General features: G+C 62.3%; 109 protein-coding genes (1 of these 109 cut by a window edge). 53 read left to right on the top strand and 56 right to left on the bottom strand.

What is annotated here, in order from left to right; all coding sequences use genetic code 11:
* The 10 genes from ACF8Q6_RS04700 to ACF8Q6_RS04745 all read right to left on the bottom strand — a co-directional run.
* The coding region (locus ACF8Q6_RS04700) for a PAAR domain-containing protein (protein WP_392498385.1) at positions 1-440 on the bottom strand (440 nt) is incomplete at its 3' end.
* A gap of 466 nt (positions 441-906) precedes the next feature.
* Entirely contained in the window at positions 907-1,875 is a 969-nt protein-coding gene (locus ACF8Q6_RS04705; protein ID WP_003255261.1) for a peptide ABC transporter ATP-binding protein, read from the bottom strand.
* Positions 1,875-2,843 (bottom strand): ABC transporter ATP-binding protein, encoded by a 969-nt coding sequence (locus ACF8Q6_RS04710; protein WP_392490896.1) that lies wholly within the window; start codon positions 2,841-2,843, stop codon positions 1,875-1,877. Before ACF8Q6_RS04710 ends, ACF8Q6_RS04705 begins: the two co-directional genes overlap by 1 nt.
* Positions 2,844-2,853: 10 nt before the next feature.
* Complete coding sequence (locus ACF8Q6_RS04715; protein ID WP_003255259.1) at positions 2,854-3,780, bottom strand: ABC transporter permease subunit; 927 nt, start codon at positions 3,778-3,780, stop codon at positions 2,854-2,856.
* A 10-nt stretch (positions 3,781-3,790) separates the two neighbouring features.
* The gene (locus ACF8Q6_RS04720; protein ID WP_003255257.1) at positions 3,791-4,801 is read right to left on the bottom strand and encodes an ABC transporter permease subunit; all 1,011 of its coding nucleotides are present in this window, start codon (positions 4,799-4,801) and stop codon (positions 3,791-3,793) included.
* 91 nt (positions 4,802-4,892) lie between these two features.
* Positions 4,893-6,503: an ABC transporter substrate-binding protein gene (locus ACF8Q6_RS04725; RefSeq protein ID WP_392498387.1), complete on the bottom strand. Its 1,611-nt coding sequence runs from the start codon at positions 6,501-6,503 to the stop codon at positions 4,893-4,895.
* 78 nt (positions 6,504-6,581) lie between these two features.
* Positions 6,582-7,961 (bottom strand): OprD family porin, encoded by a 1,380-nt coding sequence (locus ACF8Q6_RS04730; protein WP_392493670.1) that lies wholly within the window; start codon positions 7,959-7,961, stop codon positions 6,582-6,584.
* A 228-nt stretch (positions 7,962-8,189) separates the two neighbouring features.
* On the bottom strand, positions 8,190-9,782 hold the full coding sequence (locus tag ACF8Q6_RS04735; RefSeq protein ID WP_392498389.1) for an ABC transporter substrate-binding protein: 1,593 nt from the start codon (positions 9,780-9,782) through the stop codon (positions 8,190-8,192).
* A 146-nt stretch (positions 9,783-9,928) separates the two neighbouring features.
* Positions 9,929-11,554, bottom strand: coding sequence for an ABC transporter substrate-binding protein (locus tag ACF8Q6_RS04740; RefSeq protein ID WP_019750529.1), 1,626 nt, complete (start codon positions 11,552-11,554; stop codon positions 9,929-9,931).
* 380 nt (positions 11,555-11,934) lie between these two features.
* A complete protein-coding gene (locus ACF8Q6_RS04745) occupies positions 11,935-12,651 on the bottom strand; it encodes an SIMPL domain-containing protein (protein ID WP_003255248.1) in 717 nt (238 codons plus the stop codon).
* A 202-nt stretch (positions 12,652-12,853) separates the two neighbouring features.
* Between ACF8Q6_RS04745 and ACF8Q6_RS04750 the strand changes: the two genes are divergently transcribed.
* From ACF8Q6_RS04750 to ACF8Q6_RS04780, 7 genes are all read left to right on the top strand, one after another.
* On the top strand, positions 12,854-14,110 hold the full coding sequence (locus tag ACF8Q6_RS04750) for an ATP-binding protein (protein ID WP_014589781.1): 1,257 nt from the start codon (positions 12,854-12,856) through the stop codon (positions 14,108-14,110).
* The gene (locus tag ACF8Q6_RS04755) at positions 14,110-14,670 is read left to right on the top strand and encodes a response regulator transcription factor (RefSeq protein WP_003255244.1); all 561 of its coding nucleotides are present in this window, start codon (positions 14,110-14,112) and stop codon (positions 14,668-14,670) included. The genes ACF8Q6_RS04750 and ACF8Q6_RS04755 overlap by 1 nt, the downstream gene beginning before the upstream one ends.
* 108 nt (positions 14,671-14,778) lie before the next feature.
* Positions 14,779-15,858, top strand: coding sequence for a serine hydrolase domain-containing protein (locus ACF8Q6_RS04760; RefSeq protein WP_392490538.1), 1,080 nt, complete (start codon positions 14,779-14,781; stop codon positions 15,856-15,858).
* Complete coding sequence (locus ACF8Q6_RS04765; RefSeq protein ID WP_392490537.1) at positions 15,855-16,151, top strand: amidase; 297 nt, start codon at positions 15,855-15,857, stop codon at positions 16,149-16,151. The genes ACF8Q6_RS04760 and ACF8Q6_RS04765 overlap by 4 nt, the downstream gene beginning before the upstream one ends.
* Positions 16,152-16,195: 44 nt before the next feature.
* Complete coding sequence (locus ACF8Q6_RS04770) at positions 16,196-16,777, top strand: YceI family protein (RefSeq protein WP_003255241.1); 582 nt, start codon at positions 16,196-16,198, stop codon at positions 16,775-16,777.
* Position 16,778: 1 nt separating this feature from the next.
* The gene (locus tag ACF8Q6_RS04775) at positions 16,779-17,936 is read left to right on the top strand and encodes a phosphatidylserine/phosphatidylglycerophosphate/cardiolipin synthase family protein (RefSeq protein ID WP_003255240.1); all 1,158 of its coding nucleotides are present in this window, start codon (positions 16,779-16,781) and stop codon (positions 17,934-17,936) included.
* 51 nt (positions 17,937-17,987) lie between these two features.
* Positions 17,988-18,566 (top strand): DJ-1/PfpI family protein, encoded by a 579-nt coding sequence (locus ACF8Q6_RS04780; RefSeq protein WP_003255238.1) that lies wholly within the window; start codon positions 17,988-17,990, stop codon positions 18,564-18,566.
* A 30-nt stretch (positions 18,567-18,596) separates the two neighbouring features.
* Here the strand turns inward: ACF8Q6_RS04780 and ACF8Q6_RS04785 are convergent, their stop codons facing one another.
* Positions 18,597-18,995, bottom strand: coding sequence for a nuclear transport factor 2 family protein (locus ACF8Q6_RS04785; RefSeq protein ID WP_003255237.1), 399 nt, complete (start codon positions 18,993-18,995; stop codon positions 18,597-18,599).
* Positions 18,996-19,110: 115 nt separating this feature from the next.
* Here ACF8Q6_RS04785 and ACF8Q6_RS04790 point away from each other — a divergent pair, with 115 nt between their 5' ends.
* Together ACF8Q6_RS04790 and ACF8Q6_RS04795 are read left to right on the top strand one after the other, a co-directional pair.
* Complete coding sequence (locus tag ACF8Q6_RS04790) at positions 19,111-19,701, top strand: GNAT family N-acetyltransferase (protein ID WP_003255235.1); 591 nt, start codon at positions 19,111-19,113, stop codon at positions 19,699-19,701.
* On the top strand, positions 19,698-20,570 hold the full coding sequence (locus ACF8Q6_RS04795; RefSeq protein WP_392490536.1) for a carbon-nitrogen hydrolase family protein: 873 nt from the start codon (positions 19,698-19,700) through the stop codon (positions 20,568-20,570). Before ACF8Q6_RS04790 ends, ACF8Q6_RS04795 begins: the two co-directional genes overlap by 4 nt.
* A 119-nt stretch (positions 20,571-20,689) precedes the next feature.
* Here ACF8Q6_RS04795 and ACF8Q6_RS04800 read toward each other — a convergent pair whose 3' ends face one another.
* Positions 20,690-22,213 (bottom strand): fumarate hydratase, encoded by a 1,524-nt coding sequence (locus ACF8Q6_RS04800; protein WP_012051284.1) that lies wholly within the window; start codon positions 22,211-22,213, stop codon positions 20,690-20,692.
* 249 nt (positions 22,214-22,462) lie between these two features.
* On the opposite strand from ACF8Q6_RS04800, the gene ACF8Q6_RS04805 reads away from it, so the two are divergent.
* Positions 22,463-23,383, top strand: a complete 921-nt coding sequence (locus ACF8Q6_RS04805; RefSeq protein ID WP_392490535.1) for an iron-sulfur-binding ferredoxin reductase — start codon at positions 22,463-22,465, stop codon at positions 23,381-23,383.
* Positions 23,384-23,425: 42 nt separating this feature from the next.
* Here the strand turns inward: ACF8Q6_RS04805 and ACF8Q6_RS04810 are convergent, their stop codons facing one another.
* Entirely contained in the window at positions 23,426-24,154 is a 729-nt protein-coding gene (locus ACF8Q6_RS04810) for a phosphatase PAP2 family protein (RefSeq protein ID WP_392490534.1), read from the bottom strand.
* A gap of 183 nt (positions 24,155-24,337) precedes the next feature.
* Between ACF8Q6_RS04810 and colR the strand changes: the two genes are divergently transcribed.
* From colR to ACF8Q6_RS04835, 5 genes are all read left to right on the top strand, one after another.
* Complete coding sequence (gene colR, locus ACF8Q6_RS04815) at positions 24,338-25,021, top strand: two-component system response regulator ColR (RefSeq protein ID WP_003255215.1); 684 nt, start codon at positions 24,338-24,340, stop codon at positions 25,019-25,021.
* The gene (locus ACF8Q6_RS04820; RefSeq protein ID WP_392490533.1) at positions 25,011-26,321 is read left to right on the top strand and encodes a sensor histidine kinase; all 1,311 of its coding nucleotides are present in this window, start codon (positions 25,011-25,013) and stop codon (positions 26,319-26,321) included. The genes colR and ACF8Q6_RS04820 overlap by 11 nt, the downstream gene beginning before the upstream one ends.
* A 107-nt stretch (positions 26,322-26,428) precedes the next feature.
* Positions 26,429-27,109, top strand: a complete 681-nt coding sequence (locus ACF8Q6_RS04825; RefSeq protein WP_010952107.1) for a class I SAM-dependent methyltransferase — start codon at positions 26,429-26,431, stop codon at positions 27,107-27,109.
* Positions 27,110-27,115: 6 nt separating this feature from the next.
* The gene (locus ACF8Q6_RS04830; RefSeq protein WP_004574440.1) at positions 27,116-27,814 is read left to right on the top strand and encodes a lipopolysaccharide kinase InaA family protein; all 699 of its coding nucleotides are present in this window, start codon (positions 27,116-27,118) and stop codon (positions 27,812-27,814) included.
* Complete coding sequence (locus tag ACF8Q6_RS04835; RefSeq protein ID WP_014860092.1) at positions 27,814-28,047, top strand: hypothetical protein; 234 nt, start codon at positions 27,814-27,816, stop codon at positions 28,045-28,047. Before ACF8Q6_RS04830 ends, ACF8Q6_RS04835 begins: the two co-directional genes overlap by 1 nt.
* 108 nt (positions 28,048-28,155) lie before the next feature.
* On the opposite strand, the gene ACF8Q6_RS04840 is transcribed toward ACF8Q6_RS04835, so the two are convergent.
* The 11 genes from ACF8Q6_RS04840 to ACF8Q6_RS04890 form a co-directional block, all read right to left on the bottom strand.
* Complete coding sequence (locus tag ACF8Q6_RS04840) at positions 28,156-31,200, bottom strand: multidrug efflux RND transporter permease subunit (RefSeq protein WP_392498396.1); 3,045 nt, start codon at positions 31,198-31,200, stop codon at positions 28,156-28,158.
* Between the two features lie 12 nt (positions 31,201-31,212).
* On the bottom strand, positions 31,213-32,361 hold the full coding sequence (locus tag ACF8Q6_RS04845; RefSeq protein ID WP_392494196.1) for an efflux RND transporter periplasmic adaptor subunit: 1,149 nt from the start codon (positions 32,359-32,361) through the stop codon (positions 31,213-31,215).
* 219 nt (positions 32,362-32,580) lie between these two features.
* Positions 32,581-33,678: a DUF1513 domain-containing protein gene (locus ACF8Q6_RS04850; RefSeq protein ID WP_392494197.1), complete on the bottom strand. Its 1,098-nt coding sequence runs from the start codon at positions 33,676-33,678 to the stop codon at positions 32,581-32,583.
* A 2-nt stretch (positions 33,679-33,680) separates the two neighbouring features.
* Positions 33,681-34,745 carry an imelysin family protein gene (locus tag ACF8Q6_RS04855; protein ID WP_010952113.1) on the bottom strand — a complete coding sequence of 355 codons (1,065 nt, stop codon included), beginning with the start codon at positions 34,743-34,745 and terminating at the stop codon, positions 33,681-33,683.
* A 19-nt stretch (positions 34,746-34,764) separates the two neighbouring features.
* Positions 34,765-36,192, bottom strand: coding sequence for a di-heme oxidoredictase family protein (locus ACF8Q6_RS04860; protein ID WP_392494200.1), 1,428 nt, complete (start codon positions 36,190-36,192; stop codon positions 34,765-34,767).
* Positions 36,193-36,301: 109 nt separating this feature from the next.
* On the bottom strand, positions 36,302-36,688 hold the full coding sequence (locus tag ACF8Q6_RS04865) for a hypothetical protein (RefSeq protein WP_392494202.1): 387 nt from the start codon (positions 36,686-36,688) through the stop codon (positions 36,302-36,304).
* Between the two features lie 14 nt (positions 36,689-36,702).
* Positions 36,703-37,185 carry a hypothetical protein gene (locus ACF8Q6_RS04870; protein ID WP_392494204.1) on the bottom strand — a complete coding sequence of 161 codons (483 nt, stop codon included), beginning with the start codon at positions 37,183-37,185 and terminating at the stop codon, positions 36,703-36,705.
* Between the two features lie 141 nt (positions 37,186-37,326).
* Positions 37,327-38,661 carry an imelysin family protein gene (locus tag ACF8Q6_RS04875; RefSeq protein ID WP_392494205.1) on the bottom strand — a complete coding sequence of 445 codons (1,335 nt, stop codon included), beginning with the start codon at positions 38,659-38,661 and terminating at the stop codon, positions 37,327-37,329.
* 159 nt (positions 38,662-38,820) lie between these two features.
* Positions 38,821-40,872: a bifunctional diguanylate cyclase/phosphodiesterase gene (locus ACF8Q6_RS04880; RefSeq protein ID WP_003255193.1), complete on the bottom strand. Its 2,052-nt coding sequence runs from the start codon at positions 40,870-40,872 to the stop codon at positions 38,821-38,823.
* A 249-nt stretch (positions 40,873-41,121) separates the two neighbouring features.
* Entirely contained in the window at positions 41,122-41,718 is a 597-nt protein-coding gene (locus ACF8Q6_RS04885) for a superoxide dismutase (protein WP_003255187.1), read from the bottom strand.
* A gap of 270 nt (positions 41,719-41,988) precedes the next feature.
* Positions 41,989-42,588, bottom strand: coding sequence for a LysE/ArgO family amino acid transporter (locus tag ACF8Q6_RS04890; RefSeq protein WP_003255185.1), 600 nt, complete (start codon positions 42,586-42,588; stop codon positions 41,989-41,991).
* Positions 42,589-42,689: 101 nt separating this feature from the next.
* On the opposite strand from ACF8Q6_RS04890, the gene ACF8Q6_RS04895 reads away from it, so the two are divergent.
* The 3 genes from ACF8Q6_RS04895 to ACF8Q6_RS04905 all read left to right on the top strand — a co-directional run bounded on the left by ACF8Q6_RS04895 (position 42,690) and on the right by ACF8Q6_RS04905 (position 45,565).
* Positions 42,690-43,580 carry a LysR family transcriptional regulator ArgP gene (locus ACF8Q6_RS04895; protein WP_003255184.1) on the top strand — a complete coding sequence of 297 codons (891 nt, stop codon included), beginning with the start codon at positions 42,690-42,692 and terminating at the stop codon, positions 43,578-43,580.
* Between the two features lie 49 nt (positions 43,581-43,629).
* Positions 43,630-44,622, top strand: coding sequence for an NAD(P)-dependent oxidoreductase (locus ACF8Q6_RS04900; RefSeq protein WP_003255182.1), 993 nt, complete (start codon positions 43,630-43,632; stop codon positions 44,620-44,622).
* 73 nt (positions 44,623-44,695) lie between these two features.
* Positions 44,696-45,565, top strand: coding sequence for an ATPase (locus ACF8Q6_RS04905; protein ID WP_161774069.1), 870 nt, complete (start codon positions 44,696-44,698; stop codon positions 45,563-45,565).
* 95 nt (positions 45,566-45,660) lie between these two features.
* Here ACF8Q6_RS04905 and ACF8Q6_RS04910 read toward each other — a convergent pair whose 3' ends face one another.
* Positions 45,661-46,710, bottom strand: a complete 1,050-nt coding sequence (locus ACF8Q6_RS04910) for an alkene reductase (protein ID WP_121782901.1) — start codon at positions 46,708-46,710, stop codon at positions 45,661-45,663.
* 17 nt (positions 46,711-46,727) lie between these two features.
* On the bottom strand, positions 46,728-47,030 hold the full coding sequence (locus tag ACF8Q6_RS04915) for a helix-turn-helix transcriptional regulator (RefSeq protein WP_003255178.1): 303 nt from the start codon (positions 47,028-47,030) through the stop codon (positions 46,728-46,730).
* A gap of 150 nt (positions 47,031-47,180) precedes the next feature.
* Between ACF8Q6_RS04915 and ACF8Q6_RS04920 the strand changes: the two genes are divergently transcribed.
* Complete coding sequence (locus ACF8Q6_RS04920; RefSeq protein WP_121782902.1) at positions 47,181-47,765, top strand: ACP phosphodiesterase; 585 nt, start codon at positions 47,181-47,183, stop codon at positions 47,763-47,765.
* A 112-nt stretch (positions 47,766-47,877) separates the two neighbouring features.
* Here ACF8Q6_RS04920 and ACF8Q6_RS04925 read toward each other — a convergent pair whose 3' ends face one another.
* Positions 47,878-48,666, bottom strand: coding sequence for a lysophospholipid acyltransferase family protein (locus ACF8Q6_RS04925; protein ID WP_324737435.1), 789 nt, complete (start codon positions 48,664-48,666; stop codon positions 47,878-47,880).
* Complete coding sequence (olsB, locus tag ACF8Q6_RS04930) at positions 48,666-49,421, bottom strand: L-ornithine N(alpha)-acyltransferase (protein WP_012051301.1); 756 nt, start codon at positions 49,419-49,421, stop codon at positions 48,666-48,668. Before olsB ends, ACF8Q6_RS04925 begins: the two co-directional genes overlap by 1 nt.
* Before the next feature lie 161 nt (positions 49,422-49,582).
* Between olsB and ACF8Q6_RS04935 the strand changes: the two genes are divergently transcribed.
* The 3 genes from ACF8Q6_RS04935 to ACF8Q6_RS04945 all read left to right on the top strand — a co-directional run bounded on the left by ACF8Q6_RS04935 (position 49,583) and on the right by ACF8Q6_RS04945 (position 53,023).
* On the top strand, positions 49,583-50,470 hold the full coding sequence (locus tag ACF8Q6_RS04935; RefSeq protein WP_003255174.1) for a hypothetical protein: 888 nt from the start codon (positions 49,583-49,585) through the stop codon (positions 50,468-50,470).
* A 193-nt stretch (positions 50,471-50,663) separates the two neighbouring features.
* Positions 50,664-51,605 carry an AEC family transporter gene (locus ACF8Q6_RS04940; RefSeq protein WP_014589808.1) on the top strand — a complete coding sequence of 314 codons (942 nt, stop codon included), beginning with the start codon at positions 50,664-50,666 and terminating at the stop codon, positions 51,603-51,605.
* A 56-nt stretch (positions 51,606-51,661) separates the two neighbouring features.
* Positions 51,662-53,023: an amino acid permease gene (locus tag ACF8Q6_RS04945; protein WP_392493395.1), complete on the top strand. Its 1,362-nt coding sequence runs from the start codon at positions 51,662-51,664 to the stop codon at positions 53,021-53,023.
* Between the two features lie 143 nt (positions 53,024-53,166).
* Here the strand turns inward: ACF8Q6_RS04945 and ACF8Q6_RS04950 are convergent, their stop codons facing one another.
* The 5 genes from ACF8Q6_RS04950 to gatC form a co-directional block, all read right to left on the bottom strand.
* Positions 53,167-54,210, bottom strand: coding sequence for a calcium/sodium antiporter (locus ACF8Q6_RS04950; protein ID WP_392493393.1), 1,044 nt, complete (start codon positions 54,208-54,210; stop codon positions 53,167-53,169).
* Positions 54,211-54,270: 60 nt separating this feature from the next.
* A complete protein-coding gene (locus ACF8Q6_RS04955) occupies positions 54,271-54,645 on the bottom strand; it encodes a septal ring lytic transglycosylase RlpA family protein (protein ID WP_003255170.1) in 375 nt (124 codons plus the stop codon).
* 128 nt (positions 54,646-54,773) lie between these two features.
* Positions 54,774-56,219: an Asp-tRNA(Asn)/Glu-tRNA(Gln) amidotransferase subunit GatB gene (gatB, locus tag ACF8Q6_RS04960; RefSeq protein ID WP_003255169.1), complete on the bottom strand. Its 1,446-nt coding sequence runs from the start codon at positions 56,217-56,219 to the stop codon at positions 54,774-54,776.
* 11 nt (positions 56,220-56,230) lie between these two features.
* On the bottom strand, positions 56,231-57,682 hold the full coding sequence (gatA, locus tag ACF8Q6_RS04965; protein WP_392493391.1) for an Asp-tRNA(Asn)/Glu-tRNA(Gln) amidotransferase subunit GatA: 1,452 nt from the start codon (positions 57,680-57,682) through the stop codon (positions 56,231-56,233).
* Positions 57,683-57,697: 15 nt separating this feature from the next.
* Positions 57,698-57,985: an Asp-tRNA(Asn)/Glu-tRNA(Gln) amidotransferase subunit GatC gene (gatC, locus tag ACF8Q6_RS04970; RefSeq protein ID WP_003255165.1), complete on the bottom strand. Its 288-nt coding sequence runs from the start codon at positions 57,983-57,985 to the stop codon at positions 57,698-57,700.
* 205 nt (positions 57,986-58,190) lie between these two features.
* On the opposite strand from gatC, the gene mreB reads away from it, so the two are divergent.
* The 8 genes from mreB to tldD all read left to right on the top strand — a co-directional run bounded on the left by mreB (position 58,191) and on the right by tldD (position 69,263).
* Entirely contained in the window at positions 58,191-59,228 is a 1,038-nt protein-coding gene (gene mreB / locus ACF8Q6_RS04975) for a rod shape-determining protein MreB (RefSeq protein WP_003255163.1), read from the top strand.
* A gap of 225 nt (positions 59,229-59,453) precedes the next feature.
* Entirely contained in the window at positions 59,454-60,413 is a 960-nt protein-coding gene (gene mreC / locus ACF8Q6_RS04980; protein ID WP_392493390.1) for a rod shape-determining protein MreC, read from the top strand.
* Positions 60,413-60,901: a rod shape-determining protein MreD gene (mreD, locus tag ACF8Q6_RS04985; protein WP_003255161.1), complete on the top strand. Its 489-nt coding sequence runs from the start codon at positions 60,413-60,415 to the stop codon at positions 60,899-60,901. Before mreC ends, mreD begins: the two co-directional genes overlap by 1 nt.
* A 32-nt stretch (positions 60,902-60,933) precedes the next feature.
* Positions 60,934-61,545 carry a nucleoside triphosphate pyrophosphatase gene (locus ACF8Q6_RS04990; protein WP_003255159.1) on the top strand — a complete coding sequence of 204 codons (612 nt, stop codon included), beginning with the start codon at positions 60,934-60,936 and terminating at the stop codon, positions 61,543-61,545.
* Positions 61,546-61,599: 54 nt separating this feature from the next.
* Positions 61,600-63,057 carry a ribonuclease G gene (gene rng, locus ACF8Q6_RS04995; RefSeq protein ID WP_003255158.1) on the top strand — a complete coding sequence of 486 codons (1,458 nt, stop codon included), beginning with the start codon at positions 61,600-61,602 and terminating at the stop codon, positions 63,055-63,057.
* 82 nt (positions 63,058-63,139) lie between these two features.
* On the top strand, positions 63,140-66,961 hold the full coding sequence (locus ACF8Q6_RS05000; RefSeq protein ID WP_392493389.1) for a YhdP family protein: 3,822 nt from the start codon (positions 63,140-63,142) through the stop codon (positions 66,959-66,961).
* 8 nt (positions 66,962-66,969) lie between these two features.
* Entirely contained in the window at positions 66,970-67,821 is an 852-nt protein-coding gene (locus ACF8Q6_RS05005; RefSeq protein ID WP_392493388.1) for a carbon-nitrogen hydrolase family protein, read from the top strand.
* 2 nt (positions 67,822-67,823) lie between these two features.
* Entirely contained in the window at positions 67,824-69,263 is a 1,440-nt protein-coding gene (gene tldD, locus ACF8Q6_RS05010) for a metalloprotease TldD (protein WP_003255154.1), read from the top strand.
* A 57-nt stretch (positions 69,264-69,320) separates the two neighbouring features.
* Here tldD and yjgA read toward each other — a convergent pair whose 3' ends face one another.
* The gene (yjgA, locus tag ACF8Q6_RS05015) at positions 69,321-69,842 is read right to left on the bottom strand and encodes a ribosome biogenesis factor YjgA (protein ID WP_003255152.1); all 522 of its coding nucleotides are present in this window, start codon (positions 69,840-69,842) and stop codon (positions 69,321-69,323) included.
* A 109-nt stretch (positions 69,843-69,951) separates the two neighbouring features.
* Between yjgA and pmbA the strand changes: the two genes are divergently transcribed.
* The 6 genes from pmbA to ACF8Q6_RS05045 all read left to right on the top strand — a co-directional run bounded on the left by pmbA (position 69,952) and on the right by ACF8Q6_RS05045 (position 75,319).
* Positions 69,952-71,298 carry a metalloprotease PmbA gene (gene pmbA / locus ACF8Q6_RS05020; RefSeq protein ID WP_012051309.1) on the top strand — a complete coding sequence of 449 codons (1,347 nt, stop codon included), beginning with the start codon at positions 69,952-69,954 and terminating at the stop codon, positions 71,296-71,298.
* Positions 71,299-71,541: 243 nt separating this feature from the next.
* A complete protein-coding gene (locus ACF8Q6_RS05025; RefSeq protein ID WP_012051310.1) occupies positions 71,542-71,943 on the top strand; it encodes a hypothetical protein in 402 nt (133 codons plus the stop codon).
* A complete protein-coding gene (locus ACF8Q6_RS05030; protein ID WP_392493386.1) occupies positions 71,936-73,312 on the top strand; it encodes a class II fumarate hydratase in 1,377 nt (458 codons plus the stop codon). The genes ACF8Q6_RS05025 and ACF8Q6_RS05030 overlap by 8 nt, the downstream gene beginning before the upstream one ends.
* 27 nt (positions 73,313-73,339) lie before the next feature.
* Positions 73,340-73,801 (top strand): hypothetical protein, encoded by a 462-nt coding sequence (locus tag ACF8Q6_RS05035; protein ID WP_014755435.1) that lies wholly within the window; start codon positions 73,340-73,342, stop codon positions 73,799-73,801.
* A gap of 1 nt (position 73,802) precedes the next feature.
* Positions 73,803-74,414: a superoxide dismutase gene (locus ACF8Q6_RS05040; protein WP_003255144.1), complete on the top strand. Its 612-nt coding sequence runs from the start codon at positions 73,803-73,805 to the stop codon at positions 74,412-74,414.
* 11 nt (positions 74,415-74,425) lie between these two features.
* The gene (locus tag ACF8Q6_RS05045; protein WP_014755437.1) at positions 74,426-75,319 is read left to right on the top strand and encodes a ZIP family metal transporter; all 894 of its coding nucleotides are present in this window, start codon (positions 74,426-74,428) and stop codon (positions 75,317-75,319) included.
* A 27-nt stretch (positions 75,320-75,346) separates the two neighbouring features.
* Here the strand turns inward: ACF8Q6_RS05045 and ACF8Q6_RS05050 are convergent, their stop codons facing one another.
* From ACF8Q6_RS05050 to ACF8Q6_RS05095, 10 genes are all read right to left on the bottom strand, one after another.
* Entirely contained in the window at positions 75,347-75,619 is a 273-nt protein-coding gene (locus ACF8Q6_RS05050; RefSeq protein WP_003255140.1) for an HPr family phosphocarrier protein, read from the bottom strand.
* Positions 75,620-75,637: 18 nt separating this feature from the next.
* Positions 75,638-76,492, bottom strand: a complete 855-nt coding sequence (rapZ, locus tag ACF8Q6_RS05055; RefSeq protein WP_003255139.1) for an RNase adapter RapZ — start codon at positions 76,490-76,492, stop codon at positions 75,638-75,640.
* Between the two features lie 2 nt (positions 76,493-76,494).
* Complete coding sequence (ptsN, locus tag ACF8Q6_RS05060) at positions 76,495-76,959, bottom strand: PTS IIA-like nitrogen regulatory protein PtsN (protein ID WP_003255137.1); 465 nt, start codon at positions 76,957-76,959, stop codon at positions 76,495-76,497.
* A 12-nt stretch (positions 76,960-76,971) separates the two neighbouring features.
* Positions 76,972-77,280 carry a ribosome hibernation-promoting factor, HPF/YfiA family gene (gene hpf / locus ACF8Q6_RS05065; RefSeq protein WP_003255135.1) on the bottom strand — a complete coding sequence of 103 codons (309 nt, stop codon included), beginning with the start codon at positions 77,278-77,280 and terminating at the stop codon, positions 76,972-76,974.
* Positions 77,281-77,359: 79 nt separating this feature from the next.
* Positions 77,360-78,853, bottom strand: coding sequence for an RNA polymerase factor sigma-54 (locus ACF8Q6_RS05070; RefSeq protein ID WP_003255133.1), 1,494 nt, complete (start codon positions 78,851-78,853; stop codon positions 77,360-77,362).
* A gap of 175 nt (positions 78,854-79,028) precedes the next feature.
* The gene (gene lptB / locus ACF8Q6_RS05075) at positions 79,029-79,754 is read right to left on the bottom strand and encodes an LPS export ABC transporter ATP-binding protein (RefSeq protein ID WP_003255132.1); all 726 of its coding nucleotides are present in this window, start codon (positions 79,752-79,754) and stop codon (positions 79,029-79,031) included.
* Complete coding sequence (gene lptA, locus ACF8Q6_RS05080) at positions 79,755-80,279, bottom strand: lipopolysaccharide transport periplasmic protein LptA (RefSeq protein WP_003255131.1); 525 nt, start codon at positions 80,277-80,279, stop codon at positions 79,755-79,757.
* Positions 80,266-80,838 carry an LPS export ABC transporter periplasmic protein LptC gene (gene lptC / locus ACF8Q6_RS05085; RefSeq protein ID WP_012051313.1) on the bottom strand — a complete coding sequence of 191 codons (573 nt, stop codon included), beginning with the start codon at positions 80,836-80,838 and terminating at the stop codon, positions 80,266-80,268. The genes lptA and lptC overlap by 14 nt, the downstream gene beginning before the upstream one ends.
* Positions 80,839-80,846: 8 nt before the next feature.
* Positions 80,847-81,371 (bottom strand): HAD family hydrolase, encoded by a 525-nt coding sequence (locus ACF8Q6_RS05090; protein WP_012051314.1) that lies wholly within the window; start codon positions 81,369-81,371, stop codon positions 80,847-80,849.
* 12 nt (positions 81,372-81,383) lie between these two features.
* Positions 81,384-82,358 carry an SIS domain-containing protein gene (locus ACF8Q6_RS05095; RefSeq protein WP_392489472.1) on the bottom strand — a complete coding sequence of 325 codons (975 nt, stop codon included), beginning with the start codon at positions 82,356-82,358 and terminating at the stop codon, positions 81,384-81,386.
* 248 nt (positions 82,359-82,606) lie between these two features.
* Here ACF8Q6_RS05095 and ACF8Q6_RS05100 point away from each other — a divergent pair, with 248 nt between their 5' ends.
* The 10 genes from ACF8Q6_RS05100 (at position 82,607) to hisC (ending at position 90,688) form a co-directional block, all read left to right on the top strand.
* Entirely contained in the window at positions 82,607-83,416 is an 810-nt protein-coding gene (locus tag ACF8Q6_RS05100) for an ATP-binding cassette domain-containing protein (RefSeq protein WP_003255127.1), read from the top strand.
* On the top strand, positions 83,416-84,213 hold the full coding sequence (gene mlaE / locus ACF8Q6_RS05105; RefSeq protein WP_003255125.1) for a lipid asymmetry maintenance ABC transporter permease subunit MlaE: 798 nt from the start codon (positions 83,416-83,418) through the stop codon (positions 84,211-84,213). Before ACF8Q6_RS05100 ends, mlaE begins: the two co-directional genes overlap by 1 nt.
* Positions 84,213-84,698, top strand: coding sequence for an outer membrane lipid asymmetry maintenance protein MlaD (gene mlaD / locus ACF8Q6_RS05110; RefSeq protein ID WP_014755441.1), 486 nt, complete (start codon positions 84,213-84,215; stop codon positions 84,696-84,698). The genes mlaE and mlaD overlap by 1 nt, the downstream gene beginning before the upstream one ends.
* A 9-nt stretch (positions 84,699-84,707) precedes the next feature.
* Positions 84,708-85,355: a phospholipid-binding protein MlaC gene (locus ACF8Q6_RS05115; RefSeq protein ID WP_003255123.1), complete on the top strand. Its 648-nt coding sequence runs from the start codon at positions 84,708-84,710 to the stop codon at positions 85,353-85,355.
* Positions 85,352-85,654, top strand: a complete 303-nt coding sequence (locus ACF8Q6_RS05120) for a lipid asymmetry maintenance protein MlaB (RefSeq protein ID WP_003255122.1) — start codon at positions 85,352-85,354, stop codon at positions 85,652-85,654. Before ACF8Q6_RS05115 ends, ACF8Q6_RS05120 begins: the two co-directional genes overlap by 4 nt.
* A 117-nt stretch (positions 85,655-85,771) precedes the next feature.
* On the top strand, positions 85,772-86,011 hold the full coding sequence (locus ACF8Q6_RS05125; protein ID WP_003255121.1) for a BolA family protein: 240 nt from the start codon (positions 85,772-85,774) through the stop codon (positions 86,009-86,011).
* A 23-nt stretch (positions 86,012-86,034) separates the two neighbouring features.
* Positions 86,035-87,300 (top strand): UDP-N-acetylglucosamine 1-carboxyvinyltransferase, encoded by a 1,266-nt coding sequence (gene murA / locus ACF8Q6_RS05130; protein ID WP_003255119.1) that lies wholly within the window; start codon positions 86,035-86,037, stop codon positions 87,298-87,300.
* A 91-nt stretch (positions 87,301-87,391) separates the two neighbouring features.
* Entirely contained in the window at positions 87,392-88,027 is a 636-nt protein-coding gene (gene hisG / locus ACF8Q6_RS05135; RefSeq protein ID WP_003255118.1) for an ATP phosphoribosyltransferase, read from the top strand.
* Between the two features lie 286 nt (positions 88,028-88,313).
* The gene (gene hisD, locus ACF8Q6_RS05140) at positions 88,314-89,639 is read left to right on the top strand and encodes a histidinol dehydrogenase (protein WP_003255117.1); all 1,326 of its coding nucleotides are present in this window, start codon (positions 88,314-88,316) and stop codon (positions 89,637-89,639) included.
* A 2-nt stretch (positions 89,640-89,641) separates the two neighbouring features.
* Positions 89,642-90,688, top strand: coding sequence for a histidinol-phosphate transaminase (gene hisC, locus ACF8Q6_RS05145; RefSeq protein WP_019750562.1), 1,047 nt, complete (start codon positions 89,642-89,644; stop codon positions 90,686-90,688).
* Between the two features lie 158 nt (positions 90,689-90,846).
* Here the strand turns inward: hisC and ACF8Q6_RS05150 are convergent, their stop codons facing one another.
* Positions 90,847-92,031: an alkaline phosphatase family protein gene (locus ACF8Q6_RS05150; protein ID WP_392492743.1), complete on the bottom strand. Its 1,185-nt coding sequence runs from the start codon at positions 92,029-92,031 to the stop codon at positions 90,847-90,849.
* Positions 92,032-92,170: 139 nt separating this feature from the next.
* On the opposite strand from ACF8Q6_RS05150, the gene ACF8Q6_RS05155 reads away from it, so the two are divergent.
* From ACF8Q6_RS05155 to ACF8Q6_RS05170, 4 genes are all read left to right on the top strand, one after another.
* Positions 92,171-92,821, top strand: coding sequence for a FadR/GntR family transcriptional regulator (locus tag ACF8Q6_RS05155; protein ID WP_014860108.1), 651 nt, complete (start codon positions 92,171-92,173; stop codon positions 92,819-92,821).
* Positions 92,822-92,834: 13 nt separating this feature from the next.
* Entirely contained in the window at positions 92,835-94,115 is a 1,281-nt protein-coding gene (locus ACF8Q6_RS05160; RefSeq protein ID WP_392492742.1) for a CynX/NimT family MFS transporter, read from the top strand.
* A gap of 109 nt (positions 94,116-94,224) precedes the next feature.
* The gene (locus ACF8Q6_RS05165) at positions 94,225-94,701 is read left to right on the top strand and encodes a nuclear transport factor 2 family protein (protein ID WP_392492741.1); all 477 of its coding nucleotides are present in this window, start codon (positions 94,225-94,227) and stop codon (positions 94,699-94,701) included.
* A complete protein-coding gene (locus ACF8Q6_RS05170) occupies positions 94,694-95,035 on the top strand; it encodes a GIY-YIG nuclease family protein (protein ID WP_003255109.1) in 342 nt (113 codons plus the stop codon). Before ACF8Q6_RS05165 ends, ACF8Q6_RS05170 begins: the two co-directional genes overlap by 8 nt.
* Here the strand turns inward: ACF8Q6_RS05170 and yejK are convergent.
* Positions 94,983-95,990 (bottom strand): nucleoid-associated protein YejK, encoded by a 1,008-nt coding sequence (gene yejK / locus ACF8Q6_RS05175; protein ID WP_012270676.1) that lies wholly within the window; start codon positions 95,988-95,990, stop codon positions 94,983-94,985. The two genes, ACF8Q6_RS05170 and yejK, sit on opposite strands and share 53 nt — an antisense overlap.
* Before the next feature lie 369 nt (positions 95,991-96,359).
* On the opposite strand from yejK, the gene ACF8Q6_RS05180 reads away from it, so the two are divergent.
* A complete protein-coding gene (locus ACF8Q6_RS05180; protein ID WP_003255106.1) occupies positions 96,360-96,641 on the top strand; it encodes an HU family DNA-binding protein in 282 nt (93 codons plus the stop codon).
* Between the two features lie 47 nt (positions 96,642-96,688).
* Here ACF8Q6_RS05180 and rlmF read toward each other — a convergent pair whose 3' ends face one another.
* The 5 genes from rlmF to ACF8Q6_RS05205 all read right to left on the bottom strand — a co-directional run bounded on the left by rlmF (position 96,689) and on the right by ACF8Q6_RS05205 (position 103,191).
* The gene (rlmF, locus tag ACF8Q6_RS05185; protein ID WP_012051325.1) at positions 96,689-97,642 is read right to left on the bottom strand and encodes a 23S rRNA (adenine(1618)-N(6))-methyltransferase RlmF; all 954 of its coding nucleotides are present in this window, start codon (positions 97,640-97,642) and stop codon (positions 96,689-96,691) included.
* Between the two features lie 178 nt (positions 97,643-97,820).
* Positions 97,821-100,667 carry a valine--tRNA ligase gene (locus ACF8Q6_RS05190; RefSeq protein ID WP_003255103.1) on the bottom strand — a complete coding sequence of 949 codons (2,847 nt, stop codon included), beginning with the start codon at positions 100,665-100,667 and terminating at the stop codon, positions 97,821-97,823.
* Between the two features lie 180 nt (positions 100,668-100,847).
* Positions 100,848-101,213: a DNA polymerase III subunit chi gene (locus tag ACF8Q6_RS05195; protein ID WP_392491258.1), complete on the bottom strand. Its 366-nt coding sequence runs from the start codon at positions 101,211-101,213 to the stop codon at positions 100,848-100,850.
* A 5-nt stretch (positions 101,214-101,218) separates the two neighbouring features.
* Complete coding sequence (locus tag ACF8Q6_RS05200) at positions 101,219-101,647, bottom strand: DNA polymerase III subunit chi (RefSeq protein ID WP_392491259.1); 429 nt, start codon at positions 101,645-101,647, stop codon at positions 101,219-101,221.
* Between the two features lie 50 nt (positions 101,648-101,697).
* Entirely contained in the window at positions 101,698-103,191 is a 1,494-nt protein-coding gene (locus ACF8Q6_RS05205; RefSeq protein ID WP_161773537.1) for a leucyl aminopeptidase, read from the bottom strand.
* Between the two features lie 301 nt (positions 103,192-103,492).
* On the opposite strand from ACF8Q6_RS05205, the gene lptF reads away from it, so the two are divergent.
* Together lptF and lptG are read left to right on the top strand one after the other, a co-directional pair.
* Positions 103,493-104,608 carry an LPS export ABC transporter permease LptF gene (gene lptF / locus ACF8Q6_RS05210; protein ID WP_004575655.1) on the top strand — a complete coding sequence of 372 codons (1,116 nt, stop codon included), beginning with the start codon at positions 103,493-103,495 and terminating at the stop codon, positions 104,606-104,608.
* A complete protein-coding gene (lptG, locus tag ACF8Q6_RS05215; RefSeq protein ID WP_010952171.1) occupies positions 104,601-105,662 on the top strand; it encodes an LPS export ABC transporter permease LptG in 1,062 nt (353 codons plus the stop codon). Before lptF ends, lptG begins: the two co-directional genes overlap by 8 nt.
* Positions 105,663-105,810: 148 nt before the next feature.
* Here the strand turns inward: lptG and ACF8Q6_RS05220 are convergent, their stop codons facing one another.
* The 5 genes from ACF8Q6_RS05220 to gcvP form a co-directional block, all read right to left on the bottom strand.
* On the bottom strand, positions 105,811-106,299 hold the full coding sequence (locus ACF8Q6_RS05220) for an RDD family protein (RefSeq protein ID WP_003255094.1): 489 nt from the start codon (positions 106,297-106,299) through the stop codon (positions 105,811-105,813).
* 89 nt (positions 106,300-106,388) lie between these two features.
* Positions 106,389-106,598, bottom strand: coding sequence for a cold-shock protein (locus ACF8Q6_RS05225; RefSeq protein WP_014589840.1), 210 nt, complete (start codon positions 106,596-106,598; stop codon positions 106,389-106,391).
* Positions 106,599-106,955: 357 nt separating this feature from the next.
* On the bottom strand, positions 106,956-108,077 hold the full coding sequence (gene gcvT / locus ACF8Q6_RS05230; RefSeq protein ID WP_392491260.1) for a glycine cleavage system aminomethyltransferase GcvT: 1,122 nt from the start codon (positions 108,075-108,077) through the stop codon (positions 106,956-106,958).
* A 27-nt stretch (positions 108,078-108,104) separates the two neighbouring features.
* A complete protein-coding gene (locus tag ACF8Q6_RS05235; RefSeq protein ID WP_392491261.1) occupies positions 108,105-109,481 on the bottom strand; it encodes an L-serine ammonia-lyase in 1,377 nt (458 codons plus the stop codon).
* Between the two features lie 150 nt (positions 109,482-109,631).
* On the bottom strand, positions 109,632-110,563 hold the 3' portion of the coding sequence (gene gcvP, locus ACF8Q6_RS05240) for an aminomethyl-transferring glycine dehydrogenase (protein WP_392498422.1). 1,930 nt of this gene lie beyond the right edge of the window; only the last 932 of its 2,862 coding nucleotides appear in the window; the start codon falls outside the window, past its right edge — the gene reads right to left on this strand; it ends in the stop codon at positions 109,632-109,634.

Raw genomic sequence — 110,563 nt, forward strand, 5'->3', positions numbered from 1 at the left:
ATGATGACGTTCTCCGAACCACCGGAAATGGTGGCGCCGCAGGTCAGCTTGTCGCCCTTGCGCGCGGCGGCGACGCTGTTGATGAAGACGTTGGTCGAGCCTTCGGCAATCTGCACCGGCCCCGGGTGCTTGTCGCAGGCACCGATGCTTTTTTCGACGCGGGCGGCCTTGCGGCTGTTGATGAACACGTTGGGTGAGGCAGTGGTTATCGTCCCTGAGGGGGACGAGAACATACTGCCTATCGCCTCTCCGGCGGCGGTCAGCAAGCTGCCCCCGATGCCGGCTGCGAGGCCGGCCAGCAAAGCCACGCCGAACCCGCAGGTGAACGTGGCGATGGCCACCGTGGCCACCAGCGCAATCCCCAGGGCGGCCCCGATCAGGAAGCCCCCCAGCGCGCTGGTGTGCGATATCTCGTCGCCGAACCTAGCCGCTTCGAACATGAGGGGTTACTCCTGTTCGCCAGATACGGGACAACGTGCGACCCGGTCGAGTCGATCCATGATCATGGGCATCTCCCTGAAATGCACGGTGAGCGTTTCAATCCAATTGCCGTGTAATCTTCCGTGAAAGGTGTCAAGTAAATAGACCCGTGCGCCGCTCTGTCAACGATGCGAAAGCCAAGTATGGCAAGGGTTATGCGCGGTTTAGCGTGGTGTCATAGAGCCACGTCCCGGGAGTTTTCTGGGTTGTAGAGAGGGGAGGGGCTTTGCGCACGAAGTCTGAATTTTTTTGAGTTTCAGAGGCGCCTGTCAGAAAAGTCGTAGTTGTTGGAGGAGTTGCACTCAGCTCAGTAATGCATCATTCCTTATCAGCGTTTCGATGAAGGGGACCGAAGACTGGAGCAGTTCACACTACCCCGGCAGCCTCATCGGCTTTCTCGTCCCCTTCGCGTATCACCTCACAAGATTAGAGAAATTGCTCGGCATAGTGACAAGCCACCTGCCGCGTACTCACCTGCCTCAGCGCCGGCACCTCCTTGGCACACCGCTCGGTCGCATACGGGCAGCGTTTGTGGAAGGCACACCCATCCGGCGGGTTCAGCGGGTTGGGGAGCTCCCCGACGATACGAATCTTCGGCTTCAACGGGTCTGGATGAATCGCCGGTGTCGCCGACAGCAGCGCCTGGGTATAGGGATGCAGCGGCTTGTTGTAGATGTCCTCCTTCGGCCCCATCTCCGCCGGCCGCCCCAGGTACATCACCAGTACCTGATCCGCCACATGCCGCACCACCGCCAGGTTGTGCGAGATGAACACGTAGGCGGTGTTGAACTCCTTCTGCAGATCCATGAACAGGTTCAGCACCTGCGCCTGAATCGACACGTCCAGCGCGGAGGTCGGCTCGTCGGCCACCAGCACCTTGGGTTGCAGCATCATCGCCCGGGCCAGGGCGATACGCTGGCGCTGGCCGCCAGAGAACATGTGAGGGTAGCGCTGGTAGTGCTCGGGGCGCAGGCCGACCTGCTCCATCATCTTCTGCACCTTGTCCCGGCGCTCGGCCTTGCTCAGCGAGGTGTTGATCAGCAGCGGTTCGGCCAGTTGGTCACCGATTTTCTGCCGTGGGTTGAGCGAGGCGTAGGGGCTCTGGAACACCATCTGCACATCGCGGCGCAGTTGTTTGCGCTCTGCCTTGCTGGCGCCCTTCACCTCGGTGCCGGCAATTTGCAGCGAGCCGGACGACGGCTCTTCGATCAGGGTCAGGGCGCGGGCCAGGGTCGACTTGCCGCAGCCCGACTCGCCGACCACGGCCAGGGTCTTGCCGGCCTCCAGTTCGAACGACACGCCATTGAGCGCGCGCACCAGCGCATGGCCCTTGAACAGCCCGCGGGAGACTTCGTAGTGCCGGGTCAGCTCCCGGGCAGATAGAACGACGGCCATCACGCCACCTCCTGGTTCAGCGGGTAGAAGCAACGCACCAGGCTGTGGGCCTGTGGGTCGAGGGGCGGGCGCTGGCGCCGGCAATTGTCCTGTACATAGGGGCAGCGTGGTGACAGCAGGCAGCCGACCGGGCGGTCGTAGCGGCCGGGGACGATGCCAGGCAGTGTGGCCAGGCGCTCGGCGCCAATGCTGTGCTCGGGGATCGCGGCGAGCAGGGCTTCGCTGTAAGGGTGGGCGGGCACATCGAACAGTTCTGGCACCTGGCCCACTTCCACGGCTTGGCCGGCGTACATCACGCATACCCGCCTGGCGGTTTCGGCGACCACGGCGAGGTCGTGGGTGATCAGGATGAGCGCCATGTTGCGCTCCTTCTGCAGGTTGACCAGCAGTTCCATGATCTGTGCCTGGATGGTCACGTCGAGGGCCGTGGTCGGTTCGTCGGCGATCAGCAGCTTTGGCTCGCCGGCAATGGCCATGGCGATCGCCACACGTTGGCTCATGCCGCCTGACAGCTGGTGCGGGTAGGCATCCAGTCGGCTTTCGGCGGCCGGGATCTCGACCTTTTTCAGCAGCTCCAGGGCACGCTGGCGCGCTGCCTTGCCCTTCAGGCCCAAGTGCTGGCGGAGCACTTCTTCGATCTGGTAGCCAACGGTGTAACTGGGGTTGAGCGCGGTCATCGGGTCCTGGAAGACCATGGCGATGTCCTTGCCCACCACCTTGCGCCGCTGACGGCCGCTGAGCTTGAGCATGTCGGTGCCGTCGAAGGTGAGGGCGTCGGCGGTGATGCGCCCGGGGGCATCGATCAGGCCCATCAGGGCCATCATGGTGACCGACTTGCCCGAGCCGGACTCGCCGACGATGGCCAGGATTTCGCCGGCATCCACCGCCAGGTCCAGGCCATCGACCACCGGTACCGCATTGGCGTCGCCGAAGCGCACATTCAGGTTGTTGATCTGCAACAGTGACATGGCGTTCTCCTCAGGCGGCGTTCTTGAGTTTCGGGTCCAGCGCATCGCGCAGGCCGTCGCCCATCAGGTTGATTGCCAGCACACTGAGCAGAATGGTCAGGCCGGGCAGGCTTACCACCCACCAGGCGCGCTCGATGTAATCCCGGGCCGAAGCCAGCATGGTGCCCCACTCGGGGGTTGGCGGCTGTACGCCGAGGCCGAGGAAGCCCAGTGCGGCGGCGTCAAGGATGGCCGAGGAGAAGCTGAGCGTGGCCTGCACGATCAGCGGTGCCATGCAGTTGGGCAGCACGGTGACGAACATCAGCCGGGGCAAGCCGGCGCCGGCCAGGCGGGCAGCGGTGACGTAGTCGCGGTTCAGTTCGCCCATCACCGCGGCGCGGGTCAGGCGCACGTAGGACGGCAGGGAAACGATGGCGATGGCGATCACAGTGTTGATCAGGCCTGGGCCGAGGATGGCGACGATGGCCACGGCCAGCAGCAGTGACGGCAGCGCCAGCATCACGTCCATCAGGCGCATGATCGACGGGCCGAGCAACTGCGGGAAAAAGCCGGCCAGCAGGCCAAGGAGAATGCCCGGGATCAGTGACATCACCACTGACGACAGGCCGATCAGCAGCGACAGCCGTGCACCTTGAATCAGCCGCGAAAGCAGATCACGGCCCAGTTCGTCGGTGCCCAGGATGAACTGCCAGGTGCCGCCTTCCAGCCACACCGGCGGGGTCAGCAGGAAGTCGCGGTACTGCTCGCTCGGGTCATGCGGGGCGACCCAAGGCGCGAACAGCGCGCAGAACACCACCAGGCACATGAAGGCCAGGCCCATCACCGCGCCCTTGTTGCGCGCGAAGGCTTGCCAGAATTCTTTGTACGGGGAGGGGTAGAGCAGGCTCTGGTCCACCGGGCTGGCCGGTGAAACGGATTTTGTAATCGGGCTAGTCATGGCAAGGGCCTCAGCGCTGATGACGGATGCGTGGGTTGGCCAGGCCGTAGAGGATGTCCACGACGAAGTTGACCAGAATCACCAGGCAGGCGATCAACAGGATGCCGTTCTGGACCACGGGGTAGTCACGGGCACCGATGGCTTCGATCAGCCATTTGCCGATGCCCGGCCAGGAAAAGATGGTTTCGGTCAGCACTGCACCGGCCAGCAGCGTGCCGACCTGCAGGCCGAACACCGTCAGCACCGGGATCAGCGCATTGCGCAGGCCATGGACGAACACCACACGGGCCGGCGACAGGCCTTTGGCGCGGGCGGTGCGGATGTAGTCTTCGCGCAGTACTTCAAGCATCGACGAGCGGGTCATGCGGGCGATCACCGCCAGCGGGATGGTGCCGAGCACGATGGCCGGCAGGATCAGGTGCATCACAGCGTCCTTGAACGCGCCTTCTTCATCGCTGAGCAGGGTATCGATAAGCATGAAGCCGGTTTTCGGCTCGATGTCGTAGAGCAGGTCGATGCGCCCGGATACCGGGGTCCAGCCAAGGCTCACGGAGAAGAACATGATCAGGATCAGGCCCCACCAGAAAATCGGCATCGAGTAGCCGGCCAGTGATATGCCCATGACCCCGTGGTCGAACAGCGAACCGCGCTTGAGTGCGGCGATTACACCGGCCAGCAGGCCGACGACGCCGGCGAACAGCAGGGCGGCGAAGGCCAGTTCCAGGGTGGCCGGGAACAGGGTGAGGAACTCGCGCCACACGCTTTCGCGGGTGCGCAGCGATTCGCCAAGGTCACCTTGGGCAAGTTTGCCGACGTAGTCCAGGTACTGGACCGGCAGTGGCTTGTTCAGGCCCAGGCGCTCCATGGCCTGGGCATGCATTTCGGGGTCGACCCTGCGCTCGCCCATCATCACTTCCACCGGGTCGCCGGGGATCAGGCGTATGAGCGCGAAGGTCAGCAAGGTGATGCCGAAAAAGGTCGGTATCAGCAGGCCAAGGCGCCGGGCAATAAAACTCAACATTGTCGGGGTTACCTCATCAGGCCGTGGGGCGATCAGCCCGGTACGGCAGAGCCGCCGGTCCCCGTGTGGGTGGCCGGCGGTCGTTGTTGTTCTACTTCACCTTGGTGGTGGCGAAGTTGTTGTTGGTCAGAGGGTTGATCACGTAGCCCTCCACGTTGTCACGCATGGCGGTGAACATCTTTGGATGAGCCATGCTGATCCAGGGTTGTTCGTCATCGTACACTTTCAATGCCTCGTTATAGAGCCTTGCACGCTCGTCGTTGTCGATCACTTCGCGGGCGCGGCTGATCAGCTCCTGGAACTTGGGGTTGCACCAGCGCGCATAGTTCTCGCCACTTTTCGCTGCATCGCAACTGAGCAGCGGGCTGAGGAAGTTGTCCGGGTCGCCGTTGTCGCCGGCCCAGCCGGTGGACACCAGGTCGGCTTCGCCGTTCTTCGCCCGGCGCAGCATCTCGGCCCATTCCATGACGCGGATATCCAGCTTGAGGCCGATCTGTTTGAGGTCGGCCTGCAGCATCTCTGCGGACAGGCGCGGGTTGGGGTTGGTCGGGCCGCCGCCGTTGCGGGTGAACAGGGTGATTACCGTGCCCTCGGGCACACCGGCCTGGCTGAGCAGTGCGCGGGCTTTATCGAGGTCGCGCGGTGGGTTCTGGTTGTGGGTGTTGTAGCCGATCATGGTGGGTGGGTAAGGGTTTACACCTACCAGCGCGTTGCCTTTGCCAAACAGTTGGTCGACATGGGTCTGGCGGTCGAAGGCCATGTTGATGGCTTTACGCACGCGCACGTCGTTGAGGTATTTGTGCTGGGTATTCATGGCGATGTAGCCGGTGACCAAGGCCTCGATTTCTTCAACCTTGAGTTTCGGGTCTTGCTTGATCGACGGCACGTCATCGGGCTTGGGATAGAGCGCCACCTGGCACTCGTTGGCGCGCAGTTTCTGCAGGCGCACGTTGCTGTCGATGGCGATGGCGAACACCAGCGCATCGGCCGGCGGCTTGCCGCGGAAATAGTCCGGGTTGGGCTTGAAGCGGACCTGGGCGTCCTTGTTGTAACGCTGGAAAATGAAAGGGCCGGTGCCGATCGGCTTGCTGTTCAGCTCGGCTGTCTTGCCAGACTTGAGCAACTGGTCGCCGTATTCGGCGGAGTAGATCGAGGTAAAGCCCATGGCCATGTCGCGCAGGAACGGCGCTTCCGGTCGGCTGAGGGTAATCACCACGGTGTGCTCGTCAGCCTTGCTGACCGACTTGAGCAGTTCCTTGAACCCCATGCTCTCGAAGTACGGGTAGCCGACGCTGGTCTTGTCATGCCAGGGGTGGTTCGGGTCGAGCTGGCGATTGAGGCTCCACAGCACGTCATCGGCGTTGAAGTCACGAGTGGGCTTGAAGTAGTCGGTGGTGTGGAACTTCACCCCCTGACGCAGATGGAAGGTGTAGGTCAGGCCGTCGGCTGAAATGTCCCAGCGCTCGGCCAGGGCCGGCTGGATCTCGGTGGTGCCGGGTTTGAAGTCGACCAGGCGGTTGAACACTGTCTCGGCCGAGGCATCGGCGGTGACTGCGGTGGTGTACTGGACGATGTCGAACCCTTCCGGGCTGGCTTCTGTACACACCACCAGCGGTTTGGCCGCCAGTTGCGTGGCGCCGCCCAGAAGCAGCGCGACCAGGGCTAGGCGCAACGGCCGCGATTTCATGAAAGCTCTGTGCATGTGTTGAAAACTCCCTGCTTGCATTGGTTCCAGCGTAGCCGCCCCGGCCCGCAGCGAAACGGGCCAGGGCGCCGACGGTCAGAGAATGTTGAACGGAATGGTGGTGACCACGCGGAACTCGTCCAGGCTGCCATCGCCCTGGGCCTTGCTGGCGCGATGGGTGGTGTAGGTGGCGCGGATGCTGGTGTCTTTCAGCGGCCCGCTCTGCAGCGCGTAGCTGGTGCCGATACCCCACTCGTAGTGGGTTTCGCCATCCAGGCCATTCACGTCGTAGGCAGTGCCGCGGTAGTGAGTGCCGTCGATACCCCAGCCGCGGGCGTTGTACAGGTTGAACTTCAGGCCAGGTACGCCATAGGGCGCCATGTTCAGCACATAGGAAATCTGCAGCGATTTCTCGTTGGGGCCGTTGAAGTCCGACAGCAGCGAGTTGGCCAGGAAGATGCCGTTGGTTTCGTGCAGGTAGTCGAAGTACTCATTGCCGTTGACCTGCTGCCAGGAGGCGCTGAGGGTGTGGGCCTGATGGGTCAGGCCCAGTGACAGGCTGTAGGTGTCGTTGTCGATCTTGCCCATTTTCTGGCTGCCGGCGTCGACGGTCTTGTAGTAGTTCAGGCCGGTGCTCAGGCTGAGCACTGCGCTGTCGCCGAGCACATGGTTGGCGCCGAAGTAGTACTGGTTCCAGAAGTCGTCGACCTTGGTGGCGTACAGGCTGGTACTCAGGCTCTTGAACGGCTGGTAGTTGATGCCGGCGGTGCTGGCACGGTCGGTTTCCACGCCGGTGGCGCTGTACTCGCTGCGGAACTTGCTGAGGCTCTGTTCGGTACGTGGCGAGACGCGGTCGAAGGTGCCCAGGTCGAGGCTGAGATTGTCGAATTCAGCGCTGTGCAGGAACGCGCCCTGGAAGCTCGAGGGCAGGGCGCGGTTGCCGATGTAGGCGATCATCGGCGTATCCACCGACTGGCGGCCAAGGGTAAGGGTGGTGTTGGACACGCGCGCCTTGATATTGCCCAGGCCCAGTTTGCTCCACTGGCCGACGGGGTCGCCATCGCTGTGGGTGAGGGTGCGGTTGTTGGGGCCGGCGATGGCTTCGCGGCTCTGCTGCAGGGCGATGGCGTTGTAGCCGGCAGCCTCGACGGCGAAGCCCACGGTGCCCTGGGTGAAGCCGGAGCTGTAATTGAGGATGGTGCCCTGGACCCAGTTTTCACGGCTGTGGGTGTCGTGGCGGGTGCCGTCGTTCTTGTAGTACTTCCACAGTGGCGCGCGTGCGGCACGTTCACGGGCGTACCAGTTGCGGGTGCTGCCGGACAGGCTTTGGCCGTCGATGAAGCCGCTGGCTTGCGCTTGCTCGCTGCTGCTTTTGAGGGTGAGCGGGAGGTAATCCTGGCTCTGCGGATCTGCCTGGGCCACCGTGGATAAGGCACCGATGGATAACGCCAGTGCGGTCAAGGTGAATACTTTCAAGGTTAAAGCTCCCTTTCTTTTCTAGTTATGGCCGGCCTTGTGGGCCGGGTGATTGCTGCGGTGTTGCCAGGGGTGCCGCGGGATCGCCGGGCAGAATCGGGGCGTTGTGTTGGCCGTTCTGGCCTCGTCGCGGGCAAGCCCGCTCCCACAGGTAGGGCGCAGTGTCCGAACCTGTCGAGATCCTGTGGGAGCGGGCTTGCCCGCGAAGAGGCCGGTACTGGCTAACGCTTAATCAACACTCACACCGGAAAAATCATTGCGCCCAAACGGGCTGACCTTGAACTGGGAAACCTTGACGCTAAGCGGCTGGCTCACGGTGGAATGCGCCACCGGCGTAATCGGTACCTGCTGCTTGAGCCGCTGCTGGGCCTGCTGGTACAGGGCGGTGCGTTGCGTACGGTCGGTCACTTGCTTGGCCTGCTTGACCAGGCTGTCGTACTGCGGGTCGCACCACTGCGAGTAATTGTTGCTGCCGATGGCATCGCAGCTGTAGAGGGTGCCCAGCCAGTTGTCCGGGTCGCCGTTGTCACCGGTCCAGCCGATCAGGGCGATGTCGTGCTCACCGTTTTTCATGCGCTTGAGGTATTCGCCCCATTCGTAGCTGACGATGCGTACCTTGAAACCGAGTTTGCTCCAGTCGGCCTGGAGCATTTCGGCCATCAGCTTGGCATTGGGGTTGTACGGGCGCTGCACCGGCATGGCCCACAGGGTGACCTCAGTGCCAGGTTTGACACCGGCCTGCTGGAGCAGCTGTCTGGCCTTTTCGGGCGCGTACGGGGCGTCCTTGATGCTGTCGTCATAGGACCACTGGGTTGGTGGCATGGCGTTGACCGCCCGTTGGCCGGCGTCCTGATACACCGCCTGGAGGATGGCTTTCTTGTTGACCGCCATGTCCATTGCCTGGCGCACTTCCAGGCGGTCGAATGGCGGGTGCTGGGTGTTGTAGGCGATGTAGCCGAGGTTGAAGCCTGGTTGCTGGAGCACCTGCAGTGTGCTGTCGGCCTTGAGCGCCGGCAGGTCAGCCGGGCGGGGGTGCAGGGTGACCTGGCATTCGTTGCGGCGCAGCTTCTGGATGCGCACCGACGGGTCGGTATTGATCGAGAACACCAGGTTGTCGATCTTCACCTCGTTCGCTGCCCAATAGTCCTTGTTGCCCTTGTAGCGGATCTGCGAATCCTTCTGGTAGCGCTGGAACACGAACGGCCCGGTACCGATAGGCTGCTGATTGATGTCGCTGGGGCGTCCACTGGCCAGTAGCTGTTCGGCGTATTCAGCGGAGAGGATGGAGGCGAAACTCATGGCCAGATTCTGGACGAACGCGGCATCGACGGTGTTCAGGGTGAACACCACGGTCAATGGGTCGGTCTTCTCGACGCGGGCGATGTTCTTGTCCAGGCCCATGCCGTTGAAATAGGGAAACTCGGTAGGGTAGGCCTGACGGAACCGATGCCCCTTGTCGAGCATGCGGTTGAAGGTGAACAGCACATCGTCGGCGTTGAACGTGCGGCTCGGGCTGAAGGCCTTGTTGCTGTGGAACTTGACCCCTTCACGCAGGTGGAAGGTGTAGCGCAGGCCGTCGTCGGACACCTCCCAGCGGGTCGCCAGGGCCGGCTGCACGGCGGTACCGCCACGTTCGAACTCGACCAGGCGGTTGTAGATGGGTTCGGCGGCGTCGTTGTCGGTGGCGCTGGTGTACTGGGCGGTGTCGAAACCGGCGGGGCTACCTTCAGAGCAGAACACCAGGTTATTGGCGAGCAGGACCGGGGATTGGCTGATCAGGCCCAGGGCCAGCAGCGCGGAAAGGCAGGTAACGTGGCGCATGGCAAATCCTTTTTCATCTGTTCGCGCCGCCTCCGGGTACGAATGACGGCAACAGTTCGCCGACCCCGTAGCGTATGGCCGCAGGACGACATGAAGAGGTGATGGGGGTGAAGGGCACCCGCGATTCAGCGGGTGCCTCAGTCAGCCTACTTGTCCACGCTGACGCCGTAGAAGGCGTTCAGCGCGAACGGGCTGATCTTGAAGTCCTTCACCTTGGCGCTCATGGGCTGGTAGACAGTGGAGTGGGCGATCGGGGTGATCGGTACCTGCTCCTTGAGGATATGCTGCGCCTTCTGGTACAGCTCGGTGCGCTTGGCCTGGTCGGACGTGGCCTTGGCCTGCTTGATCAGGTCGTCGTAGGGCTTGTAGCACCACTTGGAGAAGTTGTTGCCATCGACGGCATCGCAACCGTAGAGGGTACCCAGCCAGTTGTCCGGGTCACCATTGTCACCGCTCCAGCCAATCAGCATGGCACCCTGTTCGCCACCTTTGGAGCGCTTGATGTACTCGCCCCATTCATAACTGACGATCTTCGCCTTGATACCGATCTTGGCCCAGTCGGACTGGAGCATTTCAGCCATTAGTTTGGCATTGGGGTTGTACGGGCGTTGCACGGGCATGGCCCATAAGGTGATTTCGGTGCCTTCCTTGATGCCGGCTTCCTTGAGCAGTTGCTTGGCTTTCTCGGGGTCGAAGGCGGCGTCCTTGATGCTGTCGTCATAGGACCACTGCGTGGGCGGCATGGCGTTGACCGCCAACTGGCCGGCGCCCTGGTACACCGACTCGATGATTTTTTTCTTGTCCACGGCCATGTCCAGCGCCTGTCGGACTTTCAGCTGGGCCATGGGGTTGGCTTCGTTGCTGCCCTTGATCTTGTCCATCACGTTGTAGGCGATATAGCCGAGGTTGAAACCGGCCTGCTGCGGCATTTGCAGGTTCTTGTCGGCTTTTAGCGGCTCGATGTCGGCCGGGCGTGGGAACAGGGTGACCTGGCACTCGTTCTTCTTGAGCTTCTGCATGCGCACCGAGGCGTCGGTGGTGATGGCAAAGATCAGGTTGTCGATCTTCACGTCCTCGGGCTTCCAGTAGTCCTTGTTGCCCTTGAAGCGGATCTGCGCGTCCTTCTGGTATTTGCTGAACACGAACGGGCCGGTGCCGATCGGCTTCTGGTTGATGTCGGCGGCCTTGCCGTTCTTTAGGAGCTGGTCGGCGTATTCGGCGGACTGGATCGAGGCAAAGCTCATGGCCAGGTTCTGGATGAACGCGGCGTCCACCTCGTTGAGGGTGAACTTCACTGTGTGCTCGTCAAGCTTCTCCACCTTGGCAATGTTCTTGTCCATGCCCATGTCGGTGAAGTATGGAAACTCGGTGGGGTACGCCTTGCGGAACGGGTTGTCCTTGTCGAGCATGCGGTTGAAGGTGAACAGCACGTCGTCGGCGTTGAACGGGCGACTGGGCTTGAAGTAGTCGGTGGTGTGGAACTTGACCCCTTCACGCAGGTGGAAGGTGTAGGTCTTGCCGTCGTCGGACACTTCCCATTTGGTCGCCAGGCCCGGGATGACCGCAGTGCCGCCGCGCTCGAACTGGGTCAGGCGGTTGAACACGGTCTCTGCCGAGGCATCGAAGTCGGTCCCGGTGGTGTACTGCCCCGGATCGAAGCCGGCCGGGCTGCCTTCGGAGCAGAACACCAGGTTGGATGCGGCGACGGCCGACGGTGCGCCGCTGAGCAAGCCTGCACCCAGCAGGAACGGAATGACTGCGTGTTTGAGCATGGTGGCCTCATTGTTGTCATTTTTTGGATGAGGTGGCCTCGTGAGCCGACCTGCGGATACTTATGCAGGGGGTGTTCCCAATGCAACAGGTAGGAGGATAGTTGGCGTCAGAAAAGTGGTACGACCGTACATGGATGTCGCATCGGTATAACTTTTGGCGAAGTTAAACGTTTGCGTAGGCAAAATGATGGCTTTTTGCGCGATGTTTCTAGGAAGGGAAAAGCGTAGGACGCACCCTATTGGTGCGTAAGAAAGGTCTGAAAATCGTGAAAATGATGCAGTCACCCGTAGGAGCGGGTTTACCCGCGAACACGGGCGAAGCCCGTGCCATCCACCGCCGTGTCTTGCTCGCGGGCTCCCACAGATGATGCGTGGACGCCTTATGGCATCTGCACTTCGATCAGGCCATCGGCATTCATGCTCACTTCACTGGTGCCCGCCTCGATATCTGGCGCCGGTGCTGCTTCATCAGCCCCCATGGCCTTCATCGCCATCGGCGCGCTACGCAAGTACGGGCGCGGGTAGCCGCTGCTGTTGAGGTTCAGGCTCACCACTTTGTAGCCTTTGCCACCCAGCGCTTCAGTCGCCAGTTGCGCGCGTGCCTTGAAGGCATCGACCGCATCCTTGAGCAGTGCATCCTCGCTGGCCTTGCGCGTGGCCGGGGCGATGGAGAAGTCCATGCCAGCCATTTTCAGCTCTTGCAACAAATCGGCGGTAAGCTGGGACAAGGCCGGGAAGTTGGCGCTTTCAAGGCGCAGTTCGGCGCGCTCGCGCCAGCCGGTAATTTTCTGGCCCTTGCTGTCATACACCGGATAGCTGTTGCGGCTGCCTTGGCTGATCTTCACGTCCTTGACCTGGCGCGACTGCTGCACGGCCTTGTTCATGGTTTCGGTAATCTGCTTGGCGAGCTTGCCCGGGTCGCTGTTCTGCGCTTCGCTGTACAGGGTCACGACCATCAGGTCGCGCGCCACTTCCTTGCTGACTTCGGCACGCAGCGATACCTGGTTGAAACGCGGTTCATCGGCGGCCAGTGCCGGCAGGCTGGCGAGCAGGCCGCAAGACATGATCAGAGCAGCGCCGCGACGTGGGATTTGCATGTGGTACTCCTTGGCATTTGAAGGCGTGGGGGCTGGTCATCCATTCCACGCATGGCCCATAAGACCGGCAACAGTGTAGTGGGTTCAAAAGTGCCATCATGAACCTGTGACAAAGTGTGGCGCTTTGCCGCATCGCTGCAGCGAGGCGCCTGGCTTCGGTATACTCCAGCCGATTTTTCTGGAGCACTCATCAGGAGAGCTCATGCTCGCCGCCGTACAACCGTTGTCCGCTACCCGCCAGAACCTCTGGCGCCTGACCGTCATTCGGGTCTTGGTCCTGGCTGCCCAGGCCGGCTCGGTGGGCGTTGCCTACTGGACCGAACTGCTGCCGTTGCCCTGGCTGTCACTGGCCGGCACCTTGGCCTTGTCTTCGTTGCTGTGTGCCTTCACGGCCCTGCGCCTGCGGCTGTCGCTGCCCGTCACCGAAATGGAGTACGCCCTGCAGCTGGCCTGTGACCTGCTGATCCACAGTGCCTTGCTGTATTACTCCGGCGGCTCGACCAACCCGTTCGTGTCGTATTACCTGGTGCCGCTGGCGATTGCCGCGGTGACCTTGCCGTGGCTGTATTCGCTGATCCTGTCGGGCATTGCGCTGACGGCCTACAGCTTGCTGCTGGTGCAGTTCTACCCGCTCGAAGGGCTGCCGATGGCGCGGGACAAGATGCAGGTCTACGGCATGTGGCTGAGCATTGCCCTGGCGGCGGCTGTGATCACCTTCTTTGCCGCGCGCATGGCCGAAGAGCTGCGCCGCCAGGAGCAGCTGCGTTCAGAGCGGCGTGAAGAAAGCCTGCGCGACGAGCAACTGCTGGCTGTGGCTACCCAGGCCGCCGGTGCCGCCCATGAACTGGGTACGCCGCTGGCGACCATGAGCGTGCTGATCAACGAAATGCGCCAGGACCATACCGACCCGCTGTTGCAGGAAGACCTGCAGATCCTCCAGGACCAGGTAAAGCTGTGCAAAGAGACTTTGCAACAGCTGGTGCGCGCAGCCGAAGCCAACCGGCGCCTGGCCATCGTGGAGCAGGATGTGACTGCCTGGCTGGACGAGGCGCTCAACCGCTGGCACCTGATGCGCCCGGAAGCCAGCTACCGCTTCCAGCGCCTGCGCGACGGCAAGGTGCCGCGTCTGGCGCCGCCGCCAGACCTGACCCAGGCGTTACTGAATCTGTTGAACAATGCCGCCGATGCCTGCCCTGATGATCTGGAGGTCCGCCTGGACTGGGACGCCCAGGACATCGTCATCAGTATCCACGACCATGGTCCTGGTGTACCGCCAGCCATTGCCGAAGCCATTGGCAAACCTTTTATTACCACCAAGGGCAAAGGCTTCGGCCTGGGCCTGTTCTTGAGCAAGGCCAGCGTGACCCGTGCGGGCGGCTCGGTGAAACTCTATAGTCATGAACAGGGTGGCACCCTGACCGAACTGCGCCTGCCCTATGGCAAGCGAGGAGATGAATGATGAGCGAAGAAAACCAGGTCGAAAGCGAAGAGCTGCCGCACCTGCTGCTGGTGGATGACGATGCCACCTTCACCCGGGTCATGGCCCGGGCCATGAGCCGTCGCGGTTTCCGTGTGAGCACTGCCAGTTCTGCCGAAGAAGGCTTGATTCTGGCCCAGCAGGACCTGCCGGACTACGCCACGCTGGACCTGAAGATGGATGGCGACTCCGGCCTGGTGCTGCTGCCCAAGCTGCTGGAACTGGACCCGGAAATGCGCGTGGTGATCCTGACCGGGTACTCGAGCATTGCTACCGCAGTGGAGGCGGTCAAGCGCGGTGCCTGCAACTACCTGTGCAAGCCGGCTGACGCCGATGATGTGTTGGCAGCACTGCTGTCGGAGCACACCGACCTGGATACCCTGGTGCCGGAAAACCCGATGTCGGTCGATCGCCTGCAGTGGGAGCACATTCAGCGCGTGCTGAACGAGCATGAGGGTAATATCTCGGCCACCGCGCGGGCGTTGGGCATGCACCGACGGACGTTGCAGCGCAAGCTGCAGAAGCGGCCGGTTCGGCGCTGATTCTGTATTGATGATGTTGGCCTGTTCGCGGGGGAATCCGCTCCTGCAACTGTGAGCGCGGGCGTGCCCGCGAAGGGCTGCAAAGCAGCCCCCATCAAGGCGAGCACGATGAAGGTACTGTTGGTCATCCTTGCGCTGGTTGCAGGTAGCGCCAAGGCGGAGGACTGGCCTGACCTGCAGTGGCAGAACGACCCCGCCACCCTCGACTGGCAGGCCGTCGACGCTTACGCCTTTCCTGCACGCTCCCCCTCGGAGCGCAGCGGCATCCGCACGGACGCTCTGCTGATCATCCGCGACGGGCGCATCCTCCACGAGCGCTACACCGCGCCCACTCGTGCCGCCACCGCGCACCTGACCTGGTCGGTCAGCAAGAGCGTACTGGCCACGATAATGGGCGTGGCCCAGGGCGAAGGCCGCTTCCAGCTGCAAGACCCGGTCAGCCGCTTCTATCCACCCATGCGCGCCCACCCCGGCGTGCGGGTGGCCGACCTGCTGCACTGGGCCAGTGGCCTCGAGTGGCAGGAAGACTACGAATACGCGCCGCTGAAGTCCTCGGTGGTGGCCATGCTGTATACCCGTGGCCGCGCAGACATGGCCGCCTACGCGGCGGCGCGGGGTGCCGCCGCCAGCCCCGGTCAGCGGTTCCTCTACTCCAGCGGCGACAGCAACCTGCTGGCCGCCGCGCTGCATGGCATGCTTGATGCCGGGCAGTACCCCGACTACCCCTGGCACGCACTGTTCACCCCGTTGGGTATCGGCAGTGCGGTGTGGGAGCGTGACCGGGCAGGCACCTACGTAGGCTCTTCCTATCTCTACCTCAGTGCCCGCGATTTGGCCCGTATTGGCCTGCTGATGCAGCGCGACGGGCGCTGGCAGGGCCGACAATTGCTGCCCAAAGCCTGGGTCGCCTTCAACCGCACCCCGTTTGCCCAGGCCCAGGCGCTGCCTGGTGAGGCCGTCCCTGGTGGCCATTGGTGGCTCAACCAGCCGCCGGCTGGCGCCGAACGGCCTTGGCCCAGTGCACCGGCAGACACCTTCGCCGCCCTTGGCCACTGGGGGCAGGCGTTATATGTGCTGCCTGAGCAAAAGCTGGTGATCGTGCGCTACGCCGATGACCGCGACGGCAGCTATCGACACGACGAACTGCTCAAGCGGGTGCTGGCGGTACTGGCCGGGGAGGGGGCATGAAGCGGCTATTGCTGCTGGCGCTGGCAGGGCTCCTGTTCTGGGCATGGCAGGAACGCCAGGCGCTGGCGGACTTCCCCGGCATACTCTCGGCCTACTCGGCCAAGGAATACTGTTCCTGCCGCTTTGTCATGGGCTTCGACAAGGTGTACTGCCAAGGGTACGTGAAGCAGTGGCTGCCACTGAGCCTGCTGGAGGAAAACAGCCAGCAGCAGCGAGTCACCGCTGAAGGCCTGGGGCGGCGCAGCCAGGCGGCCTGGCAAAGCGTGCGTGAGGGCTGCCGCTTGCTGCCATGAATGCGGGCGGGTAAGGTTGGCGGCCTGGTTTCACGAGATCTGTCATGTTCAAGTTGCCCCGTCTGCTGCCTGCCTTATTGCTGGCTCTGTGCCTGCCCGCTCATGCCAATTGGCACCTGGATGGCGAATCTTCACGGCTGTCATTCATCACCGGCAAGAACGGCGACACCGCCGAAGTGCATCGCTTTCTGGTGTTGCATGGCACGGTCGATCGCAAGGGTATGGCCGGGTTGAGGATCGAGATGGACTCGGTGAGCAGTGGTATTCCGCTGCGTGACGAGCAAATGCGCGACAACCTGTTCGAGGTCGAGCGCTTTGCCGAGGCCACCGTGAAGGCGCAGATCGACCTGCAGCCGATCAATGACCTGGCCGACGGTGCACAGATCGAATTGCGCCTGCCGCTGACGGTCACCCTGCATGGCCAGTCGCACAGCTACAATGTCCTGTTGCTGGCCACCCGCCTGGATGCGCGGCGCTTCCAGGTGGTGACCCTTGAGCCTCTGGTGCTGCGCGCCGAAGATTTTGGCTTGCTGCCGGGGCTGGAAAGCCTGCGCAAGTTCGCCAGGTTGAAGTCCATCAACCCGTCGGTACCGGTTAGCGCGGTGCTGATCTTCACTGCGCGCTGACATGGCGGGGCCGGTCTTCCCCTGGCGTGATGGCAATCAGTTCGAACTGCTTATCGACGGCCCTGTGTTTTTTCCGCGCATGCTCCAGGCGATCATGCGTGCCGAGTTCCAGGTTGACCTGGAACTGTACCTGGTTGAGGCCGGGGCCTGTGCCGATGCAGTGGTCGACGCGCTGGAGCAGGCTGCCCGGCGTGGCGTACGGGTGCGGTGCCTGTTTGATGACTACGGTTCATTGGCCTTCAACAGCGCGTTGCGTCAGCGCCTGCTGGACGCTGGCGTGTACTTGCGCTGGTATAACCGCCTGCGCTGGAAGCGTGGCCTGCGTAACCTCTACCGTGATCATCGCAAATTGCTGCTGGTTGACGAACGTTGGGCCGTGGTGGGGGGGACGGGCGTTACCGACGAGTTCTGGACGCCCGGTGAGGCGACCAGCGAATGGCACGAAGTGATGGTGCAGATGCAGGGGCCGGTGGTGAGCGACTGGCAGTTGCTGTTTGACCGTCAGTGGCAAGCCAACAACCGCCGCACCGCCTGGCGCCCTGCTGAAGGCTTTGGCCTGCCGCGTCTGCCCAAGGTGCCTGCGCAGGGGCAGGGCATGGGCCGGGTCGCTTATGCCGACGCCCGCCAGCACCAGGACATTCTGCACGCGCTGGTACGGGCGCTGAACAGCGGCAAGAAACGGGTGTGGCTGGCCACGCCGTACTTCCTGCCGACCTGGAGTGTGCGCCGTTCATTGCGTCGGGCCGCCAGCAAGGGCCTGGACGTGCGTCTGTTGTTGACCGGTCCGCGCACCGATCACCCCTCGGTACGCTACGCCGGGCATCGGTACTACCCGCGTCTGTTGCGTGCGGGTGTGCGGATTTTCGAGTACCAGCCGTGCTTCCTGCACCTGAAGATGGCTGTGGTAGACGACTGGGTCAGCGTCGGTTCGTGCAACTTCGACCACTGGAACTTGCGCTTCAACCTTGAAGCCAACATCGAAGCGCTGGACCCGCCGTTGACAGCGGCGGTGGTGGCCAGCTTCGAGCGCGACTTCGCCCAGAGCGAAGAAGTCGACCTCGCCCACTGGCATGCGCGCCCTTTGTGGCGCAGGGTGAAGCAACGGATCTGGGGCTGGCTTGATCGGTTGGTGGTCAACTTCCTCGACCGCCGTGACTGACAGCGGCTATCGTGCAGTGACTATTCACAGTTAACCGAAGGAGTGGGCGAGATGACGGCGAAGAAAATTCTCATGCTGGTGGGCGACTACGTCGAAGATTACGAAGCGATGGTGCCGTTCCAGGCCTTGAGCATGGTGGGCCACACGGTGCATGCGGTGTGCCCGGAAAAGCTGGCGGGGCAGACCGTGCGTACCGCGATTCATGACTTTGAGGGTGAACAGACCTATAGCGAAAAGCCAGGGCACAATTTTGCCCTGAATTATGATTTCGTGCGGGTGCGGCCCGAGAGTTATGACGCGCTGCTGATCCCAGGTGGCCGCGCGCCGGAGTACCTGCGCCTGAATGAAAAGGTGTTGGACCTGGTGCGGGCGTTCGACCAGGCCGGCAAGCCGATTGCGGCGGTCTGCCATGGGGCCCAGCTGCTGGCAGCGGCAGGGGTGCTGGAGGGGCGTGAGTGCAGCGCGTACCCGGCATGTGCGCCAGAAGTGCGCCTGGCGGGTGGCACGTTCATCGACATCGCGGTGGACCAGGCGCATGTCGATGGCAACCTGGTGACCGCACCGGCATGGCCCGCGCACCCGGCCTGGCTGGCGGCGTTCCTTCAAGTGCTGGGCACGCGTATTGTCTGACAGGCTTGATTGAATTGGCTGCGGGTTGCTTCATGCAACCTGCTCAACCCAGTCATTGAGGTTGTAGTAGTTGGTCACCCGGGCAATCTTGCCACAGTGAATATAGAAGAACGCCCCCGCCGGCAGCACATAGGTTTGGCCGTTTGCCGTCGGCAGCCCTTCGTCATCGGCCAGGTATTGGCCATGCACGGTGAACTCCGCCGCCGCGCGGCTGCCATCGGCGTTCTGCATCACCACGATGTCGGCCAGGCGCTCGCGGTAGCAGCGGTTCATCTTGTCCATGAACGCGGCGAACCTGGCCTTGCCCATCTGACGCTCGCCCTGGTTGATGTCGTGGATCACGTCTTCGCTGAGCAGCGCCAGAAAGCCCGGCATGTCACCCGCGTTGAAGGCGGCGTAGTAAGCATTTACCAGTTCGGTTGCGGTCATGGAACATTTCCTGTCGTGTAGGGAAAAGGCGGGGCGTTACCTCGGATGATAGGGTTTCCCCTCAAGCCCGGCTTAGCCGAGCGCGTCATCCACATCGACAAAACGACCGCCAAACATGGAAATACGCCTGTTGCACGGTGCCGCTATCGCGCCTTACATCGATGACCTCGCTCGCCTGCGCCTTACTGTGTTCCGCGAGTTCCCCTACCTTTACGACGGCACCCCGGAGTACGAGGCCGACTACCTGGCCAACTATGCCCGCTCCGGGCGCAGCCTGGTTGTGCTGGCGCTGGACGACGGCAAGGTGGTCGGCGCCTCTACCGGCCTGCCGTTGGTGGATGTCGCGCCCGAATTCCAGCAGCCATTCCTGGCCCAGGGGCGCGACCCGGCCAGTGTGTACTACTTCGGGGAGTCGCTGGTGTTGCCGGCATACCGCGGACAGGGCCTGGGGGTTCGCTTCTTCATCGAGCGCGAGTCCTACGCACACAAACTGGCCGAGTTCGATTACTGCGCGTTCTGCGCGGTCGAGCGACCCGGTGCGCACCCGCGCCGGCCAGCCGAATACAAACCCCTGCACGGCTTCTGGCGCAACCGCGGCTTCCTGCACGACCCATCGCTGCGTACCACCTACGCCTGGCGCGACCTGGACGAGCAGGAAAGCTCCGACAAGCTGATGTCGTTCTGGCTCAAGGCACTGCCGATATGATCCGCCTGGCAGCCTGCCAGTACGCCATCGAGCTGCACGAAACCTGGGACGCCTACGCCGACCACCTGCAAGGCCTGTGCGCCGAAGCGGTGGAGGCGGGGGCACGCTTGCTGCTATTGCCGGAGTACGCCGGGCTGGTGCTGAGCGGCCAGCTGAATGCCGGGCAGCGGGAAGACCTGAAGGCTTCGATTGCCGGCATCCAGCCGCTGATCGAACCCTGGAAAGCGTTGTGCGAGAGCCTTGCCCGACGCTGGGGGATCTACTTGCAACCGGGCAGTGTGCCGGTGCTGGACGATGATGGGCGCTACCGCAACCGTGCCTGGCTGTTCGGCCCCCAAGGTGTGCTGGGTTATCAGGACAAACTGATGATGACCCGCTTCGAGCGCGAGCAGTGGGACATCGCTGCAGGCCAGGGGCTGCAGGTGTTCGAAACCGAACTGGGGCGCTTGGGCATTCTGATCTGCTACGACAACGAGTTCCCGATGCTGGCCCGCCGCCTGGCCGAGAGAGGGGTCGACCTGATCCTGGCGCCGAGTTGTACCGATACCGAGGCCGGTTACCATCGGGTGCGTATTGGTGCCCAGGCGCGCGCCTTGGAGAACCAGATTGCCGTGTTGCAGAGCCCTACGGTGGGGGTGGCGCCCTGGTCGCCGGCATTGGACGAGAATATCGGCCGGGCAGGCTTGTTCGTGCCGCCGGATCACGGGATGCCGGGGGATGGGGTGGTGGCGTTGAGCGAGCAGTTGAACCCGGACTGCAGCCAGTGGCTGGTGTGTGAGGTAGATCTGCAGGAAGTGCGGCGGGTGAGGCGGGAAGGGCAGGTATTTACCTGGCGGGACTGGCCGGAGCAGTTCGAGAGAGTCCTGTGATGACAGTGCGGCCTCTTCGCGGCCAAGGCCGCCCCCACAGGTAACGCGTAGCCTTCTGGCTTGCGCTGTACGTGTGGGAGCGGGCTTGCCCGCGAAGCCGCCGCCGCAGTTACATCAGGTTACTTCACTTCGACGGCCAGGCTTTCGGCAATCTTGCTCTGCCACAGGGCAGGGCCAGTGATGTGTACCGACTCGCCGTTGCTGTCCACAGCGACGGTCACCGGCATGTCCTTGACCTCGAACTCGTAGATCGCTTCCATGCCCAGCTCGGCGAAGGCCAATACCTTCGACTTGCGGATGGCCTGGGCGACCAGGTAGGCAGCGCCGCCAACAGCCATCAGGTACACGGCCTTGTTGTCCTTGATCGCCTCGATGGCGGTCGGGCCACGCTCGGACTTGCCGATCATGCCCAGCAGGCCAGTCTGCTCAAGGATCTGGCGGGTGAACTTGTCCATACGGGTAGCAGTGGTCGGGCCGGCTGGGCCTACCACTTCGTCACCCACCGGGTCGACCGGGCCGACGTAGTAGATGAAGCGGCCTTTCAGGTCTACCGGCAACGCTTCGCCACGGTTGAGCATTTCAACCATGCGCTTGTGCGCGGCATCGCGGCCGGTCAGCATCTTGCCGTTGAGCAGGATGGTTTCACCCGGCTTCCAGCTGGCCACTTCTTCCGGGGTGATGTCGTCGAGGTTGACGCGACGGGCGCTTGGGCCGGCTTCCCAGACGATTTCCGGGTAGGCGTCCAGCGACGGCGCTTCCAGTTCTGCCGGGCCGGTGCCATCAAGCACGAAGTGGGCGTGGCGGGTGGCGGCGCAGTTGGGGATCATGCACACCGGCAAGGACGCGGCGTGGGTCGGGTAGTCCATGATCTTGACGTCGAGCACGGTGGTCAGGCCACCCAGGCCCTGGGCGCCGATGCCCAGCTGGTTGACCTTGTCGAACAGCTCCAGGCGGATTTCTTCCAGGCGGTTCTGTGGGCCACGGGCTTTCAGTTCGTGAATGTCGATGGACTCCATCAACACTTCCTTGGCCATGACCGCGGCCTTCTCGGCGGTACCGCCGATGCCGATGCCGAGCATGCCAGGCGGGCACCAGCCAGCACCCATGGTCGGCACGGTCTTCAGTACCCAGTCGACGATCGAGTCGGACGGGTTGAGCATGGCCATCTTCGACTTGTTTTCCGAGCCGCCGCCCTTGGCTGCGACATCGACTTCCACCTTGTCGCCGGGGACGATGGAGTAGTGGATCACTGCCGGGGTGTTGTCCTTGGTGTTCTTGCGGGCACCGGCCGGGTCGGCCAGGATCGAAGCGCGTAGGACGTTTTCAGGCAGGTTGTAGGCGCGACGCACACCTTCGTTGATCATGTCGTCGACGCTCATGGTAGCGCCATCCCAGCGCACGTCCATGCCCACGCGGATGAACACGGTGACGATACCGGTGTCCTGGCAGATTGGACGATGGCCGGTGGCGCACATGCGCGAGTTGATCAGGATCTGGGCGATGGAATCGCGTGCAGCAGGCGATTCCTCACGCAGATAGGCCTCGTGCATGGCCTGGATGAAATCGACGGGGTGGTAGTACGAGATGAATTGCAGGGCGTCGGCGACGCTCTGAATCAGGTCGTCTTGCTTGATCACGGTCATGCAGCGCGCTCCTCTTAAAGACGGGAACATTCAAAAAGACGCTCGACATAGCCGACCAGCACGTCGAAGCGCCTTGCAAGGCGCCGGCAGGTCAGGCCGACGGAAAAAGGCGCGGCAGTATAGCGCGCATCGGTGCCCGGCACACCTGCGGCCGGTCTGGACCATGGTCGGCAGCGTGCAGGCATCTATTTTGCTGGTGTGCGCTGCTTGGCTTACAGTGAGCCTTGGACAGCAGGAGATGTACCGAACATGCCCGAAATTTGCGTGGGCGAGCGCCGCTGGCTGGTGCCCATTGGCAGCAACCTGCTCGATGCCCTCAACGAGGCGGGGCTCAATGTGCCTTACAGTTGCCGCGCCGGCAGTTGCCACGCCTGCCTGGTGCACTGCCTGGACGGGCAACCGGCAGACGCTTTGCCCGAGGCATTGGCGTTGGAGAAGCACGCCCAGGGCTGGCGCCTAGCTTGCCAGTGCCGGGTGGTCGAGGACCTGCGTGTGGCGTTGTACGACCCCTTGCTGGGTGGTGTCCCGGCGCAGGTCTGTGCGTTGGACTGGTTTGGCGATGTATTGCGTCTGCGGTTGCGCCCTGATCGGGTGGTGCGTTACCAGGCGGGGCAGCACGTGGTGCTGTGGCTAGGCGCGGTTGCTCGGCCTTATTCCTTGGCCAGCCTGCCGGGCGAGGACGATTTTCTCGAGTTTCATATCGATTGCCAGCGGCCTGGTGCCTTTTGCGACAAGGTGCGTGGCCTGCAGGTCGGCGATGAGATGCGTTTGGGGGAGTTCAGAGGCGGAGCCCTTCATTACGACCCTGATTGGCAGGAGCGGCCGCTGTGGTTACTGGCTGCGGGAACCGGGCTGGCGCCACTCTGGGGTATCTTGCGCGAAGCGTTGCGCCGGGGGCATCGGGGCGAAATCCGGGTGGTGCATGTGGCGCGGGATCCGGCTGGGCACTATCTGGCGGAGAAGCTGCTGAAGCTGCCCGGGGTGAGTGTCGAGCTGGTGCTGGTAGAGCATGTGGATGAAGCGTTGGCCGGGATGCGACTGTTGTCGCGCCAGACGGTGGCGCTGCTGTGTGGGGCACCGGCGAGTGTCGAGCGGTTTGCCCGGCGCATGTTCATGGCAGGGGTACCGCGGGGGCAGGTGTTTGCTGATGTGTTCGTCGAGCATGCCTGAGGGTCGCCTTGAAGTGCGAAGGGCCGCAAAGCGGCCCCTCTTTCATGCGGCGCTGCGCTCGGCGACGGGTACCTCGGCCAGCCCCCGCCGGTAGAGAACCAGGTAATACGACCCCAATCCGATCAACCAGCAGAACACTGCCGTCCATACATTGTGTGACAGGAAGTGTGCACCCTGCATCATCCTGCCCACCGACAGTACCGACCCTGCTGTCAAGGCCACTACGAATGCCACCCGCGCCAGGCGCGGCTTGCGATCACGCAGCATGAAGAACAAGGCGAACAGGCAGAACCCGGTCGCTGCATGCCCGCCCGGCCAGCACAGCCCAGGCTTGTCGGTAGGCGGCCGAGGTTCCAGCAGCTTGCTGTAGGTTTCGGTGCCGCCAAACTGGGTCAGGCTCCAAGGGCACTGCACCTGGGTGACTTTTTTCAGCGGCGTGACAAACGCCGTGGACAAGCCCAGTGCCAGCGCCAGGCAGCCCAGTTCACGGCGCCAGCCAAACAGGCGCTTCCAGAAAAAGCTCGCGGCAAAGGTCAGCAGCGATATCACCCCCAACAGGATCACCACTTGCTTGACCCGGTCATGCAGGATGTTTTCCAGCAGGTAACTGTGGCGGCCAATGAACTGCCCGGCAGCGGGGTCGAAGAACAGGTTGGCGACATCCATGTCGACTGAAGTCAGCTCCAGCAGGATCAAGGCCAGCGCAGTCGCCAGGGGAATTCCCAGGTACAGCCAATAGTTGATCGGGCGAGGGCGGGTGCGTTGCTGCATGGCGGCTCCAGGGCGCGAAAAAGATCGGCTATTGTCGGCCGCCCGCTATCCTGTGTCCGTGAAGGATCAGTGAAAAAACCGTCAAGTGCGGTGAATTTTCCCCAGGGCTGGCACCGTGCAGGCATAGGCCTTAAGCTGCGCCTGCCGCGCACCACAGCGAAAAGCGCCGCACAGGAGAAACCGATGCGCATTCTTTTGGTTGAAGACAACCGCGATATCCTGGCCAACCTGGCCGATTACCTGGGCATGAAAGGCTACACCGTCGACTGTGCCCAGGATGGCCTGTCCGGGCTGCATCTGGCTGCCACCGAACATTACGACCTGATCGTACTCGACATCATGCTGCCAGGCATCGATGGCTACACCCTGTGCAAGCGCCTGCGCGAAGATGCCCGCCGTGACACGCCGGTGATCATGCTCACTGCCCGTGACCAGCTGGACGACCGCCTGCAGGGTTTCCGCTCGGGTGCTGACGACTACCTGCTCAAGCCATTTGCCCTGTCGGAGCTGGCGGCGCGCATCGAGGCGGTGCTGCGCCGTGCCCAGGGCGGTGGGCGGCGCACCCTGCAGGTGGCTGACCTGAGCTACGACCTCGATACCCTCGAGGTGACCCGCCAGGGTCGCCTGCTGAAGCTCAACCCGGTCGGCCTCAAGCTGCTGGCGGTACTGATGCAGAAAAGCCCGCACGTACTGCGCCGCGAGGTGCTGGAAGAAGCCTTGTGGGGCGACGACTGCCCCGATAGCGACAGCCTGCGCAGCCATGTGCATCAGCTGCGCCAGGTGATCGACAAACCGTTTGAAAAACCGTTGCTGCATACCGTCCATGGCGTCGGCTATCGCCTCGCCGAGGGCCGCGATGGAGTTTAAGCAAAGCCTTGCCCAGCGCATCATCATCGCCTTTGCCCTGATGAGCGCGCTGGTGGCCGGGGCCTTCGCATTCGGTATCGTTGGCACGGTGCACCTGGTCGAAGAGCGACTGATTTCCTCGGTACTGGGCGGTGACTTGCAGCGCCTGCTGCGTATGGACAGCGTCAGTGACTGGAGTCATCGGCCTCGCCCAGACCAGCTGTTCTATTTCAGCGGCGGGCGTGACGACTTCGAGCTGCCCAAGGACCTGCGGCACCTCGACCGCGGTTTCCACGAGGTGTTCCGAGACCAGCTGTCCTACCACGCCATGGTCGAAATCGTCGATGGTCGCCGTTATGTACTGCTGCAGGACCAGAGCGACTTCGAGGAGCGCGAGCGCGTACTGTTTGCCGTCGTTGTGGTGGGCTTCGTGCTCAGCCTGGTGTTGGCGGTCATCCTTGGCTGGCTGGTTGCACGTCGGGTAATGGCACCGGTCATCCGCCTGGCGCGTCAGGTGCGCCACCGCGATCAACTACTGGGCCTGGCCCCGCCGCTGGCTCCGGATTATGCGGCAGACGAAGTCGGCCAGCTTGCAGTGGCTTTCGACGACACCCTGGGCCGCCTGCGTGATGCGCTGACCCGCGAGCGGCTGTTCACCAGCGACGTCAGCCACGAGCTGCGCACGCCGTTGATGGTGTTGGCGACCTCGTGTGAGCTTCTGATGGAAAACCCCGGCCTCGATGCCCGTGCGCGTAGCCAGGTGGAGCGCGTGGCGCGGGCCACCGAAGAAATGCGCGAGCTGGTCAAGACCTTCCTCATGTTGGCCCGCGCGCAGCGTGATGAGGGGGCAGTGGCGTCACGGGCGACCCTGCGCGAAGTGGCCGACGAGCTCATTGGGGTGTGGCGCGACACCATCGAACAGAAAGGCCTCACCCTGTATTTTGACGGCCGCGTGAGCGCAAGCCCTGTGCTGTACAACGCCACCTTCCTGCAATCGGTGATGGGCAACCTGCTGCGCAATGCGGCGCACTACACCGAAAGTGGGTATATCCGCCTGAGCCTGGAAGCCAACGGTTTCAGCGTAGAGGACAGCGGCGTGGGTATCCCCGAAGAGCAGCGCGAGGCCATGTTCAGGCCGTTCGTGCGGGGCGATGAACGGCGTGGCGAGGGGCTTGGGTTGGGGCTTTCGCTGGTGCAGCGGATCTGCGACGACCAAGGTTGGCGTGTCACCCTGACATCCACCTTGCCGCATGGCTGCCGCTTCCAGGTGGACCTGAGCAACACCGTGGCCAAAGGCGACCCGGACACCTTGGTCGAGTAATGTTTTGTATCAGGTCAAATAGTGCTCAACGTTTTTTTCACATTGGCATGACCTGATTCCAACGCTTGCATGACTAGTGTGGGCGCAATGGAGTCAGGAGATGCCCAATGCGTAGCCCCATCAAGCTTGAATTTTCCGAGAAGTACGACAAAGACCATGCACGCGAGTACTTTCTCAAGCACCAGGACGGCCTGGCGCGACGCCTTTCCCACAAGCGAGATGAGCAGTTGGCGCGCCGCGCCTTGGCATTGGCGGGCGAGCCTGGCCTGGTACTCGACCTGCCATGCGGAGCGGGCCGTTTCTGGCCGCTGTTGGCGGAAAAGCCCAATCGGGTAATCATCGGTGCCGACAACTCCGAGGCCATGATCGAGACAGCCTGTGCGGCGCAACCGCCAGAAGTGGTGGCACGGGTACGGCCTTTGCAGACTTCGGCATTTGCCATCGACCTGCCAGACAACGCCGTGGACAGCATTTTCTGCATGCGCCTGTTCCATCACATTGGCGAGTCGGCGCACAGAAAGACCATTCTTTCGGAATTTCAACGGGTTAGCCGTGATAGCGTGATCCTGTCACTGTGGGTGGATGGCAACTTCAAGGCCTGGCGCCGGAAAAAGCTGGAGCAACGCCGTAGCGCCAAGGCCGAGCAGGATAATTACCAGAACCGTTTCGTGTTACCTGCCGAAACGGTCGAAGAAGAATTCAGGGCCGCCGGCTTCAGAATCCAGGAACGCCTCGACTTCCTGCCGTTCTATGCCATGTGGCGGGTCTATGTATTGCGTAAGGGGTAGTGTTTGATGGCTGTAGCCCATAAAGGGGAAGCGCAGTTCGATTTTTACTGGCGCCAGCAAGGCGAGTGGGTCGAGGAGCCTAACCAGCGCCGCGGCGGCGAGAGTGGCGTGCAACGCCTTAACGATGCCGATGGCAAGCTGTTGTATGCCAAACGCCAGGTCGGGCATATCTACCGCAGCCTGTTGCACCCTTTTGGTCGGCCGACCGTGTTGCGTGAACTCGATGCGCTGAACAGTTTCGAGCAGTTGGGCGTGCGTGTACCGCGCATCGTCTTCTGTGGCGCACAGCGTGATGCCGAGCACCAGTGGCGCGCGCTGCTGGTCAGCGAAGCGCTGGACGGTTTTGTCGAACTCGACACCTGGCATGCCGAAGGTGCCCGCGAGCGTTACCCGCAGGTGGTGCATGAGCGCATGCTCAAGGACCTGGCGGACAACCTGGCGCGGATGCACCTAGGGCACTGGCAGCATGGCTGCCTGTACGGCAAGCACGTATTCATCAAGGTAATCGGCGAGGGCGAGCAGGCTCGCGTCGAAGTGGCGCTGCTGGACCTGGAAAAGTGCAGGCGGCGTATCAGCTGCCAGCGTGCGGCTGGCAATGACTTGCGTCAGCTACGCCGCCATTCGTCGCTCAATGACGCGGAATGGCAGACACTGCTCTACTTTTACAAGATGGCGTTTGGCAGCGCTGTCAAAGGGTTAGAGTAATGAAACTAGAAATTGCTCGAGCTTTGTTCCTGGTAGCTGGCCTGGCGGTGACCACCGTGGCGGTGGCTGCCTGGGAAGAGCCGAGGCCAACGGTGTTCAGCAAGGCTGAGATGGCAGACCAGTGCGCGTTGCCGCGGGATGCAAAACCGCAGCAGCAGGCACGAAGCGAGCCGGACCAGGACCTTTTGCTGTTCCTGTTTGGCTTGCGTCAAGGGTTGCGGCCACCGGGATGAACCCTGCGTTAGCTGGAAAAGCCAGAGGCCTCGCGATTGCGGGGCCTTTGGCTTTTTGCATCTGCGTTGCCGGCCTCTTCGCGGGCAAGCCCGCCCCCACAGGTCGGTTCAAGCGATTGCAGGTGCCTTGGCGCTCGCCTTGTGCGCCAGCAGGGTGTAGATGCACGGCAACACAAACAAGGTAAACAGCGTGCCAATCGACATCCCGGTGGCAATCACCATACCGATGTCAAACCGGCTGACCGCTCCCGCCCCGCTTGCCAGAATCAGCGGCACCATGCCGAACACCATCGCCGCGGTGGTCATCAGCACCGGCCGCAGGCGAATGGCCGCTGCTTCCTCGATTGCTTCGCGCACACTCAGGCCACGCTCATCGCGTAGCTGATTGGCGAACTCGACGATCAGGATTCCGTGCTTGCTGATAAGCCCGATCAATGTCACCAGCCCGACCTGGGTGTAGATGTTCATGCTCGACACACCCAGGAACAGCGGCAAAAGCGCGCCACAGATGGACAACGGCACTGTCACCAGAATCACCAACGGGTCGCGGAAGCTTTCGAACTGTGCAGCCAGCACGAGGAAAATGATCGCCAGCGCCAGGCCGAAGGTGACCCACAATGCGCTGCCTTCCTGCACATACTGGCGGGCCACGCCGGCGTAGTCGAAGGCAAAGCCCTCTGGGGCCTCTTCGCGAGCGATGTCCTGCACGGTCTTCAGTGCCTCGCCCAGGCTGACCATGGGGACGCCCTGGATGATCGCAGCGTTCAGTTGCTGGAACTGGTTGAGCTGGCGTGGGCGAGCGCGGTCGGTGAGGGTGATCAGGGTCGACAGCGGCAACAACTGGCCCTGCTCGTTCTTCACGTAGTAATTGTTCAGCCAGCCGGGGTTGTCGCGGTAAGGCCGTTCAACCTGGGCGATCACCTTGTAACTGCGACCTTCAAGGGTGAAGCGGTTGATTTCCGCCTCGCCCAGCAGGGTCGCCAGGGTGCCGCCGAGGGTGTCCATCGACACCCCCATCTGCGCCGCCTTTGCCCGGTCGATGTCCACCACCACTTCGGGCTTGTCGAAGGCAAGATCGATATCGAGGAAGGCGAACTTGCCCGATGCCTGAGCGCGTGTCTTGATGCGCTGGGCCACGTCCAGCAGTGCCGGGTAGTCGCCAGCGGTATTGATCACAAACTGGAATGGCAAGCCCTCGCCAGTGCCGGGCAACGACGGCAGGTTGAAGCCGAAGATCTGCAGCCCGCTGATTTCCTCGAGTTTGGCCTGTACCAGCGGCAGTAGCTCCATCTGTGTGCGTTCGCGCTCGTTCCAGGGCTTGAGCAAAAAACCACCGATACCGGTCTGCACGCCGTTGAAGCCGTTGATCTGAAACGACGAGTAATACTCGGGGAAGGCCTTGAACAGCGGTGTGAACTGGTCGGTGTAGGCGTTGAGGTAGTCGAGGTTGGCCGGTTGAGGCGAGCTGCTCATCATGAAAATCACCCCCTGGTCCTCATTGGGCGCCAGTTCGTTCTGGGTGAATTTGAGCAGCACCGGGATCAGGCACAGGATGATCACGGCAAACACCAGCACCACCGGCCGGCTGTCGAGGGTGGCGTGCAGCACGCGCTGGTAGCGCCCTTTCAGGCGTTCGAACAGCTGGTCGAGGCGGTGGGCCAGGCCGCTCGGGTTCTGCTCCCGGCGCAGCAGCAGGGCGCACATCATCGGTGACAGGGTCAGGGCAACGATACCGGAAATGACCACCGCCCCGGCCAGCGTCAGGGCAAATTCCTTGAACAGCGCGCCGGTGAGCCCGGTGAGAAAGCCGATCGGTGCATACACGGCGGCAAGGGTGATGGTCATGGACACCACTGGCATGGCAATTTCGCGCGCGCCTTCCAGGGCTGCGTCGAACGGCGACTTGCCTTCTTCCATGTGCCGGTGAATGTTTTCCACCACCACAATGGCATCGTCCACCACCAGGCCGATGGCCAGCACCATGGCGAGCAAGGTCAGCAGGTTGAGCGAGTAGCCCATCATCTGCATGAAGAACAGTACACCGATCATCGACAGCGGTATGGTCACCACCGGAATCAGTACCGAGCGCAGGGCACCGAGGAACAGGAACACCACCACGATGACGATCAGCACCGCTTCGCCCAGGGTCTTGATCACTTCGTCGATCGAGGCCTGGATGAACCGCGTGGCGTCGTAGGCAATCGACACTTTCAATGCCGACGGCAGCTGGCTTTCCAGCTCAGGCATGATGCGCCGCACTTCCTTAATGACATCCAGTGGGTTGGCGGCCGGGGTGGCCTTGATGCCGATATAGACCGACGGGGTGCCGTCGAACGAGCTGACCGTGTCGTAGTTTTCTGCGCCCATCTCGACCCGCGCCACATCGCCCAGCAGCACGCGGCTGTCACCGCTGGTCTTGAGCGGAAGGGCGGCGAACGCCTCGGCCGACTTCAGCTCGGTGCTGGCGTTGACGCTGGTGACCACGTATTCGCCTTTCACCTCGCCAGCAGCGGAAAGGAAGTTGTAGCGGCGTACGGCATTGGTCACGTCGGTAGCCGAAAGGCCGAAACCGGCCAGCTTCACCGGGTCCAGCCAAAGGCGCATGGCGAACACCTGGTTGCCGAGGATCTCCGCCTCGGCCATGCCCGGCAAAGTGGCCAGCTTGGGCTGGATAACCCGTGACAGGTAGTCGGTGATCTGCGGGTTGCTCATTTCCTTGCTGTAGAAGCTGACGTACATCAGCGCCGAGGCGTCGGCAGCTTCCTTGCTCAGTACCGGGTCTTCTGAGTCCTGGGGAAGCTTGTTACGCACCTCATTGGCCTTGGCCAGCAGCTCGGTGAACAGCCGGTCGCTGTCGGCGCCAACGCGCGCGTAAATGGAAATGATCGAGAAGTTCTGCCGGCTCACCGAGGTCATGTAGTCGATGCCTTCGGCGCTGGCCAGGCTTTGCTGCAATGGCTGGGTGATATAGCCCTGAATGGTTTCGGCGTTGGCCCCGGGGTAGGCGGTAGTGACCGTGATCAGGGCGTTTTCCATTTGCGGGTACTGGCGGATCTGCAGCTTGTTCCAGGCCTGGAAGCCGAGCAGCAGAATCAGCAGGCTGACCACGCTGGCCAGCACCGGGCGGCGGATGAACGGGTCGGTGAACGCCATGCCAGCCTCCTGTCAGTCCTTGGCCGCTGCGCCCGGTTCGGGCTTGAGGGCGTTGTCCTGGCCAATGCGTATCGCGGCACCGGGTGTGAGTTTCAGCTGCCCGGCGGTGACCACCTGTTCCCCGGCCTGCAGGCCTTCGCTGACTACGACCACGCCGTCCCGGCGCTCGCCAGTTTTTACCGTGCGCTGTTCGGCGACCAGCTGGGGTTGGCCCTTGTCGTCGTATTCCGGCTTGCCGTCCTTGTCCTTTTTCGGTGAGGCGACATACACCGAGTTGCCATACAGGGTGTAGGTAATGGCGCTTTCCGGCACCACCACTTGCGGTTGCGGGTTGGGCAGCAGGATCAACAGGCTGGCGAACATGCCTGGCAGCAGTTTGCCATCGGGGTTGGCCAGGGTGGCGCGTATCAGCAGGTTGCGCGTGGCTTCCTCGACCTTGGGGTTGATGGCGCTGAGGCTGCCGGGGAAGCGCTGACCCGGGTAGGCGGCCACTTGCACCAGCACCTGCTGGCCCAGGCGTAGTTGTGGCAGGGCCTGTTCCGGCACATTGAAGTCTACGTACAGGCTGGACGTGTCTTGCAGGGTGGCGATCACAGTGCCGGCGGCCAGGTACTGGCCGATGTCCACCTGGCGGATGCCGATGGTGCCGCTGAAAGGTGCATTGATGCGTTTCTTGATCTTCTGCGCCTTAAGCTGCTCGACCACTGCCTGGTTGCGCCGGTACTGGGAGGAAAGGCGGTCGAACTCGCCGCGGGAGATGGCCGAATCGCCCACCAGCTGGCTGCCACGGCCGAAGTCGACCTTGGCTAGGCCCAGGTCGGCCAGGGCGGTACCGAGCAGGGCTGTTTCCTGATCGTCGTTGAGCTGCAAGAGCAGTTGCCCGGCCTTGACCTGCTGGCCTGAGTCGAAGTGCAGGGATTTGACGATGCCTTCCACCTCCAGGCTCAGATCCACGCCCTGCAGCGCCTTAAGGCTGCCGACAGCGGGCAGGCGCTCTTGCCACGGGCGCTGTTCAGCCATGGCAGCCGCCACGGTGATAGGGGGCTTGGGGGCAGTGAACATCTGGATCTGCTGGTAGATCGAGAAGGCTTTGTAACCCCCCAGGGCCAGCACGATCAGCAGAACCACGGCCAACATGATGAGCATGCGGCGGCGCAGCATAGGTCCGGTTCCTTGGATGCAGTTGTTATTCGCTTCTACACGACAACGGGCGATCCTGCCCACGTGTGGATGGGGGAAGTATTGACTGTTTTTCCGGAGGTGGGGGGGTGAAATGCCTGTGCCGGCCTTTTCGCGGCTAAAGCCGCTCCTACAGGGACTGTGTAGAACCCTGTGGGATCGGCTTTAGCTGCGAGAAGGCCAGTGAGTGCAACAGAATAATCAGACGAGATGCAGGTGGTTGTCCCAGAAGCCGGACGGCAGGTTCATCGGTTGCCCGACCAGTTCGGTCTTGCGGCAATCGTAGAACCGGCAGCGGCCCTGCCCGGAGGTGACGACAAAGCCGTCCTTCACCGCGCCAACGCCTGCGCAGTCGGGCATCGGGGCATCCAGCCGCACCGCGCCGCTGTCCAGGTCCCAGACGAACAGGCGGTTGGCCCGCGGTGCCGTCAGCGCCACCAGCCGCAGCTCGCTGTGGATGGCAACGCTTGCGGTGTATTGGGCCATGGCTTGCAGTTGCCGCTCTGGCACCGGGAAGGCCTTGAATGGCTCGCCCGGGCGCTTGATCGCCAGCAGCTCGGCAGTTTCATCGGCATCGCCCATGAACTGCTGGCAGGCGGCGATGGTACCATCGCTGGCCACTGCCAGGTGTCGCACGCTGTTCATCTGCTGGGTCAGGGTTTCCTTGCTCAGCAGGGTGCCGTCGCGCTGCATCAGCACCAGGCTCGGTTGCATGGCGTCGAGGTTCATCTCGACACGGCTTTCGGCTTCGGTACGGATACCGCCGTTGGCCACGACCAGCGTTTCACCGTCAGGCAGCCAGGCAACCTCGTGCGGGCCGATACCGTGGGTCGGGATCTCACCGGTGTGCACCAGGCGTTCGCCTTCGAAACGGTACACGCCAAGTACGCCGCGCCCGGGGTCGGTGGTGTCGTTCTCGGTGGCATACAGCCATTCGCCACCTTTGTGTACGACGGCGTGGCCATAGAAGTGCCGGTTCGGCTGCGAGGTTACTGTTTGCAGCAGGCGCCCGTCACGCAGGTCGATCAGGTAGCTTTCGGTGCCTGGGCGGCGGGCGACGAACAGGGCGATGGGCAGCTCAGGGTGGTGGATGATGGCATGGCAACGCTGAGCGACCTGGGTGCTGAACACCTGTGTGCCGTCCAGGCGAAAACCTACGGCAAAGTGCTGGCCGTTGCCGTTGTCACGCGCCGAGAGCAGCAAGGGTTCGCTGCCTTTGTTGCGGAACAGGCTCCAGCCGCCCAAGGTGAGGGCACTGAGCAATACGCTACCGAGTTTGAGTGCCTGGCGTCGCAGCATGATCAGTCACCGTCGTTGGCATTGAAGCCCAGCTGGATGTTCAGCGCCTTGGCCAGATCGCCTTCGTGCAGGCGGTGGACGACGTTCAAGCTGTCGTAGATCTGGTTGAGGGTTTGTTGACCGGCGTCGTCGGCCAGCAGCTCACCCAGCGTTTTCTGGTTATCGGCCAGCAACTTGAGCGAGGTTGCGTAGGCAGCGTCGATCTTGTCCGCCAGCGCTTTCTGATCGCTGGGCAGCAGGCCGCGCAGGCCCTGGTTGTCTACCCCGACCCAGACGGCTTCGGCGGCCTTGAGGCTGGCCTGTAGGCTGTTCATCGAGTTGTGGCTGCGCCAGGCCTCGGCCTGCAGCGGCTGCGGGATGCCCTTGCTCTGACGGCCCATCGGTGCGCCGAGCTTCTTCTTCAGGGTGTCCAGGGCGGTCACCTGGGCGCGCAGCAGATCGGCGATAGCCTCGTGGGAGTCGGCGTAGCGCTGGTTGGGGAACTTGGTCATCTGCGAAAGCATGCCGTCGGTGCTGTTCCAGCCTTTGAGAATCTCCTCTGCCAGGGCTTTCTGGTGTGCGCCGATGGCCACCAGCAGCGGGCAGTAGCGGGCTTTCTGTTCGGCAGTGGCGATGTCCGGCTTGCTGTCGAACAGGATGTACTCATAGGCCGACAAGCCACGTACCACTACGCTGGACTTGCCCAAAGCCTCAGCATCAACCGGCTTGTCGCCGTTGACCAACTGCTCGACCTGACGGCCGACCAGGTTTTTCTTGTCAGGCCAGAATTGGACCTGCCAGGCGCGGTTGCCTTCAGCCAACGGGCCGACCAGTAGCGGTTGCAGCTCGGCCCAGGCTTTTTGTGCATTGAGGAAGTCGGCGCGGGCTTTGTCCAGGCTTTCCTTGCCTTCGCAATAGGCCAGGGCACTGGCAGCCAGCGTACGGTCGGCTTCGACCCAGCGGCTGTAGGTAGGCAGGATCACCTGGTTGGCGATGGCGGCGGAGGTCACTGCTTGCGGGTCTTGTGGCGAGCAGGCACCGAGGGCGAGTGCGGCGAGGCTGGTGAACAACAGTTTGGGTCGGAACATGCCCGGCTCCTTTGCGCGTTTAAAGTGAGTTCAGGAACGCGAGCAACGCAGCGCGCTGCTCGGCATCGAAAGTGAGTACGAAATTGCGTGCCGCCTCGGCTTCGCCACCGTGCCACAGCACGGCCTCAAGCAGGTTGCGGGCGCGGCCGTCATGCAGGAACTGGCTATGGCCGCTGACCGTTTCGCTCAGGCCGATGCCCCACAGTGGCGGCGTACGCCAGTCCTGGCCGTTGGCGGCGAATTCGGTGCGCTCGTCGGCCAGCCCCGGGCCCATGTCATGCAGCAGCAGGTCGCTGTAGGGGCGGATGACCTGGTTGGCCAATGCGGGTTCGGTGGCGTCGGCGGCGGTGGTGAACTGCGGGGTGTGGCAACCTTGGCAACCCGCCTGGTAGAACAGGTTCTTGCCCGCCAGCACCTGTGGCGAGCCAACGTCGCGGCGGGCCGGCACCGCCAGGTTGCGGGTGTAGAACGTGACCAGGCGCAGGATGTTGTCGCTGACTTCTTTCTCGCCATCGGCACCGTCGCCGTTGGGCGCAGCCAGGCAGTCGGTTTGTGCCGGAGTGCAATCGTCGTTGGGCAGCAGGGTGCTGGTCAGGCCCATGTCGCCGGCAAAGGCGTGCACGTTCTGCTGGTTGACGTTGGGCTGCCCGGCTTTCCAGCCGAAGCGGCCGATCACTGTTTTGCCCTGGGCGTCGTCCCATACACGGTTGGCCCGCCCGCGGATGCCATTGCGGTTACGGTCGTCCGGGTCTTCGTTGGCCAGCAGGTCGGCTTCGGGGATCGCTTCAAGCAGGCCCAGGCCGATCATCGGTGGTGCCACCCGCGCAGAAAAACGCGTGTCGGGGTGCATCACTCCATAGCCGAGCTGGGTGATTTGCAGGGCTGGCTTGCGCAGCTCGACCTGATGGCCGTCCTTGAATGACATGGTTTCGCGGGTGTAGCTCACCCGCACCTTGCCTTCGGGCGCCACGCCGGGGATGGCCATGTCCTGCAACTGGGTACCGTAGACGGGCTCTGGCACCACGCCGAGGCGCTCGATCACTTTGGCCAGGTAGGGTTGGTCGGGAATCGACAGGCGCACCAGCATACCCACCGCGTTGCTGTCGCCCTGCTCTGGTGGGTGGCCACGACCGTCGCGCACATGGCAGTTCTGACAGGCGTTGGTATTGAACAGCGGGCCCAGACCATCACGCGCGGTGGTGGTTGACGGCGCGATCACCCAAGGGTTGCGAAAGAAACTGTTGCCAACGGCGAAGTCCAGGCGCAGCGCTGGCGAGAGGTTGGCCGAGGGCAGGGAATAGGCATTGCGGTCGCTGCGCTGCACGGTCGCCTGGCCACCCGACAACGCTTCGCCGGGCTCGGCGTGGGTGAAGCGCGGGGCGTCGTCACAGGCGGCCAAGGCCAAGGCCAGCAGCAGAGGGGGGAGTCGGGACAGCGACAAGGACATCGAGAATCCTGGGCGTGAGCGAAAAACCGGCGTGCAGCTTAGCAGGCCCAGGATCATTGAATAAGAGCAATTTGCGTTTGCTTGATGAAATCGCTGCCAGCGCGGTTGCTCAGGCCATATAGAGCATGAAGTGTCGGTTGACCAGGTTGACGATCAGGTTCTTGTTGCCGCCACCGCGATTATCGCCGATGACTTCGATGACGTCTTCGCTGGTGTATTCCATGGAGGAGGCGGTAAGGCACTTGACCGCGTCCATGTGCGCAGGTTGCCAGTAATCCTGGAATAACCAGATGCTGGTGTCGGCAGACGGGCCGAGGATCAGGCGCAAGGCCTTGTGGTTCTCAGTCGATCTGCCGATCCACGGGATGGCCAGCGAGCCATTCCAGACGTGCTGGGCGCCGACTGCCAGGCTGTTGCTGCGGTTTTCACCGTCGATCAGGGTCAGGGTATAGGGCGTGTTATTGGCGATGGAGCGCAAGTACGTGACGTTGGCCATGTAGTGTTTTCCTTTCAATGTTCAGTTTTCGGGCGTGGCAACGGGCTGGTCGGGGCGCGATAGACATAGGCCGCGAGCAAGGTGATTTCGTTGAACGGAGGGTCTAGCTCGGCGGGATGAAAGCGTCCGAGCAACTGCATCCCTTGGTCAATGGCGACTGCCTCGAACATACGGCGGTCAGTTTCGTTGGGGTCGTACAGGTAGATCTTGCCGGGGCGGGCAACTACCCGGCACATTTCCTCGGCCACATGCCGGGTGATCGGAGCGCCCATCAGCGTCACGTGAGGGACTGCATGGTCGTCGAGGGGAAAGACCGGAGCATCGTATTCGTATACGACAATGAGGTTGGGAATGTGCCCGCCAGCGAACGGCCCGTTGGAGATGAGCTGGCCAGCCTTGTTCAGGTTGTACGCATCGTTGAATCCGGTGATGAGGTCTTCCCCATTCATGCGCTGGACGATTCGGCCCTCGCCCCAGACATCAAGAATCTGCAGCACTGTGCCTCCTGTTAGGTTTGATCGAAGGCCTACAGGATGAGCATCTGCGTGCACGCGAGGCAGCGGGAAGCGTTTTACCCGGCAGCAAACGAAAACGCCCGGCACAAGGCCGGGCGTTTTCGATGAAGCGCTACAGCAGGATCAGAACTCGTGATCCGCAGTGTCCGGGTTCAGGTTGGCAATGCCCAGCTTGCCCGCGGCCTGCTCGATCGAGCCGGTCTGCTTGACCAGGGCGGCGATGGCGTCACGCACGATCTGGTTGCCGGCAGCATTGTCGGCGGCGATCAGCTGGTCGTAGTGCTCGCCTTTGAGGGCGTGGTCGACGATCACCTGAAGCTTGGCCTCGGTGGCTTCCAGATCGGCCTTGAGGGCTGCATCGGCGGCCGGGTCAACCTTGGCGACCAGCGACGACAGGCTAGGGCCGGTCAGCTTGGTGCCGTCCGGGCGGGTGTACTCGCCCAGGTAGACGTTGCGGATGCCCTTGGCGTCGTAGAAGTGCGAATAGTGAGTGTTGTCGCTGAAGCAGTCTTGCTCGTCTTCTGGCGAGTTGGCTTCCAGCGAAACTTTCATGCGCTCGCCAGCCAGTTCGCCCAGCGACAGGCTGCCCATGCCGAACAGCATCTTGCGCAGGCCGTCGTTGACAGGCTCGGCTTCCAGCTTGGCGCGGTAGTTGTCGGCGACGTTCGGTGCCCAGTTGCCGACCATCTCTTCGAGGTCGGTGACCAGCAGGTCGGTAACCGCTTTGAGGTAGGCGCGGCGGCGGTCGTTGTGGCCGCCGGTAGCGCCCTGGCCTTCCAGGTAGTCGGATGCCGGGCGGTTGCCAGCGCCAGGGCCGGTGCCGTTCAGGTCCTGGCCCCAGAGCAGGAATTCGATGGCGTGATAGCCCGTGGCAACGTTGGCCTCGGAGCCAGCCAGCTCGTTCAGGCTAGCCAGTTTTTCGGGGGTGATGTCCTTGACGTCGACCTTCTCTTCGCCCACCTGGATCTCGGTGTTGGCGATGATGTTGGCGCTGGCCCCCGGGTTGCCCAAGGCGTGCTCGTAGCTCTTGTCGACGTAGTCGATCAGGCCTTCGTCCAGGGGCCAGGCGTTCACCTGACCTTCCCAGTCGTCGATGATGGTGTTGCCAAAGCGGAAGGTTTCGCTCTGCAGGTACGGTACGCGCGCGGCGAACCAGGCTTCCTTGGCGGCTTTCAGGGTTTCGTCGTTGGGCTTGGCCAGGAACGCGTCGACTGCGGTCTGCAGCGTCTTGGCAGTGCTCAGCGAGTCGCTGTACACGGCGTAGACCATGTCGGTGTAATGCTTGACCACGGCTTTGCCGGCGGCTTCGTCGACAGCCCCTGGCGCAACAGCGGTGGTGGCGGCAGCAGGTGCCTGGGCTTGCGGCGCGGCGGCTTTTTCGTCCTTGCCTTCACCGCAACCGGCGAGGGCGATGGCAATGGCCAGCAGACTGGCGGGGGCCAGAGGCATTCGAATCATTATTGGTTTTCCTGCATCGTGTGGTTGGACCAGAGGGGTGGACCGTGCGCCGTGGCACGCAAAACTACAACATCATGCGAAAGATTTGCATTTGCTGTAAAGGGGCGGGCACGCAATTCATGTAAATCAGCGGCACGGCCAGTAACCGGGCAGATGGCCTCAGGACACCGAAACCCGGTTGCGTTGCGCTTGTTTGAGGAAGTGGGTCAGTTCACGGGCCGAAAGGGGCTTGCTGTAGTGGTAGCCCTGGCCCTCGTGGCAACCCTGGGCAACGATGTAGGTTTCCTGCTCGGCCGTTTCCACGCCCTCGGCGATCACCTGCATCCCCAGGCTCTTGCCCAGCTGGATGATGGCGCGAACGATGGTGGCGTCGTCATCATCGTCGAGCAGGTCCTGAACGAAACTCTTGTCGATCTTGATCTTGTCCAGGGGCAGCGACTTCAGGTAGCTGAGGGACGAGTAGCCGGTGCCGAAGTCGTCGATGGCAATCAGCGCCCCGGAGCGGCGCAGGCTCAACAGGTGCTGGGCGGCGGTGCTGATGTCTTCCATCAGGCCGGTTTCGGTGACTTCCAGTTCCAGGCTGCGCGGTGGTAGGCGATAGGCTTGCAGCAGGTTGTTGACCACCCGTGGCAGCTCACTGTGGTGCAGTTGCACGGTAGACAGGTTGACCGCCATGCGCAGGTCGCTGAAGCCCTGGTCGTGCCATTCGCGCAGTTGCCGGCAGGCCTGGTCAAGCACCCATTCGCCGATGCTGATGATGCTGCCGTTCTGCTCGGCCAGGGGGATGAACTGGTCGGGTGGCACCATGCCCAGTTCCGGGTGCTGCCAGCGCAGCAGGGCCTCTACGCCAACCACCCGGTGGTCGCGGTAGCTGATCTGTGGCTGATACACCAGGTAAAGCTGATTGCGGGGCAGGGCTTCACGCAGGTCCTTTTCCAGTTCGCGACGGCGACGCATCTCGCTGTCGACGCTGGCGATATAGAACTGGTAGCGGTTGCGCGAGCGGGCCTTGGCCAGGGTCATGGTCTGTTCGGCTTTCTGCAGCAGTTTTTCGGTGCTGTCACCGTCTTCGGGGAACAGGGTGATGCCGATGGTCGCACGCAGGCGGATTTGCTCGTGGTCGAGGTCGAACGGTACTTCCAGGTCATCAAGGATGCTTTGCGCCAGTTCGGCAGCCTCGTAGGGCTGCTCGATATTGGCCTGTACCAGGGCGAACTGGTCGCCGCCCAGCCGCGCCAGAGCGCCCAGGCGGCCGCTGTGGGCGCGTAGTCGATCGGCCAGGGCCAGCAGCAACTGGTCACCGACCTGGTAGCTGAACTGTTCGTTGATACCCTTGAAGTCGTCCAGGCCAACGCACAGCACTGCCACACGGTGCTGCAGACGGCCGCCGTCGACGAGGATCTTGTCCAGTTGCTGCTGCAGTTGCTGGCGGTTGGGCAGGCCGGTGAGGAAGTCGTACTGGGCCATGCGCTGCAGGCTGTTTTCCGCCTCGTGGCGCAGATGGGTGTTGCGCTCGATCGAGGCCAGCAACTGGTTGGCGGTGTTCACCCACAGGCCCAGTTCGTTTTTCTCGTGGCCCTTGAGCAGCGGTATCTGGTGCTGGCTGGGGCGGTCAGGGTTGATCTGGGTGAGGTGCTCGATGATCTTCGACAGCGGTTTGGTCAGCAGCCAGTGGTAGACCAGGTAAAGCACCAGGCCCATGGCCATGGCCCGCAGCACGCCGGATATGAAGATGATCACCGCGTTGATCAGGAAATCTTTGCCGTAGGAGGAGGTATCGAGGGTAATGCTGAGGTCGCCGTAGTATTCGCTGTAAGGGCCACGGCCGACCAGTTGCGTGGTGTAGGTGCGCTCCTGGCCGAGGATGAGGTCGGTAAGCCAGCGCATGGACATGTCCTGCAGCGGGCGGGACTTTTCTGCCAGCATGGTTTCGTTGGGGTGGCCAATGGAGGCCATGCGCACTGATTCGTCCTGGAACAGGCCTTCCATGACCTGCATGCCCATTTCACGGTCGAGGCTGTAAACCGCCTGGGTCGAGGGATCGCGGAACATGTCGAGGATGCGCTGGGCATCGTTGTCCACGGCCTGGCGGGTCTTGTAGGTGTCATAGACGATTTGCGCACAGCTGAGCACGACGCCAACCGCCAACGCCGACAGCAGCACGACCCTGAGCAACTTGACCGACAAGCTGTTCCGCAATTCCAGCTTCAATGGGGTTTCCTTAATCCATGCGCATGGCATCATTTTGCCATCAACGATGACGATACACTACCGGCCGATCATGAGCAGTTTATCGGTTGCCTGACCCCGCAACTTGAATGCGCTGTATCAATCTTCCAGACGTTTGATGTTAGCGTGGTATGCGGCCTGAGCAAGCAAAACCGTGCCAGCCTGTTTGCGGCAACACAGGCACAAAAAAACCCGGCACATGGCCGGGTTTCTCGTTCAAGGCCGTATGACTCAGGCCTTGAAGGTCTTGCCTTCGAACTGCTCGGCAACGAAGGCCCAGTTGACCAGGTTCCAGAACGCCTCGACGTACTTCGGACGCAGGTTGCGGTAGTCGATGTAGTAGGCGTGTTCCCAGACGTCGCAGGTCAGCAGCGGGGTGTCGCCGCTGGTCAGTGGGCAGCCGGCGCCGATGGTGCTGGCCAGGGCCAGGGAACCGTCAGCTTTCTTCACCAGCCAGCCCCAGCCGGAACCGAAGGTGCCAACCGAAGTCTTGGTGAACTCTTCCTTGAACTTGTCGAAGGAACCGAAAGCGGCGTTGATGGCGTCAGCCAGTGCACCGGTAGGCTGGCCGCCGCCGTTTGGCGACAGGCAGTTCCAGTAGAAGGTGTGGTTCCAGACTTGAGCGGCGTTGTTGAAGATGCCGCCCGAAGAGCTCTTGACGATCTCTTCCAGGGTCTTGCCTTCGAATTCGGTGCCTGGGACCAGGTTGTTCAGGTTCACGACATAGGTGTTGTGGTGCTTGTCGTGGTGATACTCCAGGGTTTCCTTGGAGATGTGCGGCTGCAGGGCATCATGGGCGTACGGCAGCGGCGGCAATTCAAAAGCCATGGTGGATCTCCTGATTCAGGTCTGTTTGCGGTTTGCGCAAGGCCGATCACGGGCGGCCCGATAAGCGTCGGCGAGTCTGTACTCTTTGCGACGCAAGGGCTGGATCATAGCACCGGGCCCGGCGCATAACCACGCAACAAACATAGGGAATAGAGGTTCCGCAGGGGGCGGGCTGTGCCGACCGGCGGCTCGCGTTGCGCGGGTGTTGCCTGCAAGACCGCGTGCCGCTCGATCTTGCCGTTGATGAATATGCAGCGCCAGGCCCCGCGGTCAGTTGAAGATCAATTGTGCCGCCACCGCGAACATCATCACCGCCACCATCAGGTCGAGCATGCGCCAGGTCGCAGGCCGCGCCAGCCACGGTGCCAGCCACGCCGCGCCAATGGCCAGGGTCGAGAACCACAGCAGCGAAGCGCTGGCCGCACCGGCCACGTAGGCGCCAGGGGCGGACTGTTGGGCGCCCAGCGAGCCGATCAGCAACACGGTGTCGAGGTACACGTGCGGGTTCAGCAGGGTCACCGCCAGGGCGCTGAGCAGTACGGCGCGACGTGAGCGAACGCCCTGGCCTTGCTGGTGCTGCAGGCTCTGCTTGGAGCAGGCACTGCGCAGCGCCTTGGCGCCGTACCAGATCAGGAACACTGCGCCGCCCCAGCGGGCGATTGCCAGCAAGGTCGGGTTGTGTGCCAGCACGGTGGCCAGTCCGAATACCCCGGCGGCCACGAGGATGGCGTCACAGACGATGCACAGCGCTGCCACCGGCAGGTGATGCTCACGGCGCAGGCTCTGGGCGAGGACGAAGGCGTTCTGGGCGCCGATGGCCATGATCAGGCCGAAGGCCACCAGCATGCCATTGAGATAGCTTTGCCACATGGCAGGGCTCTCCAAAAAGGGTCACGGAAGATGCTGGCCATTGTGATGTTCGGCGCTGTATAAGAAAAACAAATAAAGCTGATCACCCATTAGGAAAATCGATGTTCGACTACAAGCTGCTGGCTGCCCTCGCGGCAGTGATCGAACAAGGCGGTTTCGAGCGTGCGGCGCAGGTGCTGGGCTTGTCGCAATCGGCCATTTCCCAGCGCATCAAGTTGCTTGAGGCGCGGGTCGGCCAGCCGGTGTTGGTACGTGCCTCGCCGCCCGGCACGACCGAAGTCGGTCGGCAGCTACTCAACCATGTGCAGCAGGTGCGCCTGCTTGAACGCGACCTGCAGCGCCAGGTACCGGCGCTGGATGAAGAGGGCATGCCGGAGCGCCTGCGTATCGCCCTCAACGCCGATAGCCTGGCCACCTGGTGGGCCGGCGCGGTGGGCAACTTCTGCGCACAACAGAACGTGCTGACCGACCTGGTGGTTGAGGACCAGGAAGTGGGCCTGAAGCGCATGCGTGCCGGCGAAGTGGCGGCCTGCCTGTGTGGGAGCGAGCGGCCGGTAGCCGGCGCACGCAGTTTGCCACTGGGGGCCATGCGCTACCGGGCATTGGCCAGTCCCGTGTTCATGGCGCGGCACTTCCCCCAAGGTTTTGTCGCCAGCCGCCTGGCCCGTACGCCAGCGATCGTGTACGGCCCGGACGATTTCCTGCAGCATCGCTACCTGGCATCGCTGGGCATAGAGGGTGGTTTCCTGCACCACCTGTGCCCTTCATCCGAAGGCTTCCTGCGCATGACCGAGGCCGGGTTGGGATGGGGCCTGGTGCCTGAACTGCAGGCCCGGGAGCAACTGGCCAGTGGGCAATTGGTGGAAATCTGCCGCGATACCCCTATCGATGTGCCGTTGTACTGGCATCATTGGCGCAATGGCGGGCAATTGCTCGCGCAACTGACCGACCACCTGCGGCACACCGCACAGCATTGGCTGGTGCCCTTGTAGCCGTGGCTGGCGTCAGTTGCATCTGAAATCTGGCAAGACGGAGTGTTACATGCGAATTCTGGTCACCGGCGCGAGTGGCTTCATTGGCGGGCGTTTTGCGCGTTTCGCCCTGGAGCAAGGCCTGGACGTGCGCGTCAGCGGCCGCCGTGCCGAAGGGGTCGAGCATCTGGTCAAGCGTGGCGCACAGTTCATCCCGGGTGATCTGGGTGACGCCGAGCTGGCCCGGCGTTTGTGCCAGGGTGTCGAAGCCGTGGTGCATTGCGCTGGCGCGGTGGGTAACTGGGGGCGCTATCAGGATTTCTACCAAGGCAACGTGGTGGTGACCGAGAACGTGGTCGAGGGCTGCCTGAAAGAGCACGTACGGCGCCTGGTGCATCTGTCTTCGCCGTCGATCTACTTCAATGGCCGTTCGCGTCTGGACGTCCGTGAAGACCAGGTACCGCGTCGCTTCCACGATCACTATGGGCAAACCAAGTACCTGGCCGAGCAGAAAGTGTTCGGTGCCCAGGAGTTCGGCCTGGAAGTGCTTGCGCTGCGTCCGCGCTTCGTTACCGGCGCGGGCGATGCCAGTATCTTCCCGCGGCTGATGCAGATGCAGCGCAAAGGGCGTGTGGCGATCATCGGCAACGGCCTGAACAAGGTCGATTTCACCAGTGTGCACAACCTCAACGAGGCGCTGCTAAGTGCATTGTTCGCTGATGACCGGGCGCTGGGCCAGGCTTACAACATAAGCAACGGCCAGCCACTGCCGCTGTGGGACGTGGTCAACTACGTGATGCGCCAGATGCAGCTTCCCCAGGTGACCCGCTACCGTTCCTATGGCCTTGCCTACAGCCTGGCCGCGCTCAACGAGGCGGCCTGCATGTTATGGCCAGGGCGCCCGCAACCGACCTTGTCGCGCCTGGGGATGCAGGTGATGAGCCGTGATTTCACCCTGGATATCAGCCGTGCCCGGCAGTACCTGGACTACCAGCCCAAGGTCAGCCTGTGGACGGCGCTGGATGAATTCTGCGGCTGGTGGAAGCATTTGCCGCCCGGCTGACAATGGTCATCAATGCGCCGCGCTGGCGGTTTATACTCGTGCCTCTTTGTGACTACCGCGGTTGAATGTATCCATGCGTAACCATGCTCACGATGACTTTGATGACGTGCCTGCCTTGCGGGCGGGCACCGTTGATGATGACGAACTGATGCCGGCGCATGTGATGCGCAGCCGCCAGAAAGCCGCCCGCGGGGCCAGCACGGCACCGCTGTGGGCGTTGATCGGTGCCGCATTCATCGCGTTGGCGGGCCTGGGTTGGTGGAGCTTTCAGCAGATCTCGCTGATGGAGCAGCAACTGGTGGCGACCCAGGAAAGCTTTGCCCGCATCAGTGAAGAGGCGGCTGGCCGCCTTCAGGCGATCAGTGGCAAGGTGGCGGCCAGTGAGTCGGGCGCCACTACCAGCAGTGAGGCATTGAAGCTACAGCTGCGCCAGTTGCAGCAGGGTGTTGCCGGGCAGACCGGCGACCTGGGCAAGCGTCTGGAGCAGGTGCTGGCCGATACCCGAGAACAGCAGAAGGCTGTGACCGAGCTGCAAAGCCAGTTGCAGGCGCAACTGAAGCTGGTGAATGGCGAGTTGGCGGCGCTGCGTTCGGGCCAGGTCGATGGTGGCAAGCTGGATGCCCAGTTGAAGAGCCTGAGCGAGCAGGTTGCCGCGTTGAAAGCCTCACAGGTGGATGGCGGCCAGCTGGACGGCCAGCTCAAGAGTTTGGGTAGCGAGGTGGCGGCCTTGAAGAAACAGGGCAACCCGAGCGCTGAGATTCAGAGCCTGCAGCAGGACATGCTGGTGTTGAAGAGCCAGGTCGACAACCGCCCGGCCGCCGCGTCATCCAGTGGTGCTTCGGTGCAGGAGTTCGATGCCTTCCGTGCGCAGATGACGCGTAACCTGAATACGCTGCAGAGCCAGATTCAGAACCTGCAGCAACAGATCAACGCTCGGCCGTGACGCCGCAGGGGAGGGCGTTGCCCTCCTATCGCGACACAAGGCCGCTCCCACTATGTACGGTGTACGCCGGTTGAGCTGCGCCCCGGCAATCTTGATTACAACCGCGGGTAATCGATGTACCCCACCGGCCCCTTGCCATAGAAAGTCTCAGGCCGCGCCTCATTCAACGGCGCATCCGCTGCCAGCCGTGCCGGCAGGTCAGGGTTGGCGATGAACGGCACACCAAACGCCACGGCATCCGCTTTGCCACTGGCCAGGGCCGCATTGGCACTGGCCTTGTCGAACCGCTCGTTAACGATGTACGGGCCACCGAATGCCTCTTTGATCAGCGGCCCGATGCTGTCGTCGGCTTCCCGCTCCCGCGAGCAGATGAAGGCGATGCCGCGCTTGCCCAGCTCTCGGGCCACATAGGTGAAGGTCTCGGCGCGGTCGGCGTCGCCCATGTCATGGGCGTCGGCTCGCGGTGCCAGGTGCACACCTACGCGCTGCGCGCCCCACACTTCAATGGCCGCATCGGTCACCTCCAGCAGCAGGCGCGCGCGGTTTTCCAGCGAGCCACCGTAACGGTCGGTGCGCTGGTTGGTGCTGCTTTGCAGGAACTGGTCGAGCAGGTAACCGTTGGCGCCATGGATCTCCACACCATCGAAACCGGCCGCCTTGGCATTTTCGGCACCACTGCGGTAGGCCTCGACAATGTCGTTGATTTCTTCGGTTTCCAGCGCCCGTGGGGTAGGGTAGTCACTCAGTGGGCGCACCAGGCTCACATGGCCCTTGGGCTGGATCGCGCTGGGGGCCACAGGCAGTTCGCCATTCAGATAGCTGGGGTGGGAGATACGACCCACGTGCCACAGCTGCAGGAAGATGCGACCGCCCGCGGCATGTACGGCCTTTGTCACATTGTTCCAGCCACGTACCTGTTCATCGTTCCAGATGCCAGGGGTATCTGGGTAGCCGACGCCCATTGGGCTGACCGAAGTGGCCTCGCTGAGGATCAGCCCGGCGCTGGCACGTTGTACGTAGTATTCGGCCATCAGCGCATTGGGCACACGGCCTTCATCGGCACGGCAGCGGGTGAGCGGGGCCATGATGATACGGTTGGGCAGTTGCAGGTCGCCCAGTTTGATCGGATCGAAAAGCGTGGTCATTGTGGTTACCTGCCTTGTCAAAGTGCTTGGCGCAGTTGTTCGAGGAACGCCTGGATGGTGGCTTCGTCGCGTTTGAAGAAGTGCCATTGGCCGATCTTCTGGCTGCTGATCAGCCCGGCGCGCTGCAAGGTGGCCAGGTGGGCAGAGACGGTCGACTGCGACAGGCCGCAGCGTTGGTCGATTTGCCCCGCACACACACCGTTTTCGGTGCTGTGGTACTGGTCCGGAAACTGGGTTGCCGGGTCTTTCAGCCAGCTGAGAATTTCTCGCCTGACCGGGTGGGCCAGTGCTTTTATGATTTCGTCGAGATCGAGTGGCATGGTTTGAGGCTCGTTGTAGCGGTATATCGCGATAGGACGAAATATAATTCGCTGAATTCCGATATACAAATACGAAGGCGTTCTGAGCTGAGCACGAATCGATATATCGCGTTATAACGATATGTTGGGTGGCGATGCTAGACTGCGCTCATGAATTACCTCGCACACTTGCACCTGGGCGGCCCGGCGCCGCAACAACTGCTTGGCAGCCTGTATGGCGACTTTGTCAAAGGCTCCTTGGAAGGGCGCTTTCCGCCTGCGCTGGAGGCGGCCATCCGGCTGCACCGGCATATCGACAGTTACACTGACCAGCACCCGTTGGTGCTGGCGGCTCTGGCACGTTTTCCGCGCGAGCGGCGGCGTTTTGCCGGCATCGTTCTGGATGTGTTTTTCGACCATTGCCTGGCGCGGCACTGGGACAACTACGCCAATCAGCCGCTGGAGCAGTTCACTGGTGCGTTTTATCGGGTATTGCTGGCAGAGCCCGAGCTGCCTGGGCGGCTGGCGCGGATTGCGCCGTTCATGGCAGCGGATGACTGGCTAGGGGCGTATGGCGATTTCGACACGCTGGAGCAGGTGTTCAACGGCATTGCCCGGCGCTTGTCGCGGCCTGAGGGGATGGCCGGGGTGATGGTGGAACTGGAGCGGCTGTATGAGCCGCTGCTGGCGGATTTTCGCGAGTTCTACCCGCAACTGCAGGCGTTTGCGGCGGTAGGGCGGATGTCTGACAGTTAGAGGTGTGTGGGTGATTCTGGCCCCTTTGCGGGTAAACCCGCTCCTACGGGTAACGCGCTCGGTGTAGGAGCGGGTTCACCCGCGAAAGGGCCAGAACAGGCAGTACACGCATTCAGGCAGCCCGCGCCTGCCGACGTGGCGCCATCTCTGCGTCTTCAACCCCGAACAGCGCCAGGTGAATCGACTGCTGTGCCTGCAATGCCAGCACCGCACGTTCCTTGCCCACGCTACCTATTGGCTGCAGCAGGTGGATGCACACCTCGCCCCGCGGCAGGGCGAACAGGCGCATCAGGTGCGACACCAGGTCGTCCTCACCAATGAACGGCGCTACCGGGTCGATCTGGCCATCACGCAGGTACTGGATAGCGACTGGCTGCACTGCCACGCCACGGTCGATGGCACCTGCCAGCAGGCGGCCATGAAAGGTGCGCAACGTGCGGCCGCTGGTAGTGGTGCCTTCGGGGAATATCAGCAGCGGGCGGGCCAGCCCCAGTTGCCCGGCGATCTGTTCGCGCAGGCGCTGACTGTCGCCACCACCACGGCGAATGAACAGCGTGCCGGCCTTTTCCGCCAGCCAGCCGGCCACCGGCCAGTGGCGCACTTCGGCCTTGGACAGGAAAGACAGCGGCGTGAGCATGCCAAGCAGGGGGATGTCGGTCCAGGAAACATGGTTGCTGACCCATAGCATCGGTCGCTGTGGAAGTTCGCCAACTACCTTGACGTCGAAGGGCAGGGCGGCGACCAGGCGCTTCATGAACAGGCAGGTCCAGCGCTGGCGCCGTTCGATCGGCGCCTTGAAGCCCAAGCGTTCGCCCAAGGCGATAATGCTGGCCATCAGCATGCCTTGCGCCAGCACCAGCAGCAGTCGGATGAGGCGGGCCAGTACCCGCAACTTTGGCATCAGACCGCCGCCTTGAAGTGGCGGGCGTAGCGTGGGCACAGCTCGTCGCGTTTGAGCAGGATGAACACGTCTGCCACCTGGAAATCCTCGTCCCAGCATGGCTCGCCGCAAATCTTTGCGCCCAGGCGCATATAGGCCTTGAGCAGCGGGGGCATTTCGGCAATGACGTTATTGGGCAGGGCCAGTTTCGGCAGTGGGTTCTTCGGCTCGGCACGCAGGTGTTCGGTGCACAGGTAACGTTCACGCAGGCGCTGCATCACTGCATGGGCCTGCACGCCGCCGTCCTGCATGGGGATACTGGCGCAGCCCATCAGATAACTGTAGCGGCCCTCGTTGAGCACCTCGGCCAGTTCGCCCCAAAGCACGGCGATGGTACCGCCGTTGCGGTAGTCGGGGGCGACGCAGGTACGGCCCAGTTCGAGGATCGGGCCTTGCAGCTGCAGCAGGCCGTGCAGGCTGAATTCTTCTTCGCTGTAGAAACGGCCCAGGCTGCTGGCGGCCTGGTGATCGAGCAGGCGGGTGGTGGCAACCAGTTCGCCGGTGCTCATATCGCGTACACCAATGTGGCGGCAGTGCACGTCGTAGTCGTCCATGTCCAGGCCCTGCTCGGCACCTTTGAGCTTGGCCTTGAATTCTGCGCTGAATACGGTGTAGCGCAGAGCCTGGGCTTCTTGCAGCGCCGCGGCGCCAACCAGGCGTTCGGCTTGCAGACGGCGTTCGGTGCTGTAGTCGCCAGCGGTAGCGATCCGAGTCATTACGAGGTCTCCATAAGCCAGCCAAGAAGGGTTGCGGCCGGTCGGCTTTGTTGTGCAAAGTCAGCCTAGGTAGACCCAGTGTCACCCCTGTGAATGTTTGGTGATGCTTGCGTGACACACCCTGAGCCTTAACTGAAAGCCCTCCAGCAAGGAGCTGTTCCATGGCCTGGTTGCAACGACTCAACGATCCGCTTCGTCTCGCGCCGACAGGCACCCTGGGCGAAACCTACGCCGCCCTGCTTGAGCGCCTCGGCCCGGTTGCCCCGTTCGAATTGGCGGTACTGGGTGGGCGTGCAATGGCCACCCCGGGCCTGGCCTTCCTGGTGGGATACCAGGCTGCCCTTCGCGTGCTGTGGCCCAGTGCGCCGCACAGCCTTGGCGCCTTGTGTGCCACCGAGCGGCGCAGCGTGCGGCCAGCAGACATGCACACACGGCTGGACGCTCTGCGGCTGTCGGGCTGCAAAGACTTCGTTACCGCAGGCCTGGAGGCGGAGTGGTTGCTGGTGGCGGCGCGTAGCGAAGCGGCTGGCGCGGCGCCGCAACTGAGCCTGGCGGTGGTCTACCCCGGGGAGCCGGGGGTGACACTGGAGCCATTGCCGACCCTGCCGCTGATGCCGGAAGTCGGGCACGGCCGACTGCTGCTGGAGCAGGCATCGTGCGAGTTGCTGGCCGGTGACGGCTGGGATGCCTACGTGAAGCCGTTCCGTTCGCTGGAGGATTTGTATGTGCTCACGGCGCTGACCGCTTGGTTGTATGGCGTTGGGCAGGAGTGCGCCTGGCCGCAGGGGCTTCGCCTGCAGTTGCTTGGGCTGTTGGCCGGCTGCGCCGAGGGTAGCCGGCAGTGTGCCGATAGCATGGGTTGTCACTTGTTGCTGGGCGGGTTGTTTGCACAGTTCCAGGCGTTGCGGGGGGAGATCGATGCGGCGTTGGCGACAGGGCCGGGGCATTGGGCGCACATCTGGCAGCGTGACCAAGGGGTGATGGCGCTGGCGGCGTCGGCACGGGAGAAGCGGCTGAACAAGGCGTGGGTTGCTGCGGGTTTGTCATGAATGGCTGACAGGTTTGTGTGAACCGATGAGCCGCGGCGTGGTACCTGTGGGGGCGGGGTTAGGTGCAAAGCGGCCGGTACTGGCAGCAGAAAACCTGAAAGACATGTCCTTTTATCGCGCTTGATCCCCGCAAATCCCAGCCGTTGACGTATCATTGGCCGCCTGACGGCAACCCCTCCAGGATCGCTTGCGCATGCTCGCCCTTCTTATCCAGACCCTGAACATCACGGCACCGGTTTTCGCCATGCTGTTCATGGGCGTCCTGCTCAAACGCATTCACTTGATCGACGACAACTTCAACCGCGTCGCCTCGCAGCTGGTATTCAACGTCTGCATGCCGGCGCTGCTCTTTCTCGGCATCTACCACGCCGACCTGGCCGCAGCGGTCAAGCCCGGTGTCATCCTGTATTTCATCGTCGCCACCCTGGCCGGTTTCGCCATTGCCTGGGGCATGGCCATCTGGCGCAGCCCGATGGCCGACCGAGGTATCTATACCCAGGGCGCCTTCCGCGGCAACAACGGTGTGATCGGCCTGGCCCTGGCCGCCAGCCTGTACGGTGACTATGGCATTTCCCTGGGGGCGGTGCTCGCAGGCCTGGTCATCCTCATGTACAACTCGCTGTCAGCGGTGGTACTGGCGGTGTACAGCCCGGACCTCAAGTCCGATCCGTGGAGCATCTGCAAGAGCATTTTCAGCAACCCGCTGATCATCAGCGTGCTGGTGGCCGCGCCGATGGCTTACGGCCAGGTGCCGTTGCCCAACTGGCTGCTGACCTCAGGCGACTACCTGGCACAGATGACCCTGCCGCTGGCGCTGATCTGTATCGGTGGCACGCTGTCGCTGGCAGCGCTGCGTAACTGTGGCCGGCTGGCCATCGATGCCAGCCTCGTGAAAATGCTCTGGCTGCCGCTGCTCGGCACCCTTGGGGCCTGGTTGTGCGGGTTTCGCGGGGCGGAGCTGGGCATCCTGTTCCTGTACATAGGCAGCCCGACCGCTGCGGCCAGCTACGTGATGGCGCGGGCGGCCAACGGCAATCATGAACTGGCCGCGTCGATCATCGTGATTACCACGCTAATGGCGGCGATCACCACCAACATTGGTATTTTCATCTTGCAGTGGGGCGGATGGATCTAGATCCTTGACTGCAAATAACAGAAACAACACTGCCTCACTGAGCTAAAGGACACTTCATGCAAGACCAGAGCACGCCCGAGCGGTTACAGCGCGGGCTGAAGAATCGCCATATCCAGCTGATCGCGCTGGGCGGGGCCATCGGTACCGGGTTGTTCCTGGGCATTGCCCAGACCATCCAGTTGGCCGGCCCCTCCGTGTTGCTGGGCTACGCCATCGCCGGCCTGATGGCCTTCCTGATCATGCGCCAGCTGGGCGAAATGGTGGTGGAAGAGCCGGTCGCCGGCAGCTTCAGCCACTTCGCCCACCAATACTGGAGCGAGTTCGCCGGCTTTGTCTCAGGCTGGAATTACTGGGTGGTGTACGTGCTGGTCGGCATGGCCGAGCTGACGGCGGTCGGTATCTACGTGCAGTACTGGTGGCCGGACTTCCCCACCTGGGCCACGGCGGCGATCTTCTTCGTGGTGATCAACCTGATCAACCTGACCCAGGTAAAGGTCTATGGCGAGATGGAGTTCTGGTTCGCTTTGGTCAAGGTAGTAGCCATCGTCAGTATGATCGGCTTTGGTGCCTGGTTGCTGGGCAGCGGTCATGGTGGCCCGGATGCCAGCGTGGCCAACCTGTGGCAGTACGGCGGCTTCTTCCCTAACGGCGTCACGGGTCTGGTAATGGCCCTGGCAGTGATCATGTTCTCGTTCGGTGGCCTGGAGTTGGTCGGCATCACGGCTGCCGAGGCTGACAACCCGCGCCAGAGCATCCCCAAGGCCACCAACCAGGTGGTGTACCGTATCCTGATTTTCTACATCGGTGCCTTGGCAGTGCTGTTGTCGCTGTACCCTTGGCAGAAGGTGGTGCAAGGCGGCAGCCCGTTCGTGATGATCTTCCACGAACTGGACAGCGACCTGGTGGCGACCATCCTCAATATCGTGGTGTTGACGGCTGCGCTCTCGGTGTACAACAGCTGTGTGTACGCCAATAGCCGTATGCTGTTCGGCCTGGCCAGCCAGGGCGATGCGCCGCGTCAGTTGCTGAAGGTGAGCCGTAGCGGCGTACCGCTGACCGCGCTGGCCGTGTCGGCCTTTGCGACCGGCCTGTGCGTGCTGATCAATTACCTGATGCCGGGCGGGGCCTTTGGCTTGCTGATGGCGTTGGCAGTGTCCGCGTTGGTGATCAACTGGGCGAGCATCAGCATTACCCACCTCAAATTCCGCAAGGCCAAGCTGGCCGCCGGGATCACCCCCTTCTACAAAAGCCTGGGGCACCCACTGACCAACTACCTGTGCCTGGCGTTCATCGTGCTGATCCTGGTGGTGATGTACCTGACGCCGCCGATTCGCATCTCGGTAATGCTGATCCCGGCATGGATCGCTGTGCTGTGGGTGGCCTTCAAGCTGAAGAAGGCTCGCCAGGCCAAGGGCTGATCGGGTTTGTTCGTAAGGGGTATGCCGTTAGATTTTCGGCGCCTGTGAGATCGAGCGCCGCGCGGGCGGCGCTCGATCTCACAGGCGATGAAAGCCTAAAGGCATGCGTCTGGCGGCCCTGACGTGTTCCCCTTCCATGCCCCTCAATGCTGCCTCCGCCAGGCACGCACAGTGGTGTACAGCAACACCGTAGCGAGCACCGGCAGTACATAGAACAGCATCAATCGCTCCAGGCGGCCAGCCAGCGGCATACCCATGGTAAAAGCCGCCACATGAAGGCCGTAGGCCAGGTACAGGCAAAGAAACACCAGGCCTTCTGCGCGAGTGATGCGGTAACCGGAATAGAACACTGGCAGGCTCAGGACAGCAACGCCGAGCATTACAGGCAGATCGAAAGACAGCGCGTTAGGCGAGATCGACAGGGGTTCCGGGGTGATCAGTGCGGTCAGGCCCAGTACGGCCAGCAGGTTGAACAGGTTGCTGCCGATCACCGTGCCCACGGCGATCTCCCGTTCGCCACGCAAGGCGGCGATCAGCGCAGCGGCCAGTTCCGGCAGGGAGGTGCAGATGGCGACGACCGTCAGGCCGATAATACGCTCGGACAGGCCCAGGTCGGTGGCCACCTCGATGGCAGCTTCCAGTAGCAAGTGGCCCGCCAGGCTCAGCAGGCCAAGGCCGACCAGTATCTGCAGCAGCGTACCTGACCAGAAGCGCCCGGCTCCGGACCTGGCGGCGTCCGGGGCCGGGTAGGTGCGTGCGTAATGGCGCGACTGATGCCAGAGCATTGCCAGGTAACCGGCCAGCCCCAGCAATAGCAGTGCCCCTTCAACCCTGCCCAGGTGAGCATTGGCGGACAGTGCATACACCAGCCCGCTGGCAAGGATCATCAAGGGAATGTCCAGGCGCACCAGCTGGCGTGACACCCGTAGCGGGATGATCAGCGCGGCCAGGCCGAGAATGACCAGCACGTTGAAGATGTTGCTGCCGATCACGCTGCCTACTGCCACATCCGGCGCCCCTTGGTAGGCGGCCTGCAGGCTTACGGTCAATTGTGGCGCGGTACTGCCGAAGGCCACCAGGCTCAGGCCTATGATCAGCGGGCGAACGTGCAGGCGCTGCGCCAGGCGCAAGGCGGAGCGCACCAGTAGCTCGGCGCCACCGATCAGCAACAGCAGGGCAACGCCCATTTGCAGCAGGCTAAAAGTGGGGAGGGTGGCCAGGTCGAAAATGGTCGGACTCCTGTCGCGTCAGTCGCTAAGCCCTTGTACGCGCACGCGCGCTGTTCCGCTACGGAGCATACCGATTTTTTCTGCTGCGGCGCGAGACAGGTCGATCAGGCGGCCGCGGGTGTGCGGGCCACGGTCGTTGATGCGTACCACCACGCTGCGCTGGTTGGCCATGTTGGTCACCCGTACACGTGTACCGAAGGGCAGGCTGCGGTGGGCGGCGGTAAGGCCGTGCTGGTTGAACGGTTCGCCACTGGCGGTGCGTTTGCCATGGTGGCGCGAGCCGTAGTAGGAAGCGGTGCCCGTCTGGTCGTAGCCGCGCGGGTCGATGTCATGGCTGGCGCAGCCGGCCAGAAAAGAAAACAGGGCGAGGGTGCCGAGGGATCGTTTTAGCAAGTCAGGTGCTCTCCGGTGCGACCATTCGCGGGTAAACCCGCTCCTACAGGGAAAACACTGGTTTGTGTAGGAGCGGCTTCAGCCGCGAACGAGGGCGAAGCCCTCGCAGCATTACAGGGGTAAAACCATCACCCTTCGAGCTTGGCCTTGAGCAATTGGTTCACCTGCCCCGGGTTGGCCTTGCCTTTGGAGGCTTTCATGGCCTGACCGACGAAGAAGCCGAACATCTTGCCGCGCTTGGCCTCATCGGCTGCGCGATATTGTTCGACCTGCTCGGCATTGGCTGCCAGCATTTCGTCGAGCATCTTGTCGATCGCACCCGTGTCGGTAACCTGTTTCAGGCCTTTGCTTTCGATGATGCTGTCGGCATCGCCTTCACCGGCGGCCATGGCCTCGAACACGGTCTTGGCAATCTTGCCGCTGATGGTGTTGTCACGAATGCGCAGCAGCATGCCGCCCAGTTGCGCAGCGCTGACCGGCGCCTGATCGATTTCGACACCCAGCTTGTTCAGCAGGCTACCCAGTTCGACCATGACCCAGTTGGCCGCCAGCTTGGCATCACCACCAATTTTCACCACTTCTTCGAAGTAGTCAGCCTGTTCGCGGCTGGAAGCCAACACGTTGGCGTCGTAGGCCGACAGACCGTACTGAGTCTGGAAGCGCTCGACCTTCTGTGGCGGCAGCTCCGGCAGGCCGGCGCGAATGGTTTCGAGGAAGCTGTCCTCGATGACCACCGGCAGCAGGTCGGGGTCGGGGAAGTAACGGTAGTCGTTAGCTTCCTCTTTGCTGCGCATGGAGCGGGTTTCGTCCTTGTTCGGGTCGTACAGGCGTGTTTCCTGCACGACTTTGCCACCGTCTTCGATCAGGTCGATCTGGCGCTGGATTTCGCTGTTGATCGCGCGCTCGATGAAACGGAACGAGTTGACGTTCTTGATTTCGCAGCGAGTGCCGAACTCGGTCTGCCCTTTCGGGCGGATCGATACGTTGCAGTCGCAGCGCAGCGAACCTTCGGCCATGTTGCCGTCGCAGATGCCCAGGTAGCGCACCAGCGCGTGGATTGCCTTGACGTAAGCCACGGCTTCCTTGGCGCTGCGCATGTCAGGCTCGGAGACGATTTCCAGCAGCGGGGTGCCGGCACGGTTCAGGTCGATGCCGGTGGAGCCGCTGAAGTCTTCGTGCAGGCTCTTGCCGGCGTCTTCTTCCAGGTGCGCGCGGGTTACGCCGATGCGCTTGATGGTGCCGTCTTCCAGCGCGATGTCCAGGTGGCCCTTGCCGACGATCGGCAGGTCCATCTGGCTGATCTGGTAGCCCTTGGGCAGGTCGGGGTAGAAGTAGTTCTTGCGTGCGAACACGTTGCGCTTGCCGATTTCGGCATCGATGGCCAGGCCGAACATGCACGCCATGCGCACGGCCTCCTCGTTCAGCACCGGCAGTACACCGGGCATGCCCAGGTCAACCAGGCTGGCCTGAGTATTCGGCTCGGAGCCAAAGGTGGTAGCGCTGCCGGAGAAGATCTTCGACTGGGTGGCGAGCTGAGTGTGGATTTCCAGCCCGATCACAACTTCCCATTGCATGTGTGAATTCCTCAGAAGCCGTTGGGGGCGCGGGTATGCCAGTCGGTCACCTGTTGGTAGCGGTGCGCGACGTTGAGCAGGCGGCCTTCCTGGAAGTACGGCGCCAGCAGTTGCACGCCGACCGGCAGGCCGTCGACGAAGCCCGCAGGCATCGACAGGCCAGGCAGGCCCGCCAGGTTGGCGGTGATGGTGTAGACGTCTTCGAGATAGGCGGCAACCGGGTCGCTGCTCTTGGCGCCAAGCTTCCAGGCCGGGTTTGGCGTGGTCGGGCCGAGAATCAGGTCGACATCGTTGAAGGCGGCCATGAAGTCGTTCTTGATCAGGCGGCGGATTTGCTGCGCCTTCACGTAATAGGCGTCGTAGTAGCCGGCCGACAGGGCGTAGGTACCGACCATGATGCGGCGCTGTACTTCAACGCCGAACCCTTCGCCGCGTGAGCGCTTGTACAGGTCGGTGAGGTCTTTGGGCTCTTCACAGCGGTAGCCGAAGCGTACGCCGTCGAAACGCGACAGGTTGGAAGAGGCTTCAGCCGGGGCGATCACGTAGTAGGCCGGAATGGCATGCTGCATGTTCGGCAGGCTGATTTCCTTGACCACTGCGCCGAGCTTTTCCAGCTCTTTGACGCTGGCCTGGACCAGGTCGGCGATGCGTGGGTCGAGGCCGGCACCGAAGTACTCTTTCGGCAGGCCGATGCGCAGGCCCTGCAGCGAAGCGTTCAGGCTGGCGCTGTAGTCCGGCGCCGGTTCTTCGATGCTGGTGGAGTCCTTGGCGTCGAAACCGGCCATACCTTGCAGCAGCAGCGCGCAGTCCTCGGCGGTGCGGGCCAGTGGGCCGCCCTGGTCGAGGCTGGAGGCGTAGGCAATCATACCCCAGCGCGACACACGACCGTACGTCGGCTTGAGGCCGGTGAGGTTGGTCAGTGCCGCTGGCTGGCGGATCGAGCCGCCGGTGTCGGTGCCCGTGGTGGCGGGCAGCAGGCGCGCGGCCACGGCAGCGGCCGAACCACCGGACGACCCGCCCGGAACGTGCTCGAGGTTCCACGGGTTCTTCACCGCGCCGTAATGGCTGGATTCGTTGGCCGAACCCATGGCGAACTCGTCCATGTTGGTCTTGCCCAGGGTGACCATGCCGGCTTCGGCCAGCTTGGCGACCACGGTGGCGTCATAGGGCGCCTTGAAGTTGTCGAGCATCTTCGAGCCGCAGCTGGTGCGTACGCCGTTGGTGCAGAACAGGTCTTTGTGGGCGATCGGTGCACCCAGCAGCGCACCGGTTTCGCCAGCGGCGCGACGGGCATCGGCGGCACGCGCCTGGCCCAGGGCCAGGTCGTCGGTGATGCTGATGAAGCTGTTGATCTGCGGGTCGAGCTGTTTGATGCGCGCCAGCAGTGCGCCGGTCAGCTCTTCGGAAGAAAACGATTTGTCGGCGAGTCCGCGGGCGATCTCGGCCAGGGTCAATTGATGCATGGCAGGCTCTATCCCTTACTCGATGACTTTGGGAACCAGGTACAGACCGCTTTCGGTCGACGGCGCGATGGCCTGGTAGGCATCGCGCTGGTTGCTTTCGGTGACTTGGTCAGGACGCAGGCGCTGGCTGGCCTCCAGCGGGTGGGCCAGGGGCTCGATGCCAGTGGTATCGACCGCTTGCATCTGGTCGACCAGGCCGAGAATGCTGTTCAGGGCGTCGGTAATGCGTGGCAGTTCGCCATCATTCAGGCCCAGGCGGGCCAGATGGGCGATCTTTTCCACGTCGCAGCGTTCAAGCGCCATGAGGATCTCCAAGGGAAACAAAGAACGGAATTTGGGTCCGCGGTGAGGAACATGTCAGCTTTCTGGCGGTCTAACGGCCGCGAAATTCTGCTGGCGTGCTCGGAAAAACAGCCAATTTAACATATTGGCTCCTTGCCCAAAATCCCTGCCATTGTTAGAGTTTGCCGCACTTTTTTACCCACGCTTTCCCCAGGGTCACTTTCCCATGTTCAAGAAACTGCGTGGCATGTTTTCCAGCGATCTTTCTATCGACCTGGGTACTGCCAACACCCTTATTTACGTGCGTGAGCGCGGTATCGTCCTGAATGAGCCCTCGGTTGTTGCCATCCGTACCCATGGCAACCAGAAAAGCGTTGTCGCCGTCGGTACCGAAGCCAAACGCATGCTGGGCCGTACGCCTGGCAACATTGCAGCCATTCGTCCGATGAAAGACGGCGTCATTGCCGACTTCAGCGTCTGCGAAAAAATGTTGCAATATTTTATCAACAAGGTTCACGAGAACAGCTTCCTGCAGCCGAGCCCGCGCGTGCTGATCTGCGTGCCGTGCAAGTCGACCCAGGTCGAGCGCCGCGCCATCCGCGAGTCGGCCCTCGGTGCGGGTGCCCGTGAAGTGTTCCTGATCGAAGAGCCAATGGCCGCTGCCATCGGTGCCGGCCTGCCGGTTGAAGAGGCCCGCGGTTCGATGGTCGTCGATATCGGTGGCGGTACCACTGAAATCGCCCTGATCTCGCTGAACGGCGTGGTCTATGCCGAGTCCGTCCGCGTTGGCGGTGACCGCTTCGACGAAGCCATCGTTACCTACGTGCGCCGCAACTACGGCAGCTTGATCGGCGAATCCACCGCCGAACGTATCAAGCAGGAAATCGGTACTGCCTACCCAGGTGGCGAAGTACGTGAAGTCGACGTGCGTGGTCGTAACCTGGCCGAAGGTGTACCGCGTGCCTTCACCCTGAACTCCAACGAAGTGCTCGAAGCGCTGCAGGAATCGCTGGCGACCATCGTCCAGGCGGTCAAGAGCGCCCTCGAGCAATCGCCGCCGGAGCTTGCCTCGGACATCGCCGAGCGCGGCCTGGTGCTGACCGGTGGTGGTGCGCTGCTGCGTGACCTCGACAAACTGCTGGCCCAGGAAACCGGCCTGCCGGTGATCGTCGCCGAGGACCCGCTGACCTGCGTCGCCCGTGGCGGCGGTCGCGCCCTGGAGATGATGGACAAGCACGCGATGGACCTGCTCTCCAGCGAGTGATCCCGCTCGCTGTTCACGAGCGCCCGGTTTACAGGTAGTACGTACAGTGCTACCTGTATGCGCTGGGCTGGCGCCCGTTTGGGCGCCGTATCCGTCAACCCGCAACCAGGCTGGTGCGTTGTTCCATGTCCAATGACCTCCTGAGTCGTCCACGAGGAACGGCCCATTAAACCGCTTTTCTCCAAGGGCCCTTCGCTGGGCGTTCGCCTGCTCGTTCTGGTGGTGATGTCGGTCGCGTTGATGGTTGTCGACGCGCGCTTCGACGTGCTCAAACCTGTGCGCAGCCAGATGGGCCTGGTGCTGATGGAGTCGTACTGGATCACCGATTTGCCACAGCGTGCCTGGCAAGGTGTGGCCGGCCAGTTCGGTAGCCGCACCGAGCTGATTGCCGAAAACGAGAAGCTCAAGACCGAAGCCCTGCTGCTGCAGGGGCGCCTGCAGAAGCTGGCGGCCCTGACCGAGCAGAACGTGCGGCTGCGCGAGCTGCTCAATTCTTCGGCGCTGGTCAACGAAAAGGTTGAAGTGGCCGAGCTGATCGGTGTCGACCCCAACCCGTTTACCCACCGCATTCTGATCAACAAGGGTGAGCGTGATGGTGTGTTCCTGGGCCAGCCGGTGCTCGATGCCCGCGGCCTGATGGGCCAGGTCGTAGAGTTGATGCCCTATACCGCGCGGGTGCTGTTGCTGACCGATACCACCCACAGCATTCCGGTGCAGGTCAACCGCAACGGTCTGCGAGCCATCGCCAGCGGCACTGGCAACCCGGAGCGCCTGGAGTTGCGCCACGTGGCCGACACTGCCGACATCAAGGAAGGCGACCTGCTGGTCAGTTCCGGCATGGGGCAGCGCTTTCCTGCCGGCTACCCGGTGGCCACGGTCAACGAAGTGATCCACGATTCCGGCCAGCCCTTTGCCATCGTCCGTGCCATCCCCACCGCCGCGCTCAACCGCAGCCGCTATATGTTGCTGGTGTTCAGTGACCGGCGTAGCCCGGAGCAGCGCGCCACCGATGCCGCCATTGCCCAGGAAGAGGCTGACCGCAAGGGCGCTGCACCTGCCGGCCAGCCGGCCGCGTCGGTCACGCCGGCAGCACCGGCAGCACCGGCCACTCCGGTCGCGCAGCCAGCAGCCCCGTCTGCTGCACCTGCCACGCCGGCCGCACCCGCTCAACCCCGGAGGCAATGATGGCTGCATCACGCCGCAATAACGGCTGGGTCATCTGGCTTACGTTCGCCATCGGCCTGCTGCTCAGCGTTTCCCCCATGCCGCAGTTCATGGAAGTGTTCCGGCCCATGTGGCTGGCCTTGCTGGTGTCGTTCTGGACCCTTGCCGTGCCGAACAAGGTCGGCATGACCACGGCATTCGTGCTGGGCCTTGCCGAGGACGTGCTGTATGGCACGCTGCTGGGGCAGAATGCGCTGGTCCTTACCCTCATCACCTTCTTGGTGCTGTCCCTGCAGCAGCGTCTGCGCATGTTCCCCATGTGGCAGCAAAGCCTGGTCATTCTGGTGATCTTTGGTATCGCCCAGTTGATCCAGCTGTGGCTCAGTGCACTGACCGGCAACCGCCTGCCCACCCTGGCGCTGGTCTGGTCGGCGGTGATCAGCGCCTTGCTCTGGCCGTGGATCAGCTTTGCCTTGCGCGACCTGCGTCGACGCTTGCACATCAACTGACGGCAACGCGCCACTGACAGGGAGATGTCTGCATGACCCCGCTATACCTGGCTTCAGGCTCGCCCCGGCGTCGTGAACTGCTGACGCAGATCGGCGTGCCGTTCATTGTCATCAGTGCCCCCATCGATGAATCTCCGCTACCCAGCGAAAGCGCCCCTGCCTACGTCGAACGCCTGGCCCGGGCAAAGGCCGCCGCCGGCCTGGCCCGTGTCGACGGCCCGGCTGTAGTGCTCGGCGCAGACACTGCCGTGGTGCTCGATGGTCGTATTCTCGGCAAGCCGGAAAACCGTGAAGATGCCTTGGCCATGCTGGCTGACCTGTCAGGCCGCGAGCATCAGGTGCTGACCGCTGTCGCCCTGGACGATGGCCAGCGAGTGCACAGTTTTTGCGTGACCAGCACAGTGCGCTTTCGCGCCATCAGCACCGATGAAGCGCAACGCTATTGGGCCAGCGGTGAGCCAGCTGACAAGGCTGGCGGCTATGCCGTCCAGGGGCTGGGTGCGGTTTTCGTCACCGGTCTTTCCGGCAGCTATTCGGCGGTGGTCGGCTTGCCGCTCTGTGAAACGGCCGATTTGCTTGGCCAGTTCGGCATCGCCTGCTGGCAATCGCTCGCGCATACGCCAGAGGTAACAAACCCGCAGTAGCCAGCAGTGCATACGCCATCCATCATTAGAAAGAACCTTTGACGAGAGCCTGCCATGAGTGAAGAGATCCTGATCAACATCACCCCGATGGAGTCACGTGTGGCGGTGGTGGAAAACGGGGTGCTGCAGGAAGTGCATGTCGAGCGCACCCAGCGCCGTGGCATCGTCGGCAATATCTACAAGGGCAAGGTGGTGCGTGTGCTGCCAGGCATGCAGGCGGCCTTCGTCGACATCGGTCTCGAGCGCGCAGCGTTTATCCATGCCTCGGAAATCTCCCAGCGCGAAGGCTCGGCGGTAGAGAACATCACCGCACTGGTACATGAAGGCCAGGCCCTGGTGGTGCAGGTGACCAAGGACCCGATCGGCACCAAGGGGGCGCGCCTGACCACCCAGCTATCGATCCCGTCGCGCTACCTGGTGTACATGCCACGCAGCAGTCATGTCGGTATTTCGCTGAAAATCGAGGACGAGGCCGAGCGTGAGCGCCTCAAGCAAGTGGTCAGCGACTGCATGGACAGCGAGAACATCAAGGATGCCGGCGGCTTCATCTTGCGCACCGCCGCCGAAGGCGCGCGTGCCGAGGAGATCTTGCAGGACATCCGTTACCTGCGCCGCCTGTGGGAGCAGATCGGCACCCAGATCAAGACCTGCGGCGCGCCCACGGTCATTTACGAAGACCTTGGTCTGGCCCTGCGTACCCTGCGCGACCTGGTCAATCCGAAGATCGAGAAGATCCGCATCGACTCGCGGGAAACCTTCCAGAAGACCACGCAGTTCGTTGGCGAGTTGATGCCGGAAATTGCCGACCGCCTCGAACATTACCCCGGCGAGCGCCCCATCTTTGACCTGTACGGTGTCGAAGACGAGATTCAGCGGGCTCTGGAGCGCAAGGTGCCGTTGAAGTCCGGCGGTTACCTGGTGGTCGACCCGGCCGAAGCGATGACCACCATCGACGTCAACACCGGGGCTTTCGTCGGCCATCGCAACCTCGAAGAAACCATCTTCAAGACCAACCTCGAGGCCGCTACCGCCATCGCCCGACAACTGCGCCTGCGCAACATTGGCGGCATCATCATCATCGACTTCATCGACATGGAAGACGAAGATCACCAGCGTCAGGTACTGCGTACCCTGGAAAAACAGCTGGAGCGCGATCACGCCAAGACCAACATCATCGGCATCACCGAGTTGGGCCTGGTGCAGATGACCCGCAAGCGTACGCGGGAAAGCCTGGAACAGGTGCTTTGCGAGCCGTGTCTGGCCTGTCAGGGCCGCGGCAAGCTGAAAACACCCGAGACCATCTGTTACGAAATATTCCGCGAGATCCTGCGTGAGGCCCGTGCCTATCAGGCTGAAGGCTACCGTGTGCTGGCCAACCAGAAGGTGGTCGACCGCCTGCTCGATGAAGAGTCAGGCAACGTGGCGGAACTGGAAGCCTTCATCGGTCGAACCATTCGCTTCCAGGTCGAGTCGATGTATTCGCAGGAACAATACGACGTGGTGCTGCTCTGAGGCCTTCTGAAATAAGCCACTGCATCGTCGTGCTGGCAAAACCGGCACGACGGGCCATCATGGATAAACGACTTGGAGGGCCATGGCCATGGGACGTCTGAACCGCGTTCTTGTTGCTCTGACCCGCTGGGGGTTGGGCGTATGTGCCCTGCTGGCAGTATTGGTGGCGCTGTATGTCAGCCTTGGTCGTGAACTGGTGCCGCTGGTAGCCGAGTACCGTGCCGACGTAGAAAGCAAGGCCGAGCAGGCGCTGGGCATGCCCGTGCATGTCGGTGCCCTGGAAGGGCACTGGAGCGGACTGGCCCCTGTGCTGCGGGTGCGCGACCTGCAATTGGGCGAAGGCACCAAGGCGCTCCGGCTGGACGACGTCATGGTGGTGCCCGACATCTGGGCCAGCCTCACCGCCCGCGAAGTCCGCCTGGCGCGCATCCAGCTGGGCGGGCTGCAACTGATCCTTCGCGAGAACGAGCAGGGCGCCTGGAGCCTGGAAGGCCTGCCGAAGAAGGACGACGCGCCGCTGGACCCTGCCGACTTGCTGCAGCGCCTGCGCCAGCTGGGGCGCATCGATGTGTTCGACAGTCTGGTCACTCTGCACCCCTGGCAGCGCGACCCGCTGACCCTGACTTATGTGAGTGCCGGCCTGCAGGCCGGTGCCACCCGTCAGGCCTTGGATTTGCGTGCGACCCTGCCTGACGGCCAACCCCTGGCGTTGAGCCTGAAGAGCCGTATGTCGGCCGACGCTTGGCGTGATGGCGAGGTAGAAGCCTATGTCAGCCTGCCGCAAAGTGACTGGGCACATTGGTTGCCGCCCAGGGTGTTGGGCCAGTGGCATGCTGACACCCTGCGGGCGGGCGGTGAGTTCTGGATCGGCTGGAGCAAGGGGCAGTTGCAACGGGCCGTCGTCAGGCTCAATGCACCCAGGCTGGAGGGGGCCTATGCCGGGCGCAAGGCTGCCAACCTGAATAATCTGGCTTTGGGCGCCTGGTTCCAGCGCCGGGAGCAAGGCTTCGATGTGGTCGTCGACTCGTTGGCCATGGACCTCGGCAAGGCCCGTTGGGAGTCTCACCTGCAGTTGCAGCAGCGCCCTGGCCAGAACGCGGCCGATGAAAGCTGGCAGTTACAGGCCGACCGCCTCGACCTCACCCCGCTGACTCCGCTGATCGACGCCCTGGCCCCCCTGCCGGACAAGGTCAAGGATGTGGTCGATGGCTTGAAGGTGACCGGTGCGTTGCGCAATGTGCGCCTCGAGGCCAGGCCCAAGGCCGAAGGTGACCAGCGCCTGCAGTTCGCAGCCAACCTGGAGAAGGTAGGCTTCGATGCTTATCACAACGCCCCGGCGGCCGGTAACGTCAGTGGCAGCATCAGTGGTGACCTGGGCCACGGCGAGCTGCGCCTGGATACCGATGCGTTCATGCTGCATCTGTACCCGATCTTCGCCAAGCCCTGGCATTACCAGAAGGCGAATGCGCGCTTGACCTGGACCTTGGACAAAGACGGTTTCACCCTGATTGCGCCCTACCTCAAGGTGCTGGGCGAGGAGGGCAAGATCGCCGGTGACTTCCTGATTCGCCTGTTGTTCGAGGAAGGTCGCGAGGACTACATGGACCTGCGCGTCGGCCTGACCGAAGGCGATGGCCGCTTTACTGCCAAGTATCTGCCCGAGGTGCTCAGCCCGGCGCTCGACGAGTGGCTACGCAGCGCTATCGTCAAAGGCGCTGTGGATGAAGGCTACTTCCAGTATCAGGGCTCGCTGAACCATGGCGCATCCCCGCAAGCGCGCAGCATCAGCCTGTTCTTCAAGGTGCATGACGCCGCGCTGGACTTCCAGCCCGGTTGGCCACAGGTGCAGCATGTCGATGGCGATGTGTTCATCGAGGACAGTGGCGTGCGCATCAAGGCCCAGCGAGGCGTGCTCCTCGACACCAAGGTCAGCGATGTGAATGTCGATATCCCGCATGTCGACGGTGACCAGCAAAGCCATCTCTATCTGGATGGCGACTTCGACGGTAGCCTGGGTGATGGCCTGAAGATTCTCAAGGAAGCGCCAATCGGCACCGGTGAAATTTTCGCCGGCTGGGAAGGTGAGGGGCCGCTGAAGGGCAAGGTCAAGCTCGATATCCCGCTGGCCCATGGGCAGCGCCCAAAGGTGCAGGTGGACTTCACCACCCACGATGCGCGCCTGAAAGTGGCCCCGCCAAGCCTGGAGTTGAACCGCCTGAAGGGCGACTTCAGCTTCGACTTCGACAAGGGCCTGAGTGGTAAAGGCATCAGTCTGCAGGCCTTCGGCAAGCCGGTAACGGCGCAAATAACCGCTGAAGGTCAGGCTGGGCAGATGCAGACCCGCATCAATGCCAACGGCCAGGTTTCGCTCAAGACGCTGACTGACTGGTTGCAGTTCAAGCAAGCCTTGCCGGCCTCCGGTGACCTGCCCTATCAGTTGCAGCTCAGTCTGGGGAGCCGGGACAACCGCCTGAGTGTCACTTCCAGCCTCAAGGGTCTGGCCATCGACCTGCCGGCTCCGTTCGGCAAAGCGGCAGCAGATACCCGTGACAGCCGTTTCAACATGAGCCTGCAGGGCCCGGAGCGGCAATTCGATGCTGCCTACGCCGACCTTGCCCGCTTTGCCTATGCTGCACCGGCTGAGACGTTGGCTCAGGGCCGTGGCGAGCTAGTGCTGGGCACAGGCGACGCCCGGGTACCTGTCAGCCAGGGGCTGAGGGTGCGCGGGCGCCTGGAGACCCTGGACCTGGCCCCTTGGCAAGAGCAGGCGGGCCGGCTGGCTGGGGACGACCCCGGTGGCAGCGCGCGGCAGAACCTGCAAAGCGTCGACCTGAGCATCGGCCAGTTGAAAGCCTTCGGCATGGACCTGAACCAGGCCGTAGTACGCCTGGCCCGGGGCGGCCCGGCCTGGGATTTGCGCCTCGACAGCAAGGAAGTCATCGGTAATGCGCGCGTACCGGATGCCAAGGGCGCGCCCATGGTCGTGCGCATGCAGACCTTGCGGCTGCCTGCCGCCAGCGCCGCTGAACAGCAGGCTGAAGACGGCCCCGACCCGCTGGCCTCGTTCGATCCGCGCAAAGTCCCGGCACTGGACCTGAGCATCGACAAGCTCTATCGCGGTGACGATCTTTATGGCAGCGCCGCAATCAAGCTGCGGCCGACCCCACGTGGCGTTACAGCCAGTGATATCGACCTCGACCTCAAGGGGTTGCGCATCGATGGCGGTGGGGGTTGGGAGGGTGAAACGGGCAAAACCAGCAGTTGGTACAAAGGGCGCCTTGACGGCAAGAACCTGGCGGATGTGCTCAGCGCCTGGGGCTTCGCCCCGACGGTGACCAGCCGCGACTTCCGCCTGGATGTGGATGGCCGCTGGCCGGGTTCGCCGGCTGCGGTGGGCCTGAAGCGCTTCTCGGGCAGCATGGATGCAGCACTGCGCACCGGCCAGTTCGTCGAGGTCGAAGGCAGCGCACAGGCGCTGCGGGTGTTCGGCCTGCTCAACTTCAACTCGATTGGCCGGCGCCTGCGTCTGGACTTTTCCGACCTGTTTGACAAGGGCCTGGCCTATGATCGGGTCAAGGGCTTGCTGGTGGCCAGCAGTGGCGTGTACGTAACCCGCGAACCGATTACCGTGACCGGCCCGTCGAGCAACTTCGAGCTCGACGGCACGCTGGACATGGTCAGCGACCGGGTCGATGCTGACTTGCAGGTGAGCCTGCCGGTGACCAACAACCTGCCGCTGGCGGCGTTGATCGTCGGCGCGCCGGCGGTGGGCGGTGCGCTGTTCCTGGTCGATCGGCTGATCGGTGACCGCGTGTCACGCTTTGCCAGCGTGCACTACCGTGTCGAAGGGCCGTGGAAAGAGCCTAGAATCACCTTTGTGAAACCTTTCGAGAAATCCCGCTAGGAGTACCCATGAAGGCAGCGGTAATCCAGATGGTCAGCCAGGACGACGTGCAGACCAACCTGCAGCGTGCCGGTGCCCTGTTGGAGCAGGCCGCATTGGGCGGCGCACGGTTGGCGGTGCTGCCGGAAAACTTTGCCGCCATGGGTCGCAAGGACGCTGCTGCCATCGGCCGTGCCGAAGCCTTGGGGGAAGGGCCCATTCTGCCGTGGTTGAAACGCACCGCCCGCGACCTCAAGTTATGGATTGTTGCCGGTACTTTGCCCTTGCCACCGTTCGGCCAGCCCGATTTCAAGGCCCATGCGTGCTCGCTGCTGGTCGATGAACACGGCGAGGTGGCGGCAAGGTATGACAAGCTGCACTTGTTTGATGTGGACGTGGCCGACAACCGGGGCCGTTACCGCGAGTCGGATGACTACGCGCAGGGTGCTCAGGTGGTGGTGGCTGATACGCCGGTCGGGCGGCTGGGGCTGAGCGTGTGTTACGACCTGCGCTTTCCCGAACTGTACAGCGCGCTGCGCGCTGCCGGCGCGGAGCTGATCACAGCGCCAGCAGCTTTTACCGCAGTGACCGGTGCAGCACATTGGGAGGTGCTGGTGCGTGCCCGGGCCATCGAAACCCAGTGTTACCTGCTGGCTGCGGCACAGGGCGGCGCCCATCCTGGCCCACGGGAAACCCATGGCCATGCGGCGATCGTCGACCCTTGGGGACGCATTCTCGCAGAACAGGCGCAAGGTGAAGCGGTACTGCTTGCCGAGCGCGACATTGAAGAACAAGCGTCCATTCGGGCGCGCATGCCGGTGGTATCGCACCGGCGCTTTTTTTCGCAGGGCGCGTTGCGGCCTGCGCATACCTCGGAGTGACTATGAGCCAGATGTTATCCACCGTCAGTGAGCAGCTCCTGGCCCCAGGCGGCTTGACCCTGGACAGCCTGCAGAGCGTGCTGGGTGAGTTGGCTGGCCCCGGCATCGACGCCGCCGACCTGTATTTCCAGGGCCAGATCTCGGAAACCTGGGCGCTGGAAGACGGCATCGTCAAAGAGGGCAGCTTCAACCTCGACCAGGGCGTGGGCGTGCGTGCCCAGTCCGGCGAAAAAACCGGCTTCGCCTACAGCAACGCGATCAACCTTGAAGCGCTGACCTCGGCAGCCCGTGCCGCCCGTTCGATTTCCCGTGCCGGGCAAAACGGCACGGTGCAAGCCTTCCGCAGCCAGGAGGTGGCCGCTCTGTATACCGCGGACAACCCGCTGGACGTGCTCAGCCGTGCCGAAAAGGTCGAGCTGCTTAAGCGTGTCGATGCCGCCACCCGTGCCCTGGACCCGCGCATTCAGCAAGTCAGCGTGAGCATGGCCGGGGTCTGGGAACGCATTCTGATTGCCGCGGCCGATGGCAGCCTGGCCGCCGACGTACGCCCGCTGGTGCGCTTCAATGTCAGCGTCATCGTCGAGCAGAACGGTCGTCGTGAGCGTGGCGGGCAGGGCGGTGGCGGGCGTACCGATTACCGCTACTTCACCGAAGAGCGGGTGATGGGCTATGCCCGCGAGGCCCTGCGCCAGGCCCTGGTGAATCTGGAAGCGATCCCGGCACCGGCCGGTACCTTGCCGGTGGTGCTGGGCTCGGGCTGGTCGGGCGTGCTGTTGCACGAAGCGGTCGGCCATGGCCTGGAAGGCGACTTCAACCGCAAGGGCAGTTCGGCGTTCAGTGGCCGCATTGGCGAGAAAGTGGCGTCGAGCCTGTGCACCATCGTTGACGATGGCACCCTTGAAGGCCGCCGCGGCTCGTTGAGCGTGGACGACGAAGGTACCCCGACCGAGTGCACCACGCTGATCGAGAATGGCGTGCTCAAGGGTTACATGCAGGACAAGCTGAACGCGCGCCTGATGGGCATGGCCGTGACCGGCAACGGCCGCCGTGAATCCTACGCGCACCTGCCGATGCCACGCATGACCAACACCTACATGCGAGCCGGCGAAAGCGACCCACAGGAGATTATCGCGTCGGTGAAGAAGGGTATCTACTGCGCCAACCTCGGTGGTGGGCAGGTGGATATCACCAGCGGCAAGTTCGTGTTCTCCACCAGTGAGGCCTACCTGATCGAAGACGGCAAGATTACCGCGCCAGTGAAGGGCGCAACCCTGATCGGCAATGGTCCCGAGGCGATGAGTCGGGTTTCGATGGTCGGTAACGACCTGGCACTGGACAGCGGGGTAGGGACGTGCGGCAAGGACGGGCAGTCGGTGCCGGTCGGGGTGGGGCAACCTACCTTGAAACTGGATGCGATTACCGTGGGCGGTACCGGGGCTTGATGGCCTCGGGAGCCATTGTAGGAGCAGGCACGCCCGCTCCCACAAGGCCCCAGTCCGTCAGCGCAACCCGCGCTGCAACTCGTCGAGGTCGCGGATGTACTTGAACACCTTGCGCGCGGCGGCAGGCGGCTTGTTCCGCGCCTTCTCGTGCTGGGCATGGCGCACCAGCGAGCGCAGCTGCTGGCGGTCGGTGTCGGGGTACTCATTGACGAAGCGCTCGAGGTCTTCGTCGTTACCGTCGATCAACCGGTCACGCCAGCGCTCCAGGCTGTGGAAACGTTCGTTGTACTGGCGAGTCGAGCTGTCCATCTGTTCGAGCAAGGCATGGATGGCATCGAGGTCTTGCACGCGCATGAGCTTGCCGACGAACGACATGTGGCGTTTACGGGCGCCATGAGCGGTGTGCTTGCTGGCCTCGGCCAGTGCCTTGCGCAGCTCGTCGGTCAAAGGCAGGCGCGCCAAGGTATCGGCCTTGAGGGTGGTAAGCCGCTCGCCGAGTTCGACCAGCGCATGCAGTTCGCGCTTGATCTGGGTTTTGCTTTTTTCGCCGTCGAAGGCGTCGTCGTTTGAATCAACCATGGTGGCAGTCCGCTAGAAATCGCCGCCATGATAACCAGTCGGGGGCCGCTTGTCCGGCCCGGTCGTAGAATGACCCCAAGCCGTACGCAGAATTTGAGTGGAGAGAACCATGAGTGCAGTCCAGAGCGTAGGTCCGAAAGACCTGCCAGCATTGCAGGAACAGGTCGAGGCGATCATCGCCGAGGCGCGTCGGCAGGGGGCCAGTGCCTGCGAAGTGGCGGTGTCGCTGGAGCAAGGGCTGTCCACCACCGTGCGCCAGCGTGAGGTCGAAACGGTCGAGTTCAACCGCGACCAAGGCTTTGGTATCACCCTTTATGTTGGCCAGCGCAAAGGTTCGGCCAGCACCTCGGCCAGTGGTCCGGAGGCGATTCGCGAGACCGTCGCCGCAGCGTTGGCAATTGCCAGGCATACCTCCGAGGATGAATGCTCGGGCTTGGCCGACGCAGCGCTGATGGCGCGTGAAATCCCGGATCTGGACCTGTACCACGACTGGGATATCGAGCCCGAGAAGGCCATCGAAATGGCCCTGGCCTGCGAGGCAGCGGCGTTCGACGCCGACCCGCGCATCCTCAACGCCGATGGCACCACCCTCAATACCCACCAAGGCTGCCGCGTGTATGGCAACAGCCATGGATTCATCGGTGGTTACGCCTCGACCCGGCACAGCCTGAGCTGCGTGATGATTGCCGAAGGCGACGGGCAGATGCAGCGTGACTACTGGTACGACGTGAACCGCCAGGGCAACCTGCTGGCCGACCCGAGCAGCATCGGCATGCGCGCTGCCCAGCGTGCCGCTAGCCGCCTTGGCGCCCGACCGGTGCCGACTTGCGAGGTACCGGTGCTGTTCTCGGCCGAATTGGCCGGTGGCCTGTTCGGCAGCTTCCTGTCGGCTATTTCCGGCGGCAACCTGTACCGCAAGTCGTCGTTCCTGGAGGGTACCATTGGCCAGCGCCTGTTCCCTTCCTGGCTGACCCTCGACGAACGCCCGCATATTCCGCGCGCGTTGGGCAGCGCCGCCTTCGACGGTGATGGCCTGGCCACCTATGCCAAACCGTTTGTCGACAAAGGCGAGCTGGTGTCGTACTTGCTGGGTACCTATTCGGGGCGCAAGCTGGGTTTGCCGAGTACGGCCAATTCGGGTGGTGTGCACAACCTGTTCGTCAGCCACGGTGTCGAAGATCAGGCCGCGCTGATTCGCCGCATGGGGCGCGGGCTGCTGGTGACCGAACTGATGGGGCATGGCTTGAACATGGTGACGGGGGACTATTCCCGTGGTGCGGCGGGGTTCTGGGTCGAGAATGGCGAGATTCAGCATGCCGTACAGGAAGTCACCATCGCCGGAAACATGAAGGACATGTTCCAGCAGATTGTCGCGATTGGCAGCGATCTTGAAACCCGTAGCAATATTCATACGGGCTCGGTGTTGATCGAGCGGATGACCGTTGCTGGTAGCTGATCTTTAGCCTGCGCCGGCCCTAGCGCGGATCCATCCGCTCCTACACGGGTAGACGCACATCGGGGCGGGGACACAGGCCGTTGTAGGAGCGGGTTTACCCGCGAAGAGGCCGGCACAGCACTTCACCTTTCTCTGCAAATCCGAAGACCCGGCCCTCGCGCCGGGTTTTTATTTCATCACCTTTTTCTTGAAGTGATTCTATTTATCACTTAATAATGAATATCATTATCCAGTAACCCGGCGATGATGTTCATGAAATCCGTCCTCCGCGAACTCCCCTATCTGGAAAACTGGCGCTGGCTCAGCCGGCGCATTCGCTGTGCGCTCGACCCCGACGAGCCGCGCCTGATCGAGCATTACCTGGCCGAAGGCCGCTATCTGGTGTGCTGCACCGAAACCTCGCCATGGACGGTGGCACTGACAGCGTTTCGCCTGCTGCTGGATACCGCCTGCGATCGCATGCTCCCCTGGCATTGGCGTTGTCTGTGCCTGGACCAGGCCTGGCGTCCTCTGCTGGACCTGCGCAACCTCGACCGCCAGGAACAGAACCAACGCTGGCAACCCTACGCCCTGCAGCTGGCCAATTGCCGTCTGCTGCCTTCGATTTCTCCCGATGAACTGATGCAAGGATTTGATGATGAGTGATACCCGTATCGAGCGTGACAGCATGGGTGAGCTGCAGGTGCCGGCCCAGGCCCTCTACGGCGCCCAGACTCAGCGCGCGGTCGACAACTTCCCGATCAGCGGCCAGCGTATGCCGGCCCAGTTCATTCGTGCCTTGTTGCTGGCCAAGGCCGCTGCGGCCAAGGCCAACGTCGAACTGGAGCAACTGTCTGCCGGGCGGGGCCAGGCTATCGTCAAGGCAGTCGAGCAATTGCTGGCCGAGGACTTCATCCAGCACTTCCCGGTGGATGTGTTCCAGACAGGCTCTGGCACCAGTTCGAACATGAACGCCAATGAGGTGATCGCCACCTTGGCTACCCATGTACTGGGTGAGGCGGTCAACGCCAATGACCACGTCAACTGTGGCCAGAGCAGCAATGACATCATTCCGACCACCATCCACGTCAGCGCCGCGCTGGCCCTGCACGAGCAGTTGCTGCCAGCCCTGGCGCACCTCGTACAGGTGATCGAGGTCAAGTCGGCACAAGTACATCAGTTCGTGAAGACCGGTCGTACTCACCTGATGGACGCGATGCCCGTGCGGATGAGTCAGGTGCTGGATGGCTGGGCAGCGCAGATCAATGCTGCCAAGGCGCACATCGAAGGTGTGCTGCCGCGCTTGCAGGCGCTGGCCCAGGGCGGAACCGCCGTGGGTACCGGCATCAATGCCCATCCGCAGTTCGCTGTCGGTTTCGCTCGCCAGCTCAGTGGCCTGACCAAGATCGAGTTCACGCCCGGCCAGAACCTGTTCGCACTGATCGGCTCGCAGGACACTGCCGTGGCTTTGTCTGGCCAGCTCAAGACCACTGCGGTGGCGTTGATGAAAATCGCCAACGATCTGCGCTGGATGAACTCCGGCCCGCTGGCCGGTCTGGGCGAAATCGAGCTGCAAGCTTTGCAGCCGGGCTCTTCGATCATGCCAGGCAAGGTCAACCCGGTGATCCCGGAGGCCACTGCCATGGTCGCCGCCCAAGTGATTGGCAACGACGCGACCATCGCCGTCGCAGGCCAAGCCGGTAACTTCGAGCTGAACGTGATGCTGCCGGTGATCGCCCGCAACCTGCTGGAAAGCATCGAGCTGATGGCCAACGTCAGCCGCTTGCTGGCCGACAAAGCCATCGCCAGCTTCAAGGTCAACGAAGACAAACTCAAGGAAGCCCTCGCGCGCAACCCGATTCTGGTCACGGCGTTGAATCCGATCATCGGCTACCTCAAGGCCGCCGACATCGCCAAGACCGCCTACAAGCAGGGGCGTCCAATCATCGATGTGGCGCTGGAGCACACCGACCTGTCCCGCGACCAGCTTGAAACGCTGCTGGACCCGGAAAAACTCACCGCCGGCGGTATCTGACACTGCGTCACCGCCCAGGAGACAACCATGCAGCACTGGAAACGCACCACGGAAACCGCCAACCGCCTATTCGAACAAGGCGAACTGGTGGACGCCCGGGAACACTACCTGCAAGCCTTGGCGTTGGCCCAGGTGCTGTTCGAGCGCTGGCATGACGTGGACGAAGCGGTGGCTGCATTCGTCATCGCCCACCACAACCTGGCTGACCTGCACCTGCGCCTTGACCAGCCGCATGAAAGCGCCGACTACCTGTGCGCTGCTCATCAGCGACTGCTGCAGGCCTGCCAGGAAGCGCGCCTGCCTCAGGCACTGCGTGATGCCGCCTTGCGCCACAGTGCACGCACTTACACCGAGCTGCTGAGTTTCATTGCCGAGTATGGCCAGTACCCGCGTACCGAACGCTTGCTCAACCGCCACAGCGCCGGGGCCAGCGAGCTCGCTGCCCAGCCGGATGTGGCGCCCAGAACCCATGCCTACGGAATTCACTGACATGCCCCATACCTTGCCTGCATTGCCATACGCCTACGATGCGCTGGAACCCCACATTGATGCCCAGACAATGGAAATCCACCACACCAAGCATCACCAGACCTACGTGAACGGCCTCAATGCCGCCCTCGAAGGTACCGAATGGGCCGAATGGCCGGTGGAAAAACTGGTCGCTGCCGTCAAGCAACTGCCGGAGAACCTGCGTGGCGCTGTTACCAATCATGGTGGCGGTCACGCCAACCACAGCCTGTTCTGGACTGTCATGTCACCTCAGGGCGGTGGCGAGCCTGTGGGCCAGCTGGCGCAAGCCGTCACAGCACAACTTGGCGGCTTCGAGGCTTTCAAGGAGGCTTTCACCAAAGCCGCGTTGACCCGCTTCGGCAGCGGTTGGGCCTGGCTCAGCGTGACGCCGCAAAAAACGTTGGTGGTGGAGAGTAGCGGCAACCAGGACAGCCCGCTGATGCACGGCAATGCGCCGATCCTGGGCCTGGACGTGTGGGAGCACGCTTACTACCTCAAGTACCAGAACCGTCGTCCGGAATACATCGGTGCCTTCTACAACGTCATTGACTGGGTGGAAGTTGAACGTCGTTACCTTGAAGCCCTGAAGTGAGTCGGACCGGTATGCGTTCTGAGGTGATGTCTGTCAGCAGTGTGCGCCTGTTCCGCCTGGCGCTTGGGACTTTGCTTTTGCTGGCTGGCGCCGCGTTACTGGTGGCGCGGGGCCTCGCCTGGCTAGACCTCGACCCGCGCATGCTGCGCGCCCTGGAGGGCGGTGCTTTATGCGCGCTGGGTACGGCACTGGGCGCAGTACCGGTACTGGTCATTCGCAATATGCCCGTGGCGCTGGCGGATACGCTGTTGGGCTTCGGTGCTGGCGTGATGCTGGCGGCCACCGCGTTTTCCCTGATCATGCCGGGCCTGGCGGCGGCTCAGTCGATTGGCTTCAGCCCTTGGGGGGCAGGTGGCCTGATCAGTTTTGGCCTGATGTTCGGGGCGTTGTGCCTGTTCCTGGTCGACCTCAAGGTATCCTGGGCTTCGCCGGAGGCGTTGGTGGGCACAGCAAATCAGCCGGTGATTGCAGCGCGCATCTGGCTGTTCGTGATTGCCATCATTGCCCACAACATCCCCGAAGGTATGGCCATTGGTGTGTCGGCCGGGGGAGGTATGGCCGACGCCGACAGCCTGGCCATGGGCATTGCCTTGCAGGATGTGCCTGAGGGGCTGGTGATCGCGCTGGTGCTGGCAGGGGCGGGCATGCCGCGCTTCAAGGCCTTCCTGATCGGCGCAGCCTCAGGCTTGGTCGAGCCGGTGGCGGCGCTGATCTGTGCCTGGCTGGTGAATGTTGCCGAACTGCTGCTGCCGCTGGGGCTGGCCTGTGCAGCGGGGGCGATGTTGCTGGTGGTCACCCAGGAAATCATCCCCGAATCGCGCAGCAACGGCCATCATCGTCTGGCCAGCCTTGGGCTGTGTACAGGCTTCTGTCTGATGATGGTGATGGATACCGCGATGTCCTGATCTTGTGCAAGCGCAGGTTTGCGAGGCCTATTCGCCTTCGTCAAAGAAATTGTTGATCAGTTCGACCAGTGCATCCATGGCGTCGTTGTCCTGCTCACCCTCGGTATGCAGGTGCACCTGGGTGCCCTTGCCTGCGGCCAGCATCATCACCGCCATGATGCTCTTGCCATCCACCAGCTTGTCCGGGGCGCGACCCACCCGTACCTGGCAGGGGAAGCGGCCGGCCACACCGACGAACTTGGCTGCCGCCCGGGCATGCAGACCCAGCTTGTTGATGATGGTGATTTCGCGGGCGGGCATCTGGGGTGGATCCTTGGGCTAGAGGTCGCGATGACGGACCTGGACGTTTTTCAGGGTTTGCTGCAGCTGTTGACCAAGGCGCTCGGTGATGTACACCGAACGGTGATGGCCGCCAGTGCAGCCGATGGCAATGGTTACGTAGGCGCGGTTGCTGGCAGCGAAGCGGGGCAACCATTTGAGCAGGTAGCTGGAGATGTCGTTGTACATGTCTTCGACATCCGGTTGTGCGGCCAGGTAGTCGATCACGGGTTGATCGAGACCTGAGTGCTCACGCAGTTCTGGTTTCCAGTAGGGGTTGGGCAGGCAGCGCACGTCAAAAACCAGGTCGGCGTCGACCGGCATGCCCCGCTTGAACCCGAACGACTCGACCAGAAACGCTGTGCCAGGCTCGGGTTGGTTGAGCAGACGCAGTTTGATCGAGTCACGCAACTGGTACAGGTTCAGGTTGGTGGTGTCGATCTTCAGGTCGGCCAGGTCGGCAATGGGGCCCAACAAATCGCTTTCCACGCGGATCGCTTCCGCGAGCGAGCGGTTGGCGTTGGTCAGGGGGTGCCGCCTGCGGGTTTCCGAGAAACGCTTGAGAAGGACCTCTTCATCGGCATCCAGGTACAACACGTCGCACTGGATGTGCCGTGCGCGGGCTTCTTCAAGCAGCTCGGGAAAACGCATCAGGTGGCTGGGCAGGTTGCGTGCGTCGATCGAAACCGCCACCTTGGGCTGCAGCAATTCGGTGTTGATCAGTGCATTTTCCGCCAACTGCGGCAATAGCCCGGCTGGCAGATTGTCGATGCAATAGAAACCGCTGTCTTCCAGGACATCGAGGGCGGTGCTCTTGCCGGAGCCGGACCGGCCGCTGACGATGATCAGGCGCATGTTCAGTGCTCGTTCTGTACGTCCAGGACAACCTGGAACAGGGCCTCGTTGCTGGTGGCCGCACGCAGTCGATCACGGACCTCCTTGCGATCGAGCATGCTGGCGATCTGACGCAGAAGTTCAAGGTGGGCATCGGTGGCCGCTTCGGGCACCAGCAGCACAAACAGCAGGTCCACCGGCGCGCCATCGATGGCGTCGTAATCGATAGGCGCTTCCAGGTGCAGCAAGGCGCTGACTGGCGCGGAGCATCCTTCAAGCCGGCAGTGTGGGATGGCGATGCCATTGCCGAAACCGGTAGAACCGAGCTTTTCCCGGGCTACCAGTTTTTCGAAGACGTCCTGCATCTCCAGTTCTGGCACTTGGTCGGCGATGACAGTGGCGACCTTTTCCAGGGCGCGCTTCTTGCTGCCGCCCGGCACGTTCACGAGGGAACGGCCGGGGGTCAGGATGGTTTCAAGTCGGATCATGGATGAGGGGGATCAGCGGGCAGCTGCACCTTGCAGCAGGCTTTGCTGTTTTTCCTTGTGTTTTTTCAGTTGGCGGTCGAGCTTGTCGGCCAAGGCGTCGATCGCTGCATACATGTCTTCGTGTTCGGCGTTGGCTACCACTTCGCCGCCGGGAATCTGCAGGGTCGCCTCGACCTTCTGCTGAAGCTTCTCGACTTTCATGATTACCTGCACGTTGGTGATCTTGTCGAAGTGACTCTCCACGCGGGCGAGCTTTTCAAGCACGTAATCGCGCAGTGGCTGGGTGACTTCTACATGCTGTCCACTGATATTGACTTGCATACAGCTTCTCCTTTGTTGCCCGTGCATAAAGAGGCAGGTCTTGCACCTGCCACGAAAACGCTGTGGCACATCTCAGGGGCTACATCAGTCGCTTGCGTTCGCTCGACGGTGCGATGCCGAGAGACTCGCGGTACTTGGCGACGGTGCGACGGGCTACCTGGATGCCTTGTGCCTCCAGTAAACCAGCGATCTTGCTGTCACTCAATGGCTTTTTCTGATTTTCCGCCGCAACCAGTTTCTTGATGATCGCGCGGATCGCCGTGGACGAGCATTCTCCGCCTTCGGAGGTACTGACATGGCTGGAGAAAAAGTATTTCAGTTCGTAGATGCCACGCGGGGTGTGCATGTATTTCTGCGTGGTAACCCGCGAGATGGTCGATTCGTGCATGCCTACGGCTTCGGCAATGTCATGCAGTACCAACGGCTTCATCGCTTCGTCGCCGTGGTCGAGGAAGCCGCGCTGGTGCTCGACGATCTGCGTGGCAACCTTCATCAGGGTTTCGTTACGGCTCTGCAGGCTCTTGATGAACCAGCGCGCTTCCTGCAGCTGGTTGCGCATGAAGGTGTTGTCGGCGCTGGTGTCGGCACGGCGCACGAAGCCGGCGTATTGTGGGTTGACGCGCAGGCGTGGGATGGCTTCCTGGTTCAGTTCTACCAGCCAACGGTCGCTGTCCTTGCGCACGATGACGTCGGGCACCACGTACTCGGGCTCGCTGGACTCGATCTGCGAACCAGGGCGCGGGTTAAGGCTTTGCACCAGTTCGATGACCTGGCGCAGCTCGTCTTCCTTGATTTTCATCCGCCGCATCAGCTGGCTGTAGTCACGGCTGCCGAGCAGGTCGATGAAATCGGTAACCAGGCGCTTGGCTTCGGTCATCCACGGCGTTGTAGCGGGCAGCTGGCGCAGTTGCAGCAACAGGCATTCGCCCAGATTGCGGGCGCCGACGCCAGCCGGCTCGAACTGCTGGATGCGGTGCAGTACTGCTTCGACCTCGTCCAGCTCGATATCCAGCTCCGGGTCGAACCCTGCGCAGATTTCTTCGAGTGTGTCTTCCAGGTAGCCCTGGCCGTTGATGCTGTCGATCAGGGTCACGGCAATCAAGCGGTCGGTGTCGGACATCGGCGCCAGGTTCAACTGCCACAGCAGGTGGCTTTGCAGGCTTTCGCCGGCCGATGTGCGCGTGGTGAAGTCCCATTCGTCATCATCGTTGCTCGGCAGGCTGCTGGCGCTGGTCTGGTAGATGTCTTCCCAGGCCGTATCGACCGGGAGCTCGTTGGGGATGCGCTCGCTCCACTCACCGTCTTCCAGGTTGTCGGCGCTGACGGTGCTTTCCTGGAAACTGTTGTCCTGAACTTCGGCGGCCGGCTTGTTCTCGGCGTTGTCGGCCATCGGGTCGCTGTTGTCGAAGTCTTCGCCGTCTTCCTGACGTTCGAGCATCGGGTTCGACTCCAGCGCTTCCTGGATTTCCTGTTGGAGGTCCAGGGTAGAGAGCTGGAGCAGGCGGATGGCCTGTTGCAACTGAGGTGTCATCGTCAGTTGCTGGCCCATTTTTAGGACGAGCGATGGTTTCATGGCAGGGGCTTAATACCTTGTTCGCCGGCGCGCATGCGCCATCCACTACACGAGGGCGCCGAAGCGCCAGATCAAGCAAGTTTTATGCCTTAAATTGTAGCGTTTGCCTAGAGTACCGTAACAACTTTACCCCCAGTCTCAGGGCTGTTTGCCAGTACTTCAGGCGCGTACCGGGTCAGAGGCGGAACTCGTGACCCAGGTAAACTTCTTTGACCAAGTCGTTTGCCAGGATGGTTTCAGCGTCGCCTTCGGCGATCAGTCGGCCATCGTTGACGATATAAGCGGTTTCGCAGATATCCAGGGTTTCACGCACGTTGTGGTCGGTAATCAGTACGCCGATACCTTTGGCCTTGAGGTGGTGGATGATCTGCTTGATGTCGCCGACCGAAATCGGGTCGACACCGGCAAACGGTTCGTCCAGCAGGATGAACTTGGGTGCGGTCGCCAGGGCGCGCGCAATTTCGACGCGGCGGCGTTCACCACCGGACAGGCTCATGCCGAGGTTGTCCCGGATGTGGCTGATGTGGAACTCCTGCAGCAGGCTTTCCAGCTCTTTGCGGCGGCCGTCCCGGTCGAGGTCCTTGCGGGTCTCGAGGATGGCCATGATGTTGTCGGCGACCGACAGCTTGCGGAAGATCGAGGCTTCCTGCGGCAGGTAGCCGATACCGGCGCGAGCGCGGCCGTGCATGGGCTGGTGGCTGACATCGAGGTTGTCGATCAGTACGCGGCCCTGTTCGGCCTGGACCAGCCCGACAATCATGTAGAAGCAGGTGGTCTTGCCGGCGCCGTTGGGGCCGAGCAGGCCGACGATCTGGCCGCTGTCGATAGACAGGCTGACATCACGTACTACCTGCCGCCCCTTGTAGCTCTTTGCCAGGTGCTGGGCTTTGAGGGTTGCCATTTACTCGGCCTTCTTCTTGGGCTGGATCACCATGTCGATGCGCTGACGGGGTGTTGTCACATTGCCGCCACGGCCGGCGGTCGCCACCTGGGTCTGAGTGTTGTAGACGATCTTTTCGCCTTCGGTGGTATTGCCTTCGCTCTCGACCTTGGCGCGGTCGGTGAGAATGACCAAGTCCTTCTGCGACTGGTACTGGATGGTTACGCCCCAGCCTTTCATCTTGTCCGGCTTGGCTGCGCTCTGCTGCTGCTCGAAGTAGGCCAGGTTGCCCACCGAGGTCACTACGTCGATATCGCCAGAGGCGGAGCGGGTAATGGTCACGGTGTTGCCTTTGATCATCATCGAACCCTGAGTGATGATCACGTCGCCGGTGTAAGTGGCCACGCCTTGCTTGTCATCCAGGTGAGCGTTGTCGGCCTGGATGCGGATAGGCTGGTCACGGTCGTTCGGCAGGGCGAGGGCGCTCGCGCTTCCCAGTGCTGCGCTCAGGCTGAGCAAAAGGGGGAGGGTTTTAACGAGCCTCATACTGTCCTCTTACGTTAGAGAGCAAGTCCATCTTGCCTTCTTTCAAATACGCTTTCATGCCTTTGCCCGTAGTTGTGCCTCCGGCGCCGTCGATTCTAACGGCTTGCTCGGTCTGCGCATATTGCTTCTGCGGGAACACGGTCATGCGTGAGCTGGTAATGATGGTTTCACGCTGCTTTTCATCGGTGCGGGCAATCCGTACCTTGTCGATCAGTTCGACCTCGGTACCGTCAGGATTGACCTCGGCGCGTGTGCTCTGCACATGCCACGGGTACTCGGTGCCGCGGTACAGGTGCAGGTCCGGTGTGGTCACCTGGGTGACTTCGCTGGTCTTGAGGTGTTCGATCCTGTCGGCGGTCATTTCGTATTGCAGCTTGCCGTCGGGCAGGAACTGCACGCTGTGGGCGTTGATCGCGTAGTAATCGATGGCGCTTTCGTCGACTTGGGCCACGGGCTTGTCGAGGAAGCTTTCCGGGCTGACATTCCAGTAGCCAATGGCTACCAACAGGGCGGCTATCGCCCCCAGCAGCACAATGTTTCGGGCTTTCTTGCTGAGCATGGGCAGCCTTACAGGTAGTTGGCGTTGGCAGTGTCCAGGGTGCCCTGGGCCTGCATGATCAATTCGCAGAATTCACGGGCCGCGCCTTCGCCGCCACGTGCCTGGGTCACGCCGTGGGCGTGCTGGCGTACGAACGGTGCGGCGTTGGCTACGGCCATGCCCAGAGCCACCCGGCGAATCACCGGCAGGTCGGGCAGGTCGTCGCCCAGGTAAGCCACTTGATCATAGCTTAGGCCCAGTTCGGCGAGCAGGCCGTCAAGCACCACCAATTTGTCCTCCCGGCCTTGGTAGAGGTGCGGGATGCCGAGGTTACTGGCCCGGCGTTCGACCACTGGGGTCTTGCGCCCGCTGATGATCGCGGTGGTCACGCCCGAGGCCATGAGCATCTTGATGCCCTGGCCGTCGAGGGTATTGAACGTCTTGAATTCGCTGCCATCCTCGAGGAAGTACAGGCGCCCGTCGGTGAGCACGCCGTCCACGTCGAAGACTGCCAGCTTGATGCCTTTGCCGCGTTGCATGAGGTCCTGGTTCATTCCATCGCTCCTTTACATTACGCCGGCGCGCAGCAGGTCATGCATGTTCAGGGCGCCGGTCGGGCGGTCTTCATGGTCCACCACCACCAGGGCGTTGATCTTGTGGTCTTCCATTATCTTCAGGGCTTCGGCGGCGAGCATGTCGGCACGCGCAGTCTTGCCGTGAACGGTCATGACCTGGTCGATCAGGGTGGTGTGCACATCGATATTGCGGTCCAGGCTGCGGCGCAGGTCACCGTCGGTAAAGATCCCGGCCAGTTTGCCATCGGCTTCGACGATCACGGTCATGCCCAAACCTTTGTGGGACATTTCCAGCAGCGCGTCCTTGAGCAGGGTGCCGCGGGGTACTTGAGGCAGGTCGTCGCCGGCGTGCATCACGTTCTCGACCTTCAGCAGCAGGCGGCGGCCCAGCGCGCCTCCCGGGTGCGAGAAGGCGAAGTCCTCGGCGGTGAAGCCGCGGGCTTCGAGCAAGGCGATGGCCAGGGCGTCGCCCAGTACCAGCGCTGCCGTGGTGGAGGAGGTGGGGGCCAGGTTCAGCGGGCAGGCCTCTTGTGCGACACGTGCGTCAAGGTTGACCTCGGCGGCCTGGGCCAGCGGCGAGTCCGGGTTGCCGGTCAGGCTGATCAGCTTGATGCCAAGGCGTTTGATGAACGGCAGCAGGGTGACGATTTCGGCGGTGCTGCCGGAGTTCGACAGCGCAAGGATGACATCATCCCGGGTGATCATGCCCATGTCGCCATGGCTGGCTTCGGCCGGATGCACGAAAAACGCCGGTGTGCCGGTGCTGGCCAGGGTCGCGGCGATCTTGTTGCCGATGTGCCCGGACTTGCCCATGCCGACCACGACGACCCGGCCCTTGCTGGTCAGAATCAGTTCGCAGGCTTTGACGAAATTGTCGTCGATGCGCGCCAAAAGGGCCTCTACGGCCTCGAGTTCCAGGCGCAGAGTGCGTTGGGCGGATTGGATCAGCTCGCTGGATTGGCTCATGTCGAAAAAGCAATGCCTGATGAAAGGGCGACGATTATACGCGCAATGATGAAAACCCTCACCTCCTCGATTGCTGCAGTGAATACCACCAAAGCCTGTCCCTGGGCTGAACGACTGCTTGCCCGGCCTTGGGGCGGGGCTGTCAGCGGTGCTATAGTTCGCCGCTATTCGGCCTGTCAGGGGTGCGTGTGCCTTCCAGATGGAGGCCGGCGTCCATTAGGACGAGGCTGCATTAGCAAGGAGTCTAGATGAGTGTGGATAGCGCCTACGCGGTCGAGTTGAAGGGTGTAACCTTCAAACGTGGTTCGCGCAGCATTTTCAGCAACGTGGACATCAGCATCCCGCGCGGCAAGGTCACCGGCATCATGGGGCCATCGGGGTGCGGCAAGACCACGTTGCTCCGCCTGATGGGCGCACAGTTGCGCCCCGCGAGCGGTGAGGTATGGGTTGCCGGGCAGAACCTGCCGACGCTGTCGCGCAGCGACCTGTTCGACGCCCGCAAGCAGATGGGCGTGCTGTTCCAGAGCGGCGCGTTGTTCACCGACCTCGATGTGTTCGAGAACGTCGCGTTCCCGCTGCGCGTGCATACTCAGCTGTCGGACGAAATGATCCGTGACATCGTGTTGATGAAGCTGCAGGCCGTGGGTCTGCGCGGTGCCATCGACCTGATGCCCGACGAGCTGTCCGGTGGCATGAAGCGCCGTGTGGCACTGGCCCGGGCGATTGCCCTGGACCCGCAGATCCTCATGTACGACGAACCGTTCGTCGGCCAGGACCCGATCGCCATGGGGGTACTGGTGCGCCTGATTCGCCTGCTCAACGATGCCCTGGGCATCACCAGCATCGTGGTTTCCCATGACCTGGCAGAAACCGCCAGCATCGCCGACTACATTTACGTGGTAGGTGACGGCCAAGTGCTGGGCCAGGGGACGCCTGATGAGCTGATGGGTTCGGACAATCCACGGATCCGCCAATTCATGAAAGGCGACCCGGATGGCCCGGTTCCCTTCCACTTTCCCGCGCCTGACTACCGCGCCGACCTGCTGGGGGCGCGTTGATGCGCAGAAAATCCTTACTCGAACGTGTCCGCCTGCTGGGCCGCTCGGCAATCGACGTGCTGGCCGTGCTCGGGCGTTCGTGCCTGTTCCTGTTCCATGCGCTGGTCGGTCGCGGTGGTATTGGCGGCGGCTTCCAGCTGCTGACCAAGCAGTTGTACTCGGTGGGTGTGCTGTCGCTGGCGATCGTCGTCGTGTCCGGTGTGTTCATCGGCATGGTGCTGGCGCTGCAGGGCTACAGCATCCTGACCAAGTACGGCTCGGAGCAGGCGGTAGGGCAGATGGTCGCCCTGACCCTGCTGCGTGAACTTGGCCCGGTGGTAACGGCGTTGCTGTTTGCCGGGCGTGCCGGTTCCGCGCTGACCGCCGAAATCGGCAACATGAAGTCCACCGAGCAGTTGTCGAGCCTGGAAATGATCGGTGTCGACCCGCTCAAGTACATCGTTGCGCCACGCCTGTGGGCCGGTTTCATCTCGCTGCCGCTGTTGGCGCTGATCTTCAGCGTGGTCGGTATCTGGGGTGGCTCGTGGGTGGCGGTGGACTGGCTGGGTGTCTACGAGGGCTCGTTCTGGGCCAACATGCAGAACAGTGTTTCTTTCACTGACGACGTGCTCAACGGGCTGGTCAAGAGCCTGGTGTTTGCTTTCGTCTCGACCTGGATCGCCGTATTCCAGGGGTACGACTGTGAGCCCACCTCAGAAGGGATCAGTCGTGCAACCACCAAGACCGTGGTCTATGCCTCGTTGGCAGTGCTGGGTCTGGACTTTATTCTGACCGCCTTGATGTTTGGAGATTTCTGATGCAAAACCGCACCCTGGAAATCGGTGTCGGCCTGTTCCTCCTGGCCGGGATCCTGGCGCTGCTGCTGCTGGCCCTGCGTGTCAGCGGGCTGTCGGCCAGCCCGAGCAGCGATACCTATAAAGTTTATGCTTACTTCGACAATATCGCCGGTTTGACGGTCAGAGCTAAAGTGACCATGGCCGGTGTGACCATCGGCAAGGTCACCGCCATCGATCTGGACCGTGATTCCTACACCGGTCGGGTGACGTTGCAGCTGGACAAGTCGGTCGATAACCTGCCGACCGACTCCACTGCCTCGATCCTGACCGCCGGTTTGCTTGGTGAGAAGTACATCGGCATCAGCGTTGGCGGTGAAGACGACGTTCTCAAGGATGGTGCAACCATCCATGACACTCAGTCGGCACTGGTGCTGGAGGATCTGATTGGCAAGTTCCTGCTCAACTCTGTTGGCAAGGAACCGAAAGAAGCGCAACCGGCTAATTAAGGAGTACCCATGATTTCGATCCTGCGACGTGGCTTGCTGGTGCTGCTGGCGGCCTTCCCCCTGCTGGCCCTGGCTGTGCAGACACCGCACGAAGTGGTTCAAAGCACCACCAATGAACTGCTCGGCGACCTCAAGGCCAACAAGGAACAGTACAAGTCCAACCCCAACGCCTTCTATGACTCGCTCAACCGCATTCTCGGCCCGGTGGTGGATGCCGACGGTATCTCGCGTAGCATCATGACCGTGAAGTACTCGCGCAAGGCGACCCCGGAGCAGATGCAGCGCTTCCAGGAAAACTTCAAGCGCAGCCTGATGCAGTTTTATGGCAATGCCTTGCTCGAGTACAACAACCAGGGCATCACTGTCGACCCGGCTAAAGCCGATGACGGCAAGCGCGCCAGTGTCGGCATGAAGGTTACCGGCAACAACGGTGCCGTGTACCCCGTGCAGTACACCCTGGAGAACATTGGCGGCGAGTGGAAGGTGCGTAACGTGATCGTCAACGGCATCAACATCGGCAAGCTGTTCCGTGACCAGTTCGCCGATGCCATGCAGCGCAACGGCAATGACCTGGACAAGACCATCGACGGCTGGGCTGGCGAAGTGGCCAAGGCCAAGCAGGCTGCCGACAACTCGCCAGAGAAGACCGTCAAATGAGCGAGGCCGCTGTAAGCATGGCAGAGCCGGGCGTGCTGCGTCTGGCTGGCGTGCTGGATTACCGCAGCGGCCCGGCCTTGCGCAAGCAAGGCAAGGTGCTGATCGATGGCTCGCGCGAGCCGCGACTGGTGCTTGATTGCTCGGCTGTCGAGAAGTCGTCGAGTGTTGGCTTGTCGTTATTGCTTGCGTACATGCGTGATGCTCAGGCCACTGGCAAGGCGTGCGAAGTGCGTGGCATGCCTGACGACATGCGGGAAATTGCCGAGGTCTATGATCTCGATGAAGTGCTGGCAAGCTAGTGGCCCGGCACGGATGATGGCCCCTCGGTCAGCGAAGCCTTCGTTGGGCTTCGCAGGCGAGGGGCTTTTTTGTATGATGGCCGACCCGTGCGCATCGGGCGCCGATTGAGGTTGAGCATGCAGGCCGTAGAAGTTAAAAGCTTCCTTGAAGAGAAATTGCCGGGTTCCCGGGTCGAAGTTGAAGGCGAAGGCTGCAACTTCCAGTTGAACGTGATCAGCGACGAGTTGGCTGGCCTGAGTCCGGTCAAACGCCAGCAGGCGATCTATGCTCACCTGAATCCGTGGATCGCCAATGGCAGCATCCATGCGGTAACCATGAAATTTTTCAGCAGCGCAGCCTGGGCTGAGCGCACCTGAGCCAACTTGGCGGCGAGACTCCAATGGACAAACTGATTATTACTGGCGGCGCTCGCCTTGACGGCGAGATCCGCATTTCGGGCGCGAAAAACGCAGCCCTGCCGATTCTGGCAGCGACCCTGCTGGCCGATGGCCCGGTCACCGTGGGCAACCTGCCGCACCTGCACGACATCACCACCATGATCGAGCTGTTCGGGCGCATGGGCATCGAGCCTGTGATCGACGAAAAGCTGTCGGTGGAGATCGACCCACGCACCATCAAGACCCTGGTCGCGCCGTACGAGCTGGTCAAGACCATGCGCGCCTCGATCCTGGTGCTGGGCCCGATGGTTGCCCGTTTCGGCGAAGCCGAAGTGGCCCTGCCTGGCGGTTGCGCCATTGGCTCGCGCCCGGTCGATCTGCACATCCGTGGCCTTGAGGCCATGGGGGCGAAGATCGAAGTGGAAGGCGGCTACATCAAGGCCAAGGCGCCTGAAGGTGGCCTGCGTGGCGCGCACTTCTTCTTCGACACCGTCAGCGTGACCGGTACCGAGAACATCATGATGGCCGCTGCCTTGGCCAAGGGCCGCAGCGTGTTGCAGAACGCCGCGCGTGAGCCTGAAGTGGTCGATTTGGCCAACTTCATCAACGCCATGGGCGGGAACATTCAGGGCGCAGGTACCGACACCATCACCATCGATGGTGTCGAACGACTGGATTCGGCCAACTACCGCGTGATGCCGGACCGCATCGAGACCGGTACCTACCTGGTTGCCGCTGCCGTGACCGGTGGCCGCGTCAAGGTCAAGGACACCGACCCTACCATCCTTGAAGCCGTGCTTGAAAAACTCAAGGAAGCGGGTGCCGACATCAACACCGGCGAGGACTGGATCGAACTGGACATGCATGGCAAGCGGCCGAAAGCCGTGAACCTGCGTACTGCCCCGTATCCGGCGTTCCCGACCGACATGCAGGCGCAGTTCATCTCGCTGAACGCCATTGCCGAAGGCACTGGCGCGGTAATCGAGACCATCTTCGAAAACCGCTTCATGCATGTTTACGAAATGCACCGCATGGGCGCGCAGATCCAGGTCGAAGGCAACACCGCCATCGTCACTGGCGTCAAGGCGCTGAAGGGTGCCCCGGTCATGGCCACCGACCTGCGTGCTTCCGCCAGCCTGGTGCTGTCGGCGCTGGTTGCCGAAGGCGATACCCTGATCGATCGCATCTACCACATCGACCGTGGTTACGAGTGCATCGAGGAAAAACTGCAGATGCTCGGCGCGAAAATCCGCCGCGTACCGGGCTAGTACCCCGCGGGTGCAAGGACGCACCTTTTGAATTGAATGCGGCCAGGTCGATGACCTGGCCGGCAGCAGCCGCTTAAGGACCGACGTTCCAATGTTGACCATCGCGCTTTCCAAAGGCCGTATTCTCGACGATACCTTGCCGTTGCTCGCCGAGGCCGGCATCGTGCCGACCGAAAACCCGGACAAGAGCCGCAAACTGATCATCCCCACCACGCAGGACGATGTGCGCCTGCTGATCGTGCGTGCCACCGACGTGCCGACCTATGTCGAGCATGGTGCTGCCGACCTGGGTGTGGCCGGCAAGGACGTGCTGATGGAGTACGGCGGCCAGGGCCTGTATGAGCCTCTGGACCTGCAGATTGCTCAATGCAAGCTGATGACCGCGGGCGTAGTCGGCGCAGCCGAGCCCAAGGGCCGCCTGCGTGTGGCCACCAAGTTCGTCAACGTAGCCAAGCGTTACTATGCCGAACAAGGTCGCCAGGTCGACATCATCAAGCTGTATGGCTCGATGGAGCTGGCGCCGCTGATCAACCTTGCCGACAAGATCATCGACGTGGTCGACACCGGCAATACCCTGCGTGCCAACGGCCTGGAACCCCAGGAACTGATCGCCACGATCAGCTCGCGCCTGGTGGTCAACAAAGCCTCCATGAAAATGCAGCACGCCCGTATCCAGAGCCTGATCGACACGCTGCGTCAAGCGGTCGAATCGCGACACCGCGGTTGACTCCTGCGCGCGACCTTCGCTGTCGCGCCCGTCTATCCGCGTCATAGCCATTTTTCTCGGGTGCCCGCGCGGATGGACTGGTAGCTTGGGATTGTGCGAAAAGTCGCCGAGCGGCGATCATGCAAGAACGAAAACAGGCGAGGAACGGCCGGGGTCGTGCCCGACTTTGCTGGTTGCAAATGAGCATTCCGAGCCTGTTTTTAACGTAGCATGATCGTCGCGCAGGCACTTTTCGCACAATCCCCTAGGGCGCCTGAGCATTCGCTAATATTACGAGGCCCTCGCCATGACCGTGTCCACTGCAATTGCCCGTCTCAACGCCGCTGATCCGGATTTCGCCCGACATCTGGATCATCTGCTGAGCTGGGAAAGTGTGTCCGATGACGCGGTCAATCAGCGCGTGCTCGACATCATCAAGGCCGTGCGTGAACGCGGTGATGCGGCGCTGGTGGAATTCACCCAGCGCTTCGATGGTGTTGACGCCAAGTCGATTGACGACCTGATCCTCAATCGCGCGCGCCTGGAACTGGCGCTGACCCGTATTACCCCGGTCCAGCGCGAGGCCCTGGAAAAGGCCGCCAACCGTGTGCGCATTTATCACGAGCGGCAGAAGCAGGATTCCTGGCAGTACACCGAGGCCGACGGCACCGTGCTCGGCCAGAAGGTCACCCCGCTGGACCGTGCTGGCCTGTATGTGCCGGGCGGCAAGGCGTCGTACCCGTCGTCGGTGCTGATGAACGCCATCCCGGCCAAGGTTGCCGGCGTGGCTGAAGTGGTGATGGTGGTACCGACCCCGCGTGGTGAGGTCAACGAGCTGGTGCTGGCGGCTGCCTGCATCGCCGGTGTCGACCGGGTATTCACCGTCGGTGGTGCCCAGGCCGTGGCTGCGCTGGCCTACGGTACTGAAAGCGTGCCGCAGGTGGACAAGATCGTCGGCCCGGGCAACATCTACGTTGCCACCGCCAAACGCCACGTGTTCGGCCAGGTCGGCATTGACATGATCGCCGGCCCCTCGGAAATTCTCGTGGTGTGCGACGGTCAGACCGACCCGGACTGGATTGCCATGGACCTGTTCTCCCAGGCCGAGCACGACGAAGACGCCCAGGCCATCCTGGTCAGCCCGGATGCCGCCTTCCTCGATCGTGTGGCTGCCAGCATCGACAAGCTGATGCCGACCATGGAACGTGCCGATATCATCGAGAAGTCGATCAATGGCCGTGGTGCGCTGATCCAGGTGCGTGACATGCAGCAGGCCATGGACGTGGCCAACCGCATTGCACCGGAGCACCTGGAGCTGTCGGTGGCCGACCCGCAAGCCTGGCTGCCACACATTCGCCACGCTGGCGCGATCTTCATGGGCCGCCACACCAGCGAAGCGCTGGGCGATTACTGCGCTGGCCCTAACCACGTGCTGCCCACTTCAGGTACCGCGCGTTTTTCGTCGCCGCTGGGGGTGTATGACTTCCAGAAGCGTTCGTCGATCATCTTCTGCTCCGAACAGGGCGCTTCCGAACTGGGCCACACTGCCTCGGTCCTGGCCCGTGGCGAGTCGCTGACCGCCCACGCCCGCAGCGCTGAATACCGTATCCTGACCCAAGAGAAGGGGAACTGAGCATGAGTCGATTCTGGAGCCCCTTCGTCAAGGACCTGGTGCCTTACGTGCCGGGCGAGCAACCCAAGCTGGCCCGCCTGGTCAAACTGAACACCAACGAAAACCCCTATGGCCCGTCGCCCAAGGCGCTGGAGGCCATGCGCGGCGAGCTGAACGATAACCTGCGCCTGTACCCGGACCCGAACGGTGACCGTCTCAAGCAGGCGGTGGCCGAGTACTACGGCGTGACCCCGGCTCAAGTGTTTGTCGGCAACGGCTCGGACGAGGTGCTGGCGCACATCTTCCACGGCCTGTTCCAGCACGATGCGCCCCTGCTGTTCCCGGACATCAGCTACAGCTTCTACCCGGTCTACTGCGGCCTGTACGGCATTGCCTTCGAACAGGTGGCGCTGGATGAGCAGTTCCAGATCCGCATTGAGGACTACAAAAAGCCCAACGCTGGCATCATCTTCCCCAACCCCAACGCGCCGACCGGTTGCCTGATGCCGTTGCAGGTGGTGGAGCAGCTGCTGCAGGCCAACCGTGATTCGGTGGTGGTGGTGGATGAGGCCTACATCGATTTCGGTGGTGAAACGGCGATCAGCCTGGTGGACCGCTACGATAACCTGCTGGTTACCCAGACGCTGTCGAAGTCGCGCTCGCTGGCGGGGCTGCGAGTGGGCCTGGCGGTGGGGCATCCGGACCTGATCGAGGCGTTGGAGCGGATCAAGAACAGCTTCAACTCCTATCCGCTGGACCGTGCAGCTATCGTCGGTGCGGCGGTGGCGTTCGAAGACCGTGAGTACTTCGAGGACACCTGCCGCAAGGTGATAGACAGCCGGGAGGTATTGGTCAGTCAGCTGCAGGCCAAGGGCTTTGAGGTGCTGCCGTCGGCTGCCAACTTCATTTTCGCCCGCCACCCGCAGCAGGATGCCGGCGAGCTGGCGGCACGCCTGCGCGAGCAGGGCGTGATCGTGCGTCACTTCAAGCAGCCGCGTATTGCCCAGTTCCTGCGGATTACCATCGGTACGCCGGAAATGAACCAGGCACTGCTGGATGCGTTGAGCTGACGTGTAGGAGCGGGTTTACCCGCGAATACGGTAGCGGCGGCAACGGTGAACGGCGGGTGAAAACTGGCCAGCAGGGCCGGCCCTTTCGCGGGTGAACCCGCTCCTACGGGGATCGCGCCAGCCCTTGAGCAACGACAGAACTGTTGCTTCTCAAGGGCTTAATAGCGGCGGTCTTCGATCACAAATGGCTTGGCTGCCGGCCTGTTGCGCACCGCCGCCGGTGTACCATCCAGCACCAGTACATAATCGTTCTGCTTGTCCATCCCCTCCGGATCGATCCATTGGTCGTCTCTGGCCGCAACCTGGGCAACCACATGGCCGTTCTTGATAATGGTCAGATAACCCTTGGCGTTACTGTTCCAGCGTAGCCGTCCTTTGTTTTCATCGGCCCGCGCCTTGCGCACACCGGTATCACCCAGTAAAGGCGTGCCGTCCAAAAGCCACTGCGGCTGCAGCTTGAGGTCCATGTGGCGCAGCACCGTGGGCGCTACCGAGGTCTGCGCAGGAAGCCCGTACAGGCCGCCGGGCCCAGGCATCTCCACAGGAAGGCTCAGCTCGGTCAGTTCCTGATTCAACGGCTTGTTGCTGGCGATGAAGATACTCTTTTCCTGCTCCGAAGCGCCGCCATGGCCTTTCCCCCAATAGTCCCGGCCATGGTCGGTACTGACGAGTACCAGCCAGTCTTCCTGTGGGAACATGCGACGCCGCTGGTCTACCTTGTCCAATAGCCGCCCGATCTCGCTGTCGGCCTTGCGCAACGCCTGCGCATAGTGCTCACCATAACCCCTTTGATGGCCGATCTGGTCAGGTTCGTCCAGTTGAATGAACGTGAAGTCGGCGGGTGTGTCACCCAGGATCTGCAACGTACGCTCAATCACCTGTTCATCTGGCAAACCACTTTCGCGTACATCGGCGTCATGGGCGTCCTCCAGCAGAAATGCCGTGTTGATGGGGGACCAGTTGACGATGCTGGAGAGGTACGCATTGGGGTAGGCCAGGCGTAGCCGCTTGAACAGGCTGGGAAACGCCGGGTTTACCCGTTGCGAGTCGTCGTCCGATTCAACGCCATGCTTGTCGCTCCACACGCCAGTCAGCAAAGTGATCCAGCCAGGGCCGCTCAACGTGAGCTGCTCGCTGGCTTTACCATTGATACCCCCGGCGTAAGCCTTACCGTAGTAAAGCCGCTGCTTCAGGTTGGTTGCATCGCCCAGTTGCAAATACTGCTGCAGTTGCACGCCATCAAGGCCGATGAGCAAGGTCTTGGGGCGGCTCGGGTGCCGGGCCGGGTCACAGCCTGGCTGCAGGGCCAGGAACAGCAGTAACAGCAAACTCGCCATTCGCATGTGGGCGCATCCTTGAAAGCACGCAACGAGCGTTGCAACAAAGTGGCATGCCCACAACTGGCAGAAATACCAGGTGGTTTACGTCTTTGCCTGCAATCCAGTAAGCTGCAGCAATTCATCGGATGATTGGTTGAGTGGCATGAATACAGAGCTGACCAAGCGTTCCCTAGTGGAATTGGCGGTAGAGCGCATGCGCGAATGCATCGTGCTGGGCGATTGGCAGGTCGGCCAGCGCCTGCCTACCGAGCCCGAGCTTGCCTTGCAACTGGGCATTAGCCGTAACACGGTGCGTGAGGCCATGCGCGTGCTGGCGTTCAGTGGCCTGGTGGAAATTCGCCAGGGAGACGGAAGCTACCTGCGCACTGCCCAGGACCCGCTGCAGGCGGTGCACGCGATGTCCCGGTGTACGCCCGAGCAGGCCCGTGAAACCCGCCATATCCTCGAGGCGGAGGCCGTCGGGCTGGCGGCCTTGCGCCGTACCGATACCGACCTGCAAGCGCTACGGGATGCCCTGGAAGGCAGTGCCGGGCATTTTCACGGCGATGTCGATGCCTATGTGGCCTGCGACCTGGTGTTCCACCAGCGGCTGGTCGATGCCGCCCACAACCCGGCATTAAGCGAACTGTACCGTTACTTTTCCGGGGTCGTGGCTGCCGCTCTGCAACACAATATGGCCACCGTTCCGCGCTGCCAGGCCACGTTCGACTTGCATGGGCAGATCCTCGACGCCATCGAGCAACGGGACGCTGAACGGGCCAAGCGCCTGAGCCGTACCCTAATTGAATCCTGACACCGAGAAGGCCATGGCTGAATCCATCACCCGTAATACCCCATCGAACGAGCGGGATCTCGATGAGCTGCTGATCGACGCTGAAGCTGACGACGAACAGGTCCAGCAGCAGGCTGTGGTGTTGCGGCGGCCCTGGCTGTTGCTGCTGGGCCTGGTGCTGGTGGCCTTGAACCTGCGCCCGGCATTGTCGAGCATGGCGCCGGTGCTGGGCCAAGTATCTGAAGGCTTGGGGCTGAATGCTTCGCAGGCGGGCTTGCTGACCACCTTGCCGGTGCTCTGCCTGGGCCTGTTTGCTCCCTTGGCGCCGTTGCTGGCGCGGCGGTTTGGCAGCGAGCGGGTGATTCTTGGCATCCTCCTCACCTTGGCACTTGGCCTCGTGGTACGAAGTACCTTTGGGGCTATCGGGGTGTTCCTTGGGAGCCTGATGGCGGGGGCCAGCATCGGCATTATCGGCGTATTGTTGCCCGGTATCGTCAAGCGCGACTTTCCGCAGCACGCTGGCACGCTGACCGGTGTATACACTATGGCATTGTGCCTGGGCGCGGCCATGGCCGCAGGTGCCACCGTACCTTTGGCCCAGCATTTCGACGGCAGCTGGGCACTAGGGTTGGGCTTCTGGGTGCTGCCGGCTTTGCTGGCCATGCTGGTGTGGCTGCCACAGGCCCGTCAGGGGCATGGGCTGCACAAGGTGGCCTATCGCGTGCGAGGCTTGTGGCGTGACCCACTGGCCTGGCAGGTGACCCTGTATATGGGCCTGCAGTCATCACTGGCTTACATCGTGTTCGGTTGGTTGCCATCGATCCTGATCGGTCGCGGCCTCAGCCCTACCGAGGCAGGGCTGGTGCTGTCGGGGTCGGTAATCGTGCAGTTGATCAGCTCGCTCAGTGCCCCCTGGCTGGCCACCCGCGGCAAGGACCAGCGGCTGGCAATCGTGGTGGTCATGTCGGGTACGCTGGCGGGGCTGTTCGGTTGCCTGTATGCGCCAATTTCCGGGTTGTGGGGGTGGGCCATTGTGCTGGGCCTGGGGCAGGGCGGTACCTTTGCCCTGGCGCTGACCTTGATCGTGCTGCGCTCGAAAGATGCCCATGTGGCGGCGAACTTGTCGAGTATGGCCCAAGGGGTGGGTTATACCCTGGCCTCAATGGGGCCTTTCGCGGTGGGCCTGGTGCATGACCTGACCGGCGGCTGGGCGGCATTGGGTTGGATTTTTGCGGTACTGGGCGTTGGCGCCGTCGTGTTCGGGCTGGGTGCCGGGCGGGCACTGCAGGTGCAGGTGACCTGCGAAAAAGTCTGAAGCATGTTTTTGCAGTACCGTCCTCTTGCCTGCCAAGAGGACGGTACTGGCATAAGCCATCGGGGCAGATTATCGTGCAGTTTTCGAACCTAGGACGGACAAGCCCACAATGAGCGATGCCAACCGCGCCCTGATTACCCGTTTCTACCAGGCTTTCCAGCGCCTGGATGCCGACGCCATGCTGGCCTGCTACAGCAGCGATATCGTTTTCAGCGACCCGGTGTTCGGCACCCTGCGCGGCAAGGACGCAGGCGATATGTGGCGGATGCTCACCACCCGCGCCAAGAACTTCACCCTGACATTCGACAGCATACGTGCAGATGAGCACAGTGGCAGCGCGCACTGGGTGGCTACCTACCTGTTCAGCCAGACCGGCCGGGTTGTGGTCAACGATATCCGGGCACGCTTTATCATGCGTGATGGGCTGATTTGCCAGCATGACGATACCTTTGACCTGTGGCGCTGGTCGCGGCAAGCGTTGGGTGTTCCTGGAATGCTGCTGGGGTGGTCGCCGCTGATGCAGAACAAGGTCCGCCTGCAGGCATTCAAGGGGTTGCGCGCATTCCAGCAGGCCCAGGGTGAGTGAAGTCGTCGAACCTGCCGTTGGTAAGCCCTGGTTTGTCTATCTGGTAAGGGCAGCCAATGGCTCGTTGTATTGCGGCATCAGCGATGACCCGCAGCGTCGGTTCGCCGCGCATCAGAAAGGGCAGGGCGCCCGCTATTTCAAGACCAGCCCGGCCCAGGCGCTGGTGTACGTGGAGCAGTGGCCGGACAAGGGCGCGGCGCTGCGCCAGGAGCGGTTGGTGAAGCGGCTGCGCAAGTCGGCGAAGGAGGCACTGGTGGCCTCCTTTGGCGGCTTGGGGGAAATCAGTCCTTGCGGCGCTTCAGCTGATCCACCAAGGTTGTCGGCAGCCCCTTGATGATCAAGGTCCCCGCCGCTTCGTCATACTCCACCTTGTCCCCCAGCAGATGCGCCTCGAAGCTGATCGACAGCCCCTCGGCACGCCCGGTGAAACGGCGGAACTGGTTGAGGGTGCGTTTGTCCGCCGGGATTTCCGGCGACAGGCCATAGTCCTTGTTGCGGATGTGGTCGTAGAACGCTTTGGGGCGGTCCTCGTCGATCAGGCTGGACAGCTCTTCGAGCGTCACTGGCTCGCCCAGCTTGGTCTGGGTGGTGGCGTACTCGACCAGGGTCTGGGTCTTTTCGCGGGCGGATTCTTCCGGCAGGTCTTCGCTTTCGACGAAATCGCTGAAGGCCTTGAGCAGGGTGCGCGTTTCGCCCGGGCCGTCGACGCCTTCCTGGCAGCCGATGAAGTCGCGGAAGTAATCCGACACCTTCTTGCCGTTCTTGCCCTTGATGAACGAAATATACTGCTTGGAGTTCTGGTTGTTCTTCCACTCCGACAGGTTGATGCGTGCTGCCAGGTGCAGCTGGCCAAGGTCGAGATGACGGGAAGGGGTCACGTCGAGCTCGGCATTCACCGCCACGCCTTCGCTATGGTGCAGCAGGGCGATCGCCAGGTACTCGGTCATGCCTTGCTGATAGTGGGCAAACAGGATGTGGCCGCCGGTGGACAGGTTGGACTCTTCCATCAGCTTCTGCAGATGCTCGACAGCCACGCGGCTGAAGGCGGTGAAGTCTTTTTCTTCATCCAGGTACTGCTTCAGCCAGCCGCTCAGCGGGTAGGCGCCCGATTCGCCGTGGAAAAAGCCCCAGGCCTTGCCTTGCTTGGCGTTGTAGCTGTCATTGAGGTCGGCCAGGAGGTTTTCGATGGCATCGGAGGCAGCCAGTTCGGAGTCGCGAGCATGCAGCACGGCGGGGCTGCCATCGGGCTTTTTGTCGATCAGGTGAACGATGCAATGACGGATTGGCATGGAATTCTCGGCGAGCTGCAAAAGTTGCCAAGTTTAACCTAGACCTGAGGTGATGCAGTGGCCGTATGTTGGCAGATATGTCGGTTGTTCGTTTTTTGTTCAATTTTGTGTGTTTTCAGCTGAAACCCCCGAAAAACCTGCATTTAATCAAAGTGCGAAGCGGATATTTATCCATTCATGTGGTAGTTTTGCGCGGTCTTGCGCCCCTCGTGTGCGCATTGCTGGCAGCATGCTGTCGTCGTGTCGAACCAAACGCCGATTTTCGTATCTACATACGCAATTGGCGCGGCCCTCCATTTCAAGGGGCTGGCCCGATAACGTCGTAGTCCGCTGCATAACCATCGAATTTGATAGGGAAGGAACACCACCATGGCATTGACCAAAGACCAACTGATTGCCGACATCGCCGAATCGATCGCCGCGCCAAAAGCCACCGCCAAGAACGCTCTGGAACAACTGGGCCAGATCGTTGCCGACCAGCTGGAAAACGGCGCTGAAATCACTCTGCCAGGCATCGGCAAGCTGAAAGTCTCCGAGCGTCCTGCCCGTACCGGCCGCAACCCTTCGACTGGCGCTGCCATCGAAATCGCTGCCAAGAAAGTCGTCAAGTTCGTTCCAGCCAAAGTGCTGACCGACGCTATCAACAAGTAATTGTTGTTTTGACGAAACCGCGCCCGGCTTGCCCGGGCGCGGTTTTTTCATGCCTGTGATTTACGCTGGGCGTGCCAGGCCTGGCGTGCGGCGTCGTCATGGAAGCTCCAGGCGACCATGCGGCTCTGTTTCTGCCCCTGGCCCATCTCGATGATGCGTACGGCCTTGGCGCCGGACTTCTTCAACGCGGCCTCGATGCCCGGCAGGTTGCTGGCCTTGGACACCAGGCTGGTGAACCACAGCACCCGTTCGGCGTACTGCACGCTTTCGCCAATCAGCTGGGTGACAAAGCGGATTTCGCCACCCTCGCACCACAGTTCATTGTTCTGGCCACCGAAGTTCAGCACCGGCAGCTTGCGCTTGGGGTCCTGCTTGCCGAGGTTCTTCCATTTGCGCTGGCTGCCGCGGGTGGCTTCGTCGCGTGAGGCATGGAAGGGCGGGTTGCACAGGGTCAGGTCAAAGCGTTCGCCCTCCTGCAGCAGGCCGCTGAGGATGTGCGCTCGGTTGGCCTGCTGGCGCAGGGTAATGGCTTTGCCCAGGCCATTGGCCTGGACGATAGCCTTGGCCGAGGCCAGAGCCACGGGGTCGATGTCTGAACCGAGGAAGCGCCAGCGGTAGTCGCTGTGGCCCAGCAGTGGATAGATGCAGTTGGCCCCCACGCCGACGTCCAGCGCGCGCACTTGGGTGCCCCTTGGGACGTCGCCGGCATTGTCATCGGCCAACAGGTCGGCAGCTACGTGGATGTAGTCGGCACGGCCAGGAATGGGCGGGCACAGGTAATCGGCTGGGATGTCCCAGTGCTGGATGCCGTACTGGGCCTTGAGCAGTGCACGGTTGAACACGCGGACGGCTTCGGGGTTGGCAAAGTCGATGCTGGGCTTGCCGTGGGGGTTGGTGATGGTGAAACGGGCCAGATCAGGATGGGCCTTGATCAGGCTGGGGAAGTCGTAGCGACCCTGGTGGCGGTTACGTGGGTGCAGGGTGGGTTTGTTCGGGGTCATGACAGTGTCCAGCCCTATACGAGCGGTGGCTTGAAGAACCTGGGGCTGCTACGCAGCCCTTTCGCGACACAAGGCCGCTCCCACAGGGTGATGGCGCCTTGAAGGTTGGCGCCGTCCTGTGGAAGCGGCCTTGTGTCGCGAAAGGGCCGTGCAGCGGCCCCAACGGTCTCTCTAGTGATTACAGCGCTGCAATCCGCGCATGCTGCTCGGTGAAGTTGGCCAGGGCCTGTTCGGACTCGGCCAGCTTGGCGCGTTCCTTCTCGATCACTGCAGGCGGGGCCTTGTCGACGAAGGCTGCGTTGGACAGCTTGCCGCCAACACGTTGCACTTCACCTTGCAGACGCTGGATTTCCTTGTTCAGGCGCGCCAGCTCGGCATCCTTGTCGATCAGCCCGGCCATTGGCACCAGCACTTGCAGGTCACCGACCAGGGCGGTAGCGGACAGCGGCGCTTCGTCGGCATCACCCAGTACGGTGAACGACTCGACCTTGGCCAGCTTCTTCAGCAGCGCTTCGTTTTCCTGCAGGCGGCGCTGGTCGTCGGCGTTGGCGTTCTTCAGGAACAGCGGCAGCGGCTTGCCGGGGCCGATGTTCATTTCGGCGCGGATATTGCGCAGGCCGACCATCAACTCTTTCAGCCACTCGATGTCGCCTTCGGCAGCGGCGTCAATACGTGCTTCGTTGGCCACTGGCCATGGCTGCAGCATGATGGTCTTGCCGTCGATGCCGGCCAGCGGCGCGATGCGCTGCCAGATTTCTTCGGTGATGAACGGCATGAACGGATGCGCAAGACGCAGTGCCACTTCCAGCACGCGCACCAAGGTGCGGCGGGTGCCACGGGCGCGCTCTACCGGGGCGTTTTCGTCCCACAGTACCGGTTTGGACAGCTCCAGGTACCAGTCGCAGTACTGGTTCCAGATGAATTCGTACAGCGCCTGACTGGCCAGGTCGAAGCGGAACTGCTCCAGCTGGCGGGTTACTTCGGCTTCGGTACGCTGAAGTTGCGAGATGATCCAGCGGTCGGCCAGCGACAGCTCGTAGGCTTCGCCGTTCTGGCCGCAGTCTTCACCCTTGTCCAGCACGTAGCGGGCAGCGTTCCAGATCTTGTTGCAGAAGTTGCGGTAGCCTTCGACGCGGCCCATGTCGAACTTGATGTCGCGGCCTGTCGAGGCCAGCGAGCAGAAGGTGAAGCGCAGGGCGTCGGTGCCGTAGCTGGCAATACCTTCGGGGAACTCGGCCTTGGTCTGCTTGGCGATCTTCTCGGCAAGCTTGGGCTGCATCATGCCGCTGGTGCGTTTTTCCAGCAGGGCGTCGAGGGTAATACCGTCGACGATGTCCAGCGGGTCCAGCACGTTGCCCTTGGACTTGGACATCTTCTGGCCTTGGCCGTCTCGTACCAGGCCGTGTACGTACACGGTCTTGAACGGTACCTGCGGGGTGCCGTCTTCGTTCTTGATCAGGTGCATGGTCAGCATGATCATGCGCGCAACCCAGAAGAAGATGATGTCGAAGCCAGTCACCAGCACGTCGGTGGAGTGGAACTTCTTGAGGAATTCGGTCTGTTCCGGCCAGCCCAGGGTGGAGAATGTCCACAGGCCCGAGCTGAACCAGGTGTCGAGTACGTCGTCATCCTGACGCAGGACCACGTCGGCGCCCAGCTTGTGCTTGGCGCGCACTTCTTCCTCGTTGCGGCCAACGTAGACCTGGCCGGCCTCGTCGTACCACGCAGGAATGCGGTGGCCCCACCACAGTTGGCGGCTGATGCACCAGTCCTGGATATCGCGCATCCAGGAGAAGTACATGTTCTCGTATTGCTTGGGCACGAACTGGATGCGGCCATCTTCCACGGCGGCGATGGCAGGCTCTGCCAGCGGCTTGGTGGAAACGTACCACTGGTCGGTCAGCCACGGCTCGATGACCGTGCCGGAACGGTCGCCTTTCGGCACTTTCAGGGCGTGGTCGTCGATGCTGACCAGCAGGCCCTGGGCGTCCAGGTCGGCGACGATCTGCTTGCGCGCGACAAAGCGGTCAAGGTTGGCGTACTGGGCCGGCAATTGGGTGTCGACCTGCTCGTTAACGCTGCCGTCGAGGTTGAAGGCCTGGGCGCTGGCCAGCACGAAGGCGTTCTTGTCGAAGATGTTCAGCAGTGGCAGGTTGTGACGCTTGCCGACTTCGTAGTCGTTGAAGTCGTGGGCCGGGGTGATCTTCACGCAACCGGTACCGAACTCGGGGTCGCAGTAGTCATCGGCGATGATCGGGATGCGGCGGCCGACCAATGGCAGTTCGACGAATTTGCCGATCAGTGCCTGGTAGCGTTCGTCGTTCGGGTTGACTGCTACGGCAGCGTCACCCAGCAGGGTTTCCGGACGCGTGGTGGCAACTACCAGGTAGTCCTGGCCTTCGGCGGTCTTGGCGCCGTCGGCCAGCGGGTAGCGCAGGTTCCACAGGTGGCCTTTCTCGTCGTGATTTTCCACTTCGAGGTCGGAGATGGCCGTGTGCAGCTTGGTGTCCCAGTTGACCAGGCGCTTGCCGCGGTAGATAAGGCCGTCTTCATGCAGGCGCACGAACGCTTCCTTTACCGCTTCGGAGAGGCCGTCGTCCATGGTGAAGCGTTCGCGGCTCCAGTCTACCGACGAGCCCAGGCGGCGAATCTGGCGGCTGATGTTGCCACCGGACTGATCCTTCCATTCCCAGACTTTTTCCAGGAACTTTTCGCGGCCCAGGTCATGACGGTTCTGGCCTTTGGCTTCAAGTTGGCGCTCGACCAGCATCTGCGTGGCGATACCCGCGTGATCGGTACCCGGCTGCCACAGGGTGTCGCGGCCTTGCATGCGGCGGAAACGGATCAGGGCGTCCATGATCGCGTTGTTGAACCCGTGGCCCATGTGCAGGCTGCCGGTTACGTTCGGCGGCGGGATCATGATGGTGTAGGACTCGCCTGCACCTTGTGGAGCGAAATAGTTCTCGGACTCCCAGGTGTTGTACCAGGAAGTTTCGATTGCGTGCGGCTGGTAGGTCTTATCCATGCGCGGCGGGACCCTGTGCATTTATTCGGGAAAGCCGGGAAGTATAACCAAGCTGGGGGCCGCAGGCGACAAGCTGCTGACAACTGTCGGAACAGAGTCGCCTGCTTCGCGGGCAAAGCGCAGGCTTCGAACCTGTGGGAGCGGGCTTGCCCGCGAAGCAGTCGACACCGCTGCCCGGTTCTACTCGGAACGCTTGATCAGCCGCTCGATCCGCGCATCCAGCCGGCGCTTGATTTCGTTCTCGATATGCGGGGTAAAGTCGTTGATCACGTCCTGCATGATCATCTGCGCTGCGGCGCGCAGTTCGCTTTCCAGGTGCAGCAGGGTGTCCTGGCGGCGGGTCTGCGGGTCGTCCTCGGGTTCGGCAGCTACCGGTTCGGCGGGCGCCGCGGGGGCGCTGGCGGCTTCGTCCAGCAGCAACGGAATCTGCTCTACCGTCTCGGTGAGCAGCGGCGGTTGCAGGTCGGCGTCGCCAAGCAGCTGACGGATCGACTCGAGGTCATCGAGCAGATGGGCGGAATCGGGCAAAGGGGAGGGCTTGTCCATCGTCGTCAAAGTCGCTGTAAGCGGTGGTCTTGCAGAGCATAGCCCTGTTCACGGTAGAAACGGAATCGTTCACGGGCTGATTGGCGGATAGCCGGCTCTTCAACAACGATTTCGGCCACCCGCTCGAACTGCCCGACAAAGCCCGGCACGCTGGCGCCGAGGTTGATCAGCAGGCCGTGGTGCTCGCCGGCGTTGTCAGCCAGGCCCAGAACCACGCCAGCATCGGCATGCACCTCGGCCATGTCGTGGGGCACGAAGGCCTCGCCCTTGAATCGCCACAAGCGTTGGTCCAGTTCACTGCGCTGTTCTGCATCCTGGCAGTGCAGATAGACCCGGTGGCCAAGGCGCCAGGCCTTCTCGCACAGCTTGCAGGCGAAATCGAGCCGCGCCGACAGCGAGTCGGTGGGCAGAATGTAGAAGTCGACTTTGCTCATGGTGGGAATCGCCGGCCGGTGGCGCGCAAGGCACCACCGGCTTCACGGCTTCAGGCGCCAGCGCGGTCCAGCAGGTACTGGGTCAGCAGAGGTACCGGGCGGCCAGTGGCGCCTTTGTCCTTGCCGCCACTGACCCAGGCGGTACCGGCAATGTCCATGTGCGCCCAGTTGTAGGCTTTGGCGAAGCGCGACAGGAAGCAACCCGCGGTGATCGTACCGGCCTTCGGCCCACCGATGTTGCCCATGTCGGCGAACGGGCTGTCCAGCTGCTCCTGGTATTCATCGAACAGCGGCAGCTGCCAGGCACGGTCGTCGGCGCGCTTGCCGGCATCGAGCAACTGCCCGACCAGGTCGTCGTTATTGCCCATCAGGCCGGAGGTGTGGCTGCCCAGGGCGACGATGCAGGCGCCGGTCAGGGTGGCGATGTCGATGACCGCCTGCGGCTTGAAGCGCTCGGCGTAGGTCAGGGTGTCGCACAGCACCAGGCGGCCTTCAGCGTCGGTGTTGAGGATTTCCACGGTCTGACCGCTCATGGTGGTGACGATGTCACCTGGGCGGGTGGCGCCGCCGCTTGGCATGTTCTCGGCGCAGGCCAGCAGGCACACCAGGTTGATCGGCAGTTGCAGCTCGAGCACTGCACGCAGGGTGCCGAACACGCTGGCGGCGCCGCACATGTCGTACTTCATTTCATCCATGCCGGCGCCTGGCTTGAGGCTGATGCCACCGGTGTCGAAGGTAATGCCTTTACCCACCAGCACGAATGGCTTGTCGGCCTTTTTGCCGCCCTGGTAATTGAGCACGATCAGGCGTGGCGGCTGGTCGCTGCCCTGGCCCACGGCGTAGAACGCGCCCATGCCCAGGTCCTTGATCTTTTTCTCGTCCAGCACTTCAACCTTGAGGGCCTTGTGCGCCTTGCCCAGTTCCTTGGCCTGTTCGGCCAGGAAGCTTGGGTGGCAAAGGTTGGGTGGTAGGTTGCCGAGGTCACGGGTGAAGGCCATGCCGCTGGCGATGGCGCTGGCATGCTTGACCGCACGCTCGACTTCGGCCTGTCCGGCCTTGTCGGCCAGCAGGGTGACCTTTTTCAGCGCACGCGGCTCGGCTTTCTGGCTTTTGAAACGGTCGAACACATATTCGCCGTCCAGCAGGGTTTCGGCCAGCAGGCGGTATTTGCCGTAATGGGCGTCGCGGTTGCTGACTGCGATATCGTCCAGGGCCAGTACTGCGTCAGTGCCGTTCAGGCCCTTGAGCACGCCAGCGACACTGGCCACCAGTTTGCGCCAGGCGCGGTCGCCCAAGGCTTCTTCCTTGCCGCTGCCCACCAGCAGCACGCGCTCGGCCTTCAGGCCCGGGAGGTTCTGTAGCAGCAGGGTCTGGCCCGGCTTGCCGGCCAGGTCGCCGCGCTTGAGCACGGCGCTGATGGCGCCTTCGCTGGCCTGGTCGACAGCCTTGGCAACAGCGCCGAGCTTGCGGTTTTCACCTACCGGAAGGACCAGTGTTGCGGTTTTTACGGATGCAGCAGCTACGCTTTTTACAACCAGTTCCATGTCAGGATCCCCGAATGATCGATACGAATGGCGCTGTGTGTTCCAGCGCTCTGGACGGGCCTGGCCGCGTCGTCGCGCACCAGCGGAAAAGCTGCCAGTTTGAGCCTGTGGCAAGCGTGCTGACAACCCCGTTGTACACCTTCGTACGCGGCCAAGTGACAGGGGCGGTCAATCACAGGATAATGCGCGCACTTTACATGGAGGTTCGCCTTTGGCGAACCGGCATTGGTCTTGGATGTACTAAGTCATTGTTTGGCGCCATTGCATGGCAGTCCGCCCTGACAACCCAGGAGTGTCTGGTTTGATCGTCTTTCGTTATCTGTCCCGCGAGGTCCTGGTCACCTTGAGCGCCGTCAGCGCTGTGCTGTTGGTGATCATCATGAGCGGGCGCTTCATCAAGTACCTGGCCCAGGCTGCCCAGGGCGTGCTCGACCCTGGCGTGTTGTTCCTGATCATGGGCTTCCGCTTGCCAGGCTTCCTGCAACTGATCCTGCCTCTGGGGCTGTTCCTCGGCATCCTCCTGGCTTACGGGCGCCTGTACCTGGAAAGTGAGATGACCGTGCTGTCGGCCACTGGCATGAGCCAGCAGCGCCTGCTGGGCATGACCATGGCGCCGGCTGCCCTGGTTGCCCTGCTGGTGGCCTGGCTGAGCCTGAGCCTGGCTCCGCTGGGCGTTGCCCAGGTGCAGCAGATCATCAGCCAGCAGGATGCCCTGACCGAGTTCGACACCTTGGTCCCGGGCCGCTTCCAGACCTTGCGTGATGGCTCGCGGGTAACCTATACCGAGCAATTGTCGGATGACCGCATCAACCTGGGCGGGGTGTTCATCTCCGAGAAGCGCTTCAACCAGGACAAGACCAAGGATCGCGCCCCGTCGGTACTGGTCGCCGAGAAGGGCCACCAGGAAATCCAGGCCGACGGCAACCGCTACCTGGTGCTGGAAAACGGTTACCGCTACGACGGCAACCCGGGCCAGGCCGACTACCGCGCCATCAAGTACGACACCTACGGTGTGCTGCTGCCCAAGCCGGAAGTCGCCGAGGAAGTGACCGAGCGCGAAGCGCTTCCCACCTCCGAACTGATCGGCAAGGAAGGCCTGCGTGAGCGCGCCGAGCTGCAATGGCGGCTGTCGCTGCCAATCCTGGTGTTCGTCGTCACCTTGCTGGCGGTGCCACTGTCGCGGGTCAACCCGCGTCAGGGCCGCTTCCTCAAGCTGCTGCCGGCAATTCTTCTGTACATGGCCTACCTGACAATGCTGATTTCCGTACGCGGCGCCCTCGAGAAGGGCAAACTGCCGATCGCCCTGGGCATGTGGTGGGTCCACGGCCTGTTCCTGCTGATCGGCCTTGGCCTGATGTACTGGGAACCGCTGCGCCTCAAACGTGCCGCCCGCCGTGCGGAGGTGGCTCATGGCTAAGCTCGATCGCTACATTGGCCAGAGCGTGCTGCTGGCCATCCTGGCCGTGCTGGGGATCATCCTCGGCCTGGCTTCGCTTTTCGCCTTCATCGATGAGATGGGCGACCTGAGTGACACCTACACGGTGATGGAAGCAGGCAACTTTGTCCTGCTTACCGCACCTCGGCGGCTGTATGAAATGCTGCCAATGGCCGCCCTGATCGGTTGCCTGATCGGCCTGGGCAGTCTGGCCAGCAGCAGCGAGCTGACCATCATGCGTGCGGCCGGCGTGTCCATCGGCCGTATCGTCTGGGCGGTGATGAAACCCATGCTGGTGCTGATGCTGGTGGGGCTGCTGATTGGCGAATATGTGGCACCGGTGACCGAGAACAAGGCCCAGGCCGACCGTTCCCTGGCCCAGGGTGGTGGTGAAGCACAAAGCTCAAAACGTGGCATGTGGCACCGCCAGGGCGAGGAGTACGTGCACATCAACGCCGTACAGCCCGATGGCCTGCTGCTGGGCGTGACCCGCTACCGCTTCGACAGCGAGCGCAAGATTGTCACCTCTAGCTTTGCCCGCCGTGCGCAGTACCAGAACGATCACTGGCTGCTCGCTGATGTGCGTACCACCTATTTCCGTGGCGACCACACCGAGGTGGTCAACGCGCCGGAGGAGCGCTGGGATGTTTCGCTCACCCCAGAGCTGCTCAATACCGTGATCCTTGCGCCGGAGTCGCTTTCCATTACCGGCTTGTGGGACTACATCCATTACCTGTCTGACCAGGGCCTGAACAACTCCCGATACTGGCTGGCATTCTGGACCAAGGTGCTGCAGCCGATGGTAACGGCGGCCCTGGTGCTGATGGCGATTTCGTTCATCTTTGGCCCGCTGCGTTCGGTTACCCTTGGTCAGCGCGTGTTCACGGGTGTGCTGGTGGGCTTCGTGTTTCGCATTGGTCAGGACCTGCTCGGGCCTTCGAGCCAGGTATTCGGCTTCCCGCCGCTGCTGGCGGTGGTGATACCGGCGGGTATCTGTGCCTTGGCCGGTGTGTGGTTGTTGCGCCGGGCAGGGTAATAGCCTGAGCTGCACAAGAAAGCCGACCTCAGGGTCGGCTTTTTCATGGGTGTTAATCTGGCCCGGCCTCTTGGCGGGTAAACCCGCGCCTACAGGTATCGCGCAGGCATGAGGAAACGGCCCGAACCGGCAACGCCAATCCTCTGGCTCATTTCTTCTGTTTAGGCACCCGCACCAGCTGGCTTTCCGAATAGATGTCATGCCAACCACGCTTGCGCTTGTCGATCAGCACCCAGAAAAAACCCAGCCCCAGGCACAGCCACGAGGCAATCGACACGACGAACCGTAATAGCGCCTGCCACAGGCTGATGGCCGAGCCATCGGCATTCTGCACCCGAACGCCCCATACCTGCATACCCAGCGTCTGCCCACCGTGGGTCCAGAACTTGGCAAAGAAGCCGAACAGGGCAAACAGCAGTACCGTAGACAGCAGTGGGTCGCCATCCAGTGCGCCGGCCTCGGTCAGCTCGCGCATGCGTGCTTCGCCGATGATCGACATCTGAATCATCTTGTAGGCGCCGGCGGTCACGATCAGCAGTGCGGTGCACAGTAAAAAGTCATAGAACATCGCTGCCAGGCGCCGGCCCAGGCCGACCGGCGGAAAATCTCCCTGGGGAGTGAGTAGAGGCTTGGACATGCAGGACGCTCCAAAAGACGAGCCCACTATTCTACGGGCAAAAAAAAGCCCCTGCACTTGGCAGGGGCTTTTCAAAGTCTGGCGCTGGATCAGACAGGTTGAACCTTGTCAGCCTGCATGCCTTTCTGGCCCTGGACTGCTTCGAAGGTGACTTGCTGGCCTTCTTTCAGGCTCTTGAAGCCGTTGCCTTCGATAGCGCGGAAGTGAACGAAGAGATCCGGACCGCTTTCTGGGGTGATGAAGCCGTAACCTTTTTCGTCATTGAACCACTTGACGGTACCCTTCTGACGCTCAGCCATTGTCTTATTTCCTATGAAACTTAAATTTTGATGACAGTTCTTTCGCACTTTTCTGTAAGCGAAAGATTACTGGGCTGGGTTGCAGGAAAGTAAGAGACGTCGAACGGGTTGTAGCAAATCTCGGCTACTGGCCCAGGTCACGAACTGTTGCGACCCATGCAAACACAGTGCTGTGACTCTACGCCAACTGTCGAGCGAAAAACAAGCCCTTGGTCGTATGGAAAATTGACCGTTTGCCGACAACCGGCCGTTTGCGCGGAAACGGCATGGTGCCTGGCCTGGCGGTATGTTCAAAAGTTATTGGGGAGGTTCGAAAACGAATATCTCAAACCTGCCCTCAACCCTCACAAAGCAGTTTCAGCCACGGTAGTAACGTTGTGCTACGAAAGGCATTTTACTGACTTTCAAGGCAACCTTCTTGCCGCGCACGACAGCAAAAAGTGGCGTGTCGAGGGCGCTATGTTCACTATCGATATAACCCATTGCAACCGGTGCGCCGAGTGTCGGGCCAAATCCGCCGCTGCACACTTTGCCTACCGGTTTGTCGTTGGCATCTACTATATCCGCACCCTCACGTACTGGCGTGCGTTCTTGCGGCAACAGGCCGACACGTTTGCGCGCCACGCCATCGCGCTGTTGGGTGAAGATCGCCTCGGCGCCCGCGAAACCCGCAGCGCGTGCACCATCGGCACGGCGCACTTTGGAAATCGCCCACAGCAGGCTGGCTTCGATCGGCGTGGTCTCGCTGTTCATGTCGTGGCCATACAGGCACAGACCGGCTTCCAGGCGCAGCGAGTCACGAGCGCCCAAGCCTATCGGCTGGACTTCCGGCTCGGCCAGCAGGCGACGAGCGAGGGCCTCGGCTGCGTGGCCCGGTACCGAAATTTCGTAGCCGTCTTCGCCGGTGTAGCCCGAGCGGCTGACGAAGCAGTCTTCACCCAGCAGTTTTACCGGGCGGAACTGCATGAAGGTCATGCCTGCCACTTCCGGGGCCAGGTGCTCCAGCACCTTGACTGCTGCCGGCCCCTGCAGGGCAAGCAGGGCACGTTCCTCGAACAGCGGCTGTACCTGGCAACGGTCGCCAATGTGCTTTTGCAGGTGGGCCAGGTCCTGGTCCTTGCAGGCAGCGTTGACCACCAGGAACAGGGTGTCGTCGCCCAGGTTGGCCACCATCAGGTCATCGAGTATGCCGCCTTGCTCATTGGTGAACATGGCATAGCGCTGCATGCCCACCGGCAGGTCGATGATGTCCACCGGCACCAGGCTTTCCAGCGCCTTGGCGGCGTCAGCGCCTCGCAGAATGATCTGGCCCATGTGCGAGACGTCGAACAGGCCGGCCTGCTCGCGGGTGTGCAGGTGTTCCTTGAGCACGCCCAGCGGGTACTGCACCGGCATGTCGTAGCCGGCGAACGGCACCATGCGTGCACCCAGTTCCAGGTGCAAGGCATGCAGTGGGGTCTTGAGCAGTGTTTCGGACATCGATGACTCCTTGCTGTCATTGTTGGGTCAACATTCGATGATGTTGACGGCCAGGCCGCCACGGGCGGTCTCTTTGTATTTGCTTTTCATATCGGCGCCGGTCTGGCGCATGGTGCGGATGACCTTGTCCAGCGACACGTAGTGCTGCCCGTCGCCGCGCAGGGCCATGCGTACCGCGTTGATGGCCTTCACCGAGCCCATGGCATTGCGCTCGATACAGGGCACCTGTACGAGGCCGCCGATCGGGTCGCAGGTCAGGCCGAGGTTGTGTTCCATGCCTATTTCGGCTGCGTTCTCCACCTGCTGCACGCTACCGCCCATCACTTCGCACAGCGCCCCGGCGGCCATCGAGCAGGCAACGCCGACCTCGCCCTGGCAGCCCACTTCGGCCCCGGAGATGGAGGCGTTTTCCTTGTACAGGATGCCGATGGCTGCGGCGGTGAGCAGAAAGCGCACCACCCCGTCCTCGCTGGCACCGGGGACGAAGCGCATGTAGTAGTGAAGGACTGCCGGGACGATGCCCGCTGCGCCATTGGTAGGGGCGGTGACCACACGACCGCCATTGGCGTTTTCCTCGTTCACCGCCAAGGCGTAGAGGTTGACCCAGTCGAGCACTGACAGGGCATCACGCAGGCTGGCTTCCGGGTGGCCGCTCAGTTGGCGGTACAGGGCTGGCGCGCGGCGTTTGACCTTGAGCCCTCCCGGTAATATGCCCTCATGCTGGCAACCTGCCGCGACGCAATCTTGCATCACCTGCCAGATGCGCAGCAGCCCGGCTCGGGTTTCTGCTTCAGGGCGCCAGGCGGACTCGTTGGCCAGCATGACCTGGCTCACCGACAGGTCATGCGCGGTGCAGTGGCCGAGGAGCGCCTTGGCGGTCTTGAACGGATAGGCCAGCACCGTGGTGTCTTCGACGATGCGGTCATGGCCGGCAGCGTCCTCGTCGACCACGAAACCACCGCCTACCGAGTAATACTCGCGGCTTCGGATTTGCAGGCCTGCGTCGTCGAAGGCGCGGAATATCATGCCGTTGGGGTGGTAGTCCAACGGCTTGCGGATCATCGCCAGGTGCTGCTTTTCGATGAACGCAATGCTGTGTTCGCCCAGCAGGTTGATGTGTCCGCTGTCGCGGATGACCTGCAGGCGGGCGGGAATGCTGTCGGTGTCGATAATGTCCGGGTGTTCGCCTTCAAGGCCCAGCAGCACGGCTTTGTCACTGCCGTGGCCTTTGCCTGTGGCGCCCAGTGAGCCATACAGCTCGGCTTTGACGGTGGCGGTGCGGGCCAGCAGGCCGTCACGGCGCAGCCCTTCGGCAAACCGCGCAGCGGCACGCATCGGGCCGACCGTGTGGGAGCTGGAGGGGCCGATGCCGATCTTGAACAGGTCGAAGACGCTCAGTGACATGTTGACCTCCTGCCAGTTTGTTGGGCGGACGTTGAGCCCTGTAGGCGCGGGTTTACCCGCGAATGCGGCGGTATAGCCACCCTCGCATTCGCGGGTGAACCCGCGCCTACACAGCGCCCGCCACCCAAGCCAGGTGGCGGGGAGGGGCTATCAGGCGTCCTGATAGCTCTCGATCGACGGGCAGGCGCACACCAGGTTGCGGTCGCCGAACACGTTGTCGACCCGGCCGACCGGCGGCCAGTACTTGCCTTCCACCAGGCTCGCCAGGGGGTATACCGCCTGCTCGCGGCTGTAGCCATGGGTCCATTCGCCAACCAGCTCAGCCGCAGTGTGCGGTGCGTTTTTCAGCGGGTTGTCGTCCTTGTCCAGGCTACCGTCCTCCACCGCGCGGATTTCTTCGCGGATCTGAATCATCGCGTTGCAGAAGCGGTCCAGTTCTTCTTTGGACTCGCTTTCGGTCGGTTCGATCATCAGCGTGCCAGCCACTGGGAAGGACATGGTCGGGGCGTGGAAGCCAAAGTCGATCAACCGCTTGGCCACGTCGTCGACACTGATGCCGCTGGTGTCCTTCAGTGGGCGCAGGTCGAGAATGCACTCGTGAGCCACCAGGCCGTTACCGCCGGTATACAGAACAGGATAGTGCTCTTCCAGGCGGCGGGCGATGTAGTTGGCGTTGAGGATTGCCATCTGCGAGGCACGTTTGAGGCCGGCACCGCCCATCATGCGGATATACATCCATGTGATGGGCAGGATGCTGGCGCTACCGAACGGCGCAGCGCATACCGCGCCTTGGGTGTTTTCCAGCTGTGCATGGCCTGGCAGGAACGGCGCCAGGTGCGACTTGACGCCAATCGGGCCTACGCCCGGGCCACCACCCCCGTGCGGGATGCAGAAGGTCTTGTGCAGGTTCAGGTGGGAAACGTCGCCGCCGAACTTGCCGGGTGCGCACAGTCCGACCATGGCGTTCATGTTGGCGCCGTCGATGTACACCTGGCCACCGTTGTCGTGGATGATCGCGCAGATTTCGCCGATCGCTTCCTCGAACACGCCGTGGGTCGACGGGTAGGTGATCATGATTGCGG

Origin of the sequence: Pseudomonas sp. GLN_2, from assembly GCF_043106005.1 — a bacterium.
Classification (GTDB): domain Bacteria; phylum Pseudomonadota; class Gammaproteobacteria; order Pseudomonadales; family Pseudomonadaceae; genus Aquipseudomonas; species Aquipseudomonas alloputida.

Excerpts from the sequence above, each read along its gene's own strand:
- ptsN (WP_003255137.1), bottom strand. The coding sequence starts at position 76,959 with ATGATCCGACTTGAAACCATCCTGACCCCCGGCCGTTCCCTCGTGAAC.
- gatA (WP_392493391.1), bottom strand. The coding sequence starts at position 57,682 with ATGCATCAATTGACCCTGGCCGAGATCGCCCGCGGACTCGCCGACAAA.
- ACF8Q6_RS05050 (WP_003255140.1), bottom strand. The coding sequence starts at position 75,619 with ATGCCCGCCCGCGAAATCACCATCATCAACAAGCTGGGTCTGCATGCC.
- ACF8Q6_RS04900 (WP_003255182.1), top strand. The coding sequence starts at position 43,630 with ATGCGAATTCTGGTCACCGGCGCGAGTGGCTTCATTGGCGGGCGTTTT.
- ACF8Q6_RS05225 (WP_014589840.1), bottom strand. The coding sequence starts at position 106,598 with ATGGCTGAGCGTCAGAAGGGTACCGTCAAGTGGTTCAATGACGAAAAA.
- ACF8Q6_RS04725 (WP_392498387.1), bottom strand. The coding sequence starts at position 6,503 with ATGCACAGAGCTTTCATGAAATCGCGGCCGTTGCGCCTAGCCCTGGTC.
- rlmF (WP_012051325.1), bottom strand. The coding sequence starts at position 97,642 with ATGACCCCGAACAAACCCACCCTGCACCCACGTAACCGCCACCAGGGT.
- ACF8Q6_RS05040 (WP_003255144.1), top strand. The coding sequence starts at position 73,803 with ATGCCCCATACCTTGCCTGCATTGCCATACGCCTACGATGCGCTGGAA.
- ACF8Q6_RS05030 (WP_392493386.1), top strand. The coding sequence starts at position 71,936 with ATGAGTGATACCCGTATCGAGCGTGACAGCATGGGTGAGCTGCAGGTG.
- ACF8Q6_RS04920 (WP_121782902.1), top strand. The coding sequence starts at position 47,181 with ATGAATTACCTCGCACACTTGCACCTGGGCGGCCCGGCGCCGCAACAA.
- ACF8Q6_RS04705 (WP_003255261.1), bottom strand. The coding sequence starts at position 1,875 with ATGGCCGTCGTTCTATCTGCCCGGGAGCTGACCCGGCACTACGAAGTC.
- ACF8Q6_RS04785 (WP_003255237.1), bottom strand. The coding sequence starts at position 18,995 with ATGACCGCAACCGAACTGGTAAATGCTTACTACGCCGCCTTCAACGCG.
- ACF8Q6_RS04845 (WP_392494196.1), bottom strand. The coding sequence starts at position 32,361 with ATGCTGCGCCGCCGCATGCTCATCATGTTGGCCGTGGTTCTGCTGATC.
- ACF8Q6_RS05235 (WP_392491261.1), bottom strand. The coding sequence starts at position 109,481 with ATGTCACTGAGCGTCTTCGACCTGTTCAAGATCGGCATCGGCCCCTCC.
- ACF8Q6_RS04760 (WP_392490538.1), top strand. The coding sequence starts at position 14,779 with ATGAAGGTACTGTTGGTCATCCTTGCGCTGGTTGCAGGTAGCGCCAAG.
- ACF8Q6_RS04810 (WP_392490534.1), bottom strand. The coding sequence starts at position 24,154 with ATGCAGCAACGCACCCGCCCTCGCCCGATCAACTATTGGCTGTACCTG.
- ACF8Q6_RS04780 (WP_003255238.1), top strand. The coding sequence starts at position 17,988 with ATGACGGCGAAGAAAATTCTCATGCTGGTGGGCGACTACGTCGAAGAT.
- ACF8Q6_RS04720 (WP_003255257.1), bottom strand. The coding sequence starts at position 4,801 with ATGTTGAGTTTTATTGCCCGGCGCCTTGGCCTGCTGATACCGACCTTT.
- lptA (WP_003255131.1), bottom strand. The coding sequence starts at position 80,279 with ATGAGGCTCGTTAAAACCCTCCCCCTTTTGCTCAGCCTGAGCGCAGCA.
- ACF8Q6_RS04735 (WP_392498389.1), bottom strand. The coding sequence starts at position 9,782 with ATGCGCCACGTTACCTGCCTTTCCGCGCTGCTGGCCCTGGGCCTGATC.
- gatB (WP_003255169.1), bottom strand. The coding sequence starts at position 56,219 with ATGCAATGGGAAGTTGTGATCGGGCTGGAAATCCACACTCAGCTCGCC.
- hpf (WP_003255135.1), bottom strand. The coding sequence starts at position 77,280 with ATGCAAGTCAATATCAGTGGACAGCATGTAGAAGTCACCCAGCCACTG.
- ACF8Q6_RS04940 (WP_014589808.1), top strand. The coding sequence starts at position 50,664 with ATGCTCGCCCTTCTTATCCAGACCCTGAACATCACGGCACCGGTTTTC.
- ACF8Q6_RS05005 (WP_392493388.1), top strand. The coding sequence starts at position 66,970 with ATGAAGGCAGCGGTAATCCAGATGGTCAGCCAGGACGACGTGCAGACC.
- ACF8Q6_RS05045 (WP_014755437.1), top strand. The coding sequence starts at position 74,426 with ATGCGTTCTGAGGTGATGTCTGTCAGCAGTGTGCGCCTGTTCCGCCTG.
- ACF8Q6_RS04740 (WP_019750529.1), bottom strand. The coding sequence starts at position 11,554 with ATGCTCAAACACGCAGTCATTCCGTTCCTGCTGGGTGCAGGCTTGCTC.
- ACF8Q6_RS04890 (WP_003255185.1), bottom strand. The coding sequence starts at position 42,588 with ATGTGGCAAAGCTATCTCAATGGCATGCTGGTGGCCTTCGGCCTGATC.
- ACF8Q6_RS05000 (WP_392493389.1), top strand. The coding sequence starts at position 63,140 with ATGGCCATGGGACGTCTGAACCGCGTTCTTGTTGCTCTGACCCGCTGG.
- ACF8Q6_RS05165 (WP_392492741.1), top strand. The coding sequence starts at position 94,225 with ATGAGCGATGCCAACCGCGCCCTGATTACCCGTTTCTACCAGGCTTTC.
- ACF8Q6_RS04855 (WP_010952113.1), bottom strand. The coding sequence starts at position 34,745 with ATGTTCCGACCCAAACTGTTGTTCACCAGCCTCGCCGCACTCGCCCTC.
- mlaD (WP_014755441.1), top strand. The coding sequence starts at position 84,213 with ATGCAAAACCGCACCCTGGAAATCGGTGTCGGCCTGTTCCTCCTGGCC.
- ACF8Q6_RS04770 (WP_003255241.1), top strand. The coding sequence starts at position 16,196 with ATGTTCAAGTTGCCCCGTCTGCTGCCTGCCTTATTGCTGGCTCTGTGC.
- murA (WP_003255119.1), top strand. The coding sequence starts at position 86,035 with ATGGACAAACTGATTATTACTGGCGGCGCTCGCCTTGACGGCGAGATC.
- ACF8Q6_RS05190 (WP_003255103.1), bottom strand. The coding sequence starts at position 100,667 with ATGGATAAGACCTACCAGCCGCACGCAATCGAAACTTCCTGGTACAAC.
- ACF8Q6_RS04885 (WP_003255187.1), bottom strand. The coding sequence starts at position 41,718 with ATGGCTTTTGAATTGCCGCCGCTGCCGTACGCCCATGATGCCCTGCAG.
- hisD (WP_003255117.1), top strand. The coding sequence starts at position 88,314 with ATGACCGTGTCCACTGCAATTGCCCGTCTCAACGCCGCTGATCCGGAT.
- ACF8Q6_RS05090 (WP_012051314.1), bottom strand. The coding sequence starts at position 81,371 with ATGAACCAGGACCTCATGCAACGCGGCAAAGGCATCAAGCTGGCAGTC.
- ACF8Q6_RS04905 (WP_161774069.1), top strand. The coding sequence starts at position 44,696 with ATGCGTAACCATGCTCACGATGACTTTGATGACGTGCCTGCCTTGCGG.
- ACF8Q6_RS04925 (WP_324737435.1), bottom strand. The coding sequence starts at position 48,666 with ATGCCAAAGTTGCGGGTACTGGCCCGCCTCATCCGACTGCTGCTGGTG.
- ACF8Q6_RS05220 (WP_003255094.1), bottom strand. The coding sequence starts at position 106,299 with ATGTCCAAGCCTCTACTCACTCCCCAGGGAGATTTTCCGCCGGTCGGC.
- ACF8Q6_RS04860 (WP_392494200.1), bottom strand. The coding sequence starts at position 36,192 with ATGTCCTTGTCGCTGTCCCGACTCCCCCCTCTGCTGCTGGCCTTGGCC.
- ACF8Q6_RS04755 (WP_003255244.1), top strand. The coding sequence starts at position 14,110 with ATGAGCGAAGAAAACCAGGTCGAAAGCGAAGAGCTGCCGCACCTGCTG.
- yejK (WP_012270676.1), bottom strand. The coding sequence starts at position 95,990 with ATGCCAATCCGTCATTGCATCGTTCACCTGATCGACAAAAAGCCCGAT.
- rapZ (WP_003255139.1), bottom strand. The coding sequence starts at position 76,492 with ATGCGCCTGATCATCGTCAGCGGCCGGTCCGGCTCCGGCAAGAGCACC.
- ACF8Q6_RS05205 (WP_161773537.1), bottom strand. The coding sequence starts at position 103,191 with ATGGAACTGGTTGTAAAAAGCGTAGCTGCTGCATCCGTAAAAACCGCA.
- ACF8Q6_RS04990 (WP_003255159.1), top strand. The coding sequence starts at position 60,934 with ATGACCCCGCTATACCTGGCTTCAGGCTCGCCCCGGCGTCGTGAACTG.
- ACF8Q6_RS05035 (WP_014755435.1), top strand. The coding sequence starts at position 73,340 with ATGCAGCACTGGAAACGCACCACGGAAACCGCCAACCGCCTATTCGAA.
- ACF8Q6_RS05025 (WP_012051310.1), top strand. The coding sequence starts at position 71,542 with ATGATGTTCATGAAATCCGTCCTCCGCGAACTCCCCTATCTGGAAAAC.
- pmbA (WP_012051309.1), top strand. The coding sequence starts at position 69,952 with ATGAGTGCAGTCCAGAGCGTAGGTCCGAAAGACCTGCCAGCATTGCAG.
- ACF8Q6_RS04875 (WP_392494205.1), bottom strand. The coding sequence starts at position 38,661 with ATGATTCGAATGCCTCTGGCCCCCGCCAGTCTGCTGGCCATTGCCATC.
- colR (WP_003255215.1), top strand. The coding sequence starts at position 24,338 with ATGCGCATTCTTTTGGTTGAAGACAACCGCGATATCCTGGCCAACCTG.
- ACF8Q6_RS04915 (WP_003255178.1), bottom strand. The coding sequence starts at position 47,030 with ATGCCACTCGATCTCGACGAAATCATAAAAGCACTGGCCCACCCGGTC.
- ACF8Q6_RS05195 (WP_392491258.1), bottom strand. The coding sequence starts at position 101,213 with ATGGACAAGCCCTCCCCTTTGCCCGATTCCGCCCATCTGCTCGATGAC.
- rng (WP_003255158.1), top strand. The coding sequence starts at position 61,600 with ATGAGTGAAGAGATCCTGATCAACATCACCCCGATGGAGTCACGTGTG.
- ACF8Q6_RS05115 (WP_003255123.1), top strand. The coding sequence starts at position 84,708 with ATGATTTCGATCCTGCGACGTGGCTTGCTGGTGCTGCTGGCGGCCTTC.
- ACF8Q6_RS05155 (WP_014860108.1), top strand. The coding sequence starts at position 92,171 with ATGAATACAGAGCTGACCAAGCGTTCCCTAGTGGAATTGGCGGTAGAG.
- ACF8Q6_RS04945 (WP_392493395.1), top strand. The coding sequence starts at position 51,662 with ATGCAAGACCAGAGCACGCCCGAGCGGTTACAGCGCGGGCTGAAGAAT.
- ACF8Q6_RS04805 (WP_392490535.1), top strand. The coding sequence starts at position 22,463 with ATGCCCGAAATTTGCGTGGGCGAGCGCCGCTGGCTGGTGCCCATTGGC.
- ACF8Q6_RS04850 (WP_392494197.1), bottom strand. The coding sequence starts at position 33,678 with ATGCTGCGACGCCAGGCACTCAAACTCGGTAGCGTATTGCTCAGTGCC.
- ACF8Q6_RS05100 (WP_003255127.1), top strand. The coding sequence starts at position 82,607 with ATGAGTGTGGATAGCGCCTACGCGGTCGAGTTGAAGGGTGTAACCTTC.
- ACF8Q6_RS05160 (WP_392492742.1), top strand. The coding sequence starts at position 92,835 with ATGGCTGAATCCATCACCCGTAATACCCCATCGAACGAGCGGGATCTC.
- ACF8Q6_RS04765 (WP_392490537.1), top strand. The coding sequence starts at position 15,855 with ATGAAGCGGCTATTGCTGCTGGCGCTGGCAGGGCTCCTGTTCTGGGCA.
- ACF8Q6_RS04865 (WP_392494202.1), bottom strand. The coding sequence starts at position 36,688 with ATGGCCAACGTCACGTACTTGCGCTCCATCGCCAATAACACGCCCTAT.
- ACF8Q6_RS05070 (WP_003255133.1), bottom strand. The coding sequence starts at position 78,853 with ATGAAACCATCGCTCGTCCTAAAAATGGGCCAGCAACTGACGATGACA.
- ACF8Q6_RS04825 (WP_010952107.1), top strand. The coding sequence starts at position 26,429 with ATGCGTAGCCCCATCAAGCTTGAATTTTCCGAGAAGTACGACAAAGAC.
- ACF8Q6_RS04910 (WP_121782901.1), bottom strand. The coding sequence starts at position 46,710 with ATGACCACGCTTTTCGATCCGATCAAACTGGGCGACCTGCAACTGCCC.
- ACF8Q6_RS04950 (WP_392493393.1), bottom strand. The coding sequence starts at position 54,210 with ATGGGCGTTGCCCTGCTGTTGCTGATCGGTGGCGCCGAGCTACTGGTG.
- ACF8Q6_RS04775 (WP_003255240.1), top strand. The coding sequence starts at position 16,779 with ATGGCGGGGCCGGTCTTCCCCTGGCGTGATGGCAATCAGTTCGAACTG.
- ACF8Q6_RS05200 (WP_392491259.1), bottom strand. The coding sequence starts at position 101,647 with ATGAGCAAAGTCGACTTCTACATTCTGCCCACCGACTCGCTGTCGGCG.
- yjgA (WP_003255152.1), bottom strand. The coding sequence starts at position 69,842 with ATGGTTGATTCAAACGACGACGCCTTCGACGGCGAAAAAAGCAAAACC.
- olsB (WP_012051301.1), bottom strand. The coding sequence starts at position 49,421 with ATGACTCGGATCGCTACCGCTGGCGACTACAGCACCGAACGCCGTCTG.
- mreC (WP_392493390.1), top strand. The coding sequence starts at position 59,454 with ATGTCGGTCGCGTTGATGGTTGTCGACGCGCGCTTCGACGTGCTCAAA.
- mreD (WP_003255161.1), top strand. The coding sequence starts at position 60,413 with ATGGCTGCATCACGCCGCAATAACGGCTGGGTCATCTGGCTTACGTTC.
- gatC (WP_003255165.1), bottom strand. The coding sequence starts at position 57,985 with ATGGCGCTTGAACGCTGCGACGTGGAAAAGATCGCCCATCTGGCCCGC.
- ACF8Q6_RS05095 (WP_392489472.1), bottom strand. The coding sequence starts at position 82,358 with ATGAGCCAATCCAGCGAGCTGATCCAATCCGCCCAACGCACTCTGCGC.
- gcvT (WP_392491260.1), bottom strand. The coding sequence starts at position 108,077 with ATGTCCGAAACACTGCTCAAGACCCCACTGCATGCCTTGCACCTGGAA.
- ACF8Q6_RS04800 (WP_012051284.1), bottom strand. The coding sequence starts at position 22,213 with ATGACCGTGATCAAGCAAGACGACCTGATTCAGAGCGTCGCCGACGCC.
- ACF8Q6_RS05120 (WP_003255122.1), top strand. The coding sequence starts at position 85,352 with ATGAGCGAGGCCGCTGTAAGCATGGCAGAGCCGGGCGTGCTGCGTCTG.
- ACF8Q6_RS04840 (WP_392498396.1), bottom strand. The coding sequence starts at position 31,200 with ATGGCGTTCACCGACCCGTTCATCCGCCGCCCGGTGCTGGCCAGCGTG.
- lptB (WP_003255132.1), bottom strand. The coding sequence starts at position 79,754 with ATGGCAACCCTCAAAGCCCAGCACCTGGCAAAGAGCTACAAGGGGCGG.
- ACF8Q6_RS04750 (WP_014589781.1), top strand. The coding sequence starts at position 12,854 with ATGCTCGCCGCCGTACAACCGTTGTCCGCTACCCGCCAGAACCTCTGG.
- tldD (WP_003255154.1), top strand. The coding sequence starts at position 67,824 with ATGAGCCAGATGTTATCCACCGTCAGTGAGCAGCTCCTGGCCCCAGGC.
- ACF8Q6_RS04745 (WP_003255248.1), bottom strand. The coding sequence starts at position 12,651 with ATGCAAATCCCACGTCGCGGCGCTGCTCTGATCATGTCTTGCGGCCTG.
- ACF8Q6_RS04710 (WP_392490896.1), bottom strand. The coding sequence starts at position 2,843 with ATGTCACTGTTGCAGATCAACAACCTGAATGTGCGCTTCGGCGACGCC.
- ACF8Q6_RS04715 (WP_003255259.1), bottom strand. The coding sequence starts at position 3,780 with ATGACTAGCCCGATTACAAAATCCGTTTCACCGGCCAGCCCGGTGGAC.
- ACF8Q6_RS04830 (WP_004574440.1), top strand. The coding sequence starts at position 27,116 with ATGGCTGTAGCCCATAAAGGGGAAGCGCAGTTCGATTTTTACTGGCGC.
- mlaE (WP_003255125.1), top strand. The coding sequence starts at position 83,416 with ATGCGCAGAAAATCCTTACTCGAACGTGTCCGCCTGCTGGGCCGCTCG.
- ACF8Q6_RS05150 (WP_392492743.1), bottom strand. The coding sequence starts at position 92,031 with ATGCGAATGGCGAGTTTGCTGTTACTGCTGTTCCTGGCCCTGCAGCCA.
- lptC (WP_012051313.1), bottom strand. The coding sequence starts at position 80,838 with ATGCTCAGCAAGAAAGCCCGAAACATTGTGCTGCTGGGGGCGATAGCC.
- ACF8Q6_RS04835 (WP_014860092.1), top strand. The coding sequence starts at position 27,814 with ATGAAACTAGAAATTGCTCGAGCTTTGTTCCTGGTAGCTGGCCTGGCG.
- lptG (WP_010952171.1), top strand. The coding sequence starts at position 104,601 with ATGGCTAAGCTCGATCGCTACATTGGCCAGAGCGTGCTGCTGGCCATC.
- mreB (WP_003255163.1), top strand. The coding sequence starts at position 58,191 with ATGTTCAAGAAACTGCGTGGCATGTTTTCCAGCGATCTTTCTATCGAC.
- hisC (WP_019750562.1), top strand. The coding sequence starts at position 89,642 with ATGAGTCGATTCTGGAGCCCCTTCGTCAAGGACCTGGTGCCTTACGTG.
- hisG (WP_003255118.1), top strand. The coding sequence starts at position 87,392 with ATGTTGACCATCGCGCTTTCCAAAGGCCGTATTCTCGACGATACCTTG.
- ACF8Q6_RS05180 (WP_003255106.1), top strand. The coding sequence starts at position 96,360 with ATGGCATTGACCAAAGACCAACTGATTGCCGACATCGCCGAATCGATC.
- ACF8Q6_RS05125 (WP_003255121.1), top strand. The coding sequence starts at position 85,772 with ATGCAGGCCGTAGAAGTTAAAAGCTTCCTTGAAGAGAAATTGCCGGGT.
- ACF8Q6_RS04790 (WP_003255235.1), top strand. The coding sequence starts at position 19,111 with ATGGAAATACGCCTGTTGCACGGTGCCGCTATCGCGCCTTACATCGAT.
- ACF8Q6_RS04895 (WP_003255184.1), top strand. The coding sequence starts at position 42,690 with ATGTTCGACTACAAGCTGCTGGCTGCCCTCGCGGCAGTGATCGAACAA.
- ACF8Q6_RS04795 (WP_392490536.1), top strand. The coding sequence starts at position 19,698 with ATGATCCGCCTGGCAGCCTGCCAGTACGCCATCGAGCTGCACGAAACC.
- ACF8Q6_RS04820 (WP_392490533.1), top strand. The coding sequence starts at position 25,011 with ATGGAGTTTAAGCAAAGCCTTGCCCAGCGCATCATCATCGCCTTTGCC.
- ACF8Q6_RS04935 (WP_003255174.1), top strand. The coding sequence starts at position 49,583 with ATGGCCTGGTTGCAACGACTCAACGATCCGCTTCGTCTCGCGCCGACA.